Raw genomic sequence first — 111462 nt, 5'->3', positions numbered from 1 at the left:
ACGTGGTGGGGAGCGTGCGGGCCCGGCGGGGCGGGGTCACGTTCTCCGTGGTGGACGTCGGCGGCGAGGCCCGCCGTGCCGGGGTGCGCCCGGGCGAGGAGCAAGGAGGCGCCCATGGCCGACGTGACTGACGAACGCGTTCCGATCCTCATGTACCACTCGGTGGCCGCCGAGCCCAACGACGCCACCCGCGCGCTGTCCGTGACCCCGCAGGCGTTCGCCGAGCAGATGGCGGTGATCGCCGAGCGGGGCCTCACCCCCGTCGACACGGCGGAACTGGCCGCCTGCTGGCGCACGGGACGCCCGCTGCCCGAGCGGCCGGTGCTCGTCACGTTCGACGACGGCTACGAGGGCGTGCACCGACACGCCCTGCCCGTGCTCGCCCGGCACGGCTTCCCGGCCACCCTGTTCGTCTCCACGGGCTGGCTCCGGGGGCCGCACGACACCGGTGGCGGCCTGGACACCATGCTGGACTGGGACCAGGTGCGCGAACTGGCCGACGCGGGTGTGGAGATCGGCGGCCACAGCCACAGCCACCCGCAGCTCGACCAGCTCGACGACCGGCGGCTGCGCTCCGAACTGATCCTCTGCAAGGAGATCGTCTCGGACCAACTGGGCCGCGCGCCCGTCTCGTTCGCCTATCCCTACGGCTACTCCAGCCGCCGGGTGCGGGAGGCGGTGCGGGAGACGGGGTACGCGCAGGCGCTCGCCGTCGGCAACGGTCTCGCCCGCCGGGCCCAGGGGCCGTACGCGCTGCGGCGCGTCACCGTGCGCCGGTCGACGGACACCGCCGGGTTCGAACGGCTGGTGGAAGGCCGCGCCCTCAGCCGCGTGTTCGTCCGGGACCGGGCGCTGACCAAGGGGTACGCGGTGGTCCGCCGGGCGCGGCACGCGCGGCGGCTGGCGGCGCCCGGCCGGCGGTGACGCCGTCCGGCACGACCGGACCGGCCGCTGCCCCAGGCCACCCGCGTGGCCCCGCGCGCCCACGCAAACCGGGTGCGCGGGGCGCCCGGGTGACCGATCATGGCGGCATGCCTGCAGACCCGCGCGACGCCCTGCCGATCCGGCTCAACGTCGACGACAGCGACTCCCCGTCCGACGTCGTCGACGCGCTGTTCCTCGGCCGCTTCGCAACGGGCGAGCAGCCGTTCTCGCACGCGGCCACCATCGACCGGGTGCGCTCCGCCGCGACCCTGCTGCCCACCGGCGCCGAGGTGCTGCGGGTCGCCCGGGACGACGACCGGAGCGCCACCCTGGCCGAGGGCGACGGCTGGACGCTGCTGGTCTCCCGCTGGAACCGGGGCGCCGACGTCACCGTCACCGCGACCACCGCCGAACTCGCGGCGAAGATCCTGGACGAGGCGACGAACGGTGCGGCGGACGAACCGGAACCGCAGCCGGAGAACGTGCCCATGGGCTTCTGGTACGTCTCCCCGCGCCGTGGTCCGCACCGCACCACACGGCAGATCTCCGCGGGCACCTGGGACGAGATCCGGCCCAACTACACCGCGCCGGTGGCCCACGCGATGGACCGCCTGATGAAGACCACGCCCGAGGGCATCGCGGGCCGACTGCTCCTGCTGCACGGCCCGCCGGGCACCGGCAAGACGTCCGCGCTGCGCACACTGGCCCGTTCCTGGCGGGACTGGTGCCAGGTGGACTGCGTCCTGGACCCCGAGCGGCTCTTCTCCGACGTCGGCTATCTGATGGACATCGCCATCGGCGAGGAGGACGCGGCGGGCAAGGGGCGCTGGCGGCTGCTGTTGCTGGAGGACTGCGACGAGCTGATCCGCGGCGAGGCCAAGCACACCGCGGGACAGGCCCTGTCCCGGCTGCTCAACCTCACCGACGGCCTGCTCGGCCAGGGCCGCAACGTCCTGGTCGGCGTCACCACCAACGAGGACCTGGAGCGCCTCCATCCGGCCGTCGTCCGTCCGGGCCGCTGCCTCGCCCGCATCGAGGTGGGGCCGCTGACCCGGACGGAGGCGGTGAACTGGCTGGGCCACGAGGACGGCGTCGGCCGCGAGGGCGCCACCCTGGCCGAGCTGTACGCCCTGCGCCGGGGCACCTCCCCGACGGCACTGCCGGAACCGCGCGGGAAGGCGGAGGCAGGGCTGTACTTGTAGCCGCCCGCGGCTACCTCCCGTAGGCCGCCCGCAGCGCGTCCCGTACGGCGGCCAGGGCCGCTTCCTCGCTCAGCCCGAGCCGCCGCACCCGCTCCGCGTAGGCCTGGGCCGCCGACGCCGTCTCCCGCTCCGCGGCCGAACCCGCGGCGGCGACGAACGTGCCGTTGCGGCCGCGGGTCTCGATCACGCCGTCCGCCTCCAGCGCGCGGTAGGCTTTGGCCACCGTGTTCGCGGCGAGGCCGAGCGTCTCGGCCAGGCCCCGCACCGTCGGCAGCCGGTAGCCCACCGGCAGGGCTCCCGACCGTGCCTGCTCGGAGATCCGCGCCCGCACCTGCTCGTACGGGGGCGCGCTGTCGTCGATATGGATCCTCAGGGTCACGGCCCGATTGTCCCGCACCCGGCGGAAAATGAGAGGCAGCCCCAGCGCGTCTCCCCGTAGCGTGCGCCCCCATGGCCATCATCGTGCGCGACCTGCGTCCCGAAGTCCGAGCCGACGTCGAGGGGTTCTCCCACGTCCGCAGGCTCGCCGTCCCCTTCATGCTCTCCACCCCCGAGTCCGTGCTGCACCACCTGCGGCACTCCCACCCCGACGCCCACTTCGGGCAGCTCGTCGCCGAGGAGGACGGGGAGATCATCGGCACCGTCCAGCTCAGCCTCGCCCACGACAGCCCGGAGCCCGGCCAGGGCTCCGCCAACGTCTACGTGCGGGCGGACAGGACCCGGCGCGGCGCCGGGTCGCTGCTGCTGCGCGCCGCCGAGGAACGCCTGACCGCCCTCGGCGCCCACAAGGTCTACACCTGGGTCATGGACGCGCCGGACAACCGCGCGTTCGCCGAGCGGCGCGGCTACCGGGCCAGCCGGTCGGCGTACTTCCTGCGGCTGGACCTGGCCGGCGGCGCCCTGCCGCCGCTCCAGGACCCGCCGCCCGGCGTCGAGCTGCGCACCGGCGCCGACTTCGCCGACGACCCTCGCCCGCTGTTCGTCCTGGACGCGGAGACCTCGTCGGACGAACCGAGCGACATCGACACCGAGTTCGCCGACTACGAGGCATGGCTCGAGGGGACCTGGCGGCACCCGCTGCTCGACCTCGCCCTGACCACGGTCTCGGTGGTCGACGGCACCCCCGCCGCCTTCACCGCGGCCTACACCGACGACGCCGGCCGCTACGGCACCGCCATGACCGGTACCGCCCGCGCCCACCGCGGCCGGGGCCTGGCCAAACTCGCCAAGAACGCCTCCCTGCACCGCGCCCGCGCCGCCGGGTACACGGAGGCCTTCACGGGCAACGACACCGGGAACGAACCGATGATCGCGATCAACAAGTGGTTCGGCTACGAAATCTGCGCGACGGAGGTACGCCATGTCCGCGAACTCGTCTGAGGGCCCCGCACGCGTCGAGGTCGTCCTCGTCAAGGCGGGCCGCACCAAGATCCGCTACCCCGCCGACCTCCTCTCCGACGACGGTACCCGCGTCACCGTGCGCGCTCCCTGGGCGGGCGACGGCGCCCGCGACTTCGGCTTCGTCCGCTTCGAACCCGGTGACGTCTTCACCGAGTACTACTGGCGCGACCGGTGGTACTCCGTGAAGGAGGTGCGCACCGCCGGGGGCACCCTCAAGGGCCACTACTGCGACATCACCCGCCCGGCCGTGCTCACCGGTACGGAGCTGGTGGTCGAGGACCTCGACCTGGACCTGTGGCGCTCCGCCGACGGCACGGACGTACGACGGCTCGACGAGGACGAGTTCGCGGCGAGCGGCCTCCCACAGACTGACCCCCGGGCAGCGGCCACCGCCGTCGCCGCCCTCGACGAACTGGAAACCCGAGCCCGCGGAGACCGCTTCGACGCGCTCCTGAGGTGAAGAGGTGGGCCGGCCGGGCCGCCTCACTCCGGCATCGCGACCACCACGTACCGCTCGTCACCCACCTCCCTACCCCACAGCGCCGCCTCGTCCGACAGCCCCTCGATCCGTACCTGTGCGGCGAGCGGGGCGAGGAGCGCGGCGAGCCGGTCCTTCGGTATGCCGACCGGGCTCACCGTCCCCCAGACCCCCTCCACCAGCACGAACCGGCCACCGGGACGCAACAGCCCCCGCCAGTGCCGCAGCACCCGGGCCGGATCGGGCAGCGTCCACAGCACATGCCGCACGAGAACGACGTCGTGACGCCGCTCCCCCGTCGGGGGCGTCGCGGCGTCACCGACAAGGAACACCGCGTCGCGTCCGGCGAGCTTCTCCCGGGCGAGCGCCACCATGGCCGGGGACCGGTCGACTCCGGTCACCCGGTGTCCCTGCTCGGCGGCCAGCAAGGCCAGGCTGCCGGTGCCGCAGCCCAGGTCGAGGACATCGCTCGCCCGGGCGGGCAGCCAGGAACGCAGCCGCACGGCCCAGGCTTCGCGCACCCGGGGATCGCGCAGCCCGTGGTCCGGTTCCTCGTCGAAGGCCGCGGCCGCCAGGTCCCAGTCGACACCCACCGTGCCCGTCACGTCACTGTCGTCGGTCATGGGGCAAGAGTGGCAGCTGCCACTGACAATCGATTCGTGATCGGAGCCACAGACAGATCGGGATCGATGAGGAACTCTCCCCCGAAAGGTCCACCCCTGCGAGACCGCGGTGTCCGTGGACCCCGGAGGAGGCAGCCATGCGCCGTGTCACCGCACAGAAGCCCCTGAAGAAGACGGAAGCCCGCCGGATCCGCGAGAAGACCGGCGAGCGCCCGGCCACGCGCCCGGAGATCCGCGAGGACATCGCCCGCACCTGGTGGCCGGAGGGCTGAGCGTGTCCGGTCGGCGGCGTCCGTCACACCGCGTACGCCGCCTACCTGATCTCAGCCTGAGCGCTTCCTTAACGCGGCCATAAGGATCTCCCCGCACGGCCTCCACCAGGCGATCTCACTGTTTCTTGGGGCTAGTTTCTGAGCCGTCCCCCCACGGGATTCCCCCAAGTCCAGTGATCGTTCCGAGGAGTTGCTGCCCCATGACCGCACGCCGCAAGGGCGCTGTCGCCGCCGTCGGTATCGTCCCGCTCGCCCTGACCGGGCTGTCCGCCGCACCGGCGGCCGCGCACGGTTCGATGGGCGACCCGGTCAGCAGGGTCGCGCAGTGCTTCGCCGAGGGACCGGAGAGCCCGAAGTCGGCGGCGTGCCGGGCGGCGGTCGCGGCCGGCGGCACCCAGGCGCTCTACGACTGGAACGGCATACGCATCGGCGACGCGGGCGGACGCCACGAGGAGCTCATCCCCGACGGCAAGCTGTGCAGTGCGAACAACGAGGCGTTCAAGGGGCTCGACCTGGTCCGCGACGACTGGCCGACCACTTCGGTGAGCAGCGGCTCATACACCTTCAAGTACCGGGTGACCGCCCCGCACAAGGGCACCTTCGATGTGTACATCACCAAGCCCGGCTACGACCCGTCCAAGCCGCTGGGCTGGGGCGACCTGGATCTGGCGAACCCGGTGGCGACGTCCACCGACCCGGCCGCCGCCGGCGGTTTCTACACGTTCACCGGCACCCTCCCCGAGCGCTCCGGCAAGCAGCTGCTGTACGCCGTGTGGCAGCGTTCGGACAGCCCGGAGGCGTTCTACTCCTGCTCGGACGTCACGTTCGGCGGGGCGAACGGGGGCACCGCTGAAAGCGGTGCCGAGTCCGGCGGCGACACGCCCAGGAGCGCGGCCGCCCCGGCGCCGGTCGCCTCCGCGCCCTCCGAGAAGCAGGTCGAGGACGGCGCCGAGAAGTCGACCATCGAGAACCACGGGCACGGGGACGACGATGCGCACACCACGGCGCAGCCCACCCCGGCGGCCGACGACGCCTCCGGCGACAGCACGGACGACGGCTCCGACGCGGCGGCCGGCGACACCACCGGGACCACCCCCAACCAGCCCAAGGCGGCCGGTGCTTCGGAGAACCTCGCGGAGACCGGGGGCGACGGCAACACCCCGTACCTGATGGTCGGTGGAGCCGCGGCGCTGGCGCTCGGTTCGGCGGCGCTGTTCGCCTCCGACCGGCGGCGCACGGCGAGCGGACGGAACGGCCGCTGACCCGGTTCCGCCCGGTACCCGGGGGCCTGTCCGGCGGCTCAGGCCGGACAGGCCCCCGGCATGCGTGTCACCGACCGCACGCGTCACCGACTACGCGTGTCACCGGCTACACGTGTCAGCTGAACACCGAAGCGCAGGTGGTGGGTCGGGCATTGGCCGGGTCGAGGGCGTTGGCGACTTCGTGGAAGGCGATCCGGTCGAGCAGCCCGATCGCCAGATGCTCGGACAGGTCGAGCGGGCACAGGTCCTGGAGCAGGACGTTGCGCACGTTCGGCCCGCTCAGGTACTGGCTGTGGTAGGGGGTGACCACCTCGTCGTACCGGGTGGCGAGGACCGTGTAGCGGACGCCGGGCACGGTGTCGCCGCCCGCGTTCAGCTTGGTGAGGAAGTCGGAGCCGGCGATCTGCTGGGCGAGGGCTGGGGTGGTCTCGTTCAGCAGGTCCCCGGCGCCCGGGAAGTAGGGCAGCAGGTTGGTGAGGCCGCTGAGGGTGGTGCCGTGGTTGCTGGGCGCGATCCCGACGAGGGCGTTGACCTCGTTGGCTCCGCCGAGGAACTTGAGGTAGTAGCGGGGCATCATGCCGCCCTGCGAGTGCCCGACGAGGTCGGCCTTGGTGGCGCCGGTCGCGGCGAGCACCTTGTCCACGAAGGCGTCGAGTTGTTCCGCGGACCGCTCGATGGGGCCGAGGCCGTGGAAGAGGGGGACGCCGGCGAGCTGACCGTAGTCGAGGGAGAAGACGCAGTAACCGCGGTGCTTCAGATAGGGCGCGAGGCCCAGCCAGTTGTCGACGGAGTTCCCGAAGGTGCCGTGGACCAGGACGACGGGACGGGGATGGGCGGCGGACGGCTTGCAGGTGTAGTCGTTCCAGCCCGAGCTGGGTGCAGCCGCGGCGTGGGCGCCGGTGGCGGTGGCGGTGGGGACGGTGAGGGCCGCGGTGGCCAGCAGCAGTGCGGCCAGCGGTCTGGCCACTCGCTTCCAGGGCAGCATCGAGTGATCTCCTTGCGCGTCGAGGGGGGAATGCGACGGCCTTGCGCCCTGTGACCCGGATCACGAGGATGTTGTTCACTCGTCAAGTTACGGGCGAGTAGCCACACAGGGAAGTTACGCGTCGGTAAAAACTTTCCGTGAAAGCCGATAACACACGACGTCACCTGATAATGAGTCACCAAGCGGCATGAACAAGCCTGTTCGGTGCAATGTGCAGCAGAACATCGCACGGCAACCACGCCTCCCGCACCGGGCGGACACACGAGAACGTCCCGCCCCTCGCATGGAGGGACGGGACGTCCGTGTGCGTGCCGCAGGTACTTCGCCACGACTCTCGCCTTGGCTCCGGCCGCCTCGACGGTCTCGGCGGCGGCCTCGTCGAGCACGTTCACCCCGAGGCTCTTGCTCTTCGCGTCGTAGCCGGACCGGATGCGGCGATGCTCCGCGTCGCGGCACCCGGATGCGATTCCTCCCCGGCGTGCACGCCGGGGCCCCCTCACAAAAAACAGGTAACTCCGTGCCCCCCACAAGAGCGAGTCCCCGCACGGCGGTTGCCGTGCGGGGGCTCGTCATGCTGCCGGCTGCGAGGAAACCCGCGGGGGCCGGTGGTACCGGCCGGCCCCCGGCCCGTCCTCCTGGACGGCCCGCTGCTGGTCCGTCGACCCGGTGGGCCTAGTAGACGCTGACGCCGTAGGCGCTCAGGGCCTCCGTCACCGGCTGGAAGAAGGTCGTGCCGCCGGAGGTGCAGTTGCCGCTGCCGCCGGAGGTCAGACCGTACGCGGTGCCGTTGCTGCCGTAGAGCGAGCCGCCGGAGTCGCCGGGCTCGGCGCAGACCGTGGTCTGGATGAGGCCCGAGACGATGTCGCCGCCGCCGTAGTTCACGGTCGCGTTGAGCGCGGTGACCCGGCCGCTGTGCGTACCCGTGGTGGAGCCGTCACGGATGACGGTGGTGCCCACGCTCGGGGTGGCCGCGCGGGTGATGTCCACTCCGTTCGCGGTACCGGGGCGGCTGACGGAACCGGTGTAGCGCACGATGCCGTAGTCGTTGCCCGGGAAGCTGGAGCCGGCGGTCGTGCCGATGGCCGTGGTGCGGGCGGAGTTGGAGTACCAGGTGCCCGCGCCGTCGGTGCAGTGACCGGCGGTCAGGAAGTACTCGACACCGCTGCTGCTGCGGACGTTGAAGCCGAGGGAGCAGCGCCAGCTACTCGCGTAGATGGCGTCGCCGCCCTGGATGAGCTTGCTGAACGTACCGGGCGTGCGCTTGATCTGCAGCGCGCCGGCGTCGGCACCGGCCTGCTGCTTGATCTGCGCGATCTCGGCCTGGGACACCGTGCTGTCGACGGTGACGACGACCCGGTTGGTCTTGCTGTCGACGGCCCAGGCGGTGCCCGGGATGTCGGCCTTCAGTACCGATCCGCTGACGCTCTTGAGCTCGGCGGAGCTGAAGGTGGTGGGGGATTCGGACGCGTTCGCGCTGGGGATCGCGATCGCGGCGGCGGCCACGAGGCCGGTGGAGACGGCGATCAGCCGGGTGCGTCTCGAGATGCCGCTGCGGGGGGTGGTGCGCTTGATCCTCACTTCTCGTTCCTCCACAAAGGAAGTAGGGGGCCCCGTGGGGTTCGGGCCCGTGAGGCGCAGTCAGGGGACCGACCGTCCGGATTCCGAACATGCCGTGCCCCTGACAAGCGCTGGAGGTGAGTATTCGGCCGAACGGCCGGTCGGCGCAAGAGTGCCTTTCGGACGTCGCCCTCCTCGAGATGTCCGGAAGTCGCCCCTCCGATTTCCTTCCGGTTCCCGTCGGGCCCCTCCGGTTCCTTCTACGGAGCCCCTTCGAACGCCTCCCCTGACGCCGGTTCAGCAGTCACAGCCGCAGTCGCAGCCACCGTCCTCACCGCAGCAGCTGCAGCACTCACAGCAGTCGCAGCACCCGCCGCAGTCGTACCGGGAGCAGACCGCGTCCTTGTACTCCCGGCTCCAGGGGTCCTCGTAAGTGCCGCAGCACATCTGGCACGTACAGGCCAGTCCCAGCCACACGGCGCAGCCGGCGAGCAGCCCGCGCCGGTCGCGGCGCGGGGGCCCGGGCGGCATCGGACCTCCGGGACCACCGGGCACGCCCGGTGTGCCGGGCGGTGCGTAGGGGCCGGAGCCGTGGGCACAAGAGACGGTGTCGAAGGCACGGTGGACGGAGTTGGGCAGTTCATGGACGAGCAGCCGGTGCGCCAGAATGCCGTCGCCGAACTCCACCTCGCGCAGCGCGAGCCGGATGCCGTGCACGGCGTCGTCGGCGAGCCGGCGGGCCTCGGTGAGGGGGGTGCCGGTGGCGGCGAGGGGGTTCCACGCGCCCGCCGCGGCGTCGGCCTCCCGGTCCTCCACGGCGTCCAGGAGATGGGCGAGCCGGCCGAAGAGACGCCCGGCCTCGGCGAGCGGCCCGGCGTTGTGCGGGCGCCCGGCGAGCACCGCGGTGTGCGCGAAGGCCGCCGCGGTGGCGGTCTCGGTCGGTTCGGTGACGGTGAGGATCGGGGTGCCCGGCCCGGCCAGGGCCTCGATGCCGGCCTGCCGGTCGACGGCGTCGACCAGGACGGCCGTGTCGAACCCGACGTCCGAACCGGTCCGCGCCCCGGCCCGGTCCCAGCTCTCGGCGACGCGGCGCGCGGCGCGCGCCACCGGTCGGCGGGCCAGCAGCCCGTCCCCGTCGGCCACATGGTCGCGCACCTTGGCGGAGGCCAGGACCAGCGAGACGGCCGCCGCGAGTCGCGCGCCCTCACCGTGTGCGACGGAGGCGGTCCGCATGCCGCGCAGCGGACACGGCCCCGCCGTGCGCCGTCCGGCGTCCGCGCGCGTCGCCTGAGCCTCCGTCAGGACCGAGACGAGCAGCCCGTCGTAGTTGGTGACCACGCGTGCGAGCTGCCCGTGGTCCCCGCGCAACGCCAGGCACAGCCCGCACAGGTGCGCCGTCCACTGAGCAGTGAGTCGTTCACCGAGCCGGTGCCGGCAGGGCCTGACCATTCCGAACATGACGTTCCCCCGTGGATGCCGCGAAGTGGAGCGGCGGCATCGTATCGGCTGTCGCGTTCACCCGTACGCGCCGCCGATCACCCATACGCCGAGAAGAATCATATTTCACTCACAGTCAGCATCCGCTTAGGTCAAGGCCCTTGGGGGGCTTGGGCTCTCGACGGATTCGTCGTGCACCAGTACCGTCACAAACCCCCCGCGCGGCGTCCAACCACTTGGCGCGCCATCCGCATCATGGACGACCATAGGGATGCGGAAAGCAAGAAGGACCGCTGTGAGAGGAGGCGTCCATGGGATCGGTACGCAAGGCAAGTGCCTGGCTTGGCCTCGTCGACGACAACGAAGACGAGCGTTACTACGACGACGACTACTCCGACGGGACCGAGCCGGGGGACGCCTGGGTCACCGATCCGCGGGTCAAGGTGGCCACGGACGTCGCCGAGGAGAGGGGCCGCCGCATCGGCACGGTCACCCCGGACAGCTTCCGGGACGCCCGCGCCATCGGCGAGCTGTTCCGGGACGGGATCCCCGTCATCATCAACCTCACCGCCATGGACGCCGGTGACGCCAAGCGCGTCGTCGACTTCGCCGCCGGGCTGATCTTCGGTCTGCGCGGTTCCATCGAGCGCGTGTCCAACCGCGTGTTCCTGCTCAGCCCGGCCGACACCGAGGTCGTCAGCGGAGAGCCCGCGGCGCACCGGTCGGACGGCTTCTACAACCAGAGCTGAGGCAGGGCCGCTCGCCGGCCCTGCCCCCACCGGGCCTACCGGAACGCGTCGATTCCGGTCAGCGCCTTGCCCAGCACCAGCTGGTGCATCTCCACGGTGCCCTCGTAGGTGAGCACCGATTCGAGGTTCGTCGCGTGCCGCATCACGGGGTATTCGAGCGAGATCCCGTTGGCGCCGAGGATGGTGCGGGCCGTACGGCAGATGTCGATGGCCTCGCGGACGTTGTTCAGCTTGCCGAAGCTGACCTGCTCGGGACGCAGGCGGCCGGCGTCCATGCGCCGCCCGAGATGATGGGCGAGCAGTATCCCCTTGTGCAGTTCGACCGCCATGTCGGCGAGTTTGGCCTGCGTCAGCTGGAACCCGCCGATGGGCCGCCCGAACTGCTCCCGCGACTTCGCGTAGTCGACGGCGGCCTCGAAGCAGGCGCGCGCCGCGCCCATCGCGCCCCAGACGATCCCGTACCGGGCGTGCGTCAGGCAGCTGAGCGGTCCGCGCAGCCCGGTCACCTCGGGCAGTACGGCGTCGGCGGGCAGCCGTACGTCGTCGAGGACCAGCTCACTGGTGACGGAGGCGCGCAGCGACCACTTGTGCTTGATCTCCGGCGCCGAGAACCCGACGCTGCCGGCGGGCACCACGAACCCGCGGATTCCGTCGTCGGTCTGCGCCCACACCACGGCGACACCGGCCACGGATCCGTTGGTGATCCACATCTTGCGGCCGTTCAGGACCCAGTCCCCGCCGTCGCGCTTGGCGTACGTCCGCATGGCCGCGGGGTCGGAGCCGTGGTCGGGTTCGGTGAGCCCGAAGCAGCCGATGACCTCACCGGCGGCCATCTTCGGCAGCCACCGCTGCTTCTGCTCCTCGCTGCCGAACCGGTGGATCGCGTACATGGCGAGCGAGCCCTGTACGGAGACCAGGGACCGGATGCCGGAGTCGGCGGCCTCCAGTTCCAGGCAGGCGAGCCCGTACTGCACGGCCGAGGCGCCCGCACAGCCGTAGCCGCGAAGGGGCATGCCGAGCGCACCGATCCCGCCGAGCTCCCGGGCCAGCTCCCGGATGCCGGGCAGTTCGCCCTTCTCGTACCAGTCGGCGACGTGGGGCAGCACCCGGTCTCCCGCCCAGGCGCGCACGGTGTCCCGGACCGCCAGGTCCTCCGGCTCCAGCAGGTCGTCGAGGCCGAGCGGGTCGGCCGGGTCGAAGGGGGGCGGCTTCGATGACTTCGCTGACGTCTCTGACGCGGACATGGGACACCCTCCGGGGGATCTGACCGGGGCGGAGCCGGCCGACGCACTTGTCAACTAGCACTGCTAGTCACGGCTAGGACCGACCCGACGTTACGACGCGGTGTCGCGCACGTCCACCCGGCCCGGCGGCGGTGTGCCTCACACCGAGACGCGGGAGTCCGCGGCCTCCCGCGGCGCGGGCACGTCGGCGGCTTTGCCCGCTGGCACGTCCGCAGGCACATCGTCGGGCACGTCCGCGGGGGCCTCGGCCGGCACGTCCGCGGGCGTTTCCCCGGCCGCAGCCGTCTCACAGTGCATCACCCGCGGCAGCCGCAGCGCCATCGCGGCCCCGAGCAGCAGCAGGCCGGCGCTGACCAGCAGGGTCACATGCAGCCCGTGCACGAAGGCGTGGCGTGCCGCGTCCAGCAGGGCGGCTCCGGCGGGTCCGCCCAGTTGGGCGGCGACCTCGTGGGCCTCCCCCAGCGAGTGTCCCGCCGCCTTGGACGCCGACGCGGGCACCCCGGGGACACCGGTGAGGCCGGGCGCGTAGGCGGCGTTCATGACGCTGCCGAGGAGCGCGATCCCGATTCCGGCGCCCAGCTGGTACGAGGTCTCGCCTATGGCGGCGGCCCCGCCCGCCTGTTCCGGGGGCGCTTCGCTCAGCATCGACTCGTACGCCCCGAACAGGGTGGTCTCCAGGCCGAAGCCGAGCAGGACGAAGCCGCTCAGCAGCAGGGTGCGGTTGTCCTGCCCGCCCATCGCGGTCAGCAGCAGCACCGCGGCGGCCGTCAGGCAGAAACCGAAGCAGACCATGCGGCGCGGCCCGAACCGGCGCAGCAGCCGCGCACCCGCCAGCCCCGCCGCCATCGCCGCGAACGTCAGCGGCAGCAGGCGCAGTCCGGTCTCCAGCGGGGACAGCCCCAGGACCAGCTGGAGGTACTGCGCGGCGATCAGTTCCAGGCCCACCAGGGCGAGCATCGCCAGCACGATGCAGCCCACCGACGTACTGAACGCGGGCCGGGCGAACATTCGCAGGTCGACCAGCGGGTGCGCGCGTCGCCGCTGTCGGCGGACGAAGGCAAACAGCAGGGCGGCGCCCGCGACCAGCGTCAGGGCGGTCCACACACCGCCACCGACGGCGGATTCGCCGCCGCCGAGCCGCTTCACGCCCAGGACCACCGCGAACAACCCGGCGGCGGCCATCAGCGCGCCCGCCACGTCCCAGGGGCCACTGCCGTCGCCCTTCGACTCCGGCAGCAGGATCCGCCCCACCGGGAGGCTGACCAGCATCAGCGGAATGTTGATGAGGAAGACCGAGCCCCACCAGAAGTGCTCCAGCAGGAACCCGCCGAGCAGGGGTCCGACCGCCGCACCGACCGCGGCGACCGCGCTCCAGATGCCGATGGCGAGCGCCCGCTCGCGCCGGTCCGGAAAGACCTGCCGCAGGATCGACAGCGTCGCGGGCATGATCATCGCACCGCCGACGCCCAGCAGCACCCGCGCCGCGATCAGCACCTGCGCGTTGTCCGCGAGGGCCGCGATGCCGGAGGCGACGCCGAACAGGGCGTAGCCGAGCAGGAGTACGCGTCTGCGTCCGACCCGGTCGCCCAGGGTGCCGAACAGGATCAGCAGCGAGGCGCAGACCAGCGGGTAGGAGTCGACGATCCAGAGCAGTTCCATCCCGCCGGGCCTGAGGTCCTCCGTGACGGCGGGGACCGCCACGTGCAGCACGGTCGCGTCGACGGCGACGAGCAGCAGGCTGGTGCAGAGGACGACGAGTACCACCCAGCGGTTGGCACCGGCCCCGGCCGCCCTACGGCGCAGCGCGGCGGCCGTGGTCGTCCCGGACATGCACAGACCTCCCAGATGCTCCCTCGCGCTCGGCGGGCCCACGGGGTGGGGGACTCCCCCCGCGACTCGGCCGGAGAGGAGCGGTGTGGCCTCCGGCCTGCGCAACGAACGGCGAGTGACACGTCAGCGTACGCGAGGGAACGGTGGTATCGAGTGGCGGGCCTCTCACAGATTCGGCAGAAACGTGTGGCGTACACCACTTTCCTTCGGGCCGCCTCCGGTGCCTTCCGGCCGCCTCCGGGGCCCGTACGCCCTGCCGGGCCGCCCGTCCGGGTGGGCAGCCCGCCCTGGAGGGCCGAACGCTCTGCCGGGCTGCCCCGCCACGCGCCCGGTCGATAATCGGGCCCGTGACCGATCTCGAGAAGCGTGCCCTGCCGTCCCGCCCCGGCGTGCTGCGCCGCGCCGCGCCGGCGCTCCTCGGGTACGCGGCCGTGCGCGCCCTGAGCCTGGTCGTCCTGGCGCTGTGGAGCGAGGCGCGCGGCAAGAGCGCACACACCCTGCTGACGGCCCGCTGGGACGCGCTCTGGTACACGAGGATCGCCGAGCTGGGGTACGGCTACGAGGTGCGCCTCCCGAACGGGGACGTGCACTCGAGCCTGGCCTTCTTCCCCCTGCTCCCCTGGCTGGAGCGGCTGCTGGCGGTGGTGTCCCCGCTGTCGTACGCCGACGGGGGCTTCGTCGTCGCCGTGCTGGCCTCGCTCGCCGCCGCCTGGGGGATCTTCGCGGTGGCGGACCATGTGTACGGGCCGCGGGCCGGGGTGTGCGCGGTGCTGCTCTGGGCGGTGCTGCCGGTCGGTGTCGTCCAGTCGATGGCGTACAGCGAGTCCCTGTTCACGGCACTCGCCGCATGGTCGTTGTACGCGGTGCTGACCGGGCGCTGGGTGACGGCCGGGGTCCTGGCGAGTCTGGCCGGGCTGACCCGCCCGGTGGGGATGGCGGTGGTCGCGGCGGTATGGGTGGCGGGCATCACCTCTCTCGCGCACAGCCGCCACCGATTTTCCGCCGGCCTTCGCTCGTTCGGGGGAGGCCGGGACGCGGCAACCGTGGGCGGCGCGCGCTTCGGGGAACGCGCCGTCCCGCACGAGGACGCCCGGCGCGTTCCCCCACCCGAGGGCGCGCACGTACCGTCGGGCGCCCCCGGCGTCCGCGTCCGCCGGGCGCTCGGCATGTTCCTCGCTCCGCTCGGTGCCGCCGGTTACGTTCTGTGGGTCGGCCGCCGGACCGGGAAGGGGCCGTTCGGGTATCTCGATGTGCAGGCCGGATGGCGGAACGGGTTCGACGGGGGTTATGCCTTCGCCCGGTTCACCCTCGAGAAGTTCACGTCGTTTCCGTCGGCCCCGGCGGGGCTCGGACTGGTCCTCGGGGTCGGTCTGCTGGTGTGGCTGTACGTGCTCTGCGTACGGCAGCGCCAACCGCTCCCGCTGCTGGTGTACGCCGGTGTCGTCACCGCCCTCGCCCTGTGCGCGTCGAGCTACTTCGGTTCGAAGCCGCGTCTGCTCATGCCCGCCTTCCCGTTGCTGCTGCCCCTCGCACAGGGCCTGGCCCGGCTGCGTACGCCCAGGTCGGCGCTGGTGGTGGCGTCCGTCGCGGTGGCCTCGGCGGTGTACGGCGCCTTCTGGCTGAACGGTTCCGGCCCGCCCTGAGCCGCCCCCGCCCCGGCCACCGGCGGTGAGCACCGGGGAAATTCCGCGCCATCCCCTGGTGAACCAATTCCAAAAGCGCGATAAATCCGCGCCCCCGAATGATCAAAAGAATTGAAGGACACACTGTCCGGGGATTGTCGATTCGCCAAGAATAAAGATCACCTTGAGAGCAATCCCACATCACATCGTCATCACAAAGCAGCTGATTCGGAGGGGCTGCGCGTTCACTCCCTGTAACGTCGATTGGGTGCGTACCGAACGTAAGCCCACCCGTCTGGACCGGGTGTTCGCGAGGCTGGATCGTGAGCCGGAACGACCGGCTCACATCGACATGCCTCGAATGAGCCGGCACCGGACGGTGCTCTTCGGCTCCGCCCTGGCCTTCTACGTGGCGATCGTGTGGGCCGTCGTCATCACGTCCTGGCTGGTCCGGCTGGACTGGCGGGTGATGTTCTTCCGTCCCTACGAGCAGTGGGCACAGATCCACGCCTTCGTCGACTACTACGTGGTGCTCGGCCAGCGCGGCCCGACCGCGGTGATGGTCGCCGCCTGGCTGGGCTGGCGCTCCTGGCGGCAGCACACACTGCGTCCGCTGCTCGCGCTCGGAGTCTCCCTGCTGATGCTCAACATCACCGTCGGTGCCGCGAAGTACGGCATGGGGCGCCTCGGACCGCACTACGCCACCGAGATCGGATCCAGCGAGATGTGGCTCGGCGGCAGCATATTTCCCAGCGGCCACACCGCCAACGCCGTGGTGACCTGGGGAATCCTGGCCTATCTGGCCTCCACTCCGAGAGCGCGGCGCTGGCTGTCCGCCCTGTCCGCGGTGACCTCGCTCGGTGTCGGCCTGTCCACCGTCTACCTCGGCACCCACTGGCTGAGCGACGTACTGCTCGGCTGGGTGGCCGGCCTGCTGATCCTGCTGGCGCTCCCCTGGTTCGAACCGATGATCGCCCGTGCCGAGGACCGGATCTTCGGCTGGCGCGACCGCTGGCGCGAGCGCCGGTACGCACGTCAGGGCCGTACGGCGCCCGCCGCCCCCCTGCCCGCCGCAGCGCCGGTCATGCTCAAGCCGCTCACCGACCGCGAGGACACCGCGGTCCCCGAGCCGGTCTCCGCGTCCCGTTCCACCACCCGGTCACCCGTCTACCTGGCGCCCGGCCCGTATACGGGCCGGGCGGAGCGCAGCCCGGTCACCCCGACAGGCAGCCGCCGCCCCTCGCACGGGGAACGCCATCCGCGCGGCAACGCACCGTCGACCCGCCCCTGACGGATCCCGGGACGCCGCCACGTCTCAGCCCTTCCAGGACCGCGCCACGCTGCCGTCCCTCACCTCGAAGTTCAGCCGTCCCACGAGGTACTCCATGGTGATGATCGCCCCCGGCGGCAGCGCCCGCACCGTCGACCAGCCGCGCTCGCGCGCGAGCCGCTCGGCGCGGTCCGCGGGCAGGCCCACATAGGCGTCCGGGCTGTCGTCGGGTTCCGCGGGGGGTGTCGGAATGGGTGCCATACGGTCACGCTATGCCCTGACCGGCGGACGGGGAAGGACCCAGGGCTCCGGCAAAGTCGTCGGTCATGCGGTCAGGAGAAGGCTGACGGGGCGGTCGGTGTCGCGGGCGTGGTGTCGTAGGGCGGCGGCGATGTTCTGGTGGCCGTGGAGGCGGAGGAGGGTGATCGCGGTGTTGCGGATGCCTGCCATGACGCGGGGTGCGTTGCCGGTGCGGACCTGGGAGCGGTCCTCGTCGAAGGTGACGTCGCGGACCCAGTGCAGGCGGTTCTCGATCTCCCAGTGCGACTGCACCCATGTGGCCAGCAGCTCCGGGGGCGCGGTGCGGGCGTCCGCGCTGGTGATCAGGTAGACGATCTCGACCGTCCGTGTGCCCTTCCTGGTGACGGTGCGCCGCAGCTGGGCGACCTGCGCGGCCCCGGTGAAGTCGATCCAGGCGGGGACGGCGACGGCCTTGATCGTTCGGGTGGCGCGGCGCCCGTGTCCGCGGTCCGTTCTGGTGACAGCAGGTATCCGGGCCCAGGGCAGAGCCTTGAGCCGTGCGTACAACGACTTCTGATTGGCCTTCACGGTCAGGACGTAGTCGGCGCCGGCCTCGGTCACGAGTGCCGCGGTGGCGTGCTGGGTGTGCAGCGCGTCCATCGTGACCACCGCCCCGTCCAGGTCGAGGGCATCCAGCAGTTCTCTGGCCGCGGGGATCTCGTTGCTCTTCTCGCGCACGGCGACTTGGCCCAGTACCGCTCCCGAACCGTGCGCGAGCGCGGCGACCAGATGTGGGGCCGGGGCGTCACCGCCGCGTGCGCCCCGGACGGTCTTGCCGTCGATCGCGATGACCCGCCGGCCCGCGACCAGCGAGGCCCTCGTCGCCGCCCATGTCCCCAGGAGCGCGTCGAGGCGGTCCGCGTCCAGCCTCGCGAACAGGCGCCGCAGCGTCGACTCGTCCACCGAGCCTCGCACCAGGCCCAGCTGTTTCACGGCTACCGCTCCGGCGTCCCGGGCCCACTCCCCGATCGCCGTGAAACCCCGCGCTCCGGCCATCACCGCGCACACCGCGACCGCGATCAGAGCACTCACCGGGTGACGGACCCCGCGCCGGCGGCGCGGATCGGGCATCCGGCCGAGCAGGTCGACGAGGAGCTCGCGCTCCGGGACGGGCGTGCGAACAGGCACGCAGATGCGAGACGATGGCATGGCGCGGGCGTTGTTCCCTGGTCGGACGGAAGGCGTAGGAACCTCCATCCAACCGGACCGGAACACGCCCGCGCACCTCACCCACCCGCAAAACCACACGTCACAGGGCTACCAAACGACTTTGCCGGAGCCCTGGGGAAGGACCTGCCGGGAACACGGCCCGAGATCCCCCGACGGTCACACTTCTGTCACAGGATCACGACAGGCGTTTACGCTCGCGGCCATCACACGAATGGGTGATTCGGCGCCTCCTCCGAAGGAAGTCGCGGACAATTCCCGAGCGTCACGCCGGGGACGCGGATAAATCCGGCGGCAGATCCCGGAAGAAACGTCCGGGACCTCTTGCATTTCGCCGCCCACATGCCCGCGAAGACGTTACCGCACAGAATGTTCGCGTTTCCCTCACATGGTCCGCCGTCTTCGCGGTCCCGGCGCGGGAACCGGGACCGCGGTCGATGCCTCAGGGCTCGTAGGCCGGGTGCGGTACGTCGAAGCAGGTGCGGTTCATGTCGCCCTGGGAGAGCCGGCCCTCGCCGTCCCGCCGGCGGGCCACCGACAGACAGGTCCTGCTGGTCCCCGGCGGTTCGGGCGAGCGGGCGAACGCGACGGGAAGCAGCGGCCCGCCCGCGGTGCAGCCGTCGGCGCGGTTCACGAAGTCGTCGACACACCCGCGCGTGACGCCCGTGCGGGCGCCCGTGCGCGCACAGGACCTCGCCGCGTCGGTGAGCCAGCGCGCGGCGGCCCACCCCTCCGACTGCCACTGGGAGTGTGTCTTCGGGCCCTCGGTGGCGTCCCGGAACTCCCGTACCGCCTCGTGGCCGGTGTCGTCGAAGTTGCGGCTGGAGCAGGTGGCCCACAGGGCGTTGCGACAGCCCGGGGCGTCCTTGTAGTCCTCGGCGACGGTGCACGTCCGGTTCTGCACGTCGGTGACCCGGGCGTCGACCTCGTCCATGGCCTGGCACAGGCGTGCGTTGCCATGGCTGTCGATGGCGTCGAAGACGAGGTCGGCGCCCTGCTGTTTCAGGTCGGCGGCCACCGCGCGGAAGTCGGGCGGGGCGAAGCCGACCTCTTCGGTGACCGCCTTGCAGCCTCGATCCTCAGACCCCGCTCGACGAACCTGGCGCAGGCGGCGGACGCGGACTGGTTGCAGGAGACCACGGCGACCGTGCGGGCACCGTGCTCGCGCTTGAAGCAGCGGTGGACCGCGGTCGCGGCCCGCACGTACGGACTGCCGACCGCGGCCGCGCTCCACGCGTGCGTGGTGATCGCCGAACAGCGGCTCCCGCCCGCGCTGCGCGACCGGCCCGCCTTCGTCCACGAACTGCACCGGGGTGCGGTGGTGTTCGCCGGGGAGGTGGGAGAACCCGGCCGCCGGATCTGACACCGGATCTGACGCGGAGTGCCCGTCCGGGCGGCCGAGGACCGGGTCGACAGGACAGGCCTCACCTCGGGTGACCGGGCCTCACCCGGACCCCTGGCCCACCCGGAACGGTTCAGAGCGCGAGGTGCTGTCCGGGCATGATCACGTCGGGATCGCCGCCGATGACGTCCTTGTTGGCGGCGTACAGCCGCTGCCAGGTGGTTCCGTGCCGGGCGGCGATGCCGCTCAGTGTGTCGCCCTCGCGAACGGTGTAGTAGCCGCCGGGCGAGCCCTGCTTCGCGGCGTCCGACGACTGTGCCGGTGCCTTCGCCGGCTTCTCCGGTTCCTTCTGCGCGGGCCCCGGATCGACAGCGGGTGCGCTCCCGGACGCCCCGGCGCGTACCGAGCAGGTGGGCCAGGCACCCCACCCCTGGGCCTGCTGGACCTTGGTGGCGACGGCGATCTGCTGGGACTTGGTGGCCCGGTCAGCGGTCGGCGCATAGGCCGTGCCGCCGAACGCGCGCCAGGTGGAGGCGGTGAACTGCAGCCCGCCGTAGTGGCCGTTGCCGGTGTTGATGCGCCAGTTGCCGCTGCTCTCGCACTGCGCGATACGGTCCCACACTCCGCTGTCCGCCGCCGCGGCGTTGCCGGTCCCGGCCAGCAGCCCCAGGGGCGCGAGCAGTGCCGCGCCTGCCAGAACCGCCGCCGTACGGGGCTTCTGAGCCTTCCGGGCGTCGTCGTGGATGTTGTCGCGGGTGTTGCCGGCACATTCGAGCATGTAGTTCCCTCTCCAAGGACTCGGGGTCCCCCAAGGCAGAGCGCCACCACCACGTCACGAGACGCCGTGTGTCAACGCCCGAACCGGCAGGATCAAGCAACTCCCCGTCCTCCCAGGCCAGTTCACCTTTACCCTAAGTAGCGTCAGTTTCAGGGCACCCACTTTATCCCCTTATTTCATGATTTACCGACCGACACGCCGGACGTCCCGTGAGTCACTTCGTCCAGGCAACGCCGTTGACATCGAAGGCAGTTGACGACGGGTGTCCGATTCCGTGCCGGAAGTGACCGGGTGCGCCAGACGGTTCGATTCCGTTCGCTCCGGGGCGTGACTCCCCCCGCAGATCGCCCGTTGTCTTCTGTATGAGCCGGGGACCCGCCCGGACCACGGGCCGGGAGCCCCCGGCCTCGCCACGCACCGTATCCCGAGGGAGCCACCCGTGCCGCGCATGCTCGACGTCAGCGACGAGGTACGCGCCGAGATCGGCGACGAAGAAGCCGACCGCCTGCTCGCCGGAGATTCCGCCCCGGGCGGTTACGACTGCACCTCCTGCCGCACCCCGGGCGACCCGGAGCAGGAGCGCACCAGCACAGTCCTGTTCATCGGGGACGAGACCGCCGTCCTCGCCTTCGCCCACTCCACCTGCCTGCCCTCGCAGGTAGTCCAGGTCACCGAGGAGCAGCTCCAGGGAGCCGTGCGGTCCATCGGCGGAAACGACACCGCGCCCGCACCGGCCGCACCCGCCGTGCAGGCCGCACACGTCGCACCGGGACACCCCGCGCCGGGACAGGTCGCGCCGGAACAGGCCGTGCTCGGCGTGACCAGCGGACTCGTCCTGATCGCCGGGGAGCTGCATCCGGCCCTGGTCGTCGAGCCGACCGCGCCGGTCGCGCGGCCCGGTTCGCTCGCGCCCGGCGACGACTTCCTGCCGCTGCTCATCGAGCAGGGCTTCATCCCCGTGACCGTGCTGTCCACCACACCTCCCGTGCTGCACGGCTGGTCGGTACTGCTGGCCGTGGGCCAACTGCACGCGGTGCTCCAGCCGAATCCGAACGGCGGACAGCCGGTGGCCTGGTGGCAGGCGCACCAGCCGCTCCAGGTCACCGAGGGCTGGCGAACGGCCGCCAACAAGCACCAGCAGGTGCTGCTGTTCGCGGCCCCCGTCGGCTCGATCGGCCGTCAGCCGCGCGAGGACCTGCTGCGCGACGCCCTGGACCGGGCGGCGGCGAACGGGAGGCTGGTCGCGGCGGCACTGCCGCTCGCCGGCCTCTGAGCGGCGAAGGGGGTCGGCCGGTCGGCCGTCGGAGGACGCCGACCGGCCGGTGACCGGCGAAAACCCCATGGGGGCCGCATCCCTTGCCGGGCGGGGTCGTTTGGAGATATGTGCACGCATACGACGCTCCCCGCCGCCAGACCTTCACGTTGGTCCCCGCCCCGGTGCGGTCGGCTCAGGACTCCACGAGCGGCCCTTCGGCCACGCCGATCTACGACGCGCTCTACGCCGAGTACGTGAAGTCCTTCCGCTCACTGCCGGGCGACCGCAGCGGCGAGGAGAAACTGGACTTCACCGCCTTCGGAAGCATCCCGCACAGAACGAGCCCGTCCGCCGGTACGGACTCGTCCGTCGGCCACGGTTCGGGGACCTTCGGCGGTTCCCTCGGCGACGGGTCGTACAGCGACTACAGCGCGGGGGCGAACAGCGCTCGTCAGACCACCGGGCAACAGCCGCAGTGGCAGCAGGTCACAGCGGTCGGTCGGCACGCCATCGGGATGCACCACGTGCCGGCGGCACTGCCCCCGGCCCCGCGCCGGGAGTCCTGACCGCCTGACCGAGGGCCACCGAGCCCGCCGACGAGGCACGGTGAAGGGGGCGGCCCCGACCGGGACCGCCCCCTTCACCCTGTGTGCCGTCGGGTCACTTCTTCTTGCCGCGCTTTTCGCGCACCCGCACCGAGATGTGGATCGGCGTGCCCTCGAAGCCGAACTCCTCGCGCAGCCGGCGCTCGATGAACCGCCGGTAGCCCGCCTCGATGAAGCCGGAGGCGAACAGGACGAACCGCGGCGGCTTGGTGCCGGCCTGCGTGCCGAACAGGATGCGCGGCTGCTTGCCGCCCCGCACGGGGTGCGGGTGGGAGGCGACCAGCTCGCCGAGGAAGGCGTTCAGCCTGCCCGTCGGGACGCGGGTCTCCCAGCCCGCCAGGGCCGTCTCGATCGCCGGGACCAGCTTCTCCATGTGGCGTCCGGTGCGGGCCGACACGTTCACCCGCGGCGCCCACGTCACCTGGCCGAGCTCAGTCTCGATCTCCCGCTCCAGGTAGTAGCGGCGCTCCTCGTCGAGGGTGTCCCACTTGTTGAAGGCCAGGACGAGCGCCCGCCCCGCCTCAACGGCCATGGTGACGATGCGCTGGTCCTGCACCGAGATGGAGTCGGCTGCGTCGAGGAGGACGACGGCCACCTCGGCCTTCTCCACGGCGGCGGCGGTGCGCAGCGAGGCGTAGTAGTCGGCGCCCTGCTGGAGGTGGACGCGCTTGCGGATGCCCGCGGTGTCGACGAACTTCCAGGTCTTTCCACCCAGCTGGATCAGCTCGTCGACCGGGTCACGGGTGGTGCCGGCGATCTCGTTGACGACGACGCGCTCCTCGCCGGCGACCTTGTTCAGCAGCGAGGACTTGCCGACGTTCGGGCGGCCGATCAGGGCGACCCGGCGGGGGCCGCCGACCACCGTGCCGAAGGTCTGCGCGGGTGCATGGGGCAGCGCCTCCAGGACCTGGTCCAGCATGTCGCCGGTGCCGCGGCCGTGCAGGGCCGAGACGGGGTGCGGCTCGCCCAGGCCCAGGGACCACAGATAGGAGGCGTCGGCCTCGCCGCTCGGGCCGTCCACCTTGTTGGCGCACAGGACGACCGGCTTGCCCGCCTTGCGCAGCAGCCGGACGACGGCCTCGTCGGTGTCGGTCGCGCCGACCTTGGCGTCCACCACGAACACCACGGCGTCGGCCGCCTCGATCGCGTACTCGGCCTGCGCCGCCACGGAGGCGTCGATACCGAGGACGTCCTGCTCCCAGCCGCCGGTGTCGACGACCTTGAAGCGGCGGCCGGCCCACTCGGCCTCGTAGGTGACGCGGTCCCGGGTGACGCCGGGCTTGTCCTCGACGACGGCCTCGCGGCGGCCGATGATGCGGTTCACCAGAGTCGACTTGCCGACATTGGGACGTCCGACGACGGCGAGCACGGGCAGCGGACCGTGTCCGGCGGCCTCGAGGGCGCCCTCGACGTCCTCGAGGTCGAAGCCTTCCTCCGCGGCGAGCTCCATGAACTCCGCGAACTCGGCGTCACCGAGCGCCCCGTGATCGTGCTCGTGCTCGGCCGAGCCGTCGGGCTGGATGTGGTCGTTCATGAAGTCCGTACCTCGTTGTCCATCGTGGTCGGTGGAATGCCCGGTTCCGGGTGATCCACTACTCAGTGTCGCCTAGCGCCCGGTGAGGCGTCTGGCGTTTTCCAGGTGCGCGGTGAGCTGCTTCTGGATCCGCTCGGTCGCCGCGTCCAGCGCCTTGCGGGTGCGGCGGCCGTCACCGTCGCCCGCGTCGAACGGGTCGCCGAAGACGACGTCGACACGGGAGCGCAGCGGGGGCAGCCCCTTTATCAACCGCCCGCCCCGCCCGGAACTTCCCAGCACGGCGACGGGCACGATCGGCGCGCCGCCGCGTACGGCGAAGTACGCGAGCCCCGCGCGCAGCGAGGCGAAGTCGCCCTCACCCCGGGTGCCCTCGGGGAAGATACCGAGGACGCCGCCCTCCCGCAGGACGCCGAGCGCCTGGGAGACCGCCGTGCGGTCGGTGGTGTCCCGGTCCACCTTCACCTGGCCGATGCCGGTCAGGAACGGGTCGAGCGGTCCGACGAACGCCTCCTTCTTGATCAGGAAGTGCGTCGGCCGGGGCGCCACGCCCATGACCATCGGTCCGTCGATGTTGTGGGAGTGGTTCACGGCGAGCACCACCGGACCGGCCGCGGGCACCCGCCAGGCGCCCAGCACGCGCGGCTTCCACAGCCCGTACATCAGGCCGACGCCGATCCGCCGCCCGACCTCGGCGCCCCGCGCCGACGGAAGTTCGGTCACCGTCCGGCTCGCTTCTCCTCGACGAGGGTGACGACACATTCGATGACCTGCTTCAGCGTCAGGTCGGTGGTGTCCACCTCGACCGCGTCGTCCGCCTTGGCCAGCGGGGAGGTCTTGCGGCTGGAGTCGGCCGCGTCCCGCTTGATCAGGGCCTCGCGGGTGGTGTGCAGGTCGGCGCCCTTCAGTTCACCGCTGCGGCGGGCGGCGCGCGCCTCCGGGGAGGCGGTGAGGAAGATCTTCAGGTCGGCGTCGGGCAGCACGGTGGTCCCGATGTCGCGGCCCTCGACGACGATGCCGGTGACGGCGGAGCCCGCGATCGTGCGCTGCAGCTCGGTGATCCGGGAACGCACCTCGGGGACCGCGCTGACGGCGCTGACCTTGGAGGTGACGTCCTGCTCGCGGATCGGACCGGCCACGTCGACACCGTCGACCGTTATGGTCGGTCCCGCCGGGTCGGTGCCGGAGACGATCTCGGGCTTGCCGGCCACGGCGGCGATCGCGGAGGGGTCGGCGATGTCGATGCCGTTGGCGACCATCCACCACGTGATCGCCCGGTACTGGGCGCCGGTGTCCAGGTAGCTCAGGCCGAGCTGTGCCGCCACGGCCTTCGACGTGCTCGACTTGCCCGTGCCGGACGGACCGTCGATGGCGACAATCACTGGCGTGGCGCTTTCCACAGTGGGGACCTTCCTGGACCTGGCTGGCGGGGAGCGGGGCGCGACTGCCCTGGACAAGGTTACTGGGTGTATGTCCCTCGATCGGCCCTACCCGCTCCCGGCTGCACGCGGGGCCCCGGAGCCGGCACTGGCGCTGTCCCAGGACACGCCACCCGCCCGCCCGGCGGGGGCTACTGGCGGATCGCCCAGCCCCGCTCCCGGAGTGCCGCAGTGAGCACCGGGGCCGCGCTGGGTTCCACCATGAGCTGCATCAGGCCGGTCTGCTGCCCGGTCGCGTGCTCGATGCGCACGTCCTCGATGTTGACGCCCGCCCGTCCCGCGTCGGCGAAGATGCGTGCCAGCTGGCCCGGCTGGTCGTCGATGAGCACCGCCACGACCTCGTAGACGCGCGGCGCGGAGCCGTGCTTGCCGGGGACCCGGATCTGGCCGGCGTTGCCGCGGCGCAGCACGCCCTCGATGCCGGTGCCGCCCTCGCGGCGCTTGTCCTCGTCGGAGGACTCCAGCGCGCGCAGGGCCCGCACCGTCTCCTCCAGGTCGGCGGCGACGTCGGTGAGCAGGTCGGCGACCGGCCCGGGATTCGCGGAGAGGATGTCGATCCACATCCGGGGGTCCGAGGCGGCGATCCGGGTCACGTCCCGGATGCCCTGCCCGCACAGCCGTACGGCGGTCTCCTCGGCGTGCTCCAGGCGGGCGGCGACCATGCTGGACACCAGGTGCGGCATGTGGGAGACGAGGGCCACGGCACGGTCGTGGGCGTCGGCGTCCATGACGACCGGCACGGCCCTGCAGTGCGAGACCAGCTCCAGGGCGAGGTTCAGCACCTCGGTGTCGGTGTCCCGGGTGGGGGTGAGCACCCACGGGCGGCCCTCGAAGAGATCCGCGCCGGCGGCCAGCGGGCCGGACTTCTCCCGGCCGGACATGGGGTGGGTGCCGAGGTACGCCGACAGGTCGAGCCCCCGCTGCTCGAGCTCACGGCGCGGACCGCCCTTCACGCTGGCGACGTCGATGTAGCCGCGCGCCGCCCCACGGCTCATGGCCTCGGCGAGGGCTTCGGCCACACGGGCGGGCGGGGTGGCGACGATCGCCAGGTCCACCGGCCCCTCCGGCTCCCGGTCGGTGCCGGCGCCGAGTGCGGCGGCCGTACGGGCCTGCTCCGGGTCGTGGTCGACGAGGTGGACGACGACGCCCCGCCGGGACAGGGCGAGGGCGGCGGACGTGCCGATCAGCCCGGTGCCGATGACGAGTGCGGTCCTCACTGTGCGATGTCCTTGCGCAGGGCCGCCGCGGCACCGAGGTACACATGGGCGATGTCGGCACGCGGCAGGTCGGACTCGACGTGCGCGAGGATGCGGACGACGCGGGGCATGGCGCCCTCGATGTCCAGTTCCTGGGCGCAGATCAGGGGGACGTCGACGATGCCGAGCTTGCGGGCGGCAGCTGCCGGGAAATCGGAGTGCAGGTCGGGCGTGGCCGTGAACCAGATGCTGATCAGGTCGTCCGCGGCCAGACCGTTGCGCTGCAGAACAGCGGTGAGCAGGGCGCCGACCTGCTCCTCCATGTGGCCGGACTCGTCCCGCTCTAGCTGGACGGCGCCCCGGACCGCTCGTACCGCCACGACGATGCTCCTTGCTGGTGCGCTGATGTACGGGTGTACCGGCGTGCCGGCGTGTCCACTCGCCGGCCTGCCGACGTGGGTGTCGGTCGTCCAGCCTAGTCAGAACGGGCACGGCCGGTGTCCGGTGCCCACCCGCCGAGACGGACGGCGCGTCCGGGGTCAGACTGCCGGGGTCCCCTCCACCTCTCCCACGGTTCCCTCCCCCGGAGTGACGACACACCCCTTCCCGCGACGCGACGCACGGCCCTTCTCGCGACAGGCGGAACGGCACCGGCCGTCGGCTGCGGCGGGGGCGGGAACGACGAGGGTTCCTCACCGGACACCGCCACGGACACCGCCGCGCCCGACGCGTCGGCAGGCCGGGAACCGGCCTCGACCGGTGGCATCCCGGTAGGTGGAGGGGTGATCCTCAAGGAGGAGAAGGTCGTGGTGACGCAGCCGGAGCAGGGTGACTTCAAGGCAGTCTCGGCGATCTGCACCCACCGGCACTGCCCCCTGGCGAACGTCTCGGACGGCACCGTCAACCGCGCCTGTCACGACAGCCGGTTCCGGATCACCGACGGCTCGGTGGAGCGGGGCCCGGCGGCCGGTCCGCTGCCTCCGGAGCAGATCACGGTGGAGGGAAATTCGATTCGCCCGGCGTGAGCCGCCGCCTACGCTCCCGGTCATGCACCCCGAGCACCTGGTCCGCGACCACACCGTCTACGCCTGCGTCATGGGGTCGCGCGCCTTCGGTCTGGCCACGGAGGGCAGCGACACCGACCGCCGAGGCGTCTTCCTCGCCCCCACTCCCCTGTTCTGGCGCTTCGAGAAGCCGCCGACCCATGCCGAGGGACCGGCCGAGGAGCAGTTCAGCTGGGAGCTGGAACGCTTCTGCGAGCTGGCTCTGCGGGCCAACCCCAACATCCTGGAATGCCTGCACTCTCCGCTCGTGGAGCACGCCGACGACACCGGACGCGAGCTGCTCGCCCTGCGCGGCGCGTTCCTCTCCCGCCGGGTCCACGAGACGTTCACAAGGTACGCCTACGGCCAACGCCGCAAACTGGAGGCCGACATCCGCGCCCACGGGGTGCCCCGCTGGAAGCACGCCATGCATCTGCTCCGTCTCCTGGCCTCCGCCCGCGACGTGCTGCGCACGAGCACCCTCACGATCGATGTGGGCGAGGAGCGCGAGACGCTGCTCGCGGTGAAGCGGGGCGAGGTCGCCTGGTCCGAGGTCCAGGCACGGATGACGCGCCTGGAGCGGGAGGCCGGGGAGGCCGCCCGCCACAGCCCGCTCCCCGCGGAACCGGACCGCCGACGGGTGGAGGACTTCCTCGTCCGCACCCGCCGCGCCTCGGCCCTCCGGGCGGGTTAGGGACGGGTGTCCCAGAGCGCCCCCAGTGCCAGCAGTTCGTCCCGGTACTCGATGCGGTCGGTCCAGGCGTCCGGCCAGGCGTCCGCGCCCAGGTGGGCACCGGCGAAGGCGCCCGTCAGGCAGGCGATCGAGTCGGAGTCGCCCGCGGTGCAGGCGGCGCGGCGCAGGGCGGTGAGCGGTTCGTCGACGAAGAGCAGGAAGCAGAGCAGGCCGGTCGCCAGGGCCTCCTCCGCGATCCAGCCCTCCCCCGTCGCCAGGCACGGGTCGGTCTCCGGCGAGACGGTGCGCACGGCGTGCCGGAGGCGTTCCAGGATGTCCAGGCACTCGTCCCAGCCGCGCGCGATGAAGTGCTCGGGGGTGGGGTCCTGGGCGCGGGTCCACAGGTCGCCGAGCCAGAACTCGTGGTAGCGGGTGCGGTTCTCGTAGGCGTAGGAACGCAACAGGCCGATCAGACCGGTGGGTTCGGCGCCCTCGGCGAGCAACCGTACTGCGTGCGCGGTGAGGTCGGAGGCGGCGAGCGCGGTGGGGTGCCCGTGGGTGAGGGCCGACTGCAACTGGGCGGCGCCCGCGCGCTGTTCGTCGCTCAGCCCGGGGGCCAGGCCTATGGGCGCGACCCGCATGTTGGCGCCGCAGCCCTTGGAACCGACCTGGGAGGCGTCCTGCCAGGGCCGGTCCTCTCGGGTCAGCAGGTGGCAGGCCTTGAGGCAGGTGTTGCCGGGGGCGCGGTTGTTCTCGGGCGAGCGGTACCACTCCACGAACTCCTCGCGCACCGGACGCTCCAACCGCTTCGGGGTGAGCACGCCCCGGTCCATCGCCGTCCGCAGGCCCCTCCCCAGAGCGAGGGTCATCTGGGTGTCGTCGGTGACGATCGCCGGCTTCGGCAGGTCCATCCCCCGCCAGGGACCGAACTTGGCGAGGATCGACGGGACGTCGTTGAACTCGGTCGGGAAGCCCAGCGCGTCCCCCAGGGCGAGTCCGGTGAGCGCACCTGTCGCGGCGCGCTTGGTGACGGTGGTCGTGGTCATGCGGGGCGTCCTTCCGGAGTCGGCCGGAGCAGCGGTGGGTGGAGGGTGGCGGCGGTGCCCGCGCGGTACAGCGCGGCGGGTTTGCCCCGGCCGCCGGTGAGGCGCGCGGTGCCCAAGGCGGCCTCGACGAAGCCCGGGGTGGCGAGCACCTTGCGCCGGAAGTTGGGCCGGTCGAGCGCGGTGCCCCACACGGTCTCGTAGACCTGCTGAAGCTCCCCGAGGGTGAACTCGGGCGGGCAGAAGGCGGTGGCGAGGCAGGTGTACTCGAGCTTGGCGCCGACGCGTTCCCGGGCGTCGGCCAGGATCCGGTCGTGGTCGAAGGCGAGCCCTCGCGCACAGTCGTACGGCGTCCAGCGGGCCTGTGCCGCGTCGCTGCCGCCGTGCGCCTCGGGAGCGTGGGGCAGCAGCGCGGCGAAGGCCACGGACACGACGCGCATCCGCGGGTCCCGACCGGGTTCGCTGTAGGTCCGCAGCTGCTCCAGATGCAGCCCGGACACGTCCGTCAGCCCGGTCTCCTCGCCCAGCTCGCGCCGCGCGGCGCTCTCCGCGGACTCGTCCGGCTGGACGAAGCCTCCCGGCAGCGCCCACTGGCCGGCGTACGGCTCCTGGCCGCGTTCGACGAGCAGCACGTGCAGCGCGCCCCCGCGGATCGTGAACACGGCGAGGTCGACGGTGACGGCGAACGGTTCGAAGGCGTACTTGTCGTAGCCGTCCATGACCTGCACCCCCTTTTATAGTCACTCTGACTATAAAAGGGGGTGCAGGTCGGCGACAAGCCCTTAGAGCTCGACCTCCTGCATCAGCATGCCGACCTCGGTGTTCGACAGCCGGCGCAGCCAGCCCGACTTCTGGTCGCCCAGGGCGATCGGCCCGAACGCCGTGCGCACCAGCTTGTCGACCGGGAAGCCGGCCTCCGCGAGCATGCGGCGCACGATGTGCTTGCGGCCCTCGTGCAGGGTCACCTCGACGAGGTAGTTCTTGCCGGTCTGCTCGACGATGCGGAAGTGGTCCGCGCGCGCGTAACCGTCCTCCAGCTGGATGCCGTCCTTCAGCCGCTTGCCCAGGTCGCGCGGGACCGGTCCGACGATGTGCGCGAGGTAGGTCTTCTTCACCCCGTACCTCGGGTGGGTCAGCCGGTGTGCCAGCTCACCGTGGTTGGTGAGCAGGATGACGCCCTCGGTCTCGGTGTCGAGCCGGCCGACGTGGAAGAGCCGGGTCTCGCGGTTGGTGACGTAGTCGCCGAGGCACTGGCGCCCGTCGGGGTCCTCCATGGTGGAGACGACACCGGCCGGCTTGTTCAGCGAGAAGAACTGGTAGGACTGGGTGGCGACGGTCAGCCCGTCCACCTTGACCTCGTCCTTCTCGGGGTCGACCCGGCGGCCCTGCTCCAGCACGATCTCGCCGTTGACCTCGACCCGCGCCTGCTCGATCAGGTCCTCGCAGGCGCGCCGGGAGCCGTACCCCGCGCGGGCGAGCACCTTCTGCAGCCGCTCGCCCTCCTGCTCGGCGCCCGGGAAGGTCTTCGGGAGCTTCACGTCCTTCTTGCCCGCGTACCGGTCGCGGTTGCGCTCCTCGATCCGCGTCTCGTACTCACGCGAACGCCCGGGGACGGTACGGCCGCCCCGGCCGCCGCCCTTCTGGGACGACGGCTTGGCACCGCCACGACCGGACTTGGGGCCGTCCTTGGTGCCCCCAGGGCCCACGTCGTGGCGGCGCTCCTCGGGGCGCGGCTTGCCGGGGCGGCCCTGCCCCTGCCTCTGGTCCCTGTTGCCGCCTGCACCGCGGGGGTTACCGCGTCCGCCGCTCTTGCCGCTGCTTCGCATCACAATTCCGTGTTCGTAGGGGGACCGCCGTCCGGGTCCGGGGCGTCCGGATCGAACGACGGTACGGCTTCCTGGGTCTCGGCCTCGATCGCCTCCGCCTCCGGGAGGAAGGGCGCGAGCTCCGGGAGCTCGTCCAGACCGCGCAGGCCCATCCGCTCCAGGAAGTAGTTCGTCGTCGTGTACAGGATCGCACCTGTTTCGGGTTCCGTGCCCGCCTCCTCGACCAGACCGCGCTGCAGCAGGGTGCGCATGACCCCGTCGCAGTTCACTCCGCGTACGGCGGAGACCCTGCTGCGGCTGACCGGCTGGCGGTAGGCGACCACGGCGAGGGTCTCCAGGGCGGCCTGGGTGAGCCGGGCCTGCTGGCCGTCCAGGACGAAGCCCGCGACGGCCGCGGCGTACTCGGGGCGGCTGTAGAAACGCCAGCCGCCGGCGACGAGCCGCAGCTCGAAGCCGCGTTCCTGGACGGTGTACTCGTCGACCAACGCGTGCAACGCGTCCGCGACCTGGCGTCTCGGCCGTTCCAGTGTCTTCGCCAGGTGCTCCTCGGTCACGGGCTCGTCCACGACCATGAGGACCGCCTCCAGGGCGGGCTTGAGGTCGAGGTCCGCGACGGTGCGCAGCCCCGCGGGAACGTCGGTCCTGTCCTCGCTCACGCCTTCTCCTCCTTCGGTCGCTCCTCCGGCGGCTCTTCCGGCTGCTCTTCCGGCTGCTCTTCCGGCCGGTCGAACTCGTCGGTGACGGTGGGGGTGACGTCCCCGTCACCGCCGGTCCAGCGCACGGTCAGCTCGGCGAGCGCGGTCTCCTGCTCGAGGGCGACGGCCCTCTCCCGGTACAGCTCCAGGAGCGCGAGGAAGCGGGCGACGACGGTCAGTGTGTCGTCGGTGTCCTCGATCAGCTTCCGGAAACTGACCTCGCCGAGTTCCTTCAGCCGCGCGACGACGATCCCGGCCTGCTCCTGCACGCTGACCAGCGGCGCGTGGATGTGGTCGACGTACACCTGCGGCTTGGGCCTGGGCTGCATCGCCTTGACGGCGAGCCTGGCGAACCCCTCCGCGCCGATGCTGATGACGACCTCGGGCAGCAGCTCGGCGTGGTGCGGCTCGAGCCCCACGGTCCGGGGGCGGCGCCGGGCTTCCTGGTCGAGCCGCCCGTCGAAGATCTCCGCGATCCGTTTGTACGCCCGGTACTGGAGCAGACGGGCGAACAGCAGGTCCCGGGCCTCCAGCAGGGCGAGGTCCGCCTCGTCCTCCACCTCGGCGGCGGGCAGCAGGCGTGCCGCCTTGAGATCGAGCAGGGTGGCCGCCACGACCAGGAACTCGGTCGTCTCGTCCAGGTCCCAGTCCGGCCCCAGCGCCCGGATGTACGCCATGAACTCGTCGGTCACCCTGGACAGCGCGACCTCGGTGACGTCCAGCTTGTGTTTCGAGATCAGCTGGAGCAGCAGGTCGAACGGTCCCTCGAAGTTCGACAGCCGGACCTTGAACCTGCCGTCGCCCTCCCCAGCGCCTTCGGCGCCCTCAGCCCCCTCACCCGCCTCGGGACCCCCAGGTGCCGGCTCGGGCGGCCGCCCGACGTCCGGTACGTCCTCCAGGGCCGCCGGAGCGGGGGCGGAAGCCGGAACCGGAGCCTGGGCCTCAACGGGAGGCACGGTCCTCGGTCCCGGTCCCTCAGCCCCCGCCTCCGCGGGCGGTGTCACCGGCGGCGCGGCCCCCGGCCCCCGCCCCAGCACGCGCCGGCGGCCGGGCCGCGGGCCGTGGCCGGTGGCGGGGGTGTCGTTCGAGGTCATGGCCTCCGCAGGCTACCGCTACCGTCCCCGCAGGCGCCGTACGAGGATGCTGGCGTCTCCGCGGGACTCCAGGTCGGCGAGGACCACGGCGACCGCCTCGCGGACGATCCGGCCCCGGTCGACGGCCAGTCCGTGCTCGCCCCGGAGCACCAGACGGGCGTGCTCGAGGTCCATGAGTTCCTCGGCGGACACGTACACCGTGATCTTCTCGTCGTGCCGCTCACGTCCGCTGGGCCGTCGCGCCGCCGTCCTTCCGCGCTTGCGCGGGGCCGCCTCGGCGGCCGTACCGGCGGAACCGGCCGAACCCTCGGAACCCGTCGCCCCCTGCTGCGCCCCCCGCCCTCGCGCGGCGCGCTCCGGCGCGGCGCGGCTGCGGGACTCGCCGGCTTCGGCCGGCTCGGCGTCCGTGGCGACGTGCTCGGCACCCTCGCCGTCGCCGCCCTGCGCGGGCACCGACTGCGGAGTGTCGTCCTGGGCCGCGGCCGCGCCGCCCTCCCCCGCGGGAGCGGGGACCCGGGCCTCGCCGCCCGCCTGGCGCCTCGGCGTGGACGCCTGGAGCGCCATCCCCCCTGTCGTACGGAAGAGTTCGTCGGCCCCCGGCAGACTCACTCGGCGTGACACCGGGCGAGCACCTCCCTGGCAAGCTGGCGATAGGCGGCGGCGCCGACGGAGTTGGACGCGTACGTGGTGATCGGCTCACCGGCGACGGTCGTCTCCGGGAAGCGGACCGTACGCCCGATGACCGTGTGGTAGACGTGGTCGTCGAACGCCTCGACGACGCGCGCGAGCACCTCACGACTGTGCACCGTGCGCGAGTCGTACATCGTGGCGAGGATCCCGTCGAGCTCCAGCTCGGGGTTGAGCCGTTCCTGGACCTTCTCGATGGTCTCGGTGAGCAGCGCCACACCGCGCAGAGCGAAGAACTCGCACTCCAGCGGCACGATCACCTTGTGCGCGGCCGTCAGCGCGTTGACCGTGAGCAGGCCGAGCGAGGGCTGGCAGTCGATCACGATGTAGTCGTAGTCGTCCATGAGCGGCTTCAGCGCGCGCTGCAGCGTCGACTCGCGGGCGACCTCGGAGACGAGTTGGACCTCGGCCGCCGACAGGTCGATGTTGCTGGGCAGCAGGTCCATGTTGGGGACCGCCGTCTTCAGCAGCACCTCGTCGGCCGCCATGCCCCGCTCCATGAGCAGGTTGTAGACGGTGAGGTCGAGTTCCATCGGGTTGACGCCGAGTCCGACCGACAGCGCGCCCTGCGGGTCGAAGTCGACGAGCAGCACCCGGCGGCCGTACTCGGCGAGCGCGGCACCCAGGTTGATGGTCGACGTCGTCTTGCCGACGCCGCCCTTCTGGTTGCACATCGCGATGATCTTCGCGGGGCCGTGGTCGGTCAGCGGGCCCGGGATCGGGAAGTACGGCAGCGGGCGACCGGTCGGGCCGACGCGCTCACGGCGCTGGCGGGCAGCGTCGGGCGCGAGGGTGGCCGCGTACTCGGGATCCGGCTCGTACTCGGCGTCGGGGTCGTAGAAATGCCCCTCGGGCAGTTCGTCGTAGTCGGCGAGTTGGTTGTGGGGCGCGCCACTTCCGTCGCCGGCCATGGCGTTCACGTGATGGCCATCCATGCTCGGGTGTGCGGTGAGAGTCGCCTGCTGACTCTGTTGGGCTGCGAAGGTGTGCACGGCGACGGAGCCGACAGCAGCGAACCCCGCGGGACCCCGGTCCCGTGCAGGCATTCCTGGTTGACCACCCCCGGGAGTAAATGTCGACTCATTCACAAGTCGTCTTACCTCCTTGGTGACCAGGAAACTTCTAGACAGGTCAGCGTGGCATCATGCCGACGATTGGCGACTCTATGGCGTGTCAGCGGTCCGCAGCAACACAATCCACCGGACCCGGCCCGATGTGTCGACAATGAAACATCCCTCTGTCAAGGGCGTACGACCGTCGCACGGCAGGTTTCACCGGTGTACGAATCGACGGAAACATTACGTTCGAGGCGAGTTGTCCTGGATCCGTGAAGTGACCATACACACATCTTGCCGGACCTGGCGGGCAAGTCCGAGCCAGGTCGGCCGCGTTGACGAAGGAAGACGGGGTCCCCCCGATCGAGCGAAGTCGAGATCGGGGAGTATCGCCTTTGCCGGTCAGTAACTTAGTCGACTTGGGGCCGGAGGTCACCTGCCGCCGCCTCCTGCGGGTTCAGTCGAGCAGCGCGGCGACTTCCACGTGGGCCAGGCCGTGGGCTTCGGCGACCTCCTGGTACACGACCCTGCCGTCATGCGTGTTGAGGCCCTTGGCGAGCGCGGGGTCGTGGCGCAGCGCCTCCGCCCAGCCGCGGTCGGCGAGTTCGACGACGTAGGGCAGCGTGGCGTTGGTGAGGGCGTAGGTGGAGGTGTTGGGCACCGCGCCGGGCATGTTGGCGACGCAGTAGAAGACCGATTCGTGGACCGTGAAGGTCGGCTCGGTGTGCGTGGTCGGGCGGGAGTCCTCGAAGCAGCCGCCCTGATCGATCGCGATGTCGACAAGGACACTTCCGGCCTTCATCCGTGAGACGAGGTCGTTGGTGACCAGCTTCGGCGCCTTGGCGCCGGGAATCAGCACCGCGCCGATCACCAGATCGGCCTCCAGGCAGGCCATCTCCAGCTGGAAGGCGTTGGAGACGACGGTCTGGATCCTCGTGCCGAAGATCCGGTCGGCCTCACGGAGTTTGTTGATGTCCTTGTCGAGCAGGGTCACGTGGAACCCCATGCCGACGGCGATCTGTGCGGCGCTCCAGCCGGAGACTCCTCCGCCGATGACGACGGCCCGGGCGGCCGGCACCCCGGGGACACCGCCGGGCAGCACGCCGCGGCCGCCGCTGGCCCGCATCAGGTGGTAGGCGCCGACCTGGGCGGACAGTCGCCCCGCGACCTCGGACATGGGCGCGAGCAGCGGCAACGCGCGGCCGGGCAGCTCGACCGTCTCGTAGGCGATCGCGGTGGTGCCGGACGCCAGCAGCGCGTCCGTGCACTCCCTGGAGGCGGCCAGGTGCAGGTAGGTGAAGAGCGTCTGGTCCTTGCGCAGCCGGTGGTACTCCGCGGCCACCGGCTCCTTGACCTTCAACAGCAGGTCGGCGGCGGCCCAGACCTCGTCGGCGGTGTCCAGTGTCTGCCCTCCCGCGGCGATGTACTCACCGTCCGGGATCGAGGAGCCGACGCCTGCGCCGCGCTCGAGGACGACCTGGTGGCCGTGGCGCACCAGCTCGTGCACGCCGGCGGGGGTGATGGCCACCCGGAACTCGTTGTCCTTGACCTCGCGGGGGATGCCGACCTTCACATCGATCACAGTCCTCGGTTCGCAGGGTATGAGGTATCACTACCCATACCCGGGCACACGAGCGCACCCTGGGAGACCGCTGAAGACAGCGCCGCAGCGCCATCTCGATGAAGGCTCTACCACTGTCCGGCCTTGCGAAGCATCAGCCTTCCGCAGGGGCACCACGGATCTCGCAGGCGTCGCCTCCTTGTTCCGGGTCGCTGCCGGATGCCTGGGACGCTTCGGCCTCCTCCTGCAGCATCCGCTCGGCCGTTTCCCGGTGCAGCGCGGCCGACGCGGGGTCGCCGAGGTGCTCGAAGGTGTCGGCGAGCCGCAGGTGCAGCGCCGCCTGCAGCCGGGTGTCCTCGGCCCGCCGGGCCCACTCCACCGCCTCCCGGCAGGTGCGCAGCGACTCCTCGGGCCGGCCCGCGTACTCCTGTACCCGGGCCAGTTCGCTCAGCGCCCGCGCCTGGGCTGCCACCTCACCGCTCTTGCGGTACCCGGCGACCGCCGCCCGCCAGTTCCGCAGCGCCTCGCCGTAGCGGCCGACGTAGGTGTGGGCGGCGGCGATCCGGCCGTAGAGGCGGGCGGCGTCCGCACGCTCGTCCCGGGCGAGCCGCTCGGCGAGGGCCCGCCCGAACCAGTCGGCGGCCCGGTCGAAGTCCCCGAGCTCCAGATGGGCGCCTCCCACGGATTCCATCGCGCGGCCGGTCGCGTACGGGTCGTTCGCCGCGCGTCCGGCGTCCAGCGCGGCCCGGTAGCGCGCCAGCGCGTCGGCCGTGCGGCCGCTCCGGGCGTCGAGGTCGCCGAGGTTCAGCAGGGCCGCGGCCTTCTCACGGGGCAGTTCCCGGCGCTCGGCCACGTCGAGGACGAGGTGGTGGATGCCGTACAGGTCGCTCGCGGCGGCCTGGGTGCCGAAGTGGGCCACCATGGCACGCACCAGCTGCGACATCAGGCGGCGGGCCAGGGTGTCCAGCGCCCCGTCGGCGACCGCGAGCCGGGCCGAGGCCAGCAGGGCGGGCCTGCGGGCACGCAGCCAGTCGGCGGCGTCCCGGGGAGTGGTGAAGCGCAGGGAGCGTGGCGTCCCGAGCAGTCTCTCGCGCGCCTGAGGGCTGTCGGTCTCGGTGATGGCCCTGCACGACTGGAGCAGCCGCACGGTCCGCTCCAGCATGCGGGCGCGGGCCAGCTGGAGCTCCCCCGGCCGTTCGTGGGTCTCCGCGAGACCGCGCAGCAGGGGGTGCAGGCAGCAGGGCACCTCGTACTGCGGCAGCGACGACCCCGCCGGGTGCAGCAGGCCCACGGAGACGAAGTCGTCCAGGGTGGAGCGTGCGCTGCCCACCGAGCAGCCGGCGAGCGCGGAGGCGGTGTGCGGGTCGACCAGGCCGGCCGGGGCGAGGCTCAGCAGGCGCAGGATCCGGGCGGCGGGTGCGGGCAGTTCGGCGTGCACGAGGTGGAGGACACGGCTGACCGCGGTGCCCGCGGTGCCGTTGTCGGGGTCGGCGTGCAGCTGCCTGGCGAGATCGGCGACGGCGGCCTTGGGCCGGGCGGCGAGCCAGCCGCCGGCCAGTACCAGGGCGGCCGGCTGTCCCTGGCACTGCTCGGCCAGGCCCTCCGCGGCCCGGGGGTCGACGGTGATGCGGACCGAGCCGGTGGACCGGGACAGCAGTTCCACGGCGGACTTGGTGTCGAGGCCGCCGAGGGTGCACGGGCGGACGTCGGAGATACCGGTCAGCGGACCCTCCGAGACGGCGACCACCAGGCAGTCGGGACTGTCCGGCAGCAGGGCGTCGACCTGCTCGGCGTCGGCCGCGTCGTCCAGCAGGAGCAGCACCCGGCGGCCGGCGAGGGCGGCCCGCAGCGCCTCGACGAGATCGTCCTCGGCGGCGCCGGCCGGGGCGGGCGCGTCGAGCGCGTCGAGCAGTTCGCGCGCGGAGCGCTCGACGGGCACGCGCGTGCCGTCGGTTTCGCTCAGCCGGGCGCGCAGCACCCCGTCGGGGTACCGGTCGGCGACCTGGCGCACGAGTTCCTCGCCGAGAGCCGTACGGCCCGAGCCCGGCCGGCCGGCGATGAGCAGCACGCGCGCGCGGGGAGCCTTGCGGCCGGAGAGGGTGTCCAGTCCCGCGCGCTCGATGTCAGCGCGCAGTTCCTTCAACTCCCTGGTACGGCCCAGGAATCGGTCACCCACGGTAACGCCTTGGGAAAGCCGTGCACCGTCCGTGTCCACTGCCTGATCCGTCACGGGCCACACTCCCGTCCCACCGCACGCGCAAGCCCGCCGGGACTCCGGATCGGGCGTTTTCCAGAGCCTAGTTCACGCTCTGCTACGTTCCGTGTGGAGCGTGGCGAATGCGTCCCCCGATCGGATCAGTCGATGGTCACATTGCAAAGTGCAGGGTGATCGGGCGGTTCAGGCCTCGAACGGGCGCGCCGGCCACGGCGCCTCGGCGGGGCGCAGCGCGTCGAGCCCGTCCCCGCCCCGTGCGGCGACGAGCGAGAGGACGCCCACCACCAGGCAGTTGTTGTGCAGTTCACCGGCCAGCACCTTGCGGACCAGGTCCGCGGCGGGCACCCGGGCCAGTTCCATGTCGGCCTCTTCGTCCTCGACCTCGAAGCGGTCGCCCTCGGCCTCGGACAGTCCGCGGGCCAGGAAGATCCGTACGGCCTCGTCGCAGCCGCCGGGGGTGGTGTAGACGTCGGTCAGCACCCGCCAGTCCTCGGCCTTGACGTGTGCCTCCTCGTAGAGCTCCCGCTGGGCGGCGCGCAGCGGGTTCTCGCCGGGTACGTCGAGCAGGCCGGCCGGGATCTCCCACAGCTTGTGGCGCACGGGGTGGCGGTACTGGCGCAGGACCAGGACGCGATCGGCGTCGTCGAGGGCGAGGACGGCCACGGAGCCCGGGTGGACCTGGTAGTCGCGGTGGGCCACGGTCCCGTCGGGCATGACCACGTCGTCGGTGCGGACGGAGGTCTTGTTGCCGACGAAGGGGGTCCGGGTCGCCCGGATCTCCCACTCCTCCGGGGTGTCCTTGATCGTCATGCCCGTCCTTCCCGACGTACAGGGGTCACGCGATTGCGGTGGGTGAGAAAAGCGGCCGGGGTGCTCACCTTTTGAAGGTTCGCACCCCGGCAACCGTACAACCGGTGTGTTACTTCGAGATCTTCCGCTCGACGGCGGCCTTGACGAGACCCGCGAACAGGGGGTGCGGACGCGTCGGACGCGACCGCAGTTCCGGGTGCGCCTGGGTCGCGACCAGGTACGGGTGGACCTCGCGCGGGTATTCGACGTACTCGACGAGCTTGCCGTCCGGGGAGGTGCCGGAGAAGACGATCCCCGCCTTCTTCTCCAGCTCCGCGCGGTAGGCGTTGTTCACCTCGTAGCGGTGCCGGTGGCGCTCCTCGACGTACTCCTTGCCGTCGTACACCTCGCGCACGATCGAACCCTCGGCCAGCTTCGCCGGGTACATGCCGAGCCGCATCGTGCCGCCCAGATCGCCCTCACCTGCGACGATGTCGAGCTGCTCGGCCATGGTGGAGATGACCGGGTGGGAGGTGGCCGGGTCGAACTCGGTGGAGTTGGCGTCGGAGACGTCCGCGAGGTTGCGGGCCGCCTCGATCACGGTGCACTGCAGGCCCAGGCAGAGACCGAGCAGCGGAATCCGGTTCTCGCGCGCGTAGCGGATCGCGCCGACCTTGCCCAGCACACCGCGGTCCCCGAAGCCGCCGGGGATGCAGATCGCGTCGACGTCACCGAGCTGCGCCTGGGCGCCGGCCGGGGTCTTGCAGTCGTCGGAGGCGACCCACTTGATCTTCACCCGGGCCTTGTTGGCGAAGCCGCCCGCGCGCAGCGCCTCGGTGACCGACAGGTAGGCGTCGGGCAGGTCGATGTACTTGCCGACCAGGGCCATGACGATCTCGTGGTCGGGGTTGTGGACCCGGTCGAGCAGGTCGTCCCAGGTCGTCCAGTCCACGTCCCGGAACGGCAGGTCCAGCTTGCGCACGACGTAGGCGTCCAGGCCCTCGGCGTGCACGACCTTCGGGATGTCGTAGATCGAACGGGCGTCGGGACAGGCGACCACGGCGGCCTCGTCGACGTCGCACATCAGCGAGATCTTCCGCTTGATCGCGGTCGGCACCTCGCGGTCGCAGCGCAGCACGATCGCGTCCGGCTGGATACCGATGTTGCGCAGCGCGGCCACCGAGTGCTGGGTCGGCTTCGTCTTCAGCTCACCCGAGGGGCCGATGTACGGCAGGAGCGAGATGTGGACGACGAACACGTTGTCGCGGCCGACCTCGTGCCGCACCTGGCGGACGGTCTCCAGGAACGGCAGCGACTCGATGTCGCCGACCGTGCCGCCGACCTCGGTGATCACGACGTCGACCTCGTCCGTCGCCATCCGGCGGATGCGGTGCTTGATCTCGTTGGTGATGTGCGGGATGACCTGCACGGTGTCGCCCAGGTACTCGCCGCGCCGCTCCTTGGCGATCACCGTCGAGTAGACCTGGCCCGTGGTGACATTGGCGGAGCCGTCCAGGTCACGGTCGAGGAAACGCTCGTAGTGCCCGATGTCCAGGTCGGTCTCGGCGCCGTCGTTGGTGACGAACACCTCACCGTGCTGGAAGGGGTTCATCGTGCCGGGGTCGACGTTGAGGTACGGGTCGAGCTTCTGCATCACGACGCGCAGACCGCGGGCCTTGAGCAGCATGCCGAGGCTGGAGGCGGTCAGGCCCTTGCCGAGAGAGGAAGCGACACCCCCGGTGACGAAGATGTGCTTGGTCGTCGTGGATTTTGGCATGGCCAAGAGGGGGCTCCCGTGGTCGCGGTCTGGGGGGTGCGGGGCGGCTGCCTGCCGGAGGTCTCCGACGGTGCCGTCGCTGCGGTTCGGGGGTGCCCTGTTCGGATTTCCCCTCCGGGGAAGGGGCCCACCGGTCCACGGGCTACCAGCGTATCAGCGACGCGGCGCGATGCCGTCCGGCCACGCTCCGCGCATGCTCCGGCACAGGTCCGTCACCTCTCACAGGCCCATCACCCGCTGCTCACCCGTTCGGCGGTGGTGCGTTGCCCGGAGCGGCACACAGACCCTCTACGTGCGTCGTATCCTGCTCGGACACCCCACTGCCGAGCCCGGCCGGCCGGACGGCACCACCCCCGCCCGTCACACCGGAACAACGAAAGCTCGTCAGTTCGTTGACTAATAATCGACGCTTTGCATTCATGGCTGAGCGACTGCTTTGCTTCGTCGCTCAACGACGCATTAAGCAATTCACCATTCACTGTCCCCTTGACCGCACTAGCGACAGCCCCCTCGTGGGGTGACGTGGCCGTTCGACTGGAGTTGCACGTGGCCGGGCGCATCGAAGACTACGCACTCATCGGAGACATGCAGACCGCCGCCCTGGTCTGCCGGGACGGCACAGTCGACTGGCTGTGCCTGCCCCGCTTCGACTCGCACGCCATCTTCGCCGGCCTACTGGGCACCGAAGAACACGGCTTCTGGCGGATCGGCCCGGCACACGCCCCCGACGCCCCGACGCCGGCCGCGACCCGGCGCGGCTACCGCGGCGACTCGCTGGTCCTGGAGTCGGAGTGGGACACCGGGCACGGCACGGTCCGGGTGATCGATTTCATGCCCCCGCGCGACGGCGCCCCGCAGCTCATCCGCATCGTGGAGGGCGTCTCGGGCCAGGTGCCGATGCGTTCGGCGCTCCGGATGCGCTTCTCCTACGGCCGGGTGGTGCCGTGGGTGCACCGGCACGAGGGGCGCACGGTCGCCGTCGCGGGGCCGGACTCGGTGTGGTTCGACACACCCGCCGAGACGTACGGGGAGTCGCTGACGACGTACTCGGACTTCACGGTGGCGCCGGGCGACCGGATCACCTTCACACTCTCGTGGCAGCCCTCGCACAAGGAGCCGCCGCCGCTGCCGGAGCCGGAGCAGTCGCTGGAGGCGACCGAGGAGTTCTGGCGGGAGTGGGTGGAGCACTGTACGTACCACGGTCCCTACCGCGAGGCCGTGATCCGCTCCCTGATCACGTTGAAGGCCCTCACCTACGCCCCGACCGGCGGCATCGTCGCCGCGCCCACCACCTCCCTGCCCGAGGACATCGGCGGCGTCCGCAACTGGGACTACCGCTACACCTGGCTGCGTGACGCGGCGATCACCCTGTCCTCACTGCTGCGCACCGGCTACCGCGAGGAGGCCCGCGCCTGGCGCGAGTGGCTGCTGCGCGCGGTGGCCGGCGACCCGGAGAACCTGCAGATCATGTACGGCATCGCCGGTGAGCGCGAGCTCGGCGAGGCGGAGCTGGACTGGCTTCCCGGCTACGAGAACTCGACCCCGGTCCGGGTCGGCAACGGCGCGGCGAACCAGCTCCAGCTGGACGTGTACGGCGAGGTCACCGAGGCCCTGCATCTGGGCCACATGACGGGCCTGGCCCGCAACGACTACGCGTCCCTGCTCCAGGTGAAGCTGATCACCTACCTGGAGAAGCACTGGACGGAGCCGGACGAGGGCATCTGGGAGGTGCGCGGCCCGCGTCGCCACTTCGTGCACTCCAAGGTGATGGCCTGGGTCGCCGTCGACCGCACCATCAAGCTCATCGAGTCCGGTGACGTGGACGGCCCGCTGGAGCGCTGGAGGCAACTGCGCGCCGACATCCACCGGGACGTGTGCGATAAGGGCTACGACAAGGAGCGCAACACCTTCACGCAGTCGTACGGCTCCAAGGAGCTGGACGCCTCGCTGCTGCTGATCCCGCAGATGGGCTTCCTGCCGCCGGACGACAAGCGGGTGATCGGCACCATCGAGGCGATCCAGCGCGAGCTGTCCACCCCGGACGGCTTCATCCTGCGCTATCCGACGGAGGGCTCCGACGAAGGCGTCGACGGGCTGCCGGGCGACGAGGGCGCCTTCCTCGCCTGCTCGTTCTGGATGGCCGACGACCTGGCCATGATCGGCCGCGTGGACGAGGCCCGCAGGCTGTTCGAGAGGCTGCTGGCCCTGCGCAACGACCTCGGCCTGCTCGCCGAGGAGTGGGACCCGGTCAACCAGCGCCAGGTCGGCAACTTCCCCCAGGCCTTCAGTCACGTCCCCCTCATCGACACGGCCCTGCGCCTGACCGCCTCGGGGGCGTACGGGGGCTGAGGAACCGCCCGACGGCCCGCGCGCCCGTGCGCGCGGGTAGCGTCCGGTGCATGGGCGGCAGCGACAGGGACAGGGACGGCGGATACGACACGCAGGGTGCCGGGATCACCGTGCGGCAGGCGCTGGAACTGCCCGCGCTGCGCAGCGGGCTGCCCGAGGTGGTGGCCGGAGCCGACGGCCTGGGGCGCACGGTGCGCTGGGTGCACGCGGGCGAGGTGCCCAACATCGCCTCGCTGCTCAAGGGCGGGGAGCTGCTGCTGACCACCGGATACGGTCTCGGCAGCCGCCCCGCCGAGCAGCGGGCGTTCGTGCGCACGCTGGCCGAGCGGGACATCGCGGCCCTCGTCGTGGAGCTCGGCACCCGCTTCACCCGCCTGCCCGCCGCCCTGGTCGACACGGCACGGACGGCGGGGCTGCCCCTGGTCCAGCTGCACCGCGAGGTGCCGTACGTGACGGTGACCGAGGAGATCCACACCGAGATCGTCAACGGTCACTACACGCTGTTGCGGCGCGCCGAGGAGGTCCACCGGCGCTGCACCGAGGCGCTGCTGGGCGGTGGGGGCGTCCCCCAGGTCCTGCGGATCCTGGCCGACGTCAGCGGCAACCCGGTGTTCCTGGAGACGACGGACGGACGGCTGCTGTACGCCGCCGGGGAGGGCCCCGAGGGCACCGACCCGCTTCAGGTGTGGGAGGGGCTGCGCGACCGGCACCAGGACGCCCCGCCGGCCGGTTCGGTGCTCGTCGACGTGCCGGGCGGCGGACCGGGCAGCGGCGGGGTGCGGGCGCGTCTGGTGCTGCTGCCGGTGCGGACGGCGCCGGAGCCGGTGCACCGCATGGCGGCCGAGCGGGCGGCGGGCCTGCTCGCGGTGGTGCTGATGCAGGCCCGTCAGGAGGAGGAGCTGGCGGCACGCGGACGCGGCGACTTCCTCGTCGACCTCTCCGAGGGCCGGATCGCCCCGCAGGACGCGCCCGCGCAGGCGCGCGTGCTGGGTTTCAGACCGGGCACCGGCCCGCTGCTCCCGGTGGTGATGCGGCTCGATGACGTCCTGTCCCCGCAGGGCGGCGGCTGGGCGGTGCTGGCCCGCGCGGTCGCCGAGGAGCTGGCCTCGCTCGGGGTCCCCGTGCTGCTGGGTGTGCGGCCGGTGGAGGGGCGGGTGCCGCTGCTGCTCGGGCTGCGCGCGCAGCCGGAACGGCCGGCGATCGCGGACCGGGTGGCGGCGGCGCTGCGCGCCGGGGCGGAGCGGGCGGGGATGATGCCGCCGGGGGCGCGGCCGCCCGTGGTGGTGGTCGGGGCGGCCGGTGACTGGGCGGCGGCGTCGGCGGGTCTGCGGCACGCGGCCCGGACCGCGAGCGCGGCGCAAGGGCTGCCGGACCGTCCCTGGTACGACGCCCGCCGCCTGGACATCGACCTGCTGATGTGGCGGCTGCGTGACCAGCCTGACCTGGCGGCCTTCGTGGACCGCGCGATCGGCCCGGTCCTGGACCACGACCGCCGCTCGCGGCCGCCGCTGCTGCCCACCCTGGAGACCTATCTGGCCCATGCGGGCCGCAAGGCGGAGACGGCCCGCGAACTGCACCTGAACCGCCAGACGCTGTACAACCGGCTGGCCAGGATCGGGGAGTTGCTGGGCAGTGACCTCGACGACCCGCACACGGTCCTGACCCTGAGCCTGGCCCTACGGGCACGGCGGCACGTGTCCTGACGCGGCATGTGACGTCAGAGCAGCGGGCAGTGCTGCGTCAACTCGTCGTAGACACTGAGCACCTGGGCCACCGCCTCGTCCTCCGTCGGCCACCCGGCCGCCTGCCGGGTGGCCCTGGCCCTGAGTTCCTCCCGGCGCCCCGGGTCGCCCAGCAGCCGTACGACGGCGTCGGCGAGCGCACGCGCGTTGCCGGGGGGAACGAGTTCGGCGGCGTCGCCGACGAGTTCGGGCATGCCGCCGGCCCTGGTCGCGACGAGCGGCACGCGCGCGTGGAGGGCCTGCTGAGCGAGCGCGGAGCGCCCCTCCCACCGGCTCGGCAGCAGCGCGAGGTCCGCGGCCTCGAGCAGCCCGGTGACGTCGTCGCGTCGTCCGACGAGCCGGACCGGCAGGTCCTCGTCCGCGATCCGCCGCTGGAGTTCACCGCGCAGCGGGCCCTCCCCCGCGACGACGACCAGCGGCGCGGGGTCGAGGCGGCGCCACCCGTGTGTGGCGTCCAGCAGGGTGTGGTGGCCACGGCGCCGTTCGAGGGGACCGACCGCGACCAGTAAGGGGCGGCCGACGGCACCGAGTTCGGCACGCAGTTTGGGCCGCGCCCCGTCGGGGTCCTCCGGCTCCTCGGCCGTGCGGGGCGCGGGGAAGGCGACGGCCGCCAGCCGCGCGTCCCGCGCTCCGGTCCGGCGGGCCCGGTCGACCAGGGCGGAGGTGGTTCCGAGCACCACGGTGGCCGCCTTGACGACCCTCCGCTCCAGCAGCCGCAGGAAGTGCGCGCGGGCGCCGTCGGCGGGCGCCCGGTCGTGCCAGGTGACGATCAGCGGAGTGCGCCGGCCGCTGAGGGCGAGCACGGTCCGGAAGGAGGCGTGCAGTCCGTGCGCGTGCACCAGATCGGCGTTCGCGCAGGCCGTCCGCAGGGCGGCCACCGAGCCGGGGTCGCTGCTGCGCGGGACGTGCACATGACCTGCGCCGACGCCCGTGAAGTCGTGGGTGTGCTCCGCCTCGGCGGGGGCGCACACCGTGACCCGCACACCCCGTGCGACGAGCCCCGCCGCCAGTGAGCGCACATGGGCGCTGGTGGCGGCGTTGCCGCCGCCCAGCACCTGCACGGTGCGCAGCGGCGACTGGCCGTGCGGTGAGTGGCTGCTCACGGGGGTCACGTGGCCGAGCTCCTGGTTCGGGTCGGATGGTCCCGAAGAACGTACAGAAGGACCGTGCGGAGGGGGTGTATCGCACGGTCTCCTACGCGTGCTCCGTCAAGCATGCCAGGGCGCAAGGGGATCGCGGCAACGACGGGAGCGCCCGCCTGCACCGGACCGGACAGAAGTTTCACCCACACGAGTGAAAAAGCCTCCCGTCGGCCGAGGCGCCGGGAAGTACGACGGCTAGCCGTCCGCGCGGGCCGTCGCCAGAAGTTCCTCCGCGTGGGCACGGGCCGTTTCGGAGTTCTCCTGGCCGGCCAGCATCCGGGACAGTTCCCGGATCCGTTCCTCCCCTTCGAGCACCTTCACACCAGACCGGGTGACCGACCCGTCGTCGGTCTTCGCCACCAGCAGCTGCCGGTCGGCGAACGCGGCCACCTGCGGCAGATGCGTGACGACCACGACCTGAGCGCTCTTCGCCAGTTTGGCGAGCCGCCGTCCGATCTCGACGGCCGCCTTGCCGCCGACACCGGCGTCGACCTCGTCGAACAGATACGTCGGCACCGGGTCCGTCCCGGCGAACACGACCTCCACGGCCAGCATCACGCGCGACAGCTCACCGCCGGACGCGCCCTTGGCGATGGGCCGGGGCGGTGCCCCGGGGTGCGGGGCCAGCAGCAGCTCGACCTCGTCCACACCCGAGGGCCCGTGGGCGACGGTGCGCCCGCCGACCTCGACGCCGTCCGGGTCGTCCGTCTGCCGGATGTCGAACGACACGCGCGCGTGCGGCATGGCGAGGGAAGCCAGCTCCGCGGTGACGGCCGCCGCGAACCGCTCCGCGGCCTCGGTCCGTGCCTCCGACAGCGCCTGCGCCAGCCCTCCCAGTTCGGCGCGCAGGCCGTCCCGCTCGGCGGTGAGTTCCTCGATCCGCTCGTCGTCCCCGTCCAGTTCCGTGAGCCGCGCGGCGCTCTGCTCGGCCCAGGCCAGCACGGCGGCGACGTCCTCGCCGTACTTGCGGGTCAGCCCGGTGAGCGCGGCCCGCCGCTCCTCGACGGCCGCCAGCCGCAGCGGGTCGGCGTCCAGGTCCTCGGCGTACCCGGCGAGTTCCCCGGCCACGTCACGCAGCAGGATGCCGACCTCACCGATCCGGTCGGTGAGCGCGGCCAGCGCGGGATCGTGCGCCCGGACGGCCTCCAGGGCCCGTTGGGCGCCCGCGACGAGCGTTCCGGCGTCGACGCCCTCGGGGTCCTCCGGGTTGCCGGCGAGGGCGGTGTGCGCGGCGTGCGCGGCGGACGCCAGGGCCTCGGCGTGACCGAGCCGCTCGGCCTCCTCGGCCAGCTCCACGTCCTCACCGGCACGGGGCTCCACAGCGGCGATCTCGTCGAGCCCGAAGCGCAGCATGTCGGCCTCCTGGGCCCGCTCACGCGCGCGCGTGGTGATCTGTTCGAGCTCCGCGGCGACGGCCCGCAGCCGCTTGTACGCCCCGGTGTACTTGGCGAGCGGACCGGCGACCGCGTCGCCCGCGTACCGGTCGAGCGCCTGCCGCTGCCGGGACTGCTTCAGCAGCCCCTGCTGGTCGGTCTGCCCGTGCACGGCCACCAGGTCGTCGGCGAGTTCGGCGAGCAGCCCCACGGGCACGCTCCGCCCGCCCAGGTGCGCCCGTGAGCGCCCCTCGGCGGAAACAGTCCGGCTGATCAGTAGCGCCCCGTCGTCGAGCTCGGCCCCGGCCTCCTCGGCCCGTACGACGGCCGCGGCGCCCTCGGGCACGGCGATCCGCCCCTCGACGACCGCGTTCCTGGCACCGATCCGCACCAGCGCCGCGTCCGCCCTTCCACCCAGCAGCAGCCCGAGGCTGGTGACCACCATGGTCTTGCCCGCGCCCGTCTCACCGGTGACGGCGGTGAAGCCTGGTGACAGCTCGACCACGGCGTCGTCGATGACTCCGAGCGACCGTATCCGCATCTCCTCCAACACGTCCCAGACCTTACGAGGTTTTCCTCGCGCTGTGCGACGCCGCCCCCCGCCCGTCCGGGATCGCGGCAGGTCGTCACCCGTGCGTGGGAACCCCTCCCCGGCGGGCCCGGCGAGTGCGGAGACGGGCGGGAGGGAAGAGGTACGGGAGTGGTGCCGAAGCGGTCCGGGCACGGCACCACCTCGCGACAGGTCCTAGTGCGGAGCCCCCCGCCACCCCGAAACCGGCAGGGCGAACTTCGCGACCAGCCGGTCCGTGAACGAGGCGTGATGCAGCCGGGCCAGTCGTACCGGCACCGCGCCGCGCCGCACTTCGACCCGCGCCCCGGGCGGCAGCTCCAGGGTCCGCCGCCCGTCGCACCAGAGCACACCCGGCGGAACGTGCGGCAGGACCTCCACGGCCAGCACCGAGTCCGGCGAGGTCACCAGCGGCTTGGCGAACAGCGCGTGCGCGCTGATCGGCACCATCAGCAGCGCCTCGACCTCCGGCCACACCACGGGCCCGCCCGCGGAGAACGCGTACGCGGTGGATCCGGTCGGGGTGGCGCACACGATCCCGTCGCAGCCGAATCCGGTCACCGGCCGCCCGTCGATCTCCAGCACGACCTCCAGCATCCGCTCGGCGGACACCTTCTGCACGGCTGCCTCGTTCAGCGCCCAGTCCGTGTGCACGATGGTGCCGTTCCGGTGCACGACGACATCGACGGTCATCCGTTCCTCGACCTCGTACGCCTTGCTCACCACCCGGTCGACGACCTTGTCGAGGTCGTCCCGCTCGGCCTCGGCGAGGAATCCGACGCTGCCGAGGTTCACGCCGAGCATCGGTACCCCCGAGGCGCGGGCGAACTCCGCGCCGCGCAGCAGCGTGCCGTCACCGCCCAGTACGATCAGCAGTTCGCAGCCGTCGAGGCACTCGGGCGTGGCCTCCTTGACGGTCTCCACCTCGTCCGGCAGCGGCAGGTCCTGTGCCTCGGTCTCCAGCACCCGCACCCCGAGCCCGGAACGCAGCAGCCCCTTGACCACGAGTTCCGCACTGCGGATGGCCGCGGGGCGGCCGGTGTGGGCGAGCAGGAAAACGGTACGAACTCGATTCGGTGTCAACGCGGCCCCTCCGCCACTGCACGGTCAACGTCGGCCGGGTCCAGTTCCGGAGCCCCGGCCCGCAGCCACAGAAAGTATTCGACATTCCCCGAGGGTCCGGGCAGCGGACTCGCCGTCACGCCCTTCGCCCCCAGTCCCAGCTCCCAGGCCTTGGCGGCCACCCCCCGCACGGCGTCGGCGCGCAGTTGCGGACTGCGTACGACTCCGCCGCTGCCCAGCCGCTCCTTGCCCACCTCGAACTGCGGCTTGACCATCATCACCAGATCGGCGTCCGGCCGCGCGCACCGTGTCAGGGCGGGCAGGACCAGTCCGAGCGGGATGAAGGAAAGATCCCCCACGACAAGATCCACAGGCTCCCCATCGATTGCTTCAAGCGTCAACTCCCGTACGTTCGTACGGTCCTTGACGGTGACGCGTTCATCGTTTCGGAGAGACCACGCGAGTTGTCCGTATCCGACGTCCACGGCGACCACGTGCGCGGCCCCGGCCCGCAGCAGGACGTCGGTGAAGCCACCGGTCGAGGCGCCGGCGTCCAGCGCCCGCCGCCCCTCGACGACCAGCCCTCCGGGCACGAAGGCCTCGAGGGCGCCGGCGAGCTTGTGGCCGCCGCGCGACACGTAGTCCGGGTCGCCGGCATCCTCGGCGACGAGGATCGCGGCGGCGGTCTCCACCTGCGTGGCGGGCTTGGTCGCGACGGTCTTTCCGACACTGACCCGCCCGGCGGCGATCAGCTGGCCGGCGTGTTCCCGCGAGCGTGCGAGCTTCCGGCGGACCAGTTCCGCGTCGAGACGGCGGCGTGCGACTCCTGCCACGTTCGGTTCAGCTCCCCTGTCGGTGCGGCGAATGGGACTCGTGACCCGAAGGACCCCGTTGAGGGATGGTGGTCGGGTGACGGGTGGGAGCCGGAGGCCCCGGGCGGGCGTCGAGCGCGGTGAGCGCGTCGCGCAGCCCCCGGTGCACATCTTCGTACACCTCGACATGGCCGTCCGTGGTGAGGTGGTCGGCGTCGGCCAGCCGCTCCAGACGCGCGTCCACCTCGGCGTTGCCGGTGGGGGTGCGGGGCACGTTCAGGGGTGCGGGGGCGGCGGGGGCGTACTCGGGCCCGATGCGGGGGGTGGCGTCCTCGACCGGTGGTACGGCGTGCTCCACCCGCGGGGGCGGCTGCTGTGCGCCCCCCGGCTGGGGTACTGCGTCGTTCATGCCCCGACGCTACCGCGAACCACTGGGGTACCGTCGTCCGCGATGGCCACGATCGAGGAGTGCCGCGCCGCACTCACCAGACTTTCGGACAGCATGCGGCACGCCGAGGGCGACGTCCGCGCGGCGGCGGCGATGGACCGCTCCGTCAGCTGTCACATCACCGATCTGGACGTGACCCTCGTCGGCCGCCTCACCGGCGGACGGATCGAGGTGCACGACACCTTCGAGGGCCCTCCGCGCGAGAAGGCCCAGCTCAGGCTCGCCATGAAGGGGGACGACCTGCTGGCCCTGGTCGACGGCGAACTGCACTTCGCCAGGGCCTGGGCTTCGGGCCGGGTGAGACTGGAGGCGGGTCTGCGCGACCTGTTCCACCTCAGGAAGCTTCTCTGACGCCCACCTTCTCCTGCCGGTTCGCGGTCCGCCCGGTTCCGGCCGCGACACGCGCCTTGCGGGCCGCCGGCACGATCAGGGGCGTTCCCGTCTCGGGGTCGTCGATGACCTGGCAGCTCAGCCCGAAGACCTGCTCGACCAGTCCGGCGGTGACGATCTCCTTCGGCGCGCCCTGCGCGATGACCTTTCCTCCGCGCAGGGCGATGAGGTGGGTGGCGTACCGGGCGGCGTGGTTGAGGTCGTGCAGGACGGCGACCAGGGTGCGCCCCTGCTCCTCGTGCAGTTCCGCGCACAGGTCGAGTACGTCGATCTGGTGCTGGATGTCCAGGTAGGTCGTCGGCTCGTCCAGGAGCAGCAGCGGGGTCTCCTGGGCGAGCGCCATGGCGATCCACACGCGCTGGCGCTGCCCGCCGGAGAGTTCGTCGACAGGGCGTTCGCCGAGGTCCGCGATGCCGGTCCGGGCCATCGACTCCTGGACGACCCGCTCGTCCTCGGCCGACCACTGGCGCAGGATGCCCTGGTGCGGATACCGGCCCCGGCCCACCAGGTCGGCGACGGTGATCCCGTCGGGCGCGATCGACGACTGGGGCAGCAGTCCGAGGGTGCGGGCGACCTTCTTCGCGGGCATCGACTGGATGACCTGGCCGTCCAGCAGCACCCGCCCCTGAGTGGGCTTCAGCATGCGCGACAGCGCCCGCAGGAGCGTCGACTTGCCGCAGGCGTTCGGGCCGACGATCACGGTGAAGGAGTTGTCCGGTATCTCCACCGACAACTGCTCGGCGATGACCCGCTGGTCGTAGGCGAGGGTGACGTCCTCGGCGGACAGTCGGTTCACGGTGCTCCTTCGGTTGTTCCGTCCGCCGCCGGCGGTGGTGGAGTTCCTGGCGCTCCCGGCGCTCATATCCGGCCCGCCTTGCGCTCGGTGACCAGCAGCCACAGCAGGTAGACGCCGCCGAGCACCCCGGTGACCACGCCCACGGGCAACTGCTCGGCGCCGAAGGCCCGCTGCGAGATCCAGTCGGCGCTCACCAGCAGGGCGGCGCCCATGCACATCGACGCCACCAGGTTGGGGCCGGGCGAACGAGTCAGGCGCCGGGCGAGCTGCGGCGCGGTGAGCGCGACGAAGCCGACCGGCCCGGAGGCGGCGGTCGCGGACGCGGTGAGCAGTACGGCGGACAGCATCAGCAGCAGCCGCACGCGCTCCACCCGGACCCCGAGGGCGTACGAGACGTCGTCGCCCATCTCCATCATCCTGAGCCCGCGGGAGTTGGCGAGGACCAGCGGTACGAGGATGACGCACAGCGCGAGCAGGGGCCAGACCTGGTCCCAGTCACGGCCGTCGAGGGAGCCGGTCATCCACACCACCGCACGGGCCGCGTCGACGATGTCGGACTTGGTGAGCAGATAGCCGTTGACCGCGGTGACGACCGCGGAGACACCGATACCGACCAGGACCAGCCGGTATCCGTGCACGCCCCGCTTCCAGGCGAGCACATAGATGGCGAACCCGGTCACCAGTCCGCCGATCAGCGCACCGACGGCAACCTGGTTGGCGGTCCCGGAGAACAGCACGATCACCACGAGCGCGCCGGCCGTGGCGCCCTGGCCGAGGCCGAGGACGTCCGGACTGCCCAGGGGATTACGGGAGATGGACTGGAACAGCGCGCCGCCAAGCCCGAGCGAGACGCCGACCAGCAGCCCGACCAGCACCCGGGGCAGCCGCAGTTCGGTGACGATGAACTCCTGGCCCGGGTCGCCCTCGCCCAGCAGGGTCCGGATCACGTCGGCGGCCGGTATCGGGAAGTCGCCGGTGCCGATCAGCACCACGCTCGCGGTGAGTGCCACGAGCAGGAGCAGGACGGCGACGACGAGGGCCCGCACGTCCACCCGGAACGAGAGGCCGCCCGGCGTCCGCACGGCACGGTTGGTCTTCACAGCTGGGCCGTCCTCCGCCGTCGTACGAGAAAGATGAAGACCGGGCCGCCGATGATCGCGGTGACGATGCCGACCTGGAGTTCCGCGGGCCGGGCCAGAACACGGCCGATGACATCGGCGCCGAGCAGCAGCACCGGTGACAGGACCGCCGCGTACGGCAGGATCCAGCGCAGGTCGGGTCCGGTGAACGAGCGCACGACGTGCGGCACCATCAGCCCCACGAAGACGATCGGCCCGCAGGCTGCCGTCGCGGCCCCGCACAGCACGGTCGCGGCGAGCATGGCCAGCGCCCGCGTGCGGTTCAGGTTGGCCCCGAGGGCCCTGGCGGTGTCGTCGCCCATGGCCATGGCGTTCAGCGGCCGGGCGAGCAGCAGCGCCAGCACGAACCCGACCAGCAGGAACGGCAGTACCTGCCGGATGACCGAGCCGCTCGCCGAGGACAGCGACCCGACCGTCCAGAAGCGCATCCTCCCCAGGGCCGCCTCGTCCAGGATCATCACCGCCTGGAGGTAGCCGAACAGCGCCGCGGTGATCGCGGTGCCGGCCAGCACCAGGCGCACCGGGGTCGCGCCCCGGCTGCCGCCGAGGAACCACACCAGGGCACCGACCGCGGCCGCCCCGCCGAACGCGAACCACACATAGCCCGACAGCGACGTGACGCCGAAGAAGGTGATGGCCGTGACGACCGCCGCCGACGCGCCCGCGTTGATGCCGAGCAGTCCCGGATCGGCGAGCGGATTGCGGGTGAGCGCCTGCAGCACCGCCCCCGCCAGGCCGAGCGCGGCGCCGGCCAGCACGCCGAGCAGGGTCCGTGACAGCCGGTCGGCGACGACGACGTCACTGTAGGTGCCCGTTTCCTCGAACAAGCCGTGCCAGACCTGGTCCAGGGACAGGTCCTTCGCCCCGATCGCGATACTCGCCAGGACGATGACCACCAGGATCGCGGCGGAGAGGAACAGACCGAGGACGCGTAGCATCGCCCGGCGGTTCGGAGGCGCGGGGGCAATGTCCGCGCGCGGTTCGGGAGGGCTGTCGACCAACACGCAGTTAGGTTAGCCTACCCTCCTAAGCGATCACGATCCTGAGGTGCTGAGGTTCTGAGTCGAGGGTGCCTCACAAACCCAGCCGGGCCAGCGCCTTCGCTCCGTCCAACGCGCACACGTCGTCGCCCGCCGCTGTCCACGCCGCCGCGCACAACGCGCGCAGCCCGTCCAGAGCTGCGCCGTCCCCGTCCAACGCCAGGGCCCCGCCGTCCGCTGCCGCCGTCCAGCCACCGCACTGGAATCCGCCGTCGCCGTCCGCCGCGGTCACCTCCGGCTGCCCGGTGAGCATCCCGCGCAGGTCGGCGTCGACGTAGGTCGGCCGGTGCTGCGGCGGCGCGGCCAGCAGCTGCGCCCCGTCGGTGACCCCGGTCAGCACCAGCAGCGAATCCACCCCACCGTTGAACGCGCCCTCGATGTCCGTGTCCAGCCGGTCTCCCACCACCAGGGGCCGTTCGGCGCCCGTACGCAGAATCGTCTCCCGGTGCATCGGCGGCAGCGGTTTGCCCGCCACCTGCGGCTCGGCACCCGTGGCGATGCGCACGACCTCCACCGCCGCGCCGTTGCCCGGGGCGATGCCCCGCCCGCTGGGGATCGTCAGATCCGTGTTGGACGCGAACCACGGCACCCCGCGCGCGATCGCGTAACTCGCCTCCCCGAACCGGCCCCACGGGAAGTCCGGCCCGCCGTACCCCTGTGCCACCGCGACCGGATCGTCGTCCGCCGACTCCACGGGCACCAGGCCGCGCTCACCCAGCGCCACCCGCAGGCCCTCGCCGCCGATCACCAGCACCCTGGCCCCCTGCGGCACCTGCTCGCTGATCAGCCGCGCGACCGCCTGCGCCGATGTGATCACGTCCCCGGCGTCCGTCGGTATCCCCAGCTCCGTGAGATGCGCGGCCACCGTGTCCGGAGTACGCAGGGCGTTGTTCGTCACGTACGCCAGGTGCATGCCTCCCTCGCGAGCCGTGGCCAGCGAGTCGACCGCATGGACGATCGCCTCCCCACCCGCGTACACCACACCGTCGAGGTCGAGCAGCGCCGTGTCGTACGCCTCGCTCAGGGCCTGCCCACTGCCCCCGGGCCTCGTCCTGACGCTCCGGCTCATTTCGCATCGCTCCTCGTTCGACGGCTTTCCCCCGATCATCCCTCATGCCACCGGCCCCGTACGATGCCCTGATGAAGACTGCAGGTCCCTCGGAAGCAAAGGCGCGCCGAGGCCTGGAACTCACCCCGTTCCAAGGCCTTCGCTACGATCCCGACCGGGTCGGCAGCCTGGCCGCCGTGACATCCCCGCCGTACGACGTCGTCGTCCGCCCCGACGGTCTGCACCACCTGCAGTCCGCCGACCCCTACAACATCGTCCGGCTGATCCTGCCCGAGGCCGACACCCCCGAGACCCGCAACACCCAGGCCGCCGACACCCTGAACCGCTGGCGCGCCGAGGGCGTCCTGGCCACGGACCCCGAACCCTGCCTGTACGTCTACGAACAACGCGACGGCAACGGCCTGCTGCAACGCGGGATCATCGGCGCCCTGCGCGTCTCGGACCCCGACGAGCGGCTGGTCCTGCCGCACGAGGACGTCATGCCGCACGTCGTCGCCGACCGCGCGGCCCTGATGCTGGCCACGTCCGCGAACCTCGAGCCCCTGTTGCTGAGCTATCCCGGCGACGGTTCGACCGATGCCACCGCCGCCCTGATCGAGCGCACGGCCAAGACCCCTCCCCTCCTCGCGACCACCACGGAGGACGGCTTCTGTCACCGGCTGTGGTCCCTCACCGACCCCGCCGACCTGGCCACGGTCCGGACCGACCTGGCCGGCCAGCAGGCCCTCATCGCCGACGGCCACCACCGCTGGGCGACCTACCGCCGGCTCCGCGCGGAGCACCCCTCCCCCAGTCCCTGGGACGACGGCCTGGTGCTCCTGGTCGACACGGCCCGGTACCCGCTGCGGGTCCGCGCGATCCATCGCCTGCTGCACGGCCTGCCCGTCGCGGACGCGCTGGCCGCCCTCGACGGTCTGTTCCGGGTCCGCCGCGTGGACGCCCCGTTGCCGGACGCCATGGAGGTACTGGCCGAGGCGGCCGGCGCGGGCAACGCCTTCCTGCTGGCCGGTGACGGCACCTTCCACCTCGTCGACCGCCCGGACCCTGATCTGCTGGCCCGCACCGTCCCCGGCGACCGCCCGGCGGCCTGGCGCACCCTGGACGCCACGGTCCTGCACTCCACGCTCCTGAAGCAGGTGTGGCGCATCCCCGAGGACTCCCCGGCCCATATCGCCTACATCCACGACACGGCCGCGACCGTCGAGAAGGCGGAACGCGACGGCGGTACGGCGGTACTGCTGAACCCGGTCCGTGAGGAGGTCGTCCGCGACCTCGCCCGCCAGGGCGTGACGATGCCCCGCAAGTCGACGTCCTTCGGGCCCAAGCCGGCGTCGGGACTGGTACTGCGCGCGTTCTGACGGGTGACGCAGAAAACGCGGAAAGCAAGGAGCGGAAAGCAGGAAGGGGTGGGATTCCCGGTCGGGTGAACCAGAAATCCCACCCCTTCGTCCTGCGTCACAGGCGTGAGCCGTCAGTCCTTGTCCACGTCGCTCTCGTCCCTGCCCTCCGAGGCATCGGAGTCGGCGTCGATGTCGTCACTCTCGTCGTCGAGCGCGTCCATGAACTCCACGCCGTCCAGTTCGGCCAGCCGGTCCGAAGCGTCCGTGCTGCCGTCCCGGTCGGCCTCCACGGCCTTCGCGAACCACTCCCGTGCCTCACCGGCCCGTCCGGCGGCGAGAAGCGCATCGGCGTACGCGTACCTCAGCCTCGCGGTCCACGGCTGCACGGAGTGGGACGCGAGCTCGGAGCTCTGCAGCGTCACGATGGCGGCGTCCAGCTGCCCCATGTCACGTCGAGCGCCGGCCGCCACGAGCCGCATCTCGACCTGCCCGGCCTTGTCGAGCTTCTGCACTTCGGGAGCACCGGCCATGTCCAGTGCCTTCTCCGGCCGTCCGATCCCACGCTCGCAGTCGGCCATGAGAGGCCACAGCTCCGCGGTCCCGGTCATCCGCCGCGCCGCCCGGAACTCGGCAAGCGCCTCGGAGTACTTCTGGTTGGCGTAGGCGGCGAAGCCGGCGGCTTCCCGTACGGCGGCGACACGCGACGCCAGCCGCAGAGCCACCCTGGAGTAGCCGTAGGCGCCCCCGGGGTCCTCGTCGATCAACCGGGCGACCATCACCAGGTTCCTGGCGACATCCTCCGCGAGGGTCTTGGGCAGGCTCTGCAGTTCCTGCCGTACGTCCTTGTCGATCTCCTCACCCGTGACGTCCTCGGGGATCGGCAGCCGCTTGATGGGCTCGCGGTCCCGGTCGCGCTCCTCACGGAACCGGCCGCCTCCGTGCCGGTCGTCGCGCCCGCGGAAACCGCCCGGTCGCCCACCCCGGTCATCCCGACGCGGCCCACGCCCGCGGTCGTCACGGTCTCGGTCCTCGCGGCCCCGGAAGCCGCCCCGCTCGCCGCCACGGCTGTCATCACGCCGACCGTAACCCCGGTCGGCACCGCGACTGTCCTCGCGGCCCCGGTAACCACCACGGTCACCGCCACGGCTGTCGTCACGGCCTCGGTAAGCACCCCGCTCGCCACGATCGTCACGCCGCCGGTCATCACGCCGGTCATCTCGTCGCCCGTAACCCCGGTCGTCATCACGACGGAAGCCGGAACGCTCGCGTTCACCGTCACGGCGGTCGTCCCTGCGGTCGTCCCGACTGCGGTAACCGCCACGCTCACCACCACGGCTGTCATCCCGACGGAAACCACCCCGATCACCACGGTCGTCCCGGCGGAAGCCACCACGATCGCGGTCGTCCCGGCGGAAGCCACCACGGTCCCGGTCATCACGATCGTCCCGACGGAAGCCACCACGGTCCCGGTCATCACGATCGTCCCGACGGAAGCCACCACGATCGTCACGCCCGCGGAAACCGCCCCGGCCGCCGGGGTTGTCGTCGCGACGGTAACCGCCCCGGTCACCGCCACGGCTGTCGTCACGGCCTCGGTAAGCACCCCGCTCGCCACGATCGTCACGCCGCCGGTCATCACGCCGGTCATCTCGTCGCCCGTAACCCCGGTCGTCATCACGACGGAAGCCGGAACGCTCGCGTTCACCGTCACGGCGGTCGTCCCTGCGGTCGTCCCGACTGCGGTAACCGCCACGCTCATCGCCACGGCTGTCGTCACGGCCTCGGAAACCACCGCGCTCCGGCCGGCTGCCACCACGGTCGTCCCGACGGAACCCGCGGTCGCGGTCTCCGTCCCTGCGGTCCCCGCGGTGATGGTCACTGGACCGACGCGGGCCTCCTCGCTGACCGCCACGGTCCGAACGGTCCCCACTGTCCCGTCGCCGCTGGTCGCGCTCCGGTCGATCGTCGGGAGAGTTGGTGGACATGGGTGACTCCTGTCTTCGGTACCGCAAGCATTCTCACGCAGCCGGACCTCCGGCGCGCTCCAGAAATAAAAAAGGACCCTTGGTCCCAGCTGAACGCTGGGACCAAGGGTCCTTCCAAAGATTGTTCGGCGGCGTCCTACTCTCCCACAGGGTCCCCCCTGCAGTACCATCGGCGCTGTAAGGCTTAGCTTCCGGGTTCGGAATGTAACCGGGCGTTTCCCCTACGCTATGACCACCGAAACCCTAATGGTTTCGAGCGAACAAGCACACTCTTCTATTGTGTTCCGCTCAAAGCCGACAACGGTCGTTGTCTCAGAACTAACACAGTGGACGCGAGCAACTGAGGACAAGCCCTCGGCCTATTAGTACCGGTCACCTCCACCCCTTACGAGGCTTCCAGATCCGGCCTATCAACCCAGTCGTCTACTGGGAGCCTTACCCCATCAAGTGGGTGGGAACACTCATCTCGAAGCAGGCTTCCCGCTTAGATGCTTTCAGCGGTTATCCCTCCCGAACGTAGCCAACCAGCCATGCCCTTGGCAGAACAACTGGCACACCAGAGGTTCGTCCGTCCCGGTCCTCTCGTACTAGGGACAGCCCTTCTCAATGTTCCTGCGCGCGCAGCGGATAGGGACCGAACTGTCTCACGACGTTCTAAACCCAGCTCGCGTACCGCTTTAATGGGCGAACAGCCCAACCCTTGGGACCGACTCCAGCCCCAGGATGCGACGAGCCGACATCGAGGTGCCAAACCATCCCGTCGATATGGACTCTTGGGGAAGATCAGCCTGTTATCCCCGGGGTACCTTTTATCCGTTGAGCGACGGCGCTTCCACAAGCCACCGCCGGATCACTAGTCCCGACTTTCGTCCCTGCTCGACCCGTCGGTCTCACAGTCAAGCTCCCTTGTGCACTTACACTCACCACCTGATTGCCAACCAGGCTGAGGGAACCTTTGGGCGCCTCCGTTACCCTTTAGGAGGCAACCGCCCCAGTTAAACTACCCATCAGACACTGTCCCTGATCCGGATCACGGACCCAGGTTAGACATCCAGCACGACCAGACTGGTATTTCAACGACGACTCCACCACCACTGGCGTGGCGGCTTCACGGTCTCCCAGCTATCCTACACAAGCCGAACCGAACACCAATATCAAACTGTAGTAAAGGTCCCGGGGTCTTTCCGTCCTGCTGCGCGAAACGAGCATCTTTACTCGTAATGCAATTTCACCGGGCCTATGGTTGAGACAGTCGAGAAGTCGTTACGCCATTCGTGCAGGTCGGAACTTACCCGACAAGGAATTTCGCTACCTTAGGATGGTTATAGTTACCACCGCCGTTTACTGGCGCTTAAGTTCTCAGCTTCGCCAGGACGAATCCTGACTGACCGGTCCCCTTAACGTTCCAGCACCGGGCAGGCGTCAGTCCGTATACCTCGCCTTACGGCTTCGCACGGACCTGTGTTTTTAGTAAACAGTCGCTTCTCGCTGGTCTCTGCGGCCACCCCCAGCTCACCGAGTAAATCGGATCACCGGGCGTGGCCCCCCTTCTCCCGAAGTTACGGGGGCATTTTGCCGAGTTCCTTAACCATAGTTCACCCGAACGCCTCGGTATTCTCTACCTGACCACCTGAGTCGGTTTGGGGTACGGGCCGCCATGAAACTCGCTAGAGGCTTTTCTCGACAGCATAGGATCATCCACTTCACCGCAATCGGCTCGGCATCGGGTCTCAGACACATGTCAGGCGGATTTGCCTGCCTGACGTCCTACACCCTTACCCCGGGACAACCACCGCCCGGGCTGGACTACCTTCCTGCGTCACCCCATCACTCACCTACTACAGGTCTGGTCCGTCGGCTCCACCACTCCCCTTCACCCGAAGGATCCGGGGCGGCTTCACGGACTTAGCATCGCCTGGTTCGATGTCTGTCGCTTCACAGCGGGTACCGGAATATCAACCGGTTGTCCATCGACTACGCCTGTCGGCCTCGCCTTAGGTCCCGACTTACCCTGGGCAGATCAGCTTGACCCAGGAACCCTTGGTCAATCGGCGCACACGTTTCTCACGTGTGAATCGCTACTCATGCCTGCATTCTCACTCGTGAACCGTCCACAACTCGCTTCCGCGGCTGCTTCACCCGGCACACGACGCTCCCCTACCCATCACGATCCCCGTTGGGGGTACATATCGCAATGACACGACTTCGGCGGTACGCTTGAGCCCCGCTACATTGTCGGCGCGGAATCACTAGACCAGTGAGCTATTACGCACTCTTTCAAGGATGGCTGCTTCTAAGCCAACCTCCTGGTTGTCTGTGCGACTCCACATCCTTTCCCACTTAGCGTACGCTTGGGGGCCTTAGTCGATGCTCTGGGCTGTTTCCCTCTCGACCATGGAGCTTATCCCCCACGGTCTCACTGCCGCGCTCTCACTTGCCGGCATTCGGAGTTTGGCTAAGGTCAGTAACCCGGTAGGGCCCATCGCCTATCCAGTGCTCTACCTCCGGCAAGAAACACGCGACGCTGCACCTAAATGCATTTCGGGGAGAACCAGCTATCACGGAGTTTGATTGGCCTTTCACCCCTAACCACAGGTCATCCCCCAGGTTTTCAACCCTGGTGGGTTCGGTCCTCCACGACCTCTTACAGCCGCTTCAACCTGCCCATGGCTAGATCACTCCGCTTCGGGTCTTGAGCGTGCTACTGAAACGCCCTGTTCGGACTCGCTTTCGCTACGGCTTCCCCACCCGGGTTAACCTCGCAACACACCGCAAACTCGCAGGCTCATTCTTCAAAAGGCACGCAGTCACGACATGCAGGCAAGCCTGCATGCGACGCTCCCACGGCTTGTAGGCACACGGTTTCAGGTACTATTTCACTCCCCTCCCGGGGTACTTTTCACCATTCCCTCACGGTACTGTCCGCTATCGGTCACCAGGGAATATTTAGGCTTGGCGGGTGGTCCCGCCGGATTCACACGGGATTTCTCGGGCCCCGTGCTACTTGGGTGTCTCTCCAACGAGCCGTACAGATTTCGGCTACGGGGGTCTTACCCTCTGCGCCGGACCTTTCGCATGTCCTTCGCCTATCCATACGGTTTCTGACTCGTCCCACGGCCGGCAGACCGTGGAAGAGAGATCCCACAACCCCGCATGCGCAACCCCTGCCGGGTCTCACACGCCTGCGGTTTGGCCTCGTCCGGTTTCGCTCGCCACTACTCCCGGAATCACGGTTGTTTTCTCTTCCTGCGGGTACTGAGATGTTTCACTTCCCCGCGTTCCCTCCGCATACCCTATGTGTTCAGGTATGGGTGACAGCCCATGACGACTGCCGGGTTTCCCCATTCGGAAACCCCCGGATCACAGCCTGGTTGACGGCTCCCCGGGGACTATCGTGGCCTCCCACGTCCTTCATCGGTTCCTGGTGCCAAGGCATCCACCGTGCGCCCTTAAAAACTTGGCCACAGATGCTCGCGTCCACTGTGCAGTTCTCAAACAACGACCGACCACCCGTCACCCCGAGCCGAGGCTCGGGTGCACCGGGGCCGGCACCGAAGGCTTCCCGGCCGTGCGGCCGTGCCCTCAGACACCCAACAGCGTGCCCGGCCGGCGTCCGTCCGGAGATCATGCGTTCCACGCTCCGGGGAGCGGTACTTGCAGTCTCCGGCCCGAGACGGCCGGCCGAATAATCAACGTTCCACCCATGAGCAACCAGCATCGGACGTTCGCCGATGTACTGGCCCCTGACCTCACCCCGAGGGGATCGGTGAGAAGTGCTCCTTAGAAAGGAGGTGATCCAGCCGCACCTTCCGGTACGGCTACCTTGTTACGACTTCGTCCCAATCGCCAGTCCCACCTTCGACGGCTCCCTCCCACGAGGGGTTGGGCCACCGGCTTCGGGTGTTACCGACTTTCGTGACGTGACGGGCGGTGTGTACAAGGCCCGGGAACGTATTCACCGCAGCAATGCTGATCTGCGATTACTAGCAACTCCGACTTCATGGGGTCGAGTTGCAGACCCCAATCCGAACTGAGACCGGCTTTTTGAGATTCGCTCCACCTCGCGGTATCGCAGCTCATTGTACCGGCCATTGTAGCACGTGTGCAGCCCAAGACATAAGGGGCATGATGACTTGACGTCGTCCCCACCTTCCTCCGAGTTGACCCCGGCGGTCTCCCGTGAGTCCCCAGCACCCCCGGAGGGGCCTGCTGGCAACACGGGACAAGGGTTGCGCTCGTTGCGGGACTTAACCCAACATCTCACGACACGAGCTGACGACAGCCATGCACCACCTGTACACCGACCACAAGGGGGACCCTGTCTCCAGGGTTTTCCGGTGTATGTCAAGCCTTGGTAAGGTTCTTCGCGTTGCGTCGAATTAAGCCACATGCTCCGCTGCTTGTGCGGGCCCCCGTCAATTCCTTTGAGTTTTAGCCTTGCGGCCGTACTCCCCAGGCGGGGCACTTAATGCGTTAGCTGCGGCACCGACGACGTGGAATGTCGCCAACACCTAGTGCCCACCGTTTACGGCGTGGACTACCAGGGTATCTAATCCTGTTCGCTCCCCACGCTTTCGCTCCTCAGCGTCAGTATCGGCCCAGAGATCCGCCTTCGCCACCGGTGTTCCTCCTGATATCTGCGCATTTCACCGCTACACCAGGAATTCCGATCTCCCCTACCGAACTCTAGCCTGCCCGTATCGACTGCAGACCCGGGGTTGAGCCCCGGGCTTTCACAACCGACGCGACAGGCCGCCTACGAGCTCTTTACGCCCAATAATTCCGGACAACGCTCGCGCCCTACGTATTACCGCGGCTGCTGGCACGTAGTTAGCCGGCGCTTCTTCTGCAGGTACCGTCACTTGCGCTTCTTCCCTGCTGAAAGAGGTTTACAACCCGAAGGCCGTCGTCCCTCACGCGGCGTCGCTGCATCAGGCTTGCGCCCATTGTGCAATATTCCCCACTGCTGCCTCCCGTAGGAGTCTGGGCCGTGTCTCAGTCCCAGTGTGGCCGGTCGCCCTCTCAGGCCGGCTACCCGTCGTCGCCTTGGTGAGCCGTTACCTCACCAACCAGCTGATAGGCCGCGGGCTCATCCTCCACCGCCGGAGCTTTCGACCCCCGCCCATGCGGGCGGGGGTGGTATCCGGTATTAGACCCCGTTTCCAGGGCTTGTCCCGAAGTGGAGGGCAGATTGCCCACGTGTTACTCACCCGTTCGCCACTAATCCCCACCGAAGTGGTTCATCGTTCGACTTGCATGTGTTAAGCACGCCGCCAGCGTTCGTCCTGAGCCAGGATCAAACTCTCCGTGAATGCTTCCGGGATGTCCCGGTGACACACACGAGAGCGGAACCACCGGAGGAATAGTCCGGCGGTTCACAGCGTCCTCGCTGTGATTCTTCAAAGGAACCTCGTCCCGGCCTGATGACCGGAGACGGGGTATCAACATATCTGGCGTTGATTTTTGGCACGCTGTTGAGTTCTCAAGGAACGGACGCTTCCTTCGTACTCACCCCTGCGGGTTTTCCTCCGGGCGCTTCCCTTCGGTCTTGCGTTTCCGACTCTATCAGACTCTTTCGGGCCTGATTCCCGGTCGGCGGGACATGTCGTCGACTTCAGGACTTTCGCCCGTCGGCCTTTCGACATTCACTACGTTAGCCGATTCCCTCGCTCGATTCATAATCAGGCTTTCGGGTTCGGAATTCAGGCATGCGAACATGACGAATTCGACCCCGATGAGGGGCAATCTTAACAAGTAGTGGGTTGGCCGCTCCGGCTGCAGGCGGTTGCCGTACCCGGTTCAGCGGCTCGGGCCACGTTACGCGCCTTCCAGGGACGAGTCAACTCTGCCGACGCTTCGCGACACGGGCCCGGTACGGGCTCGCCGGCGGGTCGTCGGTGACCAGAAGCGCCAGGGGTGTGCGGCGCCCTCGCTCGAGACTCCGGTGCGCGGACCGTCGCGTACCTGGCCGGAGGGGACCGAGGTGCCGGCGAGCATCCTCAGCGGGGTGTCCTCGGAGGTACAGGCGTCCGTACCGTCCGGGGAACGGTCCACACCCAGGGCCGTTGCCAGGCGGTCCGGACCTTTGGCCGGTTCCTTGTCGTTGCGGGCCGAGGGTCGACTGCTCGAAGTGTCAGGACGTCGTGACGCAGGGGTGGAGCAAGAAGAACGCGGCAGGCGAGCGGTACGGGATCTACACCTGCTCAGGTGACCGGCGCATCACATACCCGGCAGACCCCCTTGACTCCTTCGTGGTCCGGAAGGTCATCGGCAGGGCCGAGGAGTGGAACCAGGCTCCGGCCACGGATACCGCAGACGAGGAGCGCGAGGCCTGGCTACTGGCCGGCGAGGCGCACAGTGGCTCAGGCTCCGCCGGACGGCTTGGCTCTCGGGCTCAGTCGGTACGCCGAGACCGTCGGATCATCAGCGATGTAGAAGCGGTGCTGCCAGTCATGGGCTCTGCTCACGCCCACCCGAGGGCCGACCCGGATGAGTGCGGTGGGTACCGGCTCGCCCTCGGACAGCACGACCGAGACACCCGTCAGCAGGCCTGTGCCGTTGTGCTCTGCCGTGATGCCGAGCGCCTGGCAGAAGTTCCCCGGACCGCGCGCAAGGCGTGGGCTCTCGACCTTCGTCCCTCGCCGCTCGCGTGCCAGGTCTTCCCCTTCGATGACCCTGCCTGCGCGAATGAGGACGGCCGAGGCGATGCCGTCTGTTCCGGTGACGATGTTGGCGCACCAGTGGAGACCGTGAGACCGGTAGACGTACAGATGTCCCGCAGTCCCGAACATGACGGCGTTGCGGGGTGTCCTGCCTCGGTAGGCGTGGGAGGCGGGGTCGGCCGTACCGGAGTATGCCTCGGTCTCCGTGATGGTGATGCTCACGGTTCCCTCGGGGGCCTCGTGGGTGAGGACGGCACCGAGCAGCTTGGGGGCGACTTCTTCAGCGGGGTGAGCGAGATCCACAACGTTCATGCTGACCGACTCGACATGCCGCAGGTGAGGTAAACGTATACGTGGTCGGGGGGACCGGGCATCACACCGTTGCGGGCGGTGCGCCCCCGACAGGCGTGGGAACCGGGATCGTTGGAGCCGTCGCAGGCCTCGACCTCGGTCGGGCGGAGGGCGATCGGACCGTCCGGGGTGGTGCGCACGACGATTCGGCCGCGCAGGTCGGGAGCGACCTCGAGGACAGGGCGGTCGAAGAACCTCCTGGGCAGGGGCGTACGGTCAAGGGTCGCGATCATGGCGCCCGAGCGTACTCCTGTCGGGGGCTGCCACGGGGTGGTCACCGGACACCGTGCTTGCAAGGGTGACGGACACGGAACCGGCCAGGGCCGGATCGCGTTGTTAGGGATCAAGGGTCCACACGCGGCAACGACGCGATAGAGGACGACAAGGGGAGAGACATGGCGTTCAAGAAGCTGCTCGCGAGCCTGGGAGCCGGCGGGGCTTCGGTCGAGACGGTGCTGCACGAGGACAACGTCGTTCCGGGTGGGGTCGTCCAGGGTGAGGTGCGCATCCAGGGCGGGTCCGTGAACCAGCAGATCGAGGGTCTGTCGGTCGGGTTGCAGGCCAAGGTCGAGGTGGAGAGCGGCGACGAGGAGTACAAGCAGAACATCGAGTTCACCAAGTCGCGGCTCGGCGGCGCCTTCGAGCTCCAGGCGGGCGCGGTGCACGCGGTGCCGTTCGGGCTGGAGATCCCGTGGGAGACGCCGATCACGATGATCGACGGGCAGTCGCTGCGCGGGATGAACATCGGCGTGACCACGGAGCTGGCGATCGCGCGGGCCGTGGACTCGGGTGACCTGGACCCGATCAACGTGCACCCACTGCCGGCGCAGAAGGCGATCCTGGACGCGTTCATCCAGTTGGGCTTCCGGTTCAAGAGCGCGGACATGGAGCGCGGGCATGTCCGGGGGACTCGTCAGCGGCTGCCCTTCTACCAGGAGATCGAGTTCTTCCCGCCGCAGCAGTACCGGGGGCTGCACCAGGTCGAGCTGACCTTCGTGGCCGACGATCAGGCGATGGACGTCGTGCTGGAGATGGACAAGAAGCCCGGTCTGTTCAGCGAGGGCAGCGACACGTTCCGGTCGTTCAAGATGGGGCTGCACGACTACCAGGGCACGGACTGGGCGGCGTACCTCAACCAGTGGCTGTCGGAGGTCGGCAGCAAGCGCAACTGGTTCTAGGCTCGGCTCCGACTGAACGCAATCGATCAGGAGGTACCGAGGTGACCGAGTTCGAGCGACGTCCGCTCCCCCATGACTTCCACCCGCCCGTGCCGTCGTTCACGGTGACGAGCGAGGACGTCGAGGAGGGCGCGACGCTCCGGGACACCCAGGTGCAGGCGGGCGGCAACACGTCGCCGCAGCTGCGCTGGTCGGGCTTCCCGCCGGAGACCAGGAGCTTCGCCGTGACCTGCTACGACCCGGATGCCCCGACGGGCAGCGGGTTCTGGCACTGGGTGGCGTTCGACATCCCGGCCTCGGTGACCGAGCTGCCGGCCGGCGCGGGCAGCGGCGGGTTCGAGGGGCTGCCCGAGGGCGCGATCCAGGCGCGCAACGACTACGGCACCAAGGACTTCGGCGGGGCCGCGCCGCCCCCCGGGGACGGGCCGCACCGGTATGTGTTCACGGTGTACGCCGTGGATCAGGAGAAGCTCGGTCCGGACTCGGACGCGTCCCCTGCCGTGGTGGGCTTCAATCTGCGGTTCCACACACTCGCGCGGGCCCAGCTGATCGGTGAGTACGAGGTGCCCGCCGGCTCCTGAGCCGATCCCAGCGTTCACGGAACGTTTGCCCGCCCCTGGTCTTGGAATCGATCAGGGGCGGGCATTTTTGTTGCCGGGGGCGCGGGGTCGCCTCCCGTTGAGGCAGCAGATATTGCGTTGTCCATCCCGGCGTGCCCGGCCAGAGTTGATCCCAGCCCGCCGAGGGGTGGGCCGGTGCACACGGGAGGTGGGCTGGTATGCGGGACACGCTGGTACTGAACGCGAGCTTCGAGCCGCTGTCGACGGTGACGCTGAACCGAGCCGTCGTTCTGGTGCTCCAGGACAAGGCGGTCGTCGAGCAGGCCCACCCCGAACTGCGGATGCGGGGAGCCGAGGTGGACATACCGGTGCCGCGGGTGATCAGGCTCTGCCAATACGTCAGGGTGCCGTTCCGAAGACGGGCGCCGTGGTCGAGGCGGGGTGTGCTGGTGCGGGACCGGTACCGGTGCGCGTACTGCGGGCGGCGGGCCACCACCGTCGACCACGTGGTGCCGCGGTCGCACGGTGGGCAGGACACCTGGCTGAACACGGTGGCCTCGTGCGCGGAGGACAACCACCGGAAGGCGAACCGGACTCCGGAGCAGGCGGGGATGCCTCTGCTGCGGCAGCCGTTCGAGCCGACGCCGGCGGACGCGATGTTGCTCGCGCTGGCGAGGGACGATCTTGAGGCACTGCCGGACTGGCTGGCGCTGGACGCGGCGTGAGGGTTTCACCGTAGGAGCCTGGGTTTCCCGGCTGTGGGTTGTTCACGGCTGATCGCGCCCACGCGGCGGAGCTTCGCATGGGGCAGGTCCCCGCGCCCCTGGAGGGGCGCGGGGACCTGCCCCATGCGCGGCGGCCGTCAGTCGATGGAGGGCTTCTCGCGGCGCTCCGTGGCGCCGCCGGAGGCGCCGCTGCCGCCCGAACCGCCGCCCAGGCCGCCGAAGTTGCCCATGGCCCCGGAGAGTCCCTTGAGCGCGTCGCCGATCTCGCTGGGGACGATCCAGAGCTTGTTGGCGTCGCCCTCCGCGATCTTCGGGAGCATCTGGAGGTACTGGTAGGAGAGCAGCTTCTGGTCGGGGTCGCCCGCGTGGATCGCCTCGAAGACCGTACGGACGGCCTGGGCCTCGCCCTCGGCCCGGAGGGCGGCGGCCTTGGCCTCGCCCTCGGCGCGCAGGATCTGGGACTGCTTCTCGCCCTCGGCGCGCAGGATCTCGGACTGCCGGACACCTTCGGCTTGGAGGATCGCGGCGCGCTTGTCGCGGTCGGCGCGCATCTGCTTCTCCATCGAGTCCTGGATGGAGGTGGGCGGCTCGATCGCCTTGAGCTCGACGCGGTTGACGCGGATGCCCCACTTGCCGGTGGCCTCGTCGAGGACGCCGCGCAGGGCCGCGTTGATCTCCTCGCGGGAGGTCAGGGTGCGCTCGAGGTCCATGCCGCCGATGATGTTGCGCAGGGTGGTGACGGTGAGCTGCTCGATCGCCTGGATGTAGCTGGCGACCTCGTAGGTCGCGGCCCGTGCGTCGGTCACCTGGTAGTAGATGACGGTGTCGATGTTGACGACCAGGTTGTCCTGGGTGATCACCGGCTGCGGCGGGAACGGGACGACCTGTTCGCGCAGGTCGATCCGGTTGCGAATGGTGTCTATGAACGGGACGACGATGTTGAGGCCCGCGTTGAGTGTGCGGGTGTAGCGGCCGAAGCGCTCGACGATGGCGGCGCTGGCCTGCGGGATGACTTGGATCGTCTTGATCAGGGCGATGAAGACCAACACCACCAGGATGATCAGGACGATGATGATCGGTTGCATCGTCGGTTTCCCGAACCCTTCTTCGCCTCGGCGCCTTCGTCAGGTCCTACGCCTGTTACGGATCTTGCTGGTCGAGTCTGACAGACCGTCGTGCAACTCGGTGGCCGTTCGGCCCAGTTGTTGTCCTGTGCTGGCCAGTGGTGCGGGATCACATGACGATCGCCGTGGCTCCCTCGATCTCCACGACGTCCACTTCCTGGCCCACTTCGTAAGAGCGGGCGGCGTCGAGGGAGCGCGCCGACCAGATCTCGCCGGCCAGCTTGATCCGGCCGCCGGAGCCGTCGACCCGTTCCAGCACGACGGCCTGCTTGCCCTTCAGGGCGTCGACGCCGCTGGCGAGGTGGGGGCGTTGTACGCGTTGCCTGTTCGCGATGGGACGTACGACGGCGATGAGAGCGGTCGAGACGACGGTGAAGACCACGACCTGGACCACGGCGCCGCCGCCGAAGACTCCGGAGACCACCGCCGCGGCGACGGCGCCCACCGCGAGCATGCCGAGTTCGGGCATCGCGGTGATCACCAGCGCGATGCCGAGTACCGCCGCGCCGATCAGCCACCACAGCCATGCATCGATGTCCACATGGGCATGGTAGGACCGCGCACCCGGTCACCGACAGGGCGCCGGGGCATTCGAAAGGGCCTTCCAGGCCCGGTTTCTGAGTGGACGGAACCCCCCCCGGCCGGGTTCAGGCCATCGGGAGGCCCTGCGCGGTCCAGCGGTCGCCGACCTGCTCCACGACGAGCGGGAGGCCGAAGCAGAGGGAGAGGTTGCGGGAGGTGAGTTCGAGCTCCAGCGGGCCGGCGGCCAGGATCTGGCCCTGGCGGATCATCAGGACGTGGGTGAAGCCGGGGGCGATCTCCTCGACGTGGTGCGTGACCATGACCATGGAGGGGGCGATCGGGTCGCGGGCGAGGCGGCCGAGGCGGCGCACGAGGTCCTCGCGGCCGCCCAGGTCGAGGCCGGCGGCGGGCTCGTCGAGGAGCAGCAGTTCGGGGTCGGTCATCAGCGCGCGGGCGATGAGGGTGCGCTTGCGCTCGCCCTCGGAGAGGGTGCCGAACCTGCGGTCGACGAATTCGGACATGCCGAGGCGGTCGAGGAAGGCGCGGGCGCGCTGTTCGTCGATGTCCTCGTACTCCTCCTGCCAGCCGGCGGTCATCCCGTAGGCGGCGGTCAGTACGGTCTGCAGGACCGTCTGGTTCTTGGGGAGCTTGTCGGCCATGCCGTTCCCGGCGATACCGATGCGCGGGCGCAGTTCGAAGACGTCGGTGCCGGGGGTGCCGAGGGTCTCGCCGAGGACGGTGGCGGTGCCCTTGCTCGGGAACAGGTAACTGGAGGCGATGTTCAGCAGGGTGGTCTTCCCCGCGCCGTTGGGACCGAGGATGACCCAGCGCTCGCCCTCCTTCACCGACCAGGAGACCTGGTCCACCAGAGCCCGGCCCTCGCGGACCACGGATACGTCCTGAAGCTCCAGAACATCGCTCATGAGCGCGTTGTCTCCCCTTGCAGTGTGGCCGGGTTCTCGGCTCTGTCGTACGCCTGTGGTCGGTCCGCCGCGCCCGTGGGCGCGGCCCTCCATGAAATCTACGCCACCGGTCGGCCCGGACATCCCCTCGGTCCTGTCCTTAGGGTGGAGGCATGCTCTCGGAACCACGTTCAGGACGCCTCGCCTCTTGGGGAAATGCCCTTATTGCCGGTCTTGTCTCGCCGGATGACGCCGTGCTCGCCATCGTCGGCGAGGACGCGGTGCACCGGGTGGAGGGGGTGCCGGGTGAGTCCGCGCCGGTGGGTCTCACGCTGGCGCTGGGGCGGCTGCGGACGCTCGGGGTGACCGGGCTGCGGGTCGCGCTGCCCATGCCGGGGCATCCACTGGGGCTGAGCGGGCCGCCGGAGTTCAACGCGCGGGCGCTGGAGGCCGGGGAGGCGGTGGTCGGTCACGGGGCCGCCTTCGGGCTGGTGCCGCAGGTGCGGGAGGCCGGGCCCGCGGGTGATGTGCATGTGGAGGTCGTCTGGCACTGCCTGGCGGTGCGGGAGGCGCCGCCCGCCGACGTGCCCTCGCTCGGCGAGGCGGAGCGGGAGCTGGCGGAGGCGCTCAGGGAGGCGACCGAGGTGCTGACGCGGCTGGACGTGGCCGGCTCGGGTCCGGTGGCCGAGGCGGCGATCGACGCGTACCGGGCCCGGGCGGAGTCGGGCCGTGAGGTGCTGGCACCGGGATATCCGCCGCGAGCGGTACGGGTGCTGGAGCTGGCGCGGCGGGTGGGGACACTGGTCTCGCTGGCCGGTGCGAACGGGCACGGGGGCGCGGTGAGCGCGTCGGAGATGGCGGCGCGCGGGGAGGCCCTGCGACCGGTGGAGCGGACGGCCCGGCGGGCGCAGGTCGCGGCGTACAACTCCGTGGTGGAGGAACGGGAGCGGGGGGCCGGGTGAGTCCCGGCCCCCCGCGGTGACCGGCGTGGGCGGACCGAGCGGCCTCCCGGGTGGGACCGGGAGGCCGGGAGCGTCACCGGTGGGGTGACAGACGTCAGCCGTTGACGGCCACGTTGCCGAAGGCGGGGTTCAGCAGGCCGATCACGTTGACGCTGTTGCCGGACACGTTGACCGGGACGTCGACCGGGACCTGGATGACGTTGCCCGAGACGACGCCCGGGGAGCCCACGGCCTTGCCGCCGGCGTGCGCGCCGTCGGTGGCGGAGGCCATGCCCGTGCCGGCGGCGAGCAGACCGCCGGCCACCATCGTCACGGCCACTGCCTTCTTCAGGTTCTTCACTTTCCGAGCCCTCCTCGCGGTCACCACGGCAGGCGCCGCGGTACGCACTGGAGAACGGCGGGAGGCCGAAGAAGGATGCGCCATCCGGGGGACATTCCCACTACGGTATGAATCTCGCACCGGAGGGGAACCCTCCGCCCGGCCCAGCACGTCACGGGTCGGCCTCCCCCGGCTCACCGCTCAGGTACTCAGGTACTCAGACGCTCAGCCGCTCAGGCCGTGGCGCACCGCCCACAGGGCTGCCTGGGTGCGGTCCGCCAGGTCGAGCTTCATCAGGATGTTCGAGACATGCGTCTTCACGGTCTTCTCGGAGAGGACCAGGGCGCGGGCGATCTCCCGGTTGGAGCGGCCGTCCGCTATGAGGCCGAGCACCTCGCGCTCCCGCTCCGTGAGCGAACCGGCCCGGCCCTGGCCGGAGTGGGTCTCCTCCTGGGCCAGCAGGGCGCCGGCGACCTCGGCCTGGAGAAGGACGTGTCCGGCGTGCACCGAGCGGATGGCTCCGGCGAGCGCGTCGGGGTCGATGTCCTTGTACACGTATCCGGCGGCGCCCGCGCGCAGGGCCGGGACCACGGTGCGCTGCTCGGTGAAGCTGGTGACGATCAGCACGCGCGCGGGGTGGTCCAGTTCGCGGAGCCGGCGCAGGGCCTCCACCCCGTCCATGCCCGGCATCCTGACGTCCATCAGGATCACGTCGGGCCGCAGCTCCCCGGCGAGGGCGACTCCTTCGGCACCGTCCGCCGCCTCGCCGACGACCTCGATGTCGTCCTGCACCTCCAGAAAGGTGCGCAGCCCCCGGCGGACCACCTGGTGGTCGTCGACGAGCAGCACCCTGATCGCGTCAGCCACCGGGGACCTCCATCTCGATCGTGGTGCCCTTGCCGGGCGCCGATTCCACGGTCAGGCTGCCGCCGACCCCGCTCGCCCGGTCGCGCATGGAGACCAGGCCGAGATGCCGTCCGGCACTGCGGATGATCTGCGGGTCGAACCCCTTGCCGTCGTCGGTGACCCGCAGAACGGCGCCACTGCCGCGCCGGCCCAGGGTGACGTCGACACGGTCCGCCCCCGAGTGCCGCAGGGCGTTGTGCAGCGCCTCCTGGGCGACGCGCAGCACGGCCTCCTCCTGTGCGGCGGGCAGGGCGCGCGCGCCCTGCCCGGCGAAGGTCACGCGCGCGGTGTGGGCGCGGTCGAGGACCTGGATCTGGGTACGGAGGGTGGGGACGAGGCCGTCCTCGTCGAGGGCCGCGGGGCGCAGCTCGACGACCGCGGCACGCAGTTCGTCGGCGGCCTCGGCCGCCAGGACGGCCACCTGCTGGAGCTCCCCCTTGGCCCGGGCCGGGTCGCGGTCCACGAGGCGGGCGGCAGCCTGGGCGGTGAGGCGCAGGGAGAACAGCTTCTGGCTGACGGCGTCGTGCAGTTCGTGGGCGAGGCGGGAGCGTTCCTCTGCGATGGTCAGTTCGCGGCTGCGCTCGTAGAGCCGGGCGTTGGTGAGGGCTATCGCCGCGTGCTGGGCCAGGATGCCCAGCACGTCCTCGTCGTCCTGGGTGAACCCGCAGGTGCCCTCGGGCGCGGGGCACGGGGGGCCAAAGGGGTCTTGGGGGCCTTCCCCCGCCGGGGTCCTTTTGTTGGCCAGGAACAGCGCACCGATGACCTCGTCGCCGTCGCGGATGGGCAGGCCCAGGAAGTCGACCAGGTCGGGGTGGGCACTGGGCCAGCCCTCGAAGCGGGGGTCCCTGCGCACGTCGGCGAGGCGCTGGGGTCCGTCCTCGCGGAGCATCGCGGCGAGGATGCCGTGCTGGCGCGGGAGGGGGCCTATGGCCTTCCACTGGTCGTCGCTGACGCCGTCGACCACGAACTGGGCGAAGCCGCCGTGGTCGTCGGGGACGCCGAGCGCGGCGTACTCCGCGTCGAGCAGTTCGCGGGCCGAGGCGACGATCGTCTTGAGGACGTCACGCACCTCGAGGTGCCTGCTCATGGCCAGCAACGCGGTGCTCACCGCGGCGAGGCCGGACCGGGGGCCGTGGCTCATGTCCTCACGGTACCGGCGGGCACCGGCACCGCGGATCCGACCGGTGGCGGCGACGACCCGGACCGAAGGTCCTAGGACCTCCGGCCTCCCCGGGCAGACCCGGGTTCTTCGCGGGCCGGTCCAGGGCTCCCCGCACCCCTCACACAGAGCCTTGCACCAGCAACTCTTGGTGAGGGCGATGGTTGCCCGGTGTGAGGCCGGGCATAGGGCACACATCACGTACGAAGGCGAATAGGAGGACCATAGCGGGCATGTGATCGGCGAAGATAGCCCCCTATGCCCCGTTTTGCCCTCCCCTGATCCACTACCCGGCTTCGTACGTCACACCTTTGCCTCGCCATTTTGCGGCCGCTAAGAATTGCTCTCGTCGCTCAGCGCCGTGGGTTCCGCCCGCGGCGTTCGTGCCGGAAGAACCCCCTGTCCCCACCGGACGTTGAGCGACCTCCGCGCTATTCGAAGAGGTCCATCACCCATGTCGAAGAACTTCCTCGCCCGAGGTCACATTCGTGCTCTGAACCGTCACCACAAGATCGCCGCCGCCGGTGTCGCCGCCCTCGGTGCCGCCGCCATCGCCCTCTCGGCCACGCCGAGCGAGGCGTCGACGACCGTCACGAGCGAGGCCGCTCCCACCGCGCAGGTCGCCTACAGCACCGAGCCGATCAAGGACGTCAAGGGCACCGTCACCGACCAGCTCGCCGTCTCCGGTGTGAAGACCGAGCAGATCGCGGCGAAGAAGCAGGCCGCGGCCGACGCCGTCGCCGAGAAGCAGGCCGCGGCGGCTGCCGCGAAGGAGCGCGAGGCCGAGCAGGCCGCAGACCGCTCCGCGCAGCGGGCCGAGGTCGACAAGGCCGCCCCCAAGACCTACAGCAACAACCTGGACGGCTGGATCCGCGAGTCCATGGACATCATGAAGAAGCACGGGATCCCGGGTTCCTACGAGGGCATCCACCGCAACATCATCCGGGAGTCCTCCGGCAACCCGATGGCCATCAACCTCTGGGACATCAACGCCAAGAACGGCATCCCGTCCAAGGGGCTGCTGCAGGTGATCCCGCCGACGTTCGAGGCGTACCACGTCCCGGGCACGCCGAAGGACATCTACCACCCGGTCTCGAACATCACCGCCGCCTGCAACTACGCGGCCGACCGGTACGGCTCCATGGACAACGTCAACAGCGCGTACTGAGGTCGGCGCGGACCTCTTCACGCGGCCTGACGCGCCCGGATACGCCGAAGGGCGGCACCCTCCTGACGGGGTGCCGCCCTTCGGGCGTACGGCGCGCGAACGGCCGCGCCGGTTACTTGCGTCACTCGCGTTACTTGCGCATGACCTCGGGCTCGTGGCGGCGCAGGAAGCGGGCCACGAAGAAGCCGCAGATCACGCCGAGGACGATGAGCGCGCCCATGTCCATGAACCAGGCCCCCGCCGTGTGCTCCCACAGCGGGTCGGGGTCGCCCGCGGTCTCCGGCGGACTGATCTTGTTGAAGTCCAGCGTGGCGCCGGAGGCGGCGACCGCCCAGCGCGACGGCATCAGGAACGAGAACTGGTTGACGCCGATCGAGCCGTGCAGCGCGAACAGACAGCCGGTGAAGACGACCTGGACGATCGCGAACATCACCAGCAGCGGCATGGTCTTCTCGGCGGTCTTCACCAGCGAGGAGATGATCAGGCCGAACATCATCGACGTGAAGCCGAGCGCCATGATCGGGATGGACAGCTCCAGCAGCGTGAAGCCGCCGAGGACCAGCCCCTCCTCGGGGAGCTCCCGGCTGGAGAAACCGATGATGCCGACCATCAGGCCCTGCAGCACGGTGATCATGCCGAGCACGAACACCTTGGACATCAGATACGCCGAGCGGGACAGGCCGGTCGCGCGTTCCCGCTCGTAGATGACCCGTTCCTTGATCAGCTCACGTACGGAGTTCGCGGCACCGGCGAAGCAGGCGCCGACCGCGAGGATCAGCAGGACCGTGGTCGCCGTGCCGTTCGGGATGATCCGGCCGGTCTGCGGATGGGGCGGGTTCGGCAGCAGACCCTTGTCGGCGTCGATGAGCAGGCTGACCGCGCCGAGGACGGCCGGCAGGATCACCGTCAGGGCGAGGAACCCCTTGTCGGAGACGATCACCGAGATGTAGCGGCGCACCAATGTAGTGAACTGCGACATCCAGCCCTGCGGCTTCGGCGGCTTCATCGCCTGCATCGCCGGGACCTGTACGGACTGCGGCGCGACCGCGTCGATGTCCGCCGCGTACATCTGGTAGTGCTGCGAGCCCTTCCAACGGCCAGCCCAGTCGTAGTCGCGGTAGTTCTCGAAGGCGGAGAAGACGTCGGCCCAGGTGTCGTAGCCGAAGAAGTTCAGCGCCTCCTCGGGCGGACCGAAGTAGGCGACCGAGCCTCCGGGCGCCATCACCAGGAGCTTGTCGCAGATCGCCAGCTCGGCCACCGAGTGTGTGACGACGAGGACGGTGCGCCCGTCGTCGGCGAGCCCGCGCAGCAGCTGCATGACGTCGCGGTCCATGCCCGGGTCGAGGCCCGACGTCGGCTCGTCGAGGAAGATCAGCGACGGCTTGGTGAGCAGTTCCAGCGCCACCGAGACCCGCTTGCGCTGGCCGCCGGAGAGCGACGTGACCTTCTTGTCCTTGTGGATGTCCAGCTTCAGCTCGCGCAGCACCTCGTCGATGCGGGCGTCGCGCTCGGCGGCCGTGGTGTCGGCCGGGAAACGGAGCTTGGCCGCGTACCCGAGGGCCTTCTTGACGGTCAGTTCCTTGTGCAGGATGTCGTCCTGCGGGACCAGACCGATGCGCTGGCGCAGTTCGGCGAACTGCTTGTAGAGGTTCCGGTTGTCGTAGAGGACCTCGCCCTGGTCGGCGGGCCGGTACCCGGTGAGCGCCTTGAGCAGGGTGGACTTGCCGGAGCCGGACGGCCCGATGACCGCGATCAGCGACTTCTCCGGGACGCCGAAGGAGACGTCCTTGAGGATCTGCTTGCCGCCGTCGACCGTGACGGTGAGGTGGCGGGCCGAGAAAGACACCTCACCGGTGTCGACGAACTCCTCGAGCCGATCGCCGACGATCCGGAACGTCGAGTGGCCGACGCCCACGATGTCGGTCGGGCCGAGCAGCTGCGTGCCACCCTTGGCGATCGGCATACCGTTGACGTAGGTGCCGTTGTGCGAGCCCAGGTCGCGGATCTCCATGCGGCCGTCGGGCGTCGAGTGGAACTCGGCGTGGTTGCGGGAGACCTGCAGGTCGGAGACGACCAGGTCGTTCTCCAGAGCACGGCCGATACGCATCACGCGGCCGAACGAGAACTGGTGGAACGTGGTCGGACTGCGGTCGCCGTACACCGGCGGCGCCCCCGCCGCGCCACCGGGGCCCTGCTGCTGCGGAACGTACGGCGCGGACTGCTGCGGCGGCACCGGCTGCTGCGGCTGTGCCTGCTGCTGCCAGCCGGCCTGCGCGGACTGCTGCTGATGCATCTGCTGCTGCCCCTGCTGGACCCAGCCCGGGACCGCCCCCTGCACCCCCTGTGCCGCGTACGGCTGCTGCGGTTGCTGCTGCTGCGGCGAGGCGGCCTGGGCCGCGGTGCCGGACAGGGTCACCCGCGGTCCGTCGGTCGCGTTGCCCAGGTTCAGCGCCGTACCGGAGCCGACCTCCAGATGATGGATCCGCTGCCCCTGCACGAACGTGCCGTTGGTGCTGCCATGGTCCTCGACGACCCAACTGCGGCCGTTGAAGCTGATCGTGGCGTGTCGCCAGGACACCCTGGCGTCGTCCACCACGACGTCCCCCTGCGGATCGCGTCCCAGGGTGTACGACCTGGACGGATCGAGCGTCCAGGTCCGTCCGTTTGATTCCAGTACGAGTTCCGGCACTCCATGCCCCACTGAGTTGTCCCCCGAATTCCCCCCGTCGCAGGGAGTCTAGGGATGTCGAACATCGGGGGGAACTATTTCAGGCTCGGCCGCCGGACCGGAAGCCGGGCCATGGGAAGGGGGCTCTCGGACGCTTCCGTGCTCCCGTTGACGGGGTTGAAACCGGGCCGGAGAGTGGTAATCCACCCGAGGGGGCATGCGCGGCCACCGTGTGCCGCGCCCCGGGTCGGGGGGTCTGCCATGAGCGCTGCCACGGGCGTCGGTACCGCGGGGCACGGCACGCGCGTGCCGTGGGTGGATGTCGTGATGTCCGCGGTCGCCGCGGTGAGCTGGGCGCTGATCGGGATGGCGGGGACGGCGGCGCTCGGGCTGCGTCTGCTGGACGCGGACTCGGCGGGTTCGCTGGGGCCGATGACGGCCGCGGTGGTGGCGCTGGCGGCCGGTGGCTCGGTCACGCCGTCCGTCGAGGTGTCGGCGTTCGGGGTGTCGGGCGCGGAGGCGAGCACGGCCGTCGGGGTCACGCCGCTGGGGGTGAGCCTGGTGGGCGCGCTGCTGTTGTCGTCCGTCTTCCTGCGGTCGCTTCGGGCTGCGGGCGACGTTCTGTCCCCGGTCGAACTCGCCGCACGCGCCGGCGCGGTCGTGGCGCTCTTCGTGGGGATGGCGGGTGGCCTGGTGTGGGCGGGCCACGGCGTCGTCACCGTCGACGGGGACGCGCTGGGCCTGGACGGGTTGCCGGGCGGCGGCAGGGGTGGCGGCGGGATCGAGATCCCGGGGCTGGGTGATGTCGGGGGTCTGCTGCCGGAGCGGGTCGGTGATCTCGTCGACGTGAAGGCCGCGGTCGGGTTCAGCGTCGACACCGTGCCGACGCTGCTCGGTGGTCTGGGCTGGTCGGTCGGCGTCCTGGTCGTCGCGTTGCTGGCGTCCAGGCGCACTCCGCTGCCGCGCGGCTGGGACGTCCTGCACCGCGTCGCACGGCCCGCGGTGTCCGCCCTCGTCGTGGTGGGCCTGGTGGCGGTGGCGGCGGGGTACGCGGCGGCGGGGTACGCGGCGATCGGCGACGACCGTCCCCGGCGGATCGCGGGAGCGGCCCTGCTGGGAGCGCCGAACGGGGTGTGGCTCGGCATACCGGTCGGACTGTTCGTGCCGTGGGAGGGGCGGGCGGCGGGGGCGCTGCTCGGTGTTCTGCCGCATCCCTTGGACGACCTGCTGCGGGTGGACTCCGGCCAGTCGGTCACCCTGGCCCGGCTGGCCGGGTTCGACGGGCGGGCGTGGCTGCTGGGGGTGGCGGCCGCGATGACCATGCTGTCGGCCGGTGTGCTGGTGGCGGCGCGGACACCGGTGGGGACGACGGGGGGTGCCGGTGATGTACGGGATGGGGGCGCCGCGGGTTTCGCCGGGCGGTGCGCGCTGCGGTTGGGGGTCGCGGCGGCGTCGGCCCTGCCGCTGCTGGTGTGGCTGACGGAGGTGTCGGCGGACGTCTCGCTGTCCGTGCTCGGTTTCGACGCGTTCGGGGCGGGTGTCGAGCTGCGCGGTCACCTCGCCGCGGCACTGCTCCTGGGCGCCGTCTGGGGTGCGGGCGCGGGCGCGGCGGGGGCGCTGCTGGCATGGGCGAGCGGGGCCGCGGGGCGACGGGCGGCGCCATGGGCGCGGGTCGCGGCCGGGGGCGGGGCGGTGGAAGGCGCCGGGAGCCCGGGGTACGCCGGGGGTGCCGCTGGACCGGGGGACGGCGCGGGGACCGGGTCCCGGCCTGCCGGGGCGGGGGTCGGGCCGTATGCGCCGGGGATGCCGTATCGGCCACCGGATCCGGGGACGAATCCGTATCTGGTGGTGCCCGAGGAGCTGCGGAGGCGACCGGAGGCCCGGCCGGGTGGTGCGGGGCGGTGGCCCGGCGCGCGGTCGGAGCACGCTCCCCCACCGGAGCCCGATGACGCCCGGCCGCCCGGTCCGTCGGCGGCACTCGGTGACATGCGGCCGCCCGACCGGCCCCCGAACGAGCCTCCCGGGGACGACGGCGTGCCGGACGACGGCGACATCTCCGCCGCTCCGACCGTGATCCGGCCCGTCGAGCCGCCGCCACCGGGAAGGGCCCCGCGCGGGCGGCCCGGGGGCGGACGGTCCGGGCGTGATGCCGGACCGTCCACGGGGGAGCGCCCGCCACTGTGGCCGGACGAAGGACCTCCGCCTCCGCCGCCCCCTCCCCCGGCCCCACGTCGTCCCGGCGGCCGGTGAGGCGGACGGCGGCCAAGGCGCGTAAGGTCCGAGACACCTCGGCGACGCCGAGAGTTCGCTGTCCGCCAGACGGACCTCGGGCGCGCAGGGCACTGCGTGCCCGATACGGTAAGAACACCATGAACGCATCGCAGACCTCGGACGTTCCCACACTCCTTGTCAAGATCTTCGGCAAGGACCGACCCGGTATCACCGCCGGTCTCCTCGACACCCTCGCCGCCTACTCCGTCGACGTGGTCGACATCGAGCAGGTCGTCACCCGTGGCCGAATCGTGCTGTGTGTACTCGTGACCCAGCCGGCGCAGAGCCTGGAGGGCAACCTGCGGGTGACCGTCCACAACTGGGCCGAGTCGATGAAGATGCAGGCGGAGATCATCTCCGGCATCGGCGACAACCGTCCGCGCGGGCTCGGCCGTTCCCTGGTCACCGTGCTGGGCCACCCCCTCACCGCCGAGACGGCGGCGGCGATCGCCGCGCGGATCACGAAGACCGGCGCCAACATCGACCGTGTCTTCCGGCTCGCCAAGTATCCGGTGACCGCGGTGGAGTTCGCGGTGTCCGGCGTGGAGACGGAACCGCTGCGCACCGCCCTGGTGACCGACGCGTCGAAGCTCGGGGTCGATGTCGCCGTCGTCGCGGCCGGTCTGCACCGCCGGGCCCAGCGCCTGGTCGTCATGGATGTGGACTCCACCCTCATCCAGGACGAGGTGATCGAACTCTTCGCCGCCCATGCCGGCTGCGAGGACAAGGTCGCCGAGGTGACCGAGGCGGCGATGCGCGGGGAACTGGACTTCGAGGAGTCGCTGCACGCGCGTGTGCGGCTGCTGGCGGGGCTGGACGCCTCCGTGGTGGACAAGGTGCGCAGCGAGGTGCGGCTGACACCGGGTGCCCGCACCCTGGTCCGCACGCTGAAGCGGCTCGGCTATCAGGTGGGCGTGGTCTCCGGGGGGTTCACCCAGGTCACGGACGATCTGAAGGAGCGGCTGGCGCTGGACTTCGCCCACGCCAACACCCTGGAGATCGTCGACGGAAAGCTGACCGGCCGGGTTACGGGCGAGATCGTGGACCGGCCGGGCAAGGCGCGGCTGCTGCGCCGGTTCGCGGCCGAGGCGGGCGTCCCGCTGTCGCAGACCGTGGCGATCGGCGACGGCGCGAACGACCTGGACATGCTCAACTCGGCGGGTCTCGGCGTCGCGTTCAACGCCAAGCCGGTGGTGCGCCAGGCGGCCCACACCGCGGTGAACTTCCCCTTCCTGGACACGGTCCTGTATCTGCTGGGCATTACGCGCGAAGAGGTCGAGGCGGCGGACATCCTCGACCGGGACTGAGCCGCGCGGGCCCGCGGTGTCCGTGCAGGGCGGTCCGGTGCGGGACCCGACGCCGGATCGGTGCCGGGCCCCGCTGTCATGACGGGTGGGTCACTCGCTGGGTGCCCAGTAGTCGAGCAGGGTGGCGACCCCGGGCTCGAGGGACTTCCAGGAGCCGGTGAAGGACAGCACGGCGAAGGCGGCGGCGGGATAGCCACGACGGCTCATCCGCTCACCTGCGTCCCCCTCGGCCGCCCCGGAGAGGATCTCGGCTGCTCCCTGGACGCCGGGATTGTGGCCGACCAGGAGCACGTTCTGCGCGTCGTCGGGGGTTTCGTTCAGCAGAGCGATCAGTTCACCGGGCGAGGCCTCGTAGATCCGCTCCTCGTAGACCGTCTTCGGGCGCTGTGGGAACTCGTGCACCGCGAGTTTCCACGTTTCCCGGGTCCTGGTCGAGGTGGAGCAGAGGGCCAGATCGAACGCGATGGCGGAGTCGGCGAGCTTGCGTCCGGCGACTGCGGCGTCCGTCCTGCCGCGCTCGGCGAGCGGGCGCTCATGGTCGGTCACCGGTGGCCAGTCGGCCTTCGCATGCCGGAAAAGGACAATCCTGCGGGGTTCTGCGACGCTCATGTGCCCCAGCTTCGCATGAAACAGGCCATGGGGCGCGGGTAGTTGACGGCCGTCCCCGGGGTGCTCAGCGGACTATGAGCTGCTGAGCACGCTCGAGGAGGTGGGTGATCCCGGGCTCGGCGGTCGCCACGTGCGCGTCGGAGGGGTTCAGGACCAGTGCGAGCAGCGTGACGAAGGCGAGCGTGGGCAGGGCGAGGGCCCACCACGGCAGCCGGCTGTCGACGCCGCCCCGGAGGACCGGGTGGGGCCGGGTGTGGGTGCGCGCCGACATGAGGTCTCCGCTCTTCGAGTGTTTCGTGCCGCGTCTCGCGGCCACATCTCGAAGGTATGTACTCCTCGACCCTCAACCCATCCGGTGACCCACCCACTTGACCCTGATCCTGGCCCCCTAGGGGACAGGGGGCCAGCACCACCATGGCCCCCGGACAGGGCCGGCGCCGGGGATGTCACGGCGCGAGGATGCTCGCGATCACACCGATGACGACGAAGATGGCGAGGAACGCTCCGAAGACGAGCAGCAGCTTCTTCTGGCCGTTCTGCGGGTTCGGGTCGAGGACTGGCATGGGGCAAGTCTCGCACCCGCCGGCCCCGCGGCGCGCCCCGGGGTCGGGCGGAGCGGGCTCAGCGGGCCGTCGCCTCGTCCTCCACCGTGCGGTCACGGCCCGCCAGGACTCCGGCGATCGTCTGCGGGATCATCAGTCCGGCCAGGAGCGCGAGCGGCAGGCCCCAGCCGCCGCTGTGCTGGTAGAGCACGCCCACCAGGAGGGGGCCCGGGATGGAGATCAGATAGCCGGTGCTCTGGGCGAAGGCCGACAGCTTGGCCACACCCGCGCCGGACCTGGCCCGCATCCCGACCATGGTGAGCGCGAGGGGGAAGGCACAGTTGGCGATGCCCAGCAGCAGCGCCCAGACCAGGGCGCCTGCGGCCGGTGCGAAGTACAGACCGGCGTAGCCGATCAGGCCGCTCACACCGAGCACGAGCACGATCGGGCCCTGCTGGGGCAGGCGCGTGGCGAGGCGCGGGATGACGAAGGCGAGCGGCACGCCCATCACCATGATGAACGCGAGCAGCAGCCCGGCCGTGCTCGCGGGCACGCCCGCGTCCCGGAAGATCTGTGGCATCCAGCCCATGGTGATGTAGGCGACGGTCGCCTGGAGCCCGAAGAAGACGGCCAGCGCCCAGGCGGTCCGGCTGCGGGTGACGCGCACCTCGGGCGCCGATGCCGCCGCCGCGCCCGGGGACGACGGCCCGGGTGCGGGGGCACGCTCGGCCGGTGGCCTGCCCCGCTTTCCCGCGAACGGGATCCAGGGCAGTACGGCGGCCGCGGCGAGCGCCGCCCACAGGGCGAGTCCCGTCTGCCAGTTCCCGCCCAGCGCCTCGGTCAGCGGCACGGTCACCGCGGCGGCCGTGGCCGTGCCCAGGGCGAGGGCCATGGAGTACAGGCCGGTCATGGAGCCGACCCGGTCCGGGAACCACTGCTTGACGATGACCGGCATCAGGACGTTGCTGACGGCGATGCCCATGAGCGCGAGGGCGCTGGCGGCCAGGAAGCCCGCCGCGCCTCCCGTGAACGGGCGTATCAGCAGGCCCGCGCCGATGGCGACCATGCCGGCGCACACCACCGCGCCCGCTCCGAAGCGGCGGGCCAGCCGCGGGGCGGTGACGCCGAAGACGGCGAAGCACAGCGGGGGCACGGAGGTGAGCAGCCCGGCCACGCTGCCGCTCATGGCGAGGTCGATCCGGACCTCCTCGAGCAGTGCGCCGAGGCTGGTGATGGCGGGACGGAGGTTCAGCGCCGCCAGCACGATGCCGACGACGAGCAGCCGGATCGTCCACGCGCGCGGGGCGGTGCCCCCGGTCTCCCGGAGTTCGGACGGAGCCGCCGTGCGTACGGTCGTGGACTTGAGCGTCCGGGTTTCCTCACCAGCCATGAGATGCATCATAGAATCATGGGATGATTGGTTGTCCATGCCGAGACTGCCGTCCGGCATCGGCTCCCCTGCCGCGCAGAGGTGCGTCATGCCCCTGAGCCATCCCCGTCGTTCTGCGCTGTCCGAGCAGGTCATCGCCGCTCTGCGCGCCCAGATCACCTCGGGCGAGTGGCCGGTCGGCTCCCGCATTCCGACCGAGCCGGAGCTGGTCGAGCAGCTCGGGGTGGCACGCAACACAGTCCGCGAGGCCGTGCGCGCGCTGGCGCACAACGGACTGCTCGACATCCGTCAGGGCTCGGGCACCTATGTCGTCACCACGAGCGAGCTGGCCGGGGTGATGCAGCGCCGTTTCGCCGGCGCCGACCGCGGTCACGTCGCGGAACTGCGCTCCGCCCTGGAGTCGTCCGCGGCGCGGCTGGCCGCCGAGCGGCGCACCGAGAGGGACCTCAAACAGCTCGACACCCTGCTGCTGCGCCGTGAGGAGGCCTGGCAGTCGGGTGCGGCGGAGCAGTTCGTGGCGGCGGACACGACGTTCCACCTGGCCGTCGTGGCGGCGTCGCACAACGACGTGCTGACCGCGCTGTACGCGGACCTGAGCGAGGTGCTGCGGGACTGGCTGCGCGACGACGTCGGCCGGGAGCTGACCCCGGAGACCCACCTGGACCACTCACGGCTGCTGGACGCGATCCGCGCGGGCGACGCGGCGACGGCGGCCGAGGAGGCCGCCGCCCACTCGCCGGCGTGCCGTCCGGGGCGGTTCAGTCCGCCTTCCGGTGGCTGATCCACGCGGCCCGGACCTCCTTCCAGCAGCGGCCGGTCAGCTGCACGGTCTGTGCGGGTGCGACGGCCACCGGGGCGCTGTCACTGTCGAGGTCCCACCATTGGAGGCACTCGATGTGCAGGCTCACGTGGTCGGTGTCCGGATAGGGGTTGTGGCAGTACGCGGTCACCCGGGAACCGTCGGCCCCGATCCGGCAGGCGGCTCCGAACGGATCGTCGGACCCCGCGCCGCCGGACCCGGCGTCGGCCGACCGCACGCGCGCGTGCGACATCGTCTCGTGCGGCGTCGCCTCGTACGCCAGGGCGGGCACGAGAGCGGTGCCGAGGGCGACGGTGAAGGTCACTGAGGCCAGGCGGTGAAAGCGCACAGGGGGACCTCCTCGGCCGTGCTGGGAGGGAGATCAGGCGGGGGATCAGGCAGGGAGCACGCGGTGTCCGCGTGCGCACGGTGACCTGTCGCTCCACAGTGCCCCGCCGACACCGCGCACCGCCCGCACTGCTGAGCCGAACGGGTGACGCGGTGAGGGCCCGCACCCTTCCGGGAAGGGTGCGGGCCCTCACTGACCGCTTCGGGCCGGGTCGGCGGCGCTCAGGCGCCGATGGCGTGCAGACCGCCGTCCACGTGGACGATCTCGCCGGTGGTCTTCGGGAACCAGTCGCTCAGCAGGGCGACGACGCCGCGGCCGGCCGGCTCCGGGTCCTTCAGGTCCCACTCCAGCGGGGCACGGGTGTCCCACACGGAGGCCAGCTCGCTGAAGCCCGGGATGGACTTGGCGGCCATGGAACCGAGCGGGCCCGCCGAGATCAGGTTGCAGCGGACGTTCTGCTTGCCCAGGTCGCGGGCCATGTAACGGCTGGTCGCCTCCAGGGCGGCCTTGGCCGGACCCATCCAGTCGTACTGCGGCCAGGCGTACTGCGCGTCGAAGGTGAGGCCGACGACGGAGCCGCCGTTCTGCATCAGCGGCAGGCAGGCCATGGTCAGCGACTTCAGGGAGAAGGCCGAGACGTGCATGGCCGTGGCGACCGACTCGAACGGCGTGTTCAGGAAGTTGCCGCCGAGCGCGTCCTGCGGCGCGAAGCCGATGGAGTGCACGACGCCGTCGAGGCCGCCGAGCTCCTCGCCCACGACGTCCGCGAGGCGGCCCAGGTGCTCCTCGTTGGTCACGTCGAGCTCGATGACCTTGGCGGGCTTGGGGAGCTTCTTGGCGATGCGCTCGGTCAGGGTGGGCCGCGGGAACGCGGTCAGGATGATCTCGGCGCCCTGCTCCTGTGCCAGCTTGGCGGCGTGGAAGGCGATGGAGGCCTCCGTCAGCACACCGGTGATCAGGACGCGCTTGCCCTCGAGAATTCCGCTCATGTCGTTCAGTGACCCATTCCCAGTCCGCCGTCAACGGGAATGACGGCTCCAGTGATGTACGAGGCGTCGTCCGAGGCGAGGAACCGCACGGCCGCGGCGATCTCCTCCGACCGCGCGTACCGGGCGAGCGGTACCTGCGCGAGGATCTTCGCCTGCTGCTCCTCGGTGAGCTCCCGGGTCATGTCGGTGTCGACGAAGCCGGGGGCGACGACGTTGAAGGTGATGTTGCGCGAGCCCAGCTCACGGGCCAGGGAACGCGCGAAGCCGACCAGCGCGGCCTTGGAGGCGGCGTAGTTCGCCTGCCCGGCGGAACCGAGGAGCCCGACGACCGACGAGATGAGCACGACGCGGCCCTTCTTGGCCCGCAGCATGCCCCGGTTGGCGCGCTTGACGACACGGAAGGTGCCGGTGAGGTTGGTGTCGACGACGGACGTGAAGTCCTCCTCCGACATCCGCATCAGCAGCTGGTCCTTGTTGATGCCGGCGTTGGCGACCAGCACCTCGACGGGACCGTGCGCTTCCTCGATCTCCTTGTAGGCCTGCTCCACCTGCTCGCTGTCGGTGATGTCGCACTTGACGGCGAGGAAGCCCGTGGGGGGCTCGCCCGAACGGTACGTGATCGCGACCTTGTCACCGGCATCGGCGAACGCGCGGGCGATGGCGAGGCCGATCCCCCGGTTACCTCCGGTGACGAGAACCGAGCGGCTCAACGGATCACCCTTTCGATAGCGGTCTGGAGCCCCTGCGCGCGGCAGGCGCCTTCACCGAAAACCTATCGGTCCACCCGCTCCCCGGAGCAATCGGGCACCGACAGTGGCGCACACGGCCTCCTGTCGGGTTCCTACAGTCGGCGCCTCCCTGCGCGCTCGGCCGTCAGCAGGGCCAGCGGATCGGCGTCCTCTGCCACCTCGTAGTGCGGCATGCTGTGCCGGTCGGCGGCGGTGAACGGCTTCAGCTTGATCTTTCCTTGCGCCACCGATTGCGCGTACCGCTCCACGGGCTCGCCGACCGGTGACTGCCCGGCGGTCTGGTCCGTCTCACTTTTCAATCCAGGCCGACAGGTGTGATCGGTGTGACAGGGGCGTCGTCCGGGCCGTTGGTCTGGACGAGCAGAAGATCGCCGACCGTCGCGTCGCGACCGAGACCGAGGCGGGAGACCGGAACCGCGCCCGGGGCTTTGGCCGTACCGACGGGTTGGAGGCGCAGCTCGCCCTCCGCGCCCTGGTAGGCGAGTACCGCCCATACCTCGTCGTGGCCGATACGGGACACCACGCTGCTCAGCCGGTCGGGGAGGACCGCGCACACGACGGTGAGCCGCTGTTGCTCCGTCCTGGGGACGGGGATCACCGCGATCCGCTCCAGCACGCCGGGCAGCGCCCGTGTGCCCTCCAGCAGCCGCTGGACGGTCTCCCGTTCCTCTCCGACCACGTACGCCTCCACAAGCTTTCGCCCGTCGCAGAGCTGACCGTCAACTCGAACAGGTCGATAAGCGCACCCGTCCCTACTGACACTGGCCGAAATCACAACTCAGCCGACACAGCGGGTCGTTGCGGAAGATGATCGTCAACTACGCCCGACCGGGGCGCGGACCGCGCACTCGGCCCACACGGTCTTGCCCGGCCCTGTTCGCCCGTCCACGCCCCAGCGGGCGGCAACGGCTTCCACGAGGAGCAGGCCTCTCCCGCCGTCGGCGCCCGCGGAGGGCCGGCCCGTCGGCTCGGGCAGCTCCGGGTGGGTGTCGGACACCTCGACGCGGACGAGTCCCGCGGACCGGTCGTACGTGAGCCGCAGCTCGAAGTTGCGCCCCGGGACGCGGCCGTGCAGGACCGCGTTGGCGGCGAATTCGGCCACGACGAGGGTGACGGTCTCGGAGGCCGGGCTGCCGTACGGCAGGTGCCACAGGTCGAGCCGGTGTGTGGCGAGCCTGCGGGCGAGACGCGCACCGCGGCGCGTGGCGGAGAACCGCTGGGCGAACACACTTACGGTAACGGCCTCTTGGGCTTCTGGTGCTGGCATGCGCCCAGCGTTCCGGCCCCTCCCGGCCCCCAACAGGGACGACACCCGTACAGGCGCGGCTGTATCGGCGCACACTCTGGACTGGGTGGGTAACTCCCCGTGCCCCCGGGTGGATCGGGCGGGGTTGAGCGGGGCATGAAGACGCGGACACGGGAGGCACGCGGCGATGAGGGCGGACCACGGCGGAGGCGGAAACGGCAGCACGAACGGCACGGAGGCGGAACTCTCCGACAGCCTGAAGACCTTCGGCGCGGTCCTCAAGGCGCTGCGCGAGGAATCCGGCCTGACCCAGGAGGAGTTCGCGCTGCGGGTGCGGTACTCGGCCGCGTACGTGGCCAAGATCGAGCAGGGAAAGCGGTTCCCGCCGGCGGACCTGCCCGCACGGGCTGAGGAGGTACTGGGGCCGGTCGCGCTCAAGGTCCTCACAACAGCGGCGAAGAGCCTGACGCGGAGGGCGGGGCTCGCTTCGTGGTTCCGGCAGTGGGCGGGGATCGAGGAGGAGGCGATCTCCTTGTATGCGTATGAGTGCCGGGCGATCCCGGGGTTGTTGCAGCCGGAGGAGTACGCCAGGGCGGTGTTCGCACGACAACTTCCGCCGTTCACCCAGGAGCAGATCGATCGCAAAGTGGCCGCACGGCTTGAGCGGCAGACACTCTTGACCGAGCGGCCGAACACCGCCTTTACGTTCATCATCGAACAGGCCATTCTGGAGCGCGGGGTCGGCGGCGAATCGGTCACCAGGGCTGTCATCGACCACTTGCTGAACATGGGCGACAGAACCAACGTCGAGATCCAGATCATGCCCCTCCACCAGCAGGACCACTGCGGAGTGGATGGTCAGCTTTACATGGCCGAGACACCGGGACACCAGTGGTTCGGTTACATCGAGGGGCATCGGTCGAGCAGTCTGATTGCTGATCCCGGCGAGGTGAGTGTCCTCCATCAGCGCTACGGCAAGCTGCGTTCCCAAGCCCTGGACTGCCGGGCTACGGTGAACCTGCTGGAACGGATGCGAGGAGCGCTATGAGCACCACCACTGAGCTGAAATGGTTCAAGAGCAGCTACAGCGGTGGAGATGGGGACAATTGCGTCGAGGTCGCCGTGCGCCCCGAGGCGGTCCACATTCGTGACTCGATGGACAAGCGTATCCGTCCGCTCGCCGTCACGCCGACCGCCTGGGCAGCGTTCACGGCACTTGCGGCCGACTCGTCCCTGGACGGCTGAGTTCGCGTCGTACAGGACGTCCGCGGGCGGGCGCGGGGGTTGATCCCGTACCCGCCCGTCGCTCTGTTCGCGCATGCACTGTGGCGCGGTGACACACCTCGGCGAGCTCTCCGCTCGCGTCGGCCGACAGCGCGGACGCCTGCGGAAAACGTCAGCGGAGGACGGCGGACCAGCCGCCCACTGGGCTCCTCGACGGCCGACCCCAGGTGTCCTCGCCCAAGACCGCGAGGGGGTCGCGAGGGCGCACTCCGGGTACGACGTCAAGGCTTGGGACAGTCGAACGCTCCAGGGTCCCGCCGAAGGTGACGCCGGTCGCCGACGTGGCCGAGGTCCCGATGCACTGGAGACCGGGTGCTTCGCAGGCGGCGGGCGAGAAGGGAGACGTCGGCTCCCTGGCGGCCCCGGTAGGTGTGCGGCCGCTGGTGGTTTCCCCCTCCTCACCCTCCAGCATTTCCAGGGCAGCCCGAGGAGCGAGGCATGATTCACCTGTTTCTTGCGAGGTGGCCCCGGCGTTCACGCCGGGGGAGGAATCGCATCCGGGTGCCGCGACGCGGAGCGTCGCCGCACCCGGTCCAGGGCGCGGCGCCCCCGTACTGCTGTCACTGTCGCCGGGGTGATGCGAACGCGTGTGCCTGTGATCGCTGGTGGGGGTGGTGGCTGTGGGATCAGGGCGTGTCTGTGCGGCTGTCGTACGTATGGTCCTTCGGAGGGTCCGGGGTGAGGGAGTGTCCCGGGCGGGGCCGCGAGGGGGCGAGATGGCGCAGGTGCGGGCGGGTGCGGGGGCCGGGCATGCCCGGTACACCTACCGGTTGCGCGTGTCGTCCGCTGCCCGCACCATCCTGGCGGCGGAGTGGGACCGGTGCCGGTGGGTGTGGAACGAATGCGTCGCCAAGTCCAGGGCCGTGCACCTGCACAACAAGTCCACCGGCCGGAAGGCCACGTGCGGCCCGGCTCAGCTCGACAGGATGCTGACCGAAGCCCGCGCCCGCACGCCGTGGCTGCGTGAAGGCGCGTCGGTCCCCCAGCAACAGGTCATCCGCGACTTCGGCCGCTCCCGCGCCAAGGCGCACAAGGACATCAAGGAGCGCCTGCCCGGGGCGCGCCGGGCCGGGATGCCGAAGTGGAAGACCAAACGCGAGGCACTGCCGACCCTCAACTACACCAGGCGCGGGTTCCGGCTGAAGGACGGCCGGCTGCACCTGGCGGGCGGCATCGTCCTGACCGTGGTGTGGTCGCGAAAGCTGCCGGCCGAGCCGTCCTCGGTACGCCTGTACCAGGACGGCCTCGGGCACTGGTACTGCTCGTTCGTCGTCCCCGCCCGGGTCCAGCCCCTGCCGGAGACCGGCCTCGTCCTCGGCGTCGACTGGGGCGTGAGGGAGACCGCGACCACCACGTCCGACGCGTACGACCTGCCGCACGCCGAGCACGGCAGGAAGGCCCGGACCAAGCTGGCCCGGTACGACCGGATGATGGCCCGACGCAGGCCGAAGAAGGGTAAGCCCGCATCGAGGGGCTACCGCACGGCGAGGAAACTGCGGGCGAAGACCCACAAGAAGGTCGCCAGGCAGCGGGCGGACACCGCCCGCAAGTGGGCCAAGAAAGTCGCCCTCGACCACGACGTCATCGCGGTCGAGGACTTCCGCCCGAAGTTCCTGGCCAAGACCACCATGGCCCGCAAGGCAGCCGACGCCGCCATCGGCGCCACCAAGGCCGCCCTGATCGAGATGGGCCGCAAGCACGGGCGGGACATCCGCCTCGTACATCCCGCGCACACCACGATGGACTGCGCGCACTGCGATGCGAGAGCCAAGCACGCACTGCCGCTGAGTGAGCGCACCTACACCTGCACCGCCTGCGGAACCATCTCCCCACGGGACAAGAACTCCGCACGCGTCATGCTCGTCCGGGCTGGTCTCCACCCGGCTGGTGCCGATGGCGCAAGACCTCCCGGAGCGCTGCTCCGGAAGGCGGCCTGAGCCAGGAATCCCCTTCCCTTCAGGGAGAGGGGAGGATTCAATGCCTCCGATGGTCACCACAGGCGAGCGCCCGAAGGGAATCCCCACTCGTGCCCCATGAAGTCGATCAGTCGTTCCTGGCGCTGCCGCTGCGCGCCCTCGCCGATGCCGCGCTGGCCCGCGCGCGGGCGCTCGGGGCGGAGCACGCGGACTTCCGCCTGGAGCGGGTGCGCAGCGCCTCCTGGCGGTTCCGGGACGCCAAGCCGGCCGGGTCGTCGGACACCACCGACCTCGGGTACGCGGTGCGCGTGGTGCACGGCGGGACGTGGGGGTTCGCCTCCGGGGTGGACCTCACCCTGGACGCCGCCGCCAAGGTCGCCTCGCAGGCCGTGGCGATGGCGCAGCTGTCGGCGCAGGTGATCCGGGCGGCCGGGTCGGCGGAGAGGGTCGAGCTCGCCGACGAGCCCGTGTACGCCGACCGGACGTGGGTGTCGTCGTACGAGGTCGATCCGTTCGCCGTGCCCGACGCGGAGAAGGCCGGGCTGCTGGGCGAGTGGAGTGCGCGGCTGCTGGCGGCGCGCGGGGTGGACCATGTGGACGCCTCCCTGCTGACCGTGCACGAGAACAAGTTCTACGCCGATACGGCCGGGACCACGACCACCCAGCAGCGGGTGCGGCTGCACCCGGTGTTCACGGCCGTGTCGGTGGACGAGTCGAGCGGTGAGTTCGACTCCATGCGGACGCTCGCGCCGCCCGTCGGCCGCGGCTGGGAGTACCTGAGGGGCACCGGCTGGGACTGGGACGACGAACTGGAGCGGATGCCCGAACTACTCGCCGAGAAGATGCGCGCGCCCAGCGTGGAGCCGGGCCTGTACGACCTGGTCGTCGACCCGTCCAACCTGTGGCTGACCATCCACGAGTCCATCGGGCACGCCACCGAACTGGACCGGGCCCTCGGCTACGAGGCGGCCTACGCGGGCACATCCTTCGCCACCTTCGACCAGCTGGGGAAGCTGAAGTACGGCTCGGAGCTGATGAACGTCACGGGCGACCGCACCGCCGAGCACGGTCTGGCGACCGTCGGCTACGACGACGAGGGCGTCGAGGCGCAGTCCTGGGACCTCGTGAGGGACGGCACGCTGGTCGGCTACCAGCTGGACCGGCGGATCGCGAGGCTGACCGGGTTCGAGCGGTCCAACGGGTGCGCGTTCGCGGACTCCCCCGGGCATGTCCCGGTGCAGCGCATGGCCAACGTGTCGCTGCGGCCCGACCCCGCCGGGATGTCGACCGAGGATCTGATCGGGGGCGTGGACCGGGGCATCTACGTCGTCGGTGACCGGTCGTGGAGCATCGACATGCAGCGGTACAACTTCCAGTTCACCGGGCAGCGCTTCTTCCGGATCGAGAACGGGCGGCTCACCGGGCAGTTGCGGGACGTGGCCTACCAGGCGACGACCACCGACTTCTGGGGCTCCATGACGGCGGTCGGCGGCCCGCAGACCTACGTCCTCGGAGGCGCCTTCAACTGCGGCAAGGCCCAGCCGGGGCAGGTCGCGGCGGTCTCGCACGGCTGCCCGTCCGCCCTCTTCAAGGGAGTCGGCATTCTCAACACCACCCAGGAGGCGGGTCGATGAACGCTCGTACCACCAAGCCGCACGAGCTCGTCGAGCGTGCTCTGGAGCTGTCCCGGGCCGACGGTTGTGTCGTGATCGCCGACGAGCAGTCGACCGCCAACCTGCGCTGGGCGGGCAACTCGCTCACCACGAACGGTGTCACGCGCGGGCGCACGCTCACCGTCATCGCGACGGTGGACGGCCGGGAGGGCACGGCGTCCGGCGTCGTGTCCCGGTCCGCGGTGACCGTCGACGAACTGGAACCCCTGGTGCGGGCCGCCGAGGCCGCCGCACGGGGCGCCGGGCCGGCCGAGGACGCCCGGCCGCTGGTCACGGAAGCGGCGGGGGCGGCCAAGTCCTCTGAGGCCCCCGATTTCACCGAGGCGCCCGCACAGACCTCCTCCGCCGTGTTCGCCGACTTCGCCCCGGCCCTCGGTGAGGCGTTCGCCCGCGCGCGTGCGGGCGGCCGGGAGCTGTACGGCTTCGCCAACCACGAGCTGGTCTCCAGCTACCTCGGTACGTCCACGGGGCTGCGGCTGCGGCACGACCAGCCGAGCGGGACACTGGAGCTGAACGCCAAGTCGCCGGACCGTACGCGCTCGGCGTGGGCGGGCCGTGCCACACGGGACTTCAAGGACGTCGACCCGGGGGCGCTCGACGCCGAGCTGGCCGTGCGGCTGGGCTGGGCCGAGCGGCGGCTCGAACTGCCCGCGGGCCGGTACGAGACGCTGCTGCCGCCGACCGCCGTCGCGGACCTGCTGGTCTACCAGCTGTGGTCGGCCTCGGGCCGGGACGCGGCCGAGGGCCGCACGGTCTTCTCCAAGCCGGGCGGCGGCACCCGGATCGGCGAGCGGCTGTCCGGGCTGCCGCTGACCCTGCGCAGCGACCCCGCCGAGCCGGGGCTGGAGTCGGCGCCCTTCGTGATCGCCCACTCCTCCGGGGGCGACCGGTCGGTGTTCGACAACGGGCTGCCGCTGACGGCCACGGAGTGGATCCGCGAGGGCGAGCTGACGCGCCTGACCACCAGCCGGCACGGCGCGGACCTGACCGGGCTGCCCGTGGCACCGGGGATCGACAACCTGATCCTCGACGGGGGCGAGGACCGCTCCCTGGAGGAGATGGTCGCGGCCACAGGCCATCGTGGGCCCTGCTTGCTGCTGACCTGCCTGTGGTACATCCGCGAGGTGGACCCGGCGACGCTGCTGCTCACCGGTCTGACCCGGGACGGCGTCTACCTCGTCGAGGACGGCGAGGTCGTCGGGGAGGTCAACAACTTCCGGTTCAACGAGTCGCCGGTGGACGTACTGGGCCGCGCCACGGAGGCGGGGCGTACGGAGAGGACGCTGCCCCGGGAGTGGGGCGACTGGTTCACCAGGGCCGCGATGCCGCCGTTGCGCGTGCCCGATTTCAATATGAGTTCTGTCAGCCAGGGCGTATAACCTCGTAGGCGTTCGCCCTCGGCGGTCACCCGACCGGCCGAGGATCGGCGAACCGAGGATCATCGAGGAGACACGAGAACCGTGACGGACATCGTCGACGAGCTGAAGTGGCGCGGGCTGTTCGCCCAGTCCACCGACGAGGACGCTTTGCGCAAGACGCTCGCGGACGGTCCCGTCACGTTCTATTGCGGCTTCGACCCGACCGCGCCGTCCCTGCACGTGGGGCACCTGGTGCAGGTGCTCACCCTGCGCCGGCTGCAGCAGGCTGGTCACCGGCCGCTGGCGCTGGTCGGCGGGGCCACGGGCCAGATCGGCGACCCCCGCCCGACCGCCGAGCGCACGCTGAACGACCCGGCCACCGTCGCCGGCTGGGTCGAGCGGCTGCGCGGCCAGATCGAGCCGTTCCTGTCCTTCGAGGGCGAGAACGCGGCCACGATGGTCAACAACCTCGACTGGACGCAGAACCTCTCCGCCATCGAGTTCCTGCGGGACATCGGCAAGCACTTCCGCGTCAACAAGATGCTGACCAAGGACTCCGTCGCCCGGCGTCTGGAGTCCTCCGAGGGCATCAGCTACACCGAGTTCAGCTACCAGCTGCTCCAGGCGATGGACTTCCTCCAGCTGTACCGGCGCCACGGCTGCACGATGCAGCAGGGCGGCAGCGACCAGTGGGGCAACCTCACGGCAGGCCTGGACCTGCTGCACCGGCTGGAGCCGGACGCCGCCGTCCACGCCTACGCCACGCCGCTGATGACGAAGGCGGACGGCACCAAGTTCGGCAAGACCGAGGGCGGCGCCGTCTGGCTCGACCCGGAGATGACCACGCCGTACGCGTTCTACCAGTTCTGGCTGAACACGGACGACCGGGACGTCTCGGGCTACATGCGGATCCTGTCCTTCAAGTCCCGCGAGGAGCTGGAGGAGCTGGAGCGGCAGACGGCGGAGCGTCCGCAGGCCCGTGCCGCCCAGCGCGCCCTGGCCGAGGAGCTGACGACCCTGGTGCACGGTGCCGACCAGACGGCCGCCGTGATCGCCGCGTCGAAGGCGCTGTTCGGTCAGGGTGAGCTGGCGGAGCTGGACGAGCGGACGCTGGCGGCGGCCCTCTCAGAGGTGCCGCACGTCCAGGTCGCCGAGCTCGGTCCGGTCGTCGACCTGTTCGCCGAGGTCGGCCTGGTGGCGAGCAAGTCGGCCGCGCGGCGCACGGTGAAGGAGGGCGGCGCCTACGTGAACAACGTCAAGGTCACCGCCGAGGACGCCGTCCCCGCGAAGGAGGACCTGCTGCACGGGCGCTGGCTGGTGCTGCGCCGGGGCAAGAAGAACCTGGCGGCGGTGGAGGTCACGGCCGGCTGAGCCGCTGAAACGTCCGGTCGTCCGGGCATCCGAGGGGCGACCGGCCCCGGCTGCCCGGACGACACCGGCAGGACACCTCGGCGGGCCCGCGCGTCAGGCCTGCTGCTGTTTGCGCTTGCCCCGCATCTGTGTGTAGAGCATGTCGACGAAGAAGACGATGACGATCGCCGCCGCCAGCTGGAAGATGTGCCGGCCCCAGTCGATGCCCCGGGTCTCCGCGATACCGAAGCCGCGCGCGATCGCGTTGCCCGCGATGGCGCCGAGGATGCCGCAGATGGTGGTCAGCCACAGCGGGCTGTGCTGCTTGCCGGGGATGATCGCCTTGGCGATCAGGCCGAGCACGAATCCCACGATGATCGCCCACAACCAGCCCATGGCTGCCTCCTGGTACGCCTAGACGCGAGCGTTACGGCCAGTGTCGGCCCGGACCCGTTGCGCCGCATGTCGGGCGTGCCGTACGGGCTGCGGATCGGACGGGGCGGGCGGACGGGGAACGGCGGACGGATCAGCGGGCCCGGGGCGCCCCGGTCTCGTGGGCGGCGTGGGCGCGGCGTAACGTGGTCTTCGTGCGGGCCCGGTGCCCCGGCCGGTCACGAGACGGCCAGGGGCGGGAAAAGTCCGATACGGGCGGATGGTGGAATGTGATGCGGAAGCAGCATGGCGGCGGCGTCCAGGTGTTCCGGATCACCGGTGCCAGGGCGGGCCTCCAGGACGATGTGCGCGCGCGGCAGCGCCGGTATGTGATCTCCATGACCGTTCGTACGATCTCGGTCATCCTCGCGGCGTCGCTCTGGAACGTGGAACGATACGTCGCGATCGTGGCGCTGGCCCTCGGCATGCTGCTGCCGTACATCGCGGTGGTGATCGCCAACGCCGGGCGCGAGAACGCGCCGTCGCTGCCGTCGACCTACCTGTCGACGCAGATGCGGACGGAGATCGAGCCGTCGCAGACGGACGGCGACACGGCGGAACCCGGGACGGAGGATCCGGTGCCCGAGCCCACGCCCGAGCCCGCCTCCGGCGCACGGACGGAGCGGCCCGGGCCGTCATGACCTTCGGAACATGACCATGACCGGCCGGAACCGGAGGGCGCTTCCCCGCCGAGCTCAAGAAAAGCTCAGATCAATCATGTTGTTCCGGTGCCGGGGGCGGGGTGACCCGTGACATACTTCGTACGCGCTCCGCATCCCCCGTCGGAGCGACGGACCGACGCCGGGCAGCTCCCCCCGTGGCTGCTCGGCGTCGCCTTTGTTCCGGGGGTGACAGGTGCTCCCGGCCGTTGCCGCTGAGCCGGTCGGGTTAGGGTCGGCGGTGTGATGGACCCTGATCCCGAGACGCCGATCTGTTCCGCCAAGGGCTGCCGTGCCGCCGCCGTGTGGGTGCTCGCCTGGAACAATCCGAAAATCCACACGCCGGAGCGCCGCAAGACCTGGCTCGCGTGTGAGGAGCACCGGGAGCATCTGTCGCAGTTCCTCGGCGTACGCGGGTTCCTGAAGGACGTGGTGCGCTTCGAGGAGTGGCGGGCGCCCGAAGAGGCGTAGTCCCGAGCCCCAGCCTCTCAGCCCCGGCCCCTTCGGTGCCTCAGCCGCCGATGGCGGACATCGGGCGGTCGGGCTGTACGAACGCCGGGTCGTCGAGGCCGGCGCCCGCCTTCTTGCCCCACATGGCCAGCCGCCAGATCCGGGCGATCTCCTCGTCGGACGCGTCGGAGCGCAGGGCCGCGCGCAGGTCCGTCTCCTCGGTGGCGAACAGACAGGTGCGGATCTGTCCGTCGGCGGTGAGCCGGGTGCGGTCGCAGGCCGCGCAGAACGGACGGGTGACGGAGGCGATGACGCCGACGCGGTGCGGGCCGCCGTCGACCAGCCAGCGCTCGGCCGGGGCGGAGCCGCGGGCCTCGTCGCCCTCGGGGGTCAGCTCGAAGCGGGTGCGCAGGGAGGCGAGGATGTCGCCGGCGGTGATCATGCCGTCGCGCTTCCAGCCGTGCTGGGCGTCCAGGGGCATCTGCTCGATGAAGCGCAGCTCGTAGCCGTGGTCCACGGCCCAGGCCAGCAGGTCGGGGGCCTCGTCGTCGTTGAGCCCCGGCATCAGGACCGAGTTGACCTTCACCGGGGTCAGGCCGGCCTCGCGGGCCGCGTACAGGCCGTCGATGACGTCCTGGTGGCGGTTGCGGCGGGTGAGGGTCTTGAAGACGTCCGGGCGGAGCGTGTCGAGGGAGACGTTGACCCGGTCCAGGCCCGCCTTTTTCAGGGCCGCCGCGGTGCGCCCGAGGCCGATGCCGTTGGTGGTGAGGGACGTCTGGGGGCGGGGCTCCAGGGCCGCGACCCGCTCGACGATGCCGACCAGGCCTGGGCGGAGCAGGGGTTCACCGCCGGTGAAGCGGACCTCCTCGATGCCGAGGGAGGTGACGGCGATGTCGATGAGGCGGACGATCTCGTCGTCCGTGAGCAGGTCGGGCTTGGCCAGCCACTGCAGGCCCTCCTCGGGCATGCAGTAGGTGCACCGCAGATTGCACCGGTCGGTCAGTGACACCCTCAGGTCGGTGGCCACTCGGCCGTACGTGTCGATGAGCACGTGGCCCCCTCCCTCGACTCGGATCACTCGGATCACGCGTACTCCGGCTGTCTGCGAGCCTACGTGACGGCGCCGACAAGCACAGCGGCCCGGAACGACGGGATGTACGACGGCCGCGTCGTGCGGACCTCCGGGAGAGGTCCGCACGACGCGGCCGGGCCGCCGGTGCGGGTCAGTGGGCGCCGGTGCCGGTCAGCGACCTGACCTCCAGCTCCGCGTACTTCTTGGCGTCCGGTTCCTCCTTGGACAGGACGGTGCCGAGCCAGCCCATCAGGAAGCCGAACGGGATGGAGATGAGTCCCGGGTTCTTCAGCGGGAACCAGGAGAAGTCGACGTCGGGGAACATCGCGGTCGGGTCGCCGGAGACGACGGGCGAGAACAGCACCAGGCCGACGGCGACGACGAGACCGCCGTAGATCGACCACAGGGCGCCCTGGGTGGTGAACCGCTTCCAGAACAGGCTGTAGAGGATCGTCGGCAGGTTGGCGGACGCGGCGACCGCGAAGGCCAGCGCGACCAGACCTGCCACGTTCAGGTCGCGGGCGAGGGCGCCGAGCGCGATGGAGACGATGCCGATGAGGACGGTCGCCCAGCGGGCCGCTCTCATCTCCTCCTTCTCCGTGGCCTTCCCCTTGCGGATGACGTTGGCGTAGATGTCGTGCGCGAAGGAGGAGGACGAGGCGAGGGTGAGACCGGCGACCACGGCGAGGATCGTGGCGAAGGCGACCGCCGAGATGGTGGCGAGCAGGATCGCGCCCCAGGTCGAGTCGGTGCCGCCCAGGTGCAGGGCGAGCAGCGGCGCGGCCGTGTTGCCGGACGGGTTGGAGGCGATGATCTCGTCCCGCGAGATCAGCGCGGCGGCGCCGAAGCCGAGGGCGATGGTCATCAGGTAGAAACCGCCGATGATGCCGATGGCCCAGTTCACGGACTTACGGGCGGCCTTGGCGTTGGGCACCGTGTAGAAGCGGATCAGGATGTGCGGCAGGCCGGCGGTGCCGAGCACCAGGGCGATGCCGAGGGAGACGAAGTCCAGCTTGGTGGTGCCGCTTGCGCCGTACTGCAGGCCGGGCTCCAGGAAGGCCGCGCCCGCGCCGCTGTTGTCGGCGGCCTTGCCCAGCAGGTCGGAGATGTTGAAGTTGAACTTCAGCAGCACCAGGAAGGTGATCAGGATGGTGCCGCCGATGAGCAGCACGGCCTTGATCATCTGCACCCAGGTGGTGCCCTTCATGCCGCCGATGGAGACGTAGACGATCATCAGGACGCCGACCAGGGCGACGATGAGGACCTTGCCGGCGTCGGAGGTGATGCCGAGCAGCAGCGAGACGAGGACGCCGGCGCCCGCCATCTGGGCCAGCAGGTAGAAGATCGACACCACGATGGTGGAGGTGCCGGCCGCGGTGCGCACGGGCCGCTGGCGCATGCGGTAGGCGAGGACGTCACCCATCGTGTAGCGGCCGGAGTTCCGCAGCGGCTCGGCGACCAGCAGGAGGGCGACCAGCCAGGCGACCAGGAAGCCGATGGAGTAGAGGAAGCCGTCGTAGCCGAAGAGGGCGATGGCGCCCGCGATGCCGAGGAAGGACGCGGCCGACATGTAGTCACCGGAGACCGCGAGTCCGTTCTGGAAGGCGCTGAACTGCCGTCCGCCCGCGTAGAAGTCGGCGGCGTCCTTGGTCTGCCGGCCCGCCCAGACGGTGATGCCGAGGGTCGCGACGACGAACAGCGCGAACAGCGTGATGATCAGGGCGCGGTGCTCGCTCGCCTCGTTCGCGGCGAGGGTGACGTGGGTGATCGCGGGGCTCATGCGCCGCCCTCCATACGGGTCTTGATGGCCTCGGCCTTGGGGTCGAGCTCGGCGGCGGCGTGCCGGGAGTACCACCACGCGATGAGGAACGTGGTGACGAACTGCAGGAGACCGAAGACGAGGGCGACGTTGATGTTGCCGAACAGCTTCGTGCCCATGAAGCCGCCCGCGTAGTTCGAGAGCAGCACGTACAGCAGGTACCAGAGGATGAAGCCGACGGTCAGGGGGAAGGCGAAGGAGCGGTGGGAGCGGCGCAGTTCACCGAACTCAGCGCTCTCCTGCACCGCGGTGAACTCCTCGGGTGTGGGGAGTTTGTGTTCCTCTGCTGAGGGGGGTGGTGCTTCGGCGGCCACGGAGTCTCCTCGCGTTGCGGGTGCGGTTACGACGGAACGACGGAACTACTGCGGGAACGGGGGCGAGTGTCCTCGCGCTCCCTGCACAACGTCACGGCGCCACGCGAGCACCGGTTCAACGGTCCGCGCTTTCTTTTCGGGGGACGTTTTCCGAAGTCGTTACGGCAAAACGTTGTTGCCCGGAGAGGGCACGGGATAACTTCACCCTGCACCACCCCGTCATGTACCTGCCCGAGCGTCACTTGTGCCTCGGGCAGGTTTGTTTCCGGATGATGTGGAGATCCCATGGCTCATCTGCGTTCCAGACGCCGCCTCGCCCTCGCCGTTCCTGTCGCGCTGTCCCTGACCGCCTCGCTCGGCTTCCTGCCGGTGGCGGCGTCGGCGGCTCCGCAGGCGGTGCCGACTGCGAAGCAGGCGACGGACGCGCCCGCCTTGGCGTATGTCGTCAACACCAAGGCGGACCACCGCACCATCGCGTCGGTGAAGAAGGCGATCGCCGCGGCCGGCGGGACCGTCGTGGTCACGTACGACAAGATCGGCGTGATAGTCGTCCACTCGGCGAACCCGGACTTCGGCAAGGAGATCCGCGCCGCGCGGGAAGTGCAGTCCGCCGGAGCCACCCGTACCGCGCCGCTGGCCCCGGCCGGGACGACCGACGTGGGCGCCGCCGACTACGTGACGGCCGCCGAGGCCGCGAAGACGAAGGCCGCCTCGGACAAGGTCCCCGGCAGCGAGCCCCTCGAGGCCGACCAGTGGGACCTGCGGGCGATCGGCGCCGACAAGGCCGCGCGGATCAACCCCGGTAGCCAGAAGGTGACCGTCGCCGTGATCGACACCGGCGTCGACGACACCCACGACGACCTCAAGGCGAACTTCTCCGCCGCCCAGTCGGCCAACTGCGTCGGCGGCAAGGCGGACACCAGCGAGGGCGCCTGGCGTCCGTACACGGCCGACGACTACCACGGCACCCACGTGGCCGGTGAGATCGCCGCGGCCCGCAACGGCATCGGCGTCGCCGGTGTAGCGCCCGGCGTGAAGGTGTCCAGCATCAAGGTGAGCGACCCGGACAACGGTCTCTTCTACCCGGAGAACGTCGTCTGCGCCTTCGTGTTCGCCGCCGACCACGGCGTCGAGATCACGAACAACAGCTACTACGTGGACCCGTGGCTGTACAACTGCAAGGACGACCCCGACCAGAAGGCGATCGTCGACGCGGTCAACCGGGCCCAGCTGTACGCCCAGAAGAAGGGCACCCTGCACGTCGCCTCGGCCGGCAACTCCAACCACGACCTGGCCTCGGACGCGATCGACGACGCCTCCAGCCCGAACGACACCACGCCGGTCGAGCGCACCATCAACCCCTCCGAGTGCCTGGACCTGCCGACCCAGCTGCCGGGTGTGGTCACGGTCAGCGCGACCGGTGTGCACAACGCCAAGTCGTTCTACTCCACGTACGGCAACCACGTGGTGGACGTCGCGGCACCGGGCGGCGACAGCCGCTACCAGCTGCCGGACACGCCGTCGAAGAACGGCCGCATCCTGTCCACCATGCCGAACAACGAGTACGCCTTCCTCCAGGGCACCTCGATGGCCGCACCGCACGCCGCCGGTGTGGCCGCGCTGCTGAAGTCCAAGCACCCGTGGGCGCCCCCGGCCGCGCTGCAGGCGCTGCTGAAGGCGCAGGCGGACAACCCGGGCTGCCCGGCGTCCTACGACCAGGACGGCGACGGAGTGCAGGACGCGACGTGCGAGGGCGGCAAGCGGGTCAACGGCTTCTACGGCTTCGGCATCGTCGACGCGCTGGACGCGGTGAAGCGGTAGGCGAAGCAGTAGCAGTAGCAGTGCGGTGGCAGTACCGCGCGGCCGTACCGCGTGACCTGTGAGAGTGGAAGGGCCGGGCGATCCGCCCGGCCCTTCCGGTGTCCCGGGGTCCCTGCAAGTGGATCGTGGGCGGGGCGTCAGCGGGTGCCTGAGTGTGATGATCGGCTCATGCCGCATGGGCGGCCGGTGCGGCACAGTGCACCCATGACCGACACCGAATCCCGCGTCGGCCTCGCGGCCGTGTGGTCCTCGCTGGGCGGCGATCCCGCCCTCCTCACCCGCGTGTCGACCGTCGAGCGGCCCGAAGTGCTTCCCGCGCGGCTGCCGGTACGGGAGCTGGCGCGCGCCTGTGTGGGAGCGTGCGCGCTGGCCGCGGCCGAACTGGGCGCGCGGCGGGCGGCGCGTACGGCTCCTGGACGCGCTCGCACGGGGCGTGTTCCTGCGGGGCGTCCCGAGGTCTGTGGGACGCCCGCGGTGCGGGTGGACGACGGAGCGGTGGCCGCGGCGTTCGTCAGCGAGCGGCAGCTGCTGGTCGACGGGCGGGCCCCGGTGGCCTTCGCGCCGCTGTCGCGTTTCTGGCGCACGGCCGACGGATGGGTGCGCACCCACGCCAACTACCCCCACCACCGGGCCCGGCTGCTCGCCGCGCTGGGGACGCCCGAGGACACGCGGGCGGTGGCGGCGGCGCTCGCCGAGCGGTCGGCCGTCGAGGTGGAGGAGGCCGTGTACGCCTCCGGGGGGCTCGCCGTCGCGCTGCGGACGCCCGCGCAGTGGGCGGCGCACGAGCAGGCCGCGGCGGTGGCGGAGCGTCCGCTGGTGGAGCGCGGGCGGCTGGACTCCGCACCCGCGCGCGTGCTCACCCCCGTGGACCGCGATCCGCTGCTGCCCGCGGCAGGGCTGCGGGTGCTGGACCTGACACGGGTCATCGCGGGACCGGTCGCCACCCGCACACTGGCCCTGCTCGGCGCGGACGTGCTGCGCCTGGACTCCCCGCGACTGCCCGAACTCCCCGACCAGCACACCGACACGGGGTTCGGGAAGCGCTCGGCCCTGCTGGATCTGACGACCGACCGGCATGCCTTCGAGGAACTGCTCGCGGCCGCGGACGTGGTGGTCACCGGGTACCGGCCGGGGTCCCTGGACCGACTCGGGCTGAGCCCCGAGGCACTGGCCGAGCGCCGGCCCGGGGTGGTCGTGGCGCAGTTGTCGGCGTGGGGTGCGTACGGGCCGTGGGGCGACCGGCGCGGCTTCGACAGCCTGGTGCAGGTGGCCACGGGGATCGCGGCGAGCGAGGGTTCACCGGAGCGGCCGGGGGCGCTCCCGGCGCAGGCCCTCGACCACGGCACGGGGTATCTGCTGGCGGCGGCGGTGCTGCGGGCGCTGACCGAGCAGGCGGACGAGGGGGGCAGCCGGTTCGTGCGACTGGCGCTGGCGCGGACGGCGGGCCGGCTGCTGGAAGGAGCCGCGCACACGCGGGCGCCGGCCGAAGGGGAGGCGGCCGCTTCCGCCCCGGTCGCGGGCGGATCCGCCGACGCCTGGCTCACGGAGGCGGACGGGGCGCAGGGGAGACTGCGGTACGTCCGGCCTCCGGTGTCGTTCGCCGGAGGGCCCCGTGACTGGGCCCGCCCGCCCGGACCGGGGGGGCGAACACCGCGCGGTGGGAGTGAGGGTGGGGACAGCGCTGGAAGCGCCGGGAAGGACGGACCGCGGCCGGCGTCGGCAGGCCGCACGAGCACGGCCGGGGCGTTAAATCCGACCTTGGCGCGAACTGTCCCCTGCCGTCCCACCCCACGCTTGCCCGTTCTGTGAGCGCTTGTGAAGATCCTGGGGTGACTCTGACAAATCCCAGGCCCGGGGCGGCCGGTGCGCACAGGGGCGCACCGCGTTCCGGCACCGGCCCGGCCGTCGCCGTACTCGTGCTGGTGGCGCTGGCGGCGCTGATACCCCTCCTCGGCCCGTCCCCCGCCCTGCGCGGCACCGGTGAGGCCCCGGCGCCCGGCACCGGCGGCATAGCCCTGCTGCGGACGGTGCTGTTCGCGGCTCTGGCGATACCCGTCGGCGAACTGTTCGTGAAACGGCTCCTGCGTTCCGTGCCCGACGCGCCCCCGGCCGTGCCCCGCAGCTGGTCCACCGCCGCGAACGCCGTCGGTTTCACGGCCGCCATCGGACTCGCCTCCGTCGTGGCCACCGGCAACCTGGTTCCCGAAAGCCTCGCCGCCATCGACGTGGGCGGCCTGTACGACTCCCGGGACGGCAAGCTGGCCCTCCTGGAGGTCAACGCGTTCCTCCTCGCAGCCCTGTGCGCCGCCTCCGGCCGTCCGGACACACAGGCCTGGCCGCTGGCCGCGATCATCGTCGCCGAGGCCCTGCGCACGCACCCGAAGACCGAGTACACCCCGCTGCTCGGCTCCGGCCTGACGCTGATTCACCTGACCTGCGCCTCGCTCTGGGTGGGCGGCCTGCTGTACGCGCTGCGCACCATGCGGGCGTGGCGGGACCCGGAAGCGGGGGGCGTGCTGCTGGGGCTGTACGCGCGCGTGGCGGCCGTTCTGCTGGCCGCCATCACCGCGACCGGGGTGTGCAGTTCACTGCGCCGGATGCCGCCGGGGACGATCCTGGAGCAGTTGACGGACACCGCGTACGGGCGCGTCCTGCTCGCGAAGGTGATCCTGATGGCCGGTGTCGCGGCCCTCGCCCTGTGGGCCCGGATCCGGCTGGCCCGCGCGGCCGATCCGCTGAGCGCCCGCGGCCCCGCGCGGGCGGAGGCGTACCTGCTGGCCCTGGTGGTGGCGGTGTCGGGCCTCCTGACGGCGCTTCCGGTACCGATCCGCTGGTGAGGCCGGGCGGCGGGGCCCGCACGGCACCTGACGGGCAGGGCTGTCAGTCGCGGCCCGTATCCTCATGAACCATGCTCGAAGACCTCACGACCGCAGCGTCCTCCGCCACCGCCTGGCCGGCCTCGTATCCGCGGGGGTACGCGGTCGTCGACGTGGAGACCACGGGACTCGCCCGGGACGACCGCATCGTCTCCGCGGGCGTCTACCAGCTGGACGCGCGCGGCGAGGTCGAGGACCACTGGTACACGACGGTCAATCCGGAGCGGGACCCCGGTCCGGTGTGGATCCACGGCCTGACGAGCGAGGCGCTCGAAGGGGCGCCCCTCTTCGGTGACATCGCCGGAGAGTTCGCCACCCGGCTGGAGGGGCGGGTGCTCGTCGCGCACAACGCCGTCTTCGACTGGCAGATGATCGCCCGCGAGTACGCCCGCGCCGGCGCGCAGGCTCCGGTGAAGCAGCGGTTGTGCACGATCGTCCTCTCCAAGGAGCTCCGGCTGCCGCTGCCCAACCACAAGCTGGAGTCGCTCGCCGCGCATTTCGGTGTGGTGCAGCGACGCGCGCACCACGCGCTGGACGACGCGCGGGTGCTGGCGGAGGTGTTCCGGCCCAGCCTGCGGGCCGCGGCGGTGAGCGGCGTGCGGCTGCCGCTGCACGAGTGCCTGCCGCTGACGGAGTGGACCGACCGGCCCAGGGTCGCCCAGCAGGCCGGGTACGGCGGCGGCCACCGGTCCACCGGTTGGCGCCCCTCCCGCAAACGGCCCGCGTGCCCCTACCCCAACCCGGGACGGTACGAACCGGGCAAGCCACTCAAGCAGGGCATGCGGGTCGCGTTCTCCGGTGACACCTCCGTGGAGCGGGACCTGCTGGAGGACCGGGCGACCGAGGCCGGGCTGCACGTCGCCACCAGCCTGTCCCGGCTGACCAGCCTCCTCGTCACCAATGATCCGGACTCGGGCACGTCCAAGGTGGTCAAGGCCCGGCAGTACGGCACCCCGGTCGTGGACGAGGCGGCCTTCGGCCAGCTGCTCGGTGACGTCGCACCCGCGTCGGAGGGCTGACCGCGCCGACGGGGAGCGGGGCGCCGACGGCACGGTCAGCCCGTCGGGGGTCCGAGGACCGTACGGACGGGTGATTGCCGGGCGACTCGCCCGCCGCCCGCTCGCCCGCACCGGACCTACGGGCCCACCCTGTGGCCCATGGCGACATGTGAAGTGTGCGGCAACAGTTACGGAATGACCTTCGAGGTGCACGCGCAGGGCGCGGTGCACGTCTTCGACTGCTTCTCCTGCGCGATCCACCGGATGGCCCCGATCTGCGAGCACTGCCGGGTGCAGATCATCGGCCAGGGCGTGGAGGCCGAGGGCCACTGGTACTGCGGCGCCCACTGCGCCCGCGCGGAGGGAAGGACGGGGATCGTCGACCGGGTGTGAGGACGCACCCGCCTGAACACACCCCACGGTCCTGGTTGTACGGTCGTGGGGTGTACCGCTTCCTGTTGTCCCGCCAGTGGGTGATCCTCACCCTCCTGGCACTCGTGCTCATCCCGACGATGATCGAGCTGGGCTTCTGGCAGTTGCACCGTCATGAGCGCCGGGTCGCCCTGAACCAGGTGATCGCCAACTCCCTGGCGGCCGAGCCGGTGCCCGTCGAGTCCCTGACCTCGCCCGGAGCGAAGGTCGAGCACGAGCACCTGTACCGCAGGGTGACGGCGAAGGGGAGCTTCGACACCGCCGACGAGGTCGTCGTGCGCCGTCGTACCAACGCGGACGACGAGGTCGGCTACCACGTGCTGACCCCGTTCGTCCTCGAGGACGGCAGGATCCTGCTGGTCAACCGGGGCTGGGTCCCCGCGGACGGTCCGAGCCAGAGCGCGTTCCCCGAGATCCCGGCGCCGCCCGGGGGCGAGATCACCGTCACCGGGCGGCTGATGCAGGACCAGACGACCGAGGACAGCGGCATCAAGAACCTCGATGGCCTGCCCGACCGGCAGATCATGCTGATCAACAGCGAGCTGGAGGCCGAGCGACTCGGCAAGGAGGTCCTCGGCGGCTACGTCGATCTGACGGAGCCCGAGCCGAGCGGTGGCGCCCCGGAGCTGATCTCCGAGCCCGTGCACGACGAGATCGGCCCGCACCTGGCGTACGCCGTCCAGTGGTGGCTGTTCACCGCGGGCGTCCCCATCGGCTGGGTGATCCTGGTCCGCCGCGAGGTACGGGAGCGGACGGAGCAGACGGCTGCCGGGACGGCGGACGCGGAGGAGACCGAACCCGCGGCGGTATAGGGCCTGTCCGGCGGATCATGCCGCAGACGCGGGGTCCGGCACGCCCGGTGACGGTGCGGCAGTCCGCGCCGCCGCCGTCACCGCGACGGCCGTCGCTCCTTGTCGTTCCCCTCTCACTCCCCGGCGCCGCCCCTGATTGCCGCCCCCGGCGGCCGGGCATCCGCACCTCGTGCACCGTATCGAGGACTACGCGCTCATCGGCGACGAACAGACCGCTGCCCTGGTGGGCGCGGACGGGTCCGTCGACTGGCTCTGCCTGCCTCGCTTCGACTCCGGCGCCTGCTTCGCCCGGCTGCTCGGCGACGAGGACAACGGTCACTGGCGCATCGCGCCGCTGGGAGCCGAGCGGTACACGCGCCGCTCCTACCGCCGGGACACCCTCGTCCTGGACACCGAGTGGGAGACCGACGAGGGCGCGGTGCGCGTCACCGACCTGATGCCGCAGCGCGACCGCGCCCCCGACCTGGTGCGCGTCGTCGAGGGCGTACGCGGCGAGGTGACCGTCCGCAGCACGCTGCGGCTGCGTTTCGACTACGGCTCGGTGGTGCCCTGGGTACGCAAGACCGACGGCCACCGGGTGGCGGTCGCGGGGCCGGACTCGGCGTGGCTGCGCAGTGTGCCGGAGGTGCCCACCTGGGGCGAGGACCGCGGCACGCACTCCGAGTTCACGGTCGGGCCGGGCGAGCGGGTCGCGTTCGTCCTCACCTGGCACCCCTCCCACGAGCCGCGCCCGCCGCTGGTCGACCCGTACTCCTCGCTGCGGCAGAGCGTCGCCGACTGGCGCGCGTGGACGTCCCGGTGCCGTTACACCGGCCCGCACCGGGACGCGGTGGTGCGGTCCCTGATCACGCTCAAGGCGCTCACCTACTCCCCCACCGGCGGTATCGTCGCCGCGCCCACCACCTCGCTGCCGGAGGAGCCGGGCGGGGTGCGCAACTGGGACTACCGCTTCTGCTGGCTGCGCGACTCCACGCTGACCCTGAACGCGCTGCTGGCGGCCGGGTACCAGGAGGAGGCGGAGGCCTGGCGCAACTGGCTGCTGCGCGCGGTCGCGGGCGACCCGGCGGATCTGCAGATCATGTACGGGCTGGCGGGCGAGCGGCGGCTGCCCGAGTCCGAGCTGCCGTGGCTGTCCGGCTTCGGCGGCGCCACCCCGGTACGGGTCGGCAACGACGCCGTCAACCAGCTCCAGCTCGACGTGTACGGCGAGGTCGTGGACTCGCTGGCGTTGGCCCGGCGTTCGGGTCTGTCCCCGCACCCGGACGTGTGGGCCCTGCAGACCGTGCTGCTGGAGTTCCTGCGCACGGCCTGGCGGCAGCCGGACGAGGGGCTGTGGGAGGTGCGTGGCGGCCGCCGCCACTTCGTGCATTCCAAGGTGATGGTGTGGGTGGCCGCGGACCGTGCGGTGCGCCTCCTGGAGGAGAGCCCGGACCTCGAGGGCGACCTCGACGGCTGGCGCGCGTTGCGCGACGAGGTGCACCGTGACGTGTGCGAGAAGGGGTACGACCCCGAACGGAACACGTTCACGCAGTCCTACGGCTCGCGCGCACTGGACGCCGCGCTGCTGCTGATCCCCCGGGTGGGTTTTCTGCCGCCCGACGATCCCCGGGTGCTCGGCACGATCGACGCGGTCCGCGCGGAGCTGGGCCAGGACGGGTTCGTACGCCGCTACACCCCGGACGCCGCACCCGTCGACGGCCTGCCCGGTGAGGAGGGCACGTTCCTGGTGTGCTCGTTCTGGCTCGCGGACGCCCTGCACATGGCGGGCCGGACGGATCAGGCACGCGAGCTGTTCGAGCGGCTGCTGGGGCTGGCCAACGACGTGGGTCTGCTGGCGGAGGAGTACGACGCGGTGGGCGGGCGGCTGCTGGGCAACTTCCCGCAGGCGTTCAGTCATATCGGCCTGGTGAACACCGCCCTCGCCCTGTTCGGGGGCGAGGGGGCAGGATAGGTCCATGGATCTTGGATTGAAGGACCGGGTGTACGTCGTCACCGGGGCGACCCGCGGGCTGGGCAACGCCACCGCGCGCGAGCTGGTCGCGGACGGTGCGAAGGTGGTCGTCACGGGCCGGGAGGAGAAGAGCGTCGCCGAGGCGGTCGCCGGTCTCGGGCCGAACGCGGTCGGCGTGGCGATCGACAACGCCGACCCCCAGGCGCCGTCGCGGCTGATCGCGACCGCGCGTGAGCGGTTCCACCGTTTCGACGGCCTCCTCGTCAGCGTGGGCGGGCCGCCGCCCGGGTTCGTCGCCGACACCACCGACGAGCAGTGGCAGTCGGCGTTCGAGTCGGTGTTCCTGGGCGCGGCACGGCTGGCCCGCGCCGCCGCCGCGGAGCTGGGCGAGGGCGGGGTCATCGGCTTCGTGCTGTCCAGCTCGGTGTACGAGCCGGTCCCCGGCCTGACCATCTCCAACGGCCTGCGCCCCGGGCTCGCCGGCTTCGCCAAGTCCCTCGCGGACGAGCTGGGCCCGCGCGGCATCCGCGTCGTGGGTGTGCTCCCCGGGCGGATCGACACGGACCGGGTCCGTGAACTCGACGCCCTCTCCGCCGACCCGGAGGCCACCCGCCAGGCGGCTCAGTCCCGCATCCCCCTGCGCCGCTACGGCACCCCGGCCGAGTTCGGCCGCGCCGCCGCCTTCCTCCTCTCCCCGGCCGCCTCCTACGTCACCGGTGTCATGGTCCCGGTGGACGGCGGGGGACGGCACGGGTTCTAGGGCCGCGTCCGGCACCGGGACCCGTCCGGTTCCGGGCCGGGGGCCGGGGTCAGCTGACGCGTTCCGCGCGGTGTTTGACCGCCCGTAGGCGGACCTCGGCCGGGAGGGTGGCCAGGCCCGCCGCCTCGCGGGCATGGGTGAGGGCTCCGGTGGTGAGGGTGTCCAGCGCGGTGCCGGGGTCGACGTGGGGCTCCAGGAGGAGGCGGACGCGGGTCCGCGGGGCACCGCGGCGGCCGGTCAGCCGGACGTGGGCCTGGTCGACGCCGTCCAGCCGGCCCGCCTCCTCGGCGAGTGCGGCCTCCAGGGCCCGGCCGCGCAGGATCGCTCCGTCGCCGTCGCCGGTGTCGACGAACACCTCGGCCGGCCGGTGCCGGCGCACGATCGCGACCAGCCACCAGAGCAGGAGCAGGACGAGGACCGCGAGTGCGGCGATCACGACGGGCCACCACCAGCCCTGGTCCCGCCACCGGGTCCGCTCGGCGTCGCTCAGCAGTACGTCGTGCCGTCCCCGGTGCAGCCACCAGGAAGGCGCCGGCGCTCCCAGCCCGATGGCCAGCACGGACCCGCCGAGGGCCACCAGGAGCAGGCCCGTGAGCCCGAGCAGCACACGGTTGACGACCCTGATCACCGGCCTCACCCCTTCCGTCCGGGACGCCGCACCCGTACCGACAGGGCGGGCGGCCGGGACAGCCCCAGGCCGCTGACGGCGTCGGCGAGTACCGCGTCCAGGTCGGCCCGTACGTCGTCCAGTTCACGGAAGTGCGACACCGCGCGGACGTCGGCCCGCTTGCGGGCCACCCGTACCCGGACCGTCTGCACCCCGGCGATCTCCATGGCCCGGTCCCGCAGCACCATCGCCGCCGCGTCCCGGTCGAGTCCGGCGCGTACCTCGGGGTGGGTGCGGCGCATCGGGAGCAGGGCCCGCAGCCCGGGGGTGAGGGCCAGCAGGAGCAGCCAGAGTCCGAGGGCGGCGACGATCCCGGCGCCCAGCAGCACCCAGACGTCGTCCAGGGGCCGTTCGGCCAGTTGGCGGGCCAGCTCCCGGCGCCAGCTCATCGCGGGCCGGCCGGCGCGCACTGCGGCGATGTCGTACAAGAACGCCACCGCGACCACCAGGAGCAGCAGTGCGAGCAGGCCCGCGGGGACCTTGCGCGCCGACCAGAAGCGCCGGGGGCCCGGGGCCGCGGCGCCGTCCGGCGCGGGTGGCGGTGTCTTCTCCAGGACGGTGCCCGCGGGCTGCTCGACGGCTCCGGGTTCGCTCATCGGACCCTCCCCCGTGCCGCTGCCGCCAGGTGCAGCCGTTCCACCTGGACGACGACCTCCGGCACCTGCATGCCCGCCAGCACGGACACCCGTTCGACCACTTGGCGGCGTACCTGCCCGCACCGGCCGCCGATGTCGCCGGGGTAGCCGAGTTCGACGTGGACGCGGACCCGCGCGGTGTCGTCGCGGTGGACGACGACCGTGGCGTGCGGCGGCTCGGCGTCCGGGGGCAGCGGTCCGAGCGCCTCACGGGCCGCCTGGGAGGCGATCTTCGCGACCACCCGGTCGGCGATCCTGGTCGCACCGCGCTCGCTCGGCGGCACGACGACGCGGGCGCCCTCGGACACGCTTTCCCCCGTGCTCACCGGTGTCACCTCCGACGATCGCCACGGGGGCGGAAGAAGTCACCGAGCTCCAGGTCCCCCTGGAGGAACCGCCCGGCGACGAAACCGACGACCCCCAACGCGGCCACCAGTACGAAAGCCCCGAATCCGCCGAAGTATCCGGCGAAGCCCAGCGCCATGCCGGCGATCATGCCGACCACGGCCATGTTCATGGTGCGCTCCTCGACTCCTCGACTCCT

General features: G+C 71.0%; 104 protein-coding genes, 3 rRNA genes and 6 pseudogenes (1 of these 113 cut by a window edge). 44 read left to right on the top strand and 69 right to left on the bottom strand.

Annotated features, from left to right (window positions below):
- The 3 genes from AC6F7H_RS23670 to AC6F7H_RS23660 form a co-directional block, all read left to right on the top strand.
- Positions 1-131 carry the final stretch of a glycosyltransferase family 2 protein gene (locus AC6F7H_RS23670; protein WP_500762011.1) on the top strand. Its footprint begins 886 nt before the window's first position, so 131 of the gene's 1017 nt are visible here — the last part of the coding sequence; the start codon falls outside the window, past its left edge; it ends in the stop codon at positions 129-131.
- Positions 115-924, top strand: coding sequence for a polysaccharide deacetylase family protein (locus AC6F7H_RS23665; protein ID WP_500758907.1), 810 nt, complete (start codon positions 115-117; stop codon positions 922-924). Before AC6F7H_RS23670 ends, AC6F7H_RS23665 begins: the two co-directional genes overlap by 17 nt.
- Positions 925-1031: 107 nt before the next feature.
- Positions 1032-2126, top strand: a complete 1095-nt coding sequence (locus AC6F7H_RS23660) for a DUF5925 domain-containing protein (protein WP_500758906.1) — start codon at positions 1032-1034, stop codon at positions 2124-2126.
- Between the two features lie 10 nt (positions 2127-2136).
- Here the strand turns inward: AC6F7H_RS23660 and AC6F7H_RS23655 are convergent, their stop codons facing one another.
- The gene (locus tag AC6F7H_RS23655; RefSeq protein ID WP_500758905.1) at positions 2137-2505 is read right to left on the bottom strand and encodes a GntR family transcriptional regulator; all 369 of its coding nucleotides are present in this window, start codon (positions 2503-2505) and stop codon (positions 2137-2139) included.
- Between the two features lie 71 nt (positions 2506-2576).
- Here AC6F7H_RS23655 and AC6F7H_RS23650 point away from each other — a divergent pair, with 71 nt between their 5' ends.
- Both AC6F7H_RS23650 and AC6F7H_RS23645 read left to right on the top strand, forming a co-directional pair.
- Positions 2577-3506 (top strand): GNAT family N-acetyltransferase, encoded by a 930-nt coding sequence (locus AC6F7H_RS23650; protein WP_500758904.1) that lies wholly within the window; start codon positions 2577-2579, stop codon positions 3504-3506.
- The gene (locus tag AC6F7H_RS23645; RefSeq protein WP_500758903.1) at positions 3487-3987 is read left to right on the top strand and encodes a ribonuclease FAU-1 family protein; all 501 of its coding nucleotides are present in this window, start codon (positions 3487-3489) and stop codon (positions 3985-3987) included. Before AC6F7H_RS23650 ends, AC6F7H_RS23645 begins: the two co-directional genes overlap by 20 nt.
- A 23-nt stretch (positions 3988-4010) precedes the next feature.
- Here AC6F7H_RS23645 and AC6F7H_RS23640 read toward each other — a convergent pair whose 3' ends face one another.
- Positions 4011-4628, bottom strand: coding sequence for a class I SAM-dependent methyltransferase (locus AC6F7H_RS23640; protein ID WP_500758902.1), 618 nt, complete (start codon positions 4626-4628; stop codon positions 4011-4013).
- Between the two features lie 137 nt (positions 4629-4765).
- On the opposite strand from AC6F7H_RS23640, the gene AC6F7H_RS23635 reads away from it, so the two are divergent.
- Positions 4766-4900 (top strand): hypothetical protein, encoded by a 135-nt coding sequence (locus tag AC6F7H_RS23635; protein ID WP_500758901.1) that lies wholly within the window; start codon positions 4766-4768, stop codon positions 4898-4900.
- Between the two features lie 200 nt (positions 4901-5100).
- Positions 5101-6162: a lytic polysaccharide monooxygenase auxiliary activity family 9 protein gene (locus tag AC6F7H_RS23630; protein ID WP_500758900.1), complete on the top strand. Its 1062-nt coding sequence runs from the start codon at positions 5101-5103 to the stop codon at positions 6160-6162.
- A gap of 115 nt (positions 6163-6277) precedes the next feature.
- Here AC6F7H_RS23630 and AC6F7H_RS23625 read toward each other — a convergent pair whose 3' ends face one another.
- The 4 genes and pseudogenes from AC6F7H_RS23625 to AC6F7H_RS23610 form a co-directional block, all read right to left on the bottom strand.
- Positions 6278-7147: an esterase/lipase family protein gene (locus AC6F7H_RS23625; protein WP_500758899.1), complete on the bottom strand. Its 870-nt coding sequence runs from the start codon at positions 7145-7147 to the stop codon at positions 6278-6280.
- Positions 7148-7461: 314 nt separating this feature from the next.
- A pseudogene (locus AC6F7H_RS23620) lies at positions 7462-7566 on the bottom strand (hypothetical protein); the annotation flags it as partial.
- 253 nt (positions 7567-7819) lie between these two features.
- A complete protein-coding gene (locus AC6F7H_RS23615) occupies positions 7820-8725 on the bottom strand; it encodes a S1 family peptidase (protein WP_500758898.1) in 906 nt (301 codons plus the stop codon).
- Positions 8726-9001: 276 nt separating this feature from the next.
- Complete coding sequence (locus AC6F7H_RS23610) at positions 9002-10162, bottom strand: DUF5685 family protein (RefSeq protein ID WP_500758897.1); 1161 nt, start codon at positions 10160-10162, stop codon at positions 9002-9004.
- Between the two features lie 290 nt (positions 10163-10452).
- On the opposite strand from AC6F7H_RS23610, the gene AC6F7H_RS23605 reads away from it, so the two are divergent.
- Positions 10453-10890: a cell division protein SepF gene (locus AC6F7H_RS23605; protein WP_109382607.1), complete on the top strand. Its 438-nt coding sequence runs from the start codon at positions 10453-10455 to the stop codon at positions 10888-10890.
- 35 nt (positions 10891-10925) lie between these two features.
- Here the strand turns inward: AC6F7H_RS23605 and AC6F7H_RS23600 are convergent, their stop codons facing one another.
- Positions 10926-12134, bottom strand: a complete 1209-nt coding sequence (locus tag AC6F7H_RS23600) for an acyl-CoA dehydrogenase family protein (protein WP_500758896.1) — start codon at positions 12132-12134, stop codon at positions 10926-10928.
- A 138-nt stretch (positions 12135-12272) separates the two neighbouring features.
- Positions 12273-13964: an MFS transporter gene (locus tag AC6F7H_RS23595; RefSeq protein WP_500758895.1), complete on the bottom strand. Its 1692-nt coding sequence runs from the start codon at positions 13962-13964 to the stop codon at positions 12273-12275.
- Between the two features lie 347 nt (positions 13965-14311).
- Here AC6F7H_RS23595 and AC6F7H_RS23590 point away from each other — a divergent pair, with 347 nt between their 5' ends.
- Both AC6F7H_RS23590 and AC6F7H_RS23585 read left to right on the top strand, forming a co-directional pair.
- Positions 14312-15607 carry a mannosyltransferase family protein gene (locus AC6F7H_RS23590; RefSeq protein WP_500758894.1) on the top strand — a complete coding sequence of 432 codons (1296 nt, stop codon included), beginning with the start codon at positions 14312-14314 and terminating at the stop codon, positions 15605-15607.
- Between the two features lie 247 nt (positions 15608-15854).
- Positions 15855-16877 (top strand): phosphatase PAP2 family protein, encoded by a 1023-nt coding sequence (locus tag AC6F7H_RS23585; protein WP_500758893.1) that lies wholly within the window; start codon positions 15855-15857, stop codon positions 16875-16877.
- A 24-nt stretch (positions 16878-16901) separates the two neighbouring features.
- Here the strand turns inward: AC6F7H_RS23585 and AC6F7H_RS23580 are convergent, their stop codons facing one another.
- From AC6F7H_RS23580 to AC6F7H_RS23570, 3 genes and pseudogenes are all read right to left on the bottom strand, one after another.
- Positions 16902-17117, bottom strand: coding sequence for an I78 family peptidase inhibitor (locus AC6F7H_RS23580; protein ID WP_500758892.1), 216 nt, complete (start codon positions 17115-17117; stop codon positions 16902-16904).
- A gap of 63 nt (positions 17118-17180) precedes the next feature.
- Positions 17181-18305, bottom strand: a complete 1125-nt coding sequence (locus tag AC6F7H_RS23575; protein WP_500754596.1) for an ISAs1 family transposase — start codon at positions 18303-18305, stop codon at positions 17181-17183.
- Between the two features lie 460 nt (positions 18306-18765).
- Positions 18766-19514 (bottom strand): annotated as a pseudogene (locus AC6F7H_RS23570) (ABC transporter substrate-binding protein); the annotation flags it as partial.
- Between AC6F7H_RS23570 and AC6F7H_RS23565 the strand changes: the two are divergent.
- A pseudogene (locus AC6F7H_RS23565) lies at positions 19510-19686 on the top strand (ABC transporter); the annotation flags it as partial. The pseudogenes AC6F7H_RS23570 and AC6F7H_RS23565 sit on opposite strands and share 5 nt — an antisense overlap.
- Before the next feature lie 112 nt (positions 19687-19798).
- On the opposite strand, the gene AC6F7H_RS23560 reads toward AC6F7H_RS23565, so the two are convergent.
- Positions 19799-20443, bottom strand: coding sequence for a LysM peptidoglycan-binding domain-containing protein (locus AC6F7H_RS23560; RefSeq protein WP_500758891.1), 645 nt, complete (start codon positions 20441-20443; stop codon positions 19799-19801).
- Between the two features lie 439 nt (positions 20444-20882).
- On the opposite strand from AC6F7H_RS23560, the gene AC6F7H_RS23555 reads away from it, so the two are divergent.
- Both AC6F7H_RS23555 and AC6F7H_RS23550 read left to right on the top strand, forming a co-directional pair.
- Positions 20883-21716 (top strand): DUF8842 C-terminal domain-containing protein, encoded by an 834-nt coding sequence (locus AC6F7H_RS23555; RefSeq protein WP_500758889.1) that lies wholly within the window; start codon positions 20883-20885, stop codon positions 21714-21716.
- A gap of 110 nt (positions 21717-21826) precedes the next feature.
- Positions 21827-22264 carry a hypothetical protein gene (locus tag AC6F7H_RS23550; protein ID WP_500758888.1) on the top strand — a complete coding sequence of 146 codons (438 nt, stop codon included), beginning with the start codon at positions 21827-21829 and terminating at the stop codon, positions 22262-22264.
- A 94-nt stretch (positions 22265-22358) separates the two neighbouring features.
- On the opposite strand, the gene der is transcribed toward AC6F7H_RS23550, so the two are convergent.
- From der to aroH, 5 genes are all read right to left on the bottom strand, one after another.
- On the bottom strand, positions 22359-23837 hold the full coding sequence (gene der / locus AC6F7H_RS23545; protein WP_500758887.1) for a ribosome biogenesis GTPase Der: 1479 nt from the start codon (positions 23835-23837) through the stop codon (positions 22359-22361).
- A gap of 72 nt (positions 23838-23909) precedes the next feature.
- Positions 23910-24557: a lysophospholipid acyltransferase family protein gene (locus tag AC6F7H_RS23540; RefSeq protein WP_500758886.1), complete on the bottom strand. Its 648-nt coding sequence runs from the start codon at positions 24555-24557 to the stop codon at positions 23910-23912.
- Entirely contained in the window at positions 24554-25234 is a 681-nt protein-coding gene (gene cmk / locus AC6F7H_RS23535; RefSeq protein ID WP_363038668.1) for a (d)CMP kinase, read from the bottom strand. The genes AC6F7H_RS23540 and cmk overlap by 4 nt, the downstream gene beginning before the upstream one ends.
- Before the next feature lie 170 nt (positions 25235-25404).
- On the bottom strand, positions 25405-26490 hold the full coding sequence (locus AC6F7H_RS23530; RefSeq protein WP_500758885.1) for a prephenate dehydrogenase: 1086 nt from the start codon (positions 26488-26490) through the stop codon (positions 25405-25407).
- The gene (gene aroH, locus AC6F7H_RS23525) at positions 26487-26849 is read right to left on the bottom strand and encodes a chorismate mutase (protein ID WP_109382594.1); all 363 of its coding nucleotides are present in this window, start codon (positions 26847-26849) and stop codon (positions 26487-26489) included. Before aroH ends, AC6F7H_RS23530 begins: the two co-directional genes overlap by 4 nt.
- Before the next feature lie 228 nt (positions 26850-27077).
- On the opposite strand from aroH, the pseudogene AC6F7H_RS23520 reads away from it, so the two are divergent.
- A pseudogene (locus tag AC6F7H_RS23520) lies at positions 27078-27494 on the top strand (Rieske (2Fe-2S) protein); the annotation flags it as partial.
- Between the two features lie 22 nt (positions 27495-27516).
- Positions 27517-28206, top strand: coding sequence for a nucleotidyltransferase domain-containing protein (locus AC6F7H_RS23515; RefSeq protein ID WP_500758884.1), 690 nt, complete (start codon positions 27517-27519; stop codon positions 28204-28206).
- On the opposite strand, the gene AC6F7H_RS23510 is transcribed toward AC6F7H_RS23515, so the two are convergent.
- The 11 genes from AC6F7H_RS23510 to pyrG all read right to left on the bottom strand — a co-directional run bounded on the left by AC6F7H_RS23510 (position 28203) and on the right by pyrG (position 40927).
- Positions 28203-29231, bottom strand: a complete 1029-nt coding sequence (locus AC6F7H_RS23510; protein ID WP_500758883.1) for an ADP-ribosylglycohydrolase family protein — start codon at positions 29229-29231, stop codon at positions 28203-28205. The genes AC6F7H_RS23515 and AC6F7H_RS23510 overlap by 4 nt on opposite strands.
- Entirely contained in the window at positions 29228-29947 is a 720-nt protein-coding gene (locus AC6F7H_RS23505; RefSeq protein WP_500758882.1) for an NUDIX hydrolase, read from the bottom strand. Before AC6F7H_RS23505 ends, AC6F7H_RS23510 begins: the two co-directional genes overlap by 4 nt.
- Positions 29948-30010: 63 nt before the next feature.
- A complete protein-coding gene (locus AC6F7H_RS23500; protein ID WP_109382590.1) occupies positions 30011-31054 on the bottom strand; it encodes a pseudouridine synthase in 1044 nt (347 codons plus the stop codon).
- On the bottom strand, positions 31054-31710 hold the full coding sequence (scpB, locus tag AC6F7H_RS23495; RefSeq protein ID WP_500758881.1) for an SMC-Scp complex subunit ScpB: 657 nt from the start codon (positions 31708-31710) through the stop codon (positions 31054-31056). The genes AC6F7H_RS23500 and scpB overlap by 1 nt, the downstream gene beginning before the upstream one ends.
- The gene (locus AC6F7H_RS23490; RefSeq protein ID WP_500758879.1) at positions 31707-32843 is read right to left on the bottom strand and encodes a segregation and condensation protein A; all 1137 of its coding nucleotides are present in this window, start codon (positions 32841-32843) and stop codon (positions 31707-31709) included. Before AC6F7H_RS23490 ends, scpB begins: the two co-directional genes overlap by 4 nt.
- An 18-nt stretch (positions 32844-32861) precedes the next feature.
- On the bottom strand, positions 32862-33464 hold the full coding sequence (locus AC6F7H_RS23485; RefSeq protein ID WP_500758878.1) for a hypothetical protein: 603 nt from the start codon (positions 33462-33464) through the stop codon (positions 32862-32864).
- Complete coding sequence (locus AC6F7H_RS23480) at positions 33449-34576, bottom strand: ParA family protein (protein ID WP_202280511.1); 1128 nt, start codon at positions 34574-34576, stop codon at positions 33449-33451. The genes AC6F7H_RS23485 and AC6F7H_RS23480 overlap by 16 nt, the downstream gene beginning before the upstream one ends.
- 466 nt (positions 34577-35042) lie before the next feature.
- Entirely contained in the window at positions 35043-36167 is a 1125-nt protein-coding gene (gene ald / locus AC6F7H_RS23475) for an alanine dehydrogenase (protein ID WP_500758877.1), read from the bottom strand.
- A gap of 133 nt (positions 36168-36300) precedes the next feature.
- Positions 36301-38376 carry a tetratricopeptide repeat protein gene (locus AC6F7H_RS23470; RefSeq protein ID WP_500758875.1) on the bottom strand — a complete coding sequence of 692 codons (2076 nt, stop codon included), beginning with the start codon at positions 38374-38376 and terminating at the stop codon, positions 36301-36303.
- A gap of 168 nt (positions 38377-38544) precedes the next feature.
- On the bottom strand, positions 38545-39171 hold the full coding sequence (locus tag AC6F7H_RS23465) for an NUDIX domain-containing protein (protein ID WP_363038690.1): 627 nt from the start codon (positions 39169-39171) through the stop codon (positions 38545-38547).
- A gap of 109 nt (positions 39172-39280) precedes the next feature.
- Positions 39281-40927, bottom strand: coding sequence for a CTP synthase (gene pyrG, locus AC6F7H_RS23460; protein WP_500758874.1), 1647 nt, complete (start codon positions 40925-40927; stop codon positions 39281-39283).
- Positions 40928-41473: 546 nt separating this feature from the next.
- Here pyrG and AC6F7H_RS23455 point away from each other — a divergent pair.
- Positions 41474-43276, top strand: a complete 1803-nt coding sequence (locus AC6F7H_RS23455) for a glycoside hydrolase family 15 protein (RefSeq protein ID WP_500762009.1) — start codon at positions 41474-41476, stop codon at positions 43274-43276.
- Positions 43277-43326: 50 nt separating this feature from the next.
- Positions 43327-44979, top strand: coding sequence for a PucR family transcriptional regulator (locus AC6F7H_RS23450; protein ID WP_500758873.1), 1653 nt, complete (start codon positions 43327-43329; stop codon positions 44977-44979).
- Between the two features lie 14 nt (positions 44980-44993).
- Here the strand turns inward: AC6F7H_RS23450 and AC6F7H_RS23445 are convergent, their stop codons facing one another.
- The 5 genes from AC6F7H_RS23445 to AC6F7H_RS23425 form a co-directional block, all read right to left on the bottom strand.
- Entirely contained in the window at positions 44994-46130 is a 1137-nt protein-coding gene (locus tag AC6F7H_RS23445) for a glycosyltransferase family 4 protein (RefSeq protein WP_500758872.1), read from the bottom strand.
- A gap of 225 nt (positions 46131-46355) precedes the next feature.
- Positions 46356-48074, bottom strand: coding sequence for a DNA repair protein RecN (gene recN / locus AC6F7H_RS23440; RefSeq protein ID WP_109382615.1), 1719 nt, complete (start codon positions 48072-48074; stop codon positions 46356-46358).
- A 204-nt stretch (positions 48075-48278) separates the two neighbouring features.
- The gene (locus tag AC6F7H_RS23435; protein ID WP_202280504.1) at positions 48279-49184 is read right to left on the bottom strand and encodes an NAD kinase; all 906 of its coding nucleotides are present in this window, start codon (positions 49182-49184) and stop codon (positions 48279-48281) included.
- Positions 49181-49996: a TlyA family RNA methyltransferase gene (locus tag AC6F7H_RS23430; RefSeq protein ID WP_384211476.1), complete on the bottom strand. Its 816-nt coding sequence runs from the start codon at positions 49994-49996 to the stop codon at positions 49181-49183. Before AC6F7H_RS23430 ends, AC6F7H_RS23435 begins: the two co-directional genes overlap by 4 nt.
- A 7-nt stretch (positions 49997-50003) precedes the next feature.
- Complete coding sequence (locus AC6F7H_RS23425; RefSeq protein WP_500758871.1) at positions 50004-50384, bottom strand: hypothetical protein; 381 nt, start codon at positions 50382-50384, stop codon at positions 50004-50006.
- Between the two features lie 42 nt (positions 50385-50426).
- Here AC6F7H_RS23425 and AC6F7H_RS23420 point away from each other — a divergent pair, with 42 nt between their 5' ends.
- A complete protein-coding gene (locus AC6F7H_RS23420) occupies positions 50427-50774 on the top strand; it encodes an SCP2 sterol-binding domain-containing protein (protein ID WP_500758870.1) in 348 nt (115 codons plus the stop codon).
- Here the strand turns inward: AC6F7H_RS23420 and AC6F7H_RS23415 are convergent.
- From AC6F7H_RS23415 to AC6F7H_RS23400, 4 genes are all read right to left on the bottom strand, one after another.
- Complete coding sequence (locus AC6F7H_RS23415; protein ID WP_500758869.1) at positions 50758-51675, bottom strand: ABC transporter ATP-binding protein; 918 nt, start codon at positions 51673-51675, stop codon at positions 50758-50760. The two genes, AC6F7H_RS23420 and AC6F7H_RS23415, sit on opposite strands and share 17 nt — an antisense overlap.
- Entirely contained in the window at positions 51672-52709 is a 1038-nt protein-coding gene (locus AC6F7H_RS23410) for a FecCD family ABC transporter permease (RefSeq protein ID WP_500758868.1), read from the bottom strand. Before AC6F7H_RS23410 ends, AC6F7H_RS23415 begins: the two co-directional genes overlap by 4 nt.
- Positions 52706-53752, bottom strand: coding sequence for a FecCD family ABC transporter permease (locus AC6F7H_RS23405; protein ID WP_500758867.1), 1047 nt, complete (start codon positions 53750-53752; stop codon positions 52706-52708). The genes AC6F7H_RS23410 and AC6F7H_RS23405 overlap by 4 nt, the downstream gene beginning before the upstream one ends.
- Positions 53753-53822: 70 nt before the next feature.
- Positions 53823-54857, bottom strand: coding sequence for an HAD hydrolase-like protein (locus AC6F7H_RS23400; RefSeq protein ID WP_500758866.1), 1035 nt, complete (start codon positions 54855-54857; stop codon positions 53823-53825).
- A gap of 71 nt (positions 54858-54928) precedes the next feature.
- Here AC6F7H_RS23400 and AC6F7H_RS23395 point away from each other — a divergent pair, with 71 nt between their 5' ends.
- On the top strand, positions 54929-56215 hold the full coding sequence (locus AC6F7H_RS23395) for a DUF1015 domain-containing protein (RefSeq protein ID WP_500758865.1): 1287 nt from the start codon (positions 54929-54931) through the stop codon (positions 56213-56215).
- A gap of 113 nt (positions 56216-56328) precedes the next feature.
- Here AC6F7H_RS23395 and AC6F7H_RS23390 read toward each other — a convergent pair whose 3' ends face one another.
- A complete protein-coding gene (locus tag AC6F7H_RS23390; RefSeq protein ID WP_500762007.1) occupies positions 56329-57081 on the bottom strand; it encodes a tetratricopeptide repeat protein in 753 nt (250 codons plus the stop codon).
- A gap of 54 nt (positions 57082-57135) precedes the next feature.
- On the opposite strand from AC6F7H_RS23390, the gene AC6F7H_RS23385 reads away from it, so the two are divergent.
- On the top strand, positions 57136-58188 hold the full coding sequence (locus AC6F7H_RS23385) for a hypothetical protein (protein WP_500762204.1): 1053 nt from the start codon (positions 57136-57138) through the stop codon (positions 58186-58188).
- 117 nt (positions 58189-58305) lie between these two features.
- Here the strand turns inward: AC6F7H_RS23385 and rrf are convergent.
- From rrf to AC6F7H_RS23355, 6 genes and pseudogenes are all read right to left on the bottom strand, one after another.
- Positions 58306-58422 (bottom strand): 5S ribosomal RNA (gene rrf / locus AC6F7H_RS23380).
- Positions 58423-58524: 102 nt separating this feature from the next.
- Positions 58525-61645, bottom strand: a 23S ribosomal RNA gene (locus tag AC6F7H_RS23375).
- Between the two features lie 321 nt (positions 61646-61966).
- A 16S ribosomal RNA gene (locus tag AC6F7H_RS23370) occupies positions 61967-63494 on the bottom strand.
- The 16S, 23S and 5S rRNA genes sit together here, the layout of an rRNA operon.
- A gap of 527 nt (positions 63495-64021) precedes the next feature.
- Positions 64022-64302: pseudogene (locus AC6F7H_RS23365) on the bottom strand (DNA-3-methyladenine glycosylase); the annotation flags it as partial.
- 242 nt (positions 64303-64544) lie between these two features.
- Positions 64545-65156, bottom strand: coding sequence for a DNA-3-methyladenine glycosylase (locus AC6F7H_RS23360; RefSeq protein ID WP_500758864.1), 612 nt, complete (start codon positions 65154-65156; stop codon positions 64545-64547).
- 14 nt (positions 65157-65170) lie between these two features.
- A pseudogene (locus AC6F7H_RS23355) lies at positions 65171-65428 on the bottom strand (DNA-3-methyladenine glycosylase); the annotation flags it as partial.
- 162 nt (positions 65429-65590) lie between these two features.
- On the opposite strand from AC6F7H_RS23355, the gene AC6F7H_RS23350 reads away from it, so the two are divergent.
- The 3 genes from AC6F7H_RS23350 to AC6F7H_RS23340 all read left to right on the top strand — a co-directional run bounded on the left by AC6F7H_RS23350 (position 65591) and on the right by AC6F7H_RS23340 (position 67658).
- Positions 65591-66373 carry a sporulation protein gene (locus AC6F7H_RS23350; protein ID WP_500758863.1) on the top strand — a complete coding sequence of 261 codons (783 nt, stop codon included), beginning with the start codon at positions 65591-65593 and terminating at the stop codon, positions 66371-66373.
- A gap of 41 nt (positions 66374-66414) precedes the next feature.
- Positions 66415-66954, top strand: coding sequence for a YbhB/YbcL family Raf kinase inhibitor-like protein (locus AC6F7H_RS23345; RefSeq protein ID WP_500758862.1), 540 nt, complete (start codon positions 66415-66417; stop codon positions 66952-66954).
- Between the two features lie 197 nt (positions 66955-67151).
- Entirely contained in the window at positions 67152-67658 is a 507-nt protein-coding gene (locus tag AC6F7H_RS23340) for an HNH endonuclease (protein ID WP_500758861.1), read from the top strand.
- A 137-nt stretch (positions 67659-67795) separates the two neighbouring features.
- On the opposite strand, the gene AC6F7H_RS23335 is transcribed toward AC6F7H_RS23340, so the two are convergent.
- The 3 genes from AC6F7H_RS23335 to AC6F7H_RS23325 form a co-directional block, all read right to left on the bottom strand.
- Positions 67796-68743 carry an SPFH domain-containing protein gene (locus tag AC6F7H_RS23335; protein ID WP_500758860.1) on the bottom strand — a complete coding sequence of 316 codons (948 nt, stop codon included), beginning with the start codon at positions 68741-68743 and terminating at the stop codon, positions 67796-67798.
- A gap of 148 nt (positions 68744-68891) precedes the next feature.
- On the bottom strand, positions 68892-69323 hold the full coding sequence (locus tag AC6F7H_RS23330) for an NfeD family protein (protein WP_500758859.1): 432 nt from the start codon (positions 69321-69323) through the stop codon (positions 68892-68894).
- A 106-nt stretch (positions 69324-69429) separates the two neighbouring features.
- Positions 69430-70227: an ABC transporter ATP-binding protein gene (locus AC6F7H_RS23325; protein ID WP_109383204.1), complete on the bottom strand. Its 798-nt coding sequence runs from the start codon at positions 70225-70227 to the stop codon at positions 69430-69432.
- A gap of 152 nt (positions 70228-70379) precedes the next feature.
- On the opposite strand from AC6F7H_RS23325, the gene AC6F7H_RS23320 reads away from it, so the two are divergent.
- Positions 70380-71168 carry an Rv1486c family protein gene (locus AC6F7H_RS23320; RefSeq protein ID WP_500758858.1) on the top strand — a complete coding sequence of 263 codons (789 nt, stop codon included), beginning with the start codon at positions 70380-70382 and terminating at the stop codon, positions 71166-71168.
- A gap of 94 nt (positions 71169-71262) precedes the next feature.
- Here AC6F7H_RS23320 and AC6F7H_RS23315 read toward each other — a convergent pair whose 3' ends face one another.
- The 3 genes from AC6F7H_RS23315 to AC6F7H_RS23305 form a co-directional block, all read right to left on the bottom strand.
- Positions 71263-71508: a chaplin gene (locus tag AC6F7H_RS23315; RefSeq protein ID WP_500758857.1), complete on the bottom strand. Its 246-nt coding sequence runs from the start codon at positions 71506-71508 to the stop codon at positions 71263-71265.
- 204 nt (positions 71509-71712) lie between these two features.
- A complete protein-coding gene (locus AC6F7H_RS23310) occupies positions 71713-72354 on the bottom strand; it encodes a response regulator (RefSeq protein ID WP_406728246.1) in 642 nt (213 codons plus the stop codon).
- A complete protein-coding gene (locus AC6F7H_RS23305; RefSeq protein ID WP_500758856.1) occupies positions 72347-73534 on the bottom strand; it encodes a GAF domain-containing sensor histidine kinase in 1188 nt (395 codons plus the stop codon). Before AC6F7H_RS23305 ends, AC6F7H_RS23310 begins: the two co-directional genes overlap by 8 nt.
- Positions 73535-74006: 472 nt before the next feature.
- Here AC6F7H_RS23305 and AC6F7H_RS23300 point away from each other — a divergent pair, with 472 nt between their 5' ends.
- Positions 74007-74720: a transglycosylase SLT domain-containing protein gene (locus AC6F7H_RS23300; protein ID WP_500758855.1), complete on the top strand. Its 714-nt coding sequence runs from the start codon at positions 74007-74009 to the stop codon at positions 74718-74720.
- Positions 74721-74850: 130 nt separating this feature from the next.
- Here the strand turns inward: AC6F7H_RS23300 and AC6F7H_RS23295 are convergent, their stop codons facing one another.
- The gene (locus AC6F7H_RS23295; protein ID WP_500762005.1) at positions 74851-77409 is read right to left on the bottom strand and encodes an ABC transporter ATP-binding protein/permease; all 2559 of its coding nucleotides are present in this window, start codon (positions 77407-77409) and stop codon (positions 74851-74853) included.
- A gap of 240 nt (positions 77410-77649) precedes the next feature.
- Between AC6F7H_RS23295 and AC6F7H_RS23290 the strand changes: the two genes are divergently transcribed.
- A complete protein-coding gene (locus AC6F7H_RS23290; RefSeq protein ID WP_500758854.1) occupies positions 77650-79638 on the top strand; it encodes a streptophobe family protein in 1989 nt (662 codons plus the stop codon).
- 119 nt (positions 79639-79757) lie between these two features.
- Entirely contained in the window at positions 79758-80966 is a 1209-nt protein-coding gene (gene serB / locus AC6F7H_RS23285) for a phosphoserine phosphatase SerB (RefSeq protein WP_500758853.1), read from the top strand.
- Positions 80967-81056: 90 nt separating this feature from the next.
- On the opposite strand, the gene AC6F7H_RS23280 is transcribed toward serB, so the two are convergent.
- The 4 genes from AC6F7H_RS23280 to AC6F7H_RS23265 form a co-directional block, all read right to left on the bottom strand.
- Positions 81057-81575, bottom strand: a complete 519-nt coding sequence (locus AC6F7H_RS23280; RefSeq protein WP_500758852.1) for a SixA phosphatase family protein — start codon at positions 81573-81575, stop codon at positions 81057-81059.
- A gap of 64 nt (positions 81576-81639) precedes the next feature.
- Positions 81640-81846: a hypothetical protein gene (locus AC6F7H_RS23275; protein ID WP_500758851.1), complete on the bottom strand. Its 207-nt coding sequence runs from the start codon at positions 81844-81846 to the stop codon at positions 81640-81642.
- A gap of 175 nt (positions 81847-82021) precedes the next feature.
- On the bottom strand, positions 82022-82138 hold the full coding sequence (locus AC6F7H_RS23270; protein WP_500758850.1) for an SGM_5486 family transporter-associated protein: 117 nt from the start codon (positions 82136-82138) through the stop codon (positions 82022-82024).
- Positions 82139-82196: 58 nt separating this feature from the next.
- The gene (locus AC6F7H_RS23265) at positions 82197-83519 is read right to left on the bottom strand and encodes a CynX/NimT family MFS transporter (protein WP_500758849.1); all 1323 of its coding nucleotides are present in this window, start codon (positions 83517-83519) and stop codon (positions 82197-82199) included.
- Positions 83520-83595: 76 nt separating this feature from the next.
- On the opposite strand from AC6F7H_RS23265, the gene AC6F7H_RS23260 reads away from it, so the two are divergent.
- Complete coding sequence (locus AC6F7H_RS23260) at positions 83596-84288, top strand: FadR/GntR family transcriptional regulator (RefSeq protein WP_500758848.1); 693 nt, start codon at positions 83596-83598, stop codon at positions 84286-84288.
- Here the strand turns inward: AC6F7H_RS23260 and AC6F7H_RS23255 are convergent.
- From AC6F7H_RS23255 to AC6F7H_RS23230, 6 genes are all read right to left on the bottom strand, one after another.
- The gene (locus AC6F7H_RS23255) at positions 84266-84655 is read right to left on the bottom strand and encodes a hypothetical protein (protein WP_500758847.1); all 390 of its coding nucleotides are present in this window, start codon (positions 84653-84655) and stop codon (positions 84266-84268) included. The two genes, AC6F7H_RS23260 and AC6F7H_RS23255, sit on opposite strands and share 23 nt — an antisense overlap.
- Before the next feature lie 221 nt (positions 84656-84876).
- Positions 84877-85644 (bottom strand): enoyl-ACP reductase FabI, encoded by a 768-nt coding sequence (gene fabI, locus AC6F7H_RS23250; protein WP_500758846.1) that lies wholly within the window; start codon positions 85642-85644, stop codon positions 84877-84879.
- A gap of 5 nt (positions 85645-85649) precedes the next feature.
- A complete protein-coding gene (fabG, locus tag AC6F7H_RS23245) occupies positions 85650-86354 on the bottom strand; it encodes a 3-oxoacyl-[acyl-carrier-protein] reductase (protein WP_279336790.1) in 705 nt (234 codons plus the stop codon).
- Positions 86355-86485: 131 nt separating this feature from the next.
- Positions 86486-86620, bottom strand: coding sequence for a hypothetical protein (locus tag AC6F7H_RS23240; protein ID WP_500758845.1), 135 nt, complete (start codon positions 86618-86620; stop codon positions 86486-86488).
- 68 nt (positions 86621-86688) lie between these two features.
- Complete coding sequence (locus AC6F7H_RS23235) at positions 86689-87072, bottom strand: hypothetical protein (RefSeq protein ID WP_500758844.1); 384 nt, start codon at positions 87070-87072, stop codon at positions 86689-86691.
- Between the two features lie 135 nt (positions 87073-87207).
- The gene (locus AC6F7H_RS23230) at positions 87208-87660 is read right to left on the bottom strand and encodes an ATP-binding protein (RefSeq protein WP_500758843.1); all 453 of its coding nucleotides are present in this window, start codon (positions 87658-87660) and stop codon (positions 87208-87210) included.
- Positions 87661-87826: 166 nt separating this feature from the next.
- Between AC6F7H_RS23230 and AC6F7H_RS23225 the strand changes: the two genes are divergently transcribed.
- The 6 genes from AC6F7H_RS23225 (at position 87827) to tyrS (ending at position 95241) form a co-directional block, all read left to right on the top strand.
- Positions 87827-88687 (top strand): helix-turn-helix domain-containing protein, encoded by an 861-nt coding sequence (locus AC6F7H_RS23225; RefSeq protein WP_500758842.1) that lies wholly within the window; start codon positions 87827-87829, stop codon positions 88685-88687.
- Positions 88684-88884: a DUF397 domain-containing protein gene (locus tag AC6F7H_RS23220; RefSeq protein ID WP_500758841.1), complete on the top strand. Its 201-nt coding sequence runs from the start codon at positions 88684-88686 to the stop codon at positions 88882-88884. Before AC6F7H_RS23225 ends, AC6F7H_RS23220 begins: the two co-directional genes overlap by 4 nt.
- A gap of 755 nt (positions 88885-89639) precedes the next feature.
- Positions 89640-90860 carry an RNA-guided endonuclease InsQ/TnpB family protein gene (locus tag AC6F7H_RS23215; protein WP_500758840.1) on the top strand — a complete coding sequence of 407 codons (1221 nt, stop codon included), beginning with the start codon at positions 89640-89642 and terminating at the stop codon, positions 90858-90860.
- An 89-nt stretch (positions 90861-90949) separates the two neighbouring features.
- Positions 90950-92473, top strand: coding sequence for a TldD/PmbA family protein (locus AC6F7H_RS23210; protein WP_500758839.1), 1524 nt, complete (start codon positions 90950-90952; stop codon positions 92471-92473).
- Positions 92470-93891 carry a metallopeptidase TldD-related protein gene (locus tag AC6F7H_RS23205; RefSeq protein ID WP_500758838.1) on the top strand — a complete coding sequence of 474 codons (1422 nt, stop codon included), beginning with the start codon at positions 92470-92472 and terminating at the stop codon, positions 93889-93891. The genes AC6F7H_RS23210 and AC6F7H_RS23205 overlap by 4 nt, the downstream gene beginning before the upstream one ends.
- A gap of 81 nt (positions 93892-93972) precedes the next feature.
- Positions 93973-95241 (top strand): tyrosine--tRNA ligase, encoded by a 1269-nt coding sequence (gene tyrS, locus AC6F7H_RS23200; protein WP_500758837.1) that lies wholly within the window; start codon positions 93973-93975, stop codon positions 95239-95241.
- A gap of 93 nt (positions 95242-95334) precedes the next feature.
- Here tyrS and AC6F7H_RS23195 read toward each other — a convergent pair whose 3' ends face one another.
- On the bottom strand, positions 95335-95616 hold the full coding sequence (locus tag AC6F7H_RS23195) for a GlsB/YeaQ/YmgE family stress response membrane protein (RefSeq protein WP_500758836.1): 282 nt from the start codon (positions 95614-95616) through the stop codon (positions 95335-95337).
- A 269-nt stretch (positions 95617-95885) separates the two neighbouring features.
- Here AC6F7H_RS23195 and AC6F7H_RS23190 point away from each other — a divergent pair, with 269 nt between their 5' ends.
- The gene (locus AC6F7H_RS23190; RefSeq protein WP_500758835.1) at positions 95886-96293 is read left to right on the top strand and encodes a DUF3099 domain-containing protein; all 408 of its coding nucleotides are present in this window, start codon (positions 95886-95888) and stop codon (positions 96291-96293) included.
- Positions 96294-96557: 264 nt separating this feature from the next.
- The gene (locus tag AC6F7H_RS23185; RefSeq protein ID WP_109383225.1) at positions 96558-96782 is read left to right on the top strand and encodes a hypothetical protein; all 225 of its coding nucleotides are present in this window, start codon (positions 96558-96560) and stop codon (positions 96780-96782) included.
- A 40-nt stretch (positions 96783-96822) separates the two neighbouring features.
- Here AC6F7H_RS23185 and moaA read toward each other — a convergent pair whose 3' ends face one another.
- The 3 genes from moaA to AC6F7H_RS23170 form a co-directional block, all read right to left on the bottom strand.
- Entirely contained in the window at positions 96823-97812 is a 990-nt protein-coding gene (moaA, locus tag AC6F7H_RS23180) for a GTP 3',8-cyclase MoaA (protein ID WP_500758834.1), read from the bottom strand.
- A 172-nt stretch (positions 97813-97984) separates the two neighbouring features.
- Complete coding sequence (locus AC6F7H_RS23175) at positions 97985-99613, bottom strand: monocarboxylic acid transporter (RefSeq protein ID WP_500758833.1); 1629 nt, start codon at positions 99611-99613, stop codon at positions 97985-97987.
- Entirely contained in the window at positions 99610-99966 is a 357-nt protein-coding gene (locus AC6F7H_RS23170) for a DUF485 domain-containing protein (protein ID WP_500758832.1), read from the bottom strand. Before AC6F7H_RS23170 ends, AC6F7H_RS23175 begins: the two co-directional genes overlap by 4 nt.
- A 285-nt stretch (positions 99967-100251) precedes the next feature.
- Here AC6F7H_RS23170 and AC6F7H_RS23165 point away from each other — a divergent pair, with 285 nt between their 5' ends.
- The 8 genes from AC6F7H_RS23165 to AC6F7H_RS23130 all read left to right on the top strand — a co-directional run bounded on the left by AC6F7H_RS23165 (position 100252) and on the right by AC6F7H_RS23130 (position 109616).
- A complete protein-coding gene (locus tag AC6F7H_RS23165; protein WP_500758831.1) occupies positions 100252-101787 on the top strand; it encodes a S8 family serine peptidase in 1536 nt (511 codons plus the stop codon).
- A gap of 204 nt (positions 101788-101991) precedes the next feature.
- Complete coding sequence (locus AC6F7H_RS23160; RefSeq protein ID WP_500758830.1) at positions 101992-103596, top strand: CoA transferase; 1605 nt, start codon at positions 101992-101994, stop codon at positions 103594-103596.
- Between the two features lie 20 nt (positions 103597-103616).
- The gene (locus AC6F7H_RS23155; protein ID WP_500758829.1) at positions 103617-104624 is read left to right on the top strand and encodes a CopD family protein; all 1008 of its coding nucleotides are present in this window, start codon (positions 103617-103619) and stop codon (positions 104622-104624) included.
- 71 nt (positions 104625-104695) lie between these two features.
- On the top strand, positions 104696-105682 hold the full coding sequence (locus AC6F7H_RS23150; RefSeq protein WP_500758828.1) for a DEDDh family exonuclease: 987 nt from the start codon (positions 104696-104698) through the stop codon (positions 105680-105682).
- A 138-nt stretch (positions 105683-105820) separates the two neighbouring features.
- Positions 105821-106054, top strand: coding sequence for a metallothionein (locus AC6F7H_RS23145; RefSeq protein WP_109379926.1), 234 nt, complete (start codon positions 105821-105823; stop codon positions 106052-106054).
- A 50-nt stretch (positions 106055-106104) separates the two neighbouring features.
- The gene (locus tag AC6F7H_RS23140; protein ID WP_500758827.1) at positions 106105-106905 is read left to right on the top strand and encodes an SURF1 family cytochrome oxidase biogenesis protein; all 801 of its coding nucleotides are present in this window, start codon (positions 106105-106107) and stop codon (positions 106903-106905) included.
- Between the two features lie 169 nt (positions 106906-107074).
- Positions 107075-108856, top strand: coding sequence for a glycoside hydrolase family 15 protein (locus AC6F7H_RS23135; RefSeq protein WP_500758826.1), 1782 nt, complete (start codon positions 107075-107077; stop codon positions 108854-108856).
- 4 nt (positions 108857-108860) lie between these two features.
- Positions 108861-109616, top strand: coding sequence for an SDR family oxidoreductase (locus tag AC6F7H_RS23130; RefSeq protein WP_500758825.1), 756 nt, complete (start codon positions 108861-108863; stop codon positions 109614-109616).
- A gap of 49 nt (positions 109617-109665) precedes the next feature.
- Here AC6F7H_RS23130 and amaP read toward each other — a convergent pair whose 3' ends face one another.
- From amaP to AC6F7H_RS23110, 4 genes are read right to left on the bottom strand one after another with little or no spacing between them, the layout of a single operon-like run.
- A complete protein-coding gene (amaP, locus tag AC6F7H_RS23125; RefSeq protein WP_500758824.1) occupies positions 109666-110244 on the bottom strand; it encodes an alkaline shock response membrane anchor protein AmaP in 579 nt (192 codons plus the stop codon).
- Positions 110245-110249: 5 nt separating this feature from the next.
- Complete coding sequence (locus AC6F7H_RS23120; protein ID WP_500758823.1) at positions 110250-110879, bottom strand: DUF6286 domain-containing protein; 630 nt, start codon at positions 110877-110879, stop codon at positions 110250-110252.
- Complete coding sequence (locus AC6F7H_RS23115; protein WP_500758822.1) at positions 110876-111253, bottom strand: Asp23/Gls24 family envelope stress response protein; 378 nt, start codon at positions 111251-111253, stop codon at positions 110876-110878. The genes AC6F7H_RS23120 and AC6F7H_RS23115 overlap by 4 nt, the downstream gene beginning before the upstream one ends.
- Positions 111250-111435, bottom strand: coding sequence for a hypothetical protein (locus tag AC6F7H_RS23110; protein WP_500758821.1), 186 nt, complete (start codon positions 111433-111435; stop codon positions 111250-111252). Before AC6F7H_RS23110 ends, AC6F7H_RS23115 begins: the two co-directional genes overlap by 4 nt.
- Between the last annotated feature and the right edge of the window lie 27 nt (positions 111436-111462).

The organism is Streptomyces sp. MMS24-W38, from assembly GCF_059889265.1.
Note: the sequence above shows the minus strand (reverse complement) of the source record. Positions and strands in the feature narration are given on the sequence as shown.

Excerpts from the sequence above, each read along its gene's own strand:
- AC6F7H_RS23665 (WP_500758907.1), top strand. The coding sequence starts at position 115 with ATGGCCGACGTGACTGACGAACGCGTTCCGATCCTCATGTACCACTCG.
- AC6F7H_RS23660 (WP_500758906.1), top strand. The coding sequence starts at position 1,032 with ATGCCTGCAGACCCGCGCGACGCCCTGCCGATCCGGCTCAACGTCGAC.
- AC6F7H_RS23650 (WP_500758904.1), top strand. The coding sequence starts at position 2,577 with ATGGCCATCATCGTGCGCGACCTGCGTCCCGAAGTCCGAGCCGACGTC.
- AC6F7H_RS23645 (WP_500758903.1), top strand. The coding sequence starts at position 3,487 with ATGTCCGCGAACTCGTCTGAGGGCCCCGCACGCGTCGAGGTCGTCCTC.
- AC6F7H_RS23640 (WP_500758902.1), bottom strand. The coding sequence starts at position 4,628 with ATGACCGACGACAGTGACGTGACGGGCACGGTGGGTGTCGACTGGGAC.
- AC6F7H_RS23635 (WP_500758901.1), top strand. The coding sequence starts at position 4,766 with ATGCGCCGTGTCACCGCACAGAAGCCCCTGAAGAAGACGGAAGCCCGC.
- AC6F7H_RS23630 (WP_500758900.1), top strand. The coding sequence starts at position 5,101 with ATGACCGCACGCCGCAAGGGCGCTGTCGCCGCCGTCGGTATCGTCCCG.
- AC6F7H_RS23625 (WP_500758899.1), bottom strand. The coding sequence starts at position 7,147 with ATGCTGCCCTGGAAGCGAGTGGCCAGACCGCTGGCCGCACTGCTGCTG.
- AC6F7H_RS23610 (WP_500758897.1), bottom strand. The coding sequence starts at position 10,162 with ATGTTCGGAATGGTCAGGCCCTGCCGGCACCGGCTCGGTGAACGACTC.
- AC6F7H_RS23605 (WP_109382607.1), top strand. The coding sequence starts at position 10,453 with ATGGGATCGGTACGCAAGGCAAGTGCCTGGCTTGGCCTCGTCGACGAC.
- AC6F7H_RS23600 (WP_500758896.1), bottom strand. The coding sequence starts at position 12,134 with ATGTCCGCGTCAGAGACGTCAGCGAAGTCATCGAAGCCGCCCCCCTTC.
- AC6F7H_RS23595 (WP_500758895.1), bottom strand. The coding sequence starts at position 13,964 with ATGTCCGGGACGACCACGGCCGCCGCGCTGCGCCGTAGGGCGGCCGGG.
- AC6F7H_RS23580 (WP_500758892.1), bottom strand. The coding sequence starts at position 17,117 with ATGGCACCCATTCCGACACCCCCCGCGGAACCCGACGACAGCCCGGAC.
- AC6F7H_RS23575 (WP_500754596.1), bottom strand. The coding sequence starts at position 18,305 with ATGCCATCGTCTCGCATCTGCGTGCCTGTTCGCACGCCCGTCCCGGAG.
- AC6F7H_RS23560 (WP_500758891.1), bottom strand. The coding sequence starts at position 20,443 with ATGCTCGAATGTGCCGGCAACACCCGCGACAACATCCACGACGACGCC.
- der (WP_500758887.1), bottom strand. The coding sequence starts at position 23,837 with ATGAACGACCACATCCAGCCCGACGGCTCGGCCGAGCACGAGCACGAT.
- AC6F7H_RS23515 (WP_500758884.1), top strand. The coding sequence starts at position 27,517 with ATGCACCCCGAGCACCTGGTCCGCGACCACACCGTCTACGCCTGCGTC.
- AC6F7H_RS23510 (WP_500758883.1), bottom strand. The coding sequence starts at position 29,231 with ATGACCACGACCACCGTCACCAAGCGCGCCGCGACAGGTGCGCTCACC.
- AC6F7H_RS23505 (WP_500758882.1), bottom strand. The coding sequence starts at position 29,947 with ATGGACGGCTACGACAAGTACGCCTTCGAACCGTTCGCCGTCACCGTC.
- AC6F7H_RS23500 (WP_109382590.1), bottom strand. The coding sequence starts at position 31,054 with ATGCGAAGCAGCGGCAAGAGCGGCGGACGCGGTAACCCCCGCGGTGCA.
- AC6F7H_RS23490 (WP_500758879.1), bottom strand. The coding sequence starts at position 32,843 with ATGACCTCGAACGACACCCCCGCCACCGGCCACGGCCCGCGGCCCGGC.
- AC6F7H_RS23480 (WP_202280511.1), bottom strand. The coding sequence starts at position 34,576 with ATGCCTGCACGGGACCGGGGTCCCGCGGGGTTCGCTGCTGTCGGCTCC.
- AC6F7H_RS23465 (WP_363038690.1), bottom strand. The coding sequence starts at position 39,171 with ATGACGATCAAGGACACCCCGGAGGAGTGGGAGATCCGGGCGACCCGG.
- pyrG (WP_500758874.1), bottom strand. The coding sequence starts at position 40,927 with ATGCCAAAATCCACGACGACCAAGCACATCTTCGTCACCGGGGGTGTC.
- AC6F7H_RS23450 (WP_500758873.1), top strand. The coding sequence starts at position 43,327 with ATGGGCGGCAGCGACAGGGACAGGGACGGCGGATACGACACGCAGGGT.
- recN (WP_109382615.1), bottom strand. The coding sequence starts at position 48,074 with ATGCGGATACGGTCGCTCGGAGTCATCGACGACGCCGTGGTCGAGCTG.
- AC6F7H_RS23425 (WP_500758871.1), bottom strand. The coding sequence starts at position 50,384 with ATGAACGACGCAGTACCCCAGCCGGGGGGCGCACAGCAGCCGCCCCCG.
- AC6F7H_RS23420 (WP_500758870.1), top strand. The coding sequence starts at position 50,427 with ATGGCCACGATCGAGGAGTGCCGCGCCGCACTCACCAGACTTTCGGAC.
- AC6F7H_RS23415 (WP_500758869.1), bottom strand. The coding sequence starts at position 51,675 with ATGAGCGCCGGGAGCGCCAGGAACTCCACCACCGCCGGCGGCGGACGG.
- AC6F7H_RS23400 (WP_500758866.1), bottom strand. The coding sequence starts at position 54,857 with ATGAGCCGGAGCGTCAGGACGAGGCCCGGGGGCAGTGGGCAGGCCCTG.
- AC6F7H_RS23395 (WP_500758865.1), top strand. The coding sequence starts at position 54,929 with ATGAAGACTGCAGGTCCCTCGGAAGCAAAGGCGCGCCGAGGCCTGGAA.
- AC6F7H_RS23360 (WP_500758864.1), bottom strand. The coding sequence starts at position 65,156 with ATGAACGTTGTGGATCTCGCTCACCCCGCTGAAGAAGTCGCCCCCAAG.
- AC6F7H_RS23350 (WP_500758863.1), top strand. The coding sequence starts at position 65,591 with ATGGCGTTCAAGAAGCTGCTCGCGAGCCTGGGAGCCGGCGGGGCTTCG.
- AC6F7H_RS23340 (WP_500758861.1), top strand. The coding sequence starts at position 67,152 with ATGCGGGACACGCTGGTACTGAACGCGAGCTTCGAGCCGCTGTCGACG.
- AC6F7H_RS23335 (WP_500758860.1), bottom strand. The coding sequence starts at position 68,743 with ATGCAACCGATCATCATCGTCCTGATCATCCTGGTGGTGTTGGTCTTC.
- AC6F7H_RS23325 (WP_109383204.1), bottom strand. The coding sequence starts at position 70,227 with ATGAGCGATGTTCTGGAGCTTCAGGACGTATCCGTGGTCCGCGAGGGC.
- AC6F7H_RS23320 (WP_500758858.1), top strand. The coding sequence starts at position 70,380 with ATGCTCTCGGAACCACGTTCAGGACGCCTCGCCTCTTGGGGAAATGCC.
- AC6F7H_RS23305 (WP_500758856.1), bottom strand. The coding sequence starts at position 73,534 with ATGAGCCACGGCCCCCGGTCCGGCCTCGCCGCGGTGAGCACCGCGTTG.
- AC6F7H_RS23300 (WP_500758855.1), top strand. The coding sequence starts at position 74,007 with ATGTCGAAGAACTTCCTCGCCCGAGGTCACATTCGTGCTCTGAACCGT.
- AC6F7H_RS23290 (WP_500758854.1), top strand. The coding sequence starts at position 77,650 with ATGAGCGCTGCCACGGGCGTCGGTACCGCGGGGCACGGCACGCGCGTG.
- serB (WP_500758853.1), top strand. The coding sequence starts at position 79,758 with ATGAACGCATCGCAGACCTCGGACGTTCCCACACTCCTTGTCAAGATC.
- AC6F7H_RS23280 (WP_500758852.1), bottom strand. The coding sequence starts at position 81,575 with ATGAGCGTCGCAGAACCCCGCAGGATTGTCCTTTTCCGGCATGCGAAG.
- AC6F7H_RS23275 (WP_500758851.1), bottom strand. The coding sequence starts at position 81,846 with ATGTCGGCGCGCACCCACACCCGGCCCCACCCGGTCCTCCGGGGCGGC.
- AC6F7H_RS23270 (WP_500758850.1), bottom strand. The coding sequence starts at position 82,138 with ATGCCAGTCCTCGACCCGAACCCGCAGAACGGCCAGAAGAAGCTGCTG.
- AC6F7H_RS23265 (WP_500758849.1), bottom strand. The coding sequence starts at position 83,519 with ATGATGCATCTCATGGCTGGTGAGGAAACCCGGACGCTCAAGTCCACG.
- AC6F7H_RS23260 (WP_500758848.1), top strand. The coding sequence starts at position 83,596 with ATGCCCCTGAGCCATCCCCGTCGTTCTGCGCTGTCCGAGCAGGTCATC.
- fabI (WP_500758846.1), bottom strand. The coding sequence starts at position 85,644 with ATGAGCGGAATTCTCGAGGGCAAGCGCGTCCTGATCACCGGTGTGCTG.
- AC6F7H_RS23230 (WP_500758843.1), bottom strand. The coding sequence starts at position 87,660 with ATGCCAGCACCAGAAGCCCAAGAGGCCGTTACCGTAAGTGTGTTCGCC.
- AC6F7H_RS23225 (WP_500758842.1), top strand. The coding sequence starts at position 87,827 with ATGAGGGCGGACCACGGCGGAGGCGGAAACGGCAGCACGAACGGCACG.
- AC6F7H_RS23220 (WP_500758841.1), top strand. The coding sequence starts at position 88,684 with ATGAGCACCACCACTGAGCTGAAATGGTTCAAGAGCAGCTACAGCGGT.
- AC6F7H_RS23215 (WP_500758840.1), top strand. The coding sequence starts at position 89,640 with ATGGCGCAGGTGCGGGCGGGTGCGGGGGCCGGGCATGCCCGGTACACC.
- AC6F7H_RS23205 (WP_500758838.1), top strand. The coding sequence starts at position 92,470 with ATGAACGCTCGTACCACCAAGCCGCACGAGCTCGTCGAGCGTGCTCTG.
- AC6F7H_RS23195 (WP_500758836.1), bottom strand. The coding sequence starts at position 95,616 with ATGGGCTGGTTGTGGGCGATCATCGTGGGATTCGTGCTCGGCCTGATC.
- AC6F7H_RS23190 (WP_500758835.1), top strand. The coding sequence starts at position 95,886 with ATGCGGAAGCAGCATGGCGGCGGCGTCCAGGTGTTCCGGATCACCGGT.
- AC6F7H_RS23185 (WP_109383225.1), top strand. The coding sequence starts at position 96,558 with ATGGACCCTGATCCCGAGACGCCGATCTGTTCCGCCAAGGGCTGCCGT.
- AC6F7H_RS23175 (WP_500758833.1), bottom strand. The coding sequence starts at position 99,613 with ATGAGCCCCGCGATCACCCACGTCACCCTCGCCGCGAACGAGGCGAGC.
- AC6F7H_RS23165 (WP_500758831.1), top strand. The coding sequence starts at position 100,252 with ATGGCTCATCTGCGTTCCAGACGCCGCCTCGCCCTCGCCGTTCCTGTC.
- AC6F7H_RS23160 (WP_500758830.1), top strand. The coding sequence starts at position 101,992 with ATGACCGACACCGAATCCCGCGTCGGCCTCGCGGCCGTGTGGTCCTCG.
- AC6F7H_RS23150 (WP_500758828.1), top strand. The coding sequence starts at position 104,696 with ATGCTCGAAGACCTCACGACCGCAGCGTCCTCCGCCACCGCCTGGCCG.
- AC6F7H_RS23145 (WP_109379926.1), top strand. The coding sequence starts at position 105,821 with ATGGCGACATGTGAAGTGTGCGGCAACAGTTACGGAATGACCTTCGAG.
- AC6F7H_RS23130 (WP_500758825.1), top strand. The coding sequence starts at position 108,861 with ATGGATCTTGGATTGAAGGACCGGGTGTACGTCGTCACCGGGGCGACC.
- AC6F7H_RS23120 (WP_500758823.1), bottom strand. The coding sequence starts at position 110,879 with ATGAGCGAACCCGGAGCCGTCGAGCAGCCCGCGGGCACCGTCCTGGAG.
- AC6F7H_RS23110 (WP_500758821.1), bottom strand. The coding sequence starts at position 111,435 with ATGAACATGGCCGTGGTCGGCATGATCGCCGGCATGGCGCTGGGCTTC.